Source organism: Natranaeroarchaeum aerophilus (assembly GCF_023638055.1).
Taxonomy (GTDB): Archaea; Halobacteriota; Halobacteria; order Halobacteriales; family Natronoarchaeaceae; genus Natranaeroarchaeum; species Natranaeroarchaeum aerophilum.
Map to the genome: position 1 here is coordinate 648,146 of NZ_JAKRVY010000001.1, position 109,446 is coordinate 757,591.

Annotated in this window: 114 protein-coding genes, 2 tRNA genes and 1 pseudogene (2 of these 117 only partly in view); 53 read left to right on the forward strand and 64 right to left on the reverse strand. The window is 61.7% G+C overall.

Annotated elements, in window-relative coordinates; translation table 11 throughout:
- On the reverse strand, positions 1 to 550 hold the 5' portion of the coding sequence (locus tag AArcSt11_RS03315; protein WP_250594589.1) for a hypothetical protein. The gene continues 182 nt to the left of window position 1, outside the view; the window shows 550 of its 732 coding nt (coding positions 1–550); its start codon is at positions 548 to 550; its stop codon lies off the left edge, out of view.
- Between the two features lie 85 nt (positions 551 to 635).
- Between AArcSt11_RS03315 and radB the strand changes: the two genes are divergently transcribed.
- Complete coding sequence (gene radB / locus AArcSt11_RS03320; protein WP_250594591.1) at positions 636 to 1,340, forward strand: DNA repair and recombination protein RadB; 705 nt, start codon at positions 636 to 638, stop codon at positions 1,338 to 1,340.
- A gap of 1 nt (position 1,341) precedes the next feature.
- Here the strand turns inward: radB and AArcSt11_RS03325 are convergent, their stop codons facing one another.
- Positions 1,342 to 2,499 carry a CBS domain-containing protein gene (locus AArcSt11_RS03325; protein ID WP_250594965.1) on the reverse strand — a complete coding sequence of 386 codons (1,158 nt, stop codon included), beginning with the start codon at positions 2,497 to 2,499 and terminating at the stop codon, positions 1,342 to 1,344.
- Positions 2,500 to 2,662: 163 nt separating this feature from the next.
- Positions 2,663 to 3,571, reverse strand: a complete 909-nt coding sequence (gene pdxS, locus AArcSt11_RS03330) for a pyridoxal 5'-phosphate synthase lyase subunit PdxS (RefSeq protein ID WP_250594593.1) — start codon at positions 3,569 to 3,571, stop codon at positions 2,663 to 2,665.
- Positions 3,572 to 3,738: 167 nt separating this feature from the next.
- On the opposite strand from pdxS, the gene AArcSt11_RS03335 reads away from it, so the two are divergent.
- A complete protein-coding gene (locus AArcSt11_RS03335) occupies positions 3,739 to 3,972 on the forward strand; it encodes a hypothetical protein (RefSeq protein WP_250594595.1) in 234 nt (77 codons plus the stop codon).
- Between the two features lie 25 nt (positions 3,973 to 3,997).
- On the opposite strand, the gene AArcSt11_RS03340 is transcribed toward AArcSt11_RS03335, so the two are convergent.
- Positions 3,998 to 5,689 carry a histidine kinase N-terminal 7TM domain-containing protein gene (locus tag AArcSt11_RS03340; protein WP_250594596.1) on the reverse strand — a complete coding sequence of 564 codons (1,692 nt, stop codon included), beginning with the start codon at positions 5,687 to 5,689 and terminating at the stop codon, positions 3,998 to 4,000.
- Positions 5,690 to 5,855: 166 nt separating this feature from the next.
- Between AArcSt11_RS03340 and AArcSt11_RS03345 the strand changes: the two genes are divergently transcribed.
- Complete coding sequence (locus tag AArcSt11_RS03345) at positions 5,856 to 6,542, forward strand: DUF1405 domain-containing protein (RefSeq protein WP_250594598.1); 687 nt, start codon at positions 5,856 to 5,858, stop codon at positions 6,540 to 6,542.
- Here the strand turns inward: AArcSt11_RS03345 and AArcSt11_RS03350 are convergent.
- A complete protein-coding gene (locus AArcSt11_RS03350; RefSeq protein WP_250594600.1) occupies positions 6,539 to 6,679 on the reverse strand; it encodes a hypothetical protein in 141 nt (46 codons plus the stop codon). The genes AArcSt11_RS03345 and AArcSt11_RS03350 overlap by 4 nt on opposite strands.
- Positions 6,680 to 6,813: 134 nt before the next feature.
- On the opposite strand from AArcSt11_RS03350, the gene AArcSt11_RS03355 reads away from it, so the two are divergent.
- On the forward strand, positions 6,814 to 7,137 hold the full coding sequence (locus AArcSt11_RS03355) for a hypothetical protein (protein ID WP_250594602.1): 324 nt from the start codon (positions 6,814 to 6,816) through the stop codon (positions 7,135 to 7,137).
- Here AArcSt11_RS03355 and AArcSt11_RS03360 read toward each other — a convergent pair.
- The gene (locus AArcSt11_RS03360) at positions 7,134 to 9,794 is read right to left on the reverse strand and encodes a valine--tRNA ligase (RefSeq protein ID WP_250594604.1); all 2,661 of its coding nucleotides are present in this window, start codon (positions 9,792 to 9,794) and stop codon (positions 7,134 to 7,136) included. The genes AArcSt11_RS03355 and AArcSt11_RS03360 overlap by 4 nt on opposite strands.
- 392 nt (positions 9,795 to 10,186) lie before the next feature.
- Here AArcSt11_RS03360 and AArcSt11_RS03365 point away from each other — a divergent pair, with 392 nt between their 5' ends.
- A complete protein-coding gene (locus AArcSt11_RS03365; protein ID WP_250594606.1) occupies positions 10,187 to 12,766 on the forward strand; it encodes an efflux RND transporter permease subunit in 2,580 nt (859 codons plus the stop codon).
- Between the two features lie 50 nt (positions 12,767 to 12,816).
- Positions 12,817 to 13,239 carry a hypothetical protein gene (locus tag AArcSt11_RS03370; protein WP_250594608.1) on the forward strand — a complete coding sequence of 141 codons (423 nt, stop codon included), beginning with the start codon at positions 12,817 to 12,819 and terminating at the stop codon, positions 13,237 to 13,239.
- A 29-nt stretch (positions 13,240 to 13,268) separates the two neighbouring features.
- Here AArcSt11_RS03370 and AArcSt11_RS03375 read toward each other — a convergent pair whose 3' ends face one another.
- Together AArcSt11_RS03375 and gpmI are read right to left on the reverse strand one after the other, a co-directional pair.
- Entirely contained in the window at positions 13,269 to 14,165 is an 897-nt protein-coding gene (locus tag AArcSt11_RS03375) for an HFX_2341 family transcriptional regulator (protein WP_250594610.1), read from the reverse strand.
- 619 nt (positions 14,166 to 14,784) lie between these two features.
- Positions 14,785 to 16,299 (reverse strand): 2,3-bisphosphoglycerate-independent phosphoglycerate mutase, encoded by a 1,515-nt coding sequence (gene gpmI / locus AArcSt11_RS03380; RefSeq protein ID WP_250594612.1) that lies wholly within the window; start codon positions 16,297 to 16,299, stop codon positions 14,785 to 14,787.
- A gap of 182 nt (positions 16,300 to 16,481) precedes the next feature.
- On the opposite strand from gpmI, the gene AArcSt11_RS03385 reads away from it, so the two are divergent.
- The 3 genes from AArcSt11_RS03385 to AArcSt11_RS03395 all read left to right on the forward strand — a co-directional run bounded on the left by AArcSt11_RS03385 (position 16,482) and on the right by AArcSt11_RS03395 (position 19,715).
- Positions 16,482 to 17,732: an RNA-guided endonuclease InsQ/TnpB family protein gene (locus AArcSt11_RS03385; protein ID WP_250594614.1), complete on the forward strand. Its 1,251-nt coding sequence runs from the start codon at positions 16,482 to 16,484 to the stop codon at positions 17,730 to 17,732.
- Positions 17,733 to 17,935: 203 nt separating this feature from the next.
- On the forward strand, positions 17,936 to 18,373 hold the full coding sequence (locus AArcSt11_RS03390; protein ID WP_250594616.1) for an arsenate-mycothiol transferase ArsC: 438 nt from the start codon (positions 17,936 to 17,938) through the stop codon (positions 18,371 to 18,373).
- Between the two features lie 58 nt (positions 18,374 to 18,431).
- Positions 18,432 to 19,715, forward strand: coding sequence for a DNA double-strand break repair nuclease NurA (locus tag AArcSt11_RS03395; protein ID WP_250594618.1), 1,284 nt, complete (start codon positions 18,432 to 18,434; stop codon positions 19,713 to 19,715).
- On the opposite strand, the gene AArcSt11_RS03400 is transcribed toward AArcSt11_RS03395, so the two are convergent.
- On the reverse strand, positions 19,712 to 20,056 hold the full coding sequence (locus AArcSt11_RS03400) for a DUF7113 family protein (protein WP_250594967.1): 345 nt from the start codon (positions 20,054 to 20,056) through the stop codon (positions 19,712 to 19,714). The genes AArcSt11_RS03395 and AArcSt11_RS03400 overlap by 4 nt on opposite strands.
- Positions 20,057 to 20,165: 109 nt before the next feature.
- On the opposite strand from AArcSt11_RS03400, the gene AArcSt11_RS03405 reads away from it, so the two are divergent.
- Both AArcSt11_RS03405 and AArcSt11_RS03410 read left to right on the forward strand, forming a co-directional pair.
- Positions 20,166 to 21,947, forward strand: a complete 1,782-nt coding sequence (locus AArcSt11_RS03405; RefSeq protein ID WP_250594620.1) for an ATP-binding protein — start codon at positions 20,166 to 20,168, stop codon at positions 21,945 to 21,947.
- A gap of 55 nt (positions 21,948 to 22,002) precedes the next feature.
- A complete protein-coding gene (locus AArcSt11_RS03410) occupies positions 22,003 to 22,431 on the forward strand; it encodes a universal stress protein (protein WP_250594622.1) in 429 nt (142 codons plus the stop codon).
- Here the strand turns inward: AArcSt11_RS03410 and AArcSt11_RS03415 are convergent, their stop codons facing one another.
- Both AArcSt11_RS03415 and AArcSt11_RS03420 read right to left on the reverse strand, forming a co-directional pair.
- Entirely contained in the window at positions 22,432 to 22,716 is a 285-nt protein-coding gene (locus tag AArcSt11_RS03415; protein WP_250594624.1) for a DUF6199 family natural product biosynthesis protein, read from the reverse strand.
- A gap of 93 nt (positions 22,717 to 22,809) precedes the next feature.
- The gene (locus AArcSt11_RS03420; RefSeq protein ID WP_250594626.1) at positions 22,810 to 23,889 is read right to left on the reverse strand and encodes an anthranilate phosphoribosyltransferase; all 1,080 of its coding nucleotides are present in this window, start codon (positions 23,887 to 23,889) and stop codon (positions 22,810 to 22,812) included.
- Positions 23,890 to 24,147: 258 nt separating this feature from the next.
- On the opposite strand from AArcSt11_RS03420, the gene ahbB (AArcSt11_RS03425) reads away from it, so the two are divergent.
- Positions 24,148 to 25,200: a siroheme decarboxylase subunit beta gene (gene ahbB / locus AArcSt11_RS03425; protein WP_250594629.1), complete on the forward strand. Its 1,053-nt coding sequence runs from the start codon at positions 24,148 to 24,150 to the stop codon at positions 25,198 to 25,200.
- A 1-nt stretch (position 25,201) separates the two neighbouring features.
- Here the strand turns inward: ahbB (AArcSt11_RS03425) and AArcSt11_RS03430 are convergent, their stop codons facing one another.
- Positions 25,202 to 25,459, reverse strand: a complete 258-nt coding sequence (locus AArcSt11_RS03430; RefSeq protein ID WP_250594631.1) for a DUF8006 family protein — start codon at positions 25,457 to 25,459, stop codon at positions 25,202 to 25,204.
- A 77-nt stretch (positions 25,460 to 25,536) separates the two neighbouring features.
- Entirely contained in the window at positions 25,537 to 25,758 is a 222-nt protein-coding gene (locus AArcSt11_RS03435) for a DUF7996 family protein (RefSeq protein ID WP_250594633.1), read from the reverse strand.
- Between the two features lie 382 nt (positions 25,759 to 26,140).
- Between AArcSt11_RS03435 and AArcSt11_RS03440 the strand changes: the two genes are divergently transcribed.
- Positions 26,141 to 26,359 carry a hypothetical protein gene (locus tag AArcSt11_RS03440; RefSeq protein ID WP_250594635.1) on the forward strand — a complete coding sequence of 73 codons (219 nt, stop codon included), beginning with the start codon at positions 26,141 to 26,143 and terminating at the stop codon, positions 26,357 to 26,359.
- A gap of 75 nt (positions 26,360 to 26,434) precedes the next feature.
- Here AArcSt11_RS03440 and AArcSt11_RS03445 read toward each other — a convergent pair whose 3' ends face one another.
- On the reverse strand, positions 26,435 to 26,959 hold the full coding sequence (locus tag AArcSt11_RS03445) for a DUF5817 domain-containing protein (protein WP_250594637.1): 525 nt from the start codon (positions 26,957 to 26,959) through the stop codon (positions 26,435 to 26,437).
- An 86-nt stretch (positions 26,960 to 27,045) separates the two neighbouring features.
- Here AArcSt11_RS03445 and AArcSt11_RS03450 point away from each other — a divergent pair, with 86 nt between their 5' ends.
- On the forward strand, positions 27,046 to 27,390 hold the full coding sequence (locus tag AArcSt11_RS03450) for a cupin domain-containing protein (protein WP_250594638.1): 345 nt from the start codon (positions 27,046 to 27,048) through the stop codon (positions 27,388 to 27,390).
- A 1-nt stretch (position 27,391) separates the two neighbouring features.
- On the opposite strand, the gene AArcSt11_RS03455 is transcribed toward AArcSt11_RS03450, so the two are convergent.
- Positions 27,392 to 27,823 carry a GNAT family N-acetyltransferase gene (locus AArcSt11_RS03455; protein ID WP_250594640.1) on the reverse strand — a complete coding sequence of 144 codons (432 nt, stop codon included), beginning with the start codon at positions 27,821 to 27,823 and terminating at the stop codon, positions 27,392 to 27,394.
- Between the two features lie 75 nt (positions 27,824 to 27,898).
- Positions 27,899 to 29,161 (reverse strand): isocitrate dehydrogenase (NADP(+)), encoded by a 1,263-nt coding sequence (gene icd, locus AArcSt11_RS03460; protein ID WP_353617662.1) that lies wholly within the window; start codon positions 29,159 to 29,161, stop codon positions 27,899 to 27,901.
- 139 nt (positions 29,162 to 29,300) lie between these two features.
- Between icd and AArcSt11_RS03465 the strand changes: the two genes are divergently transcribed.
- Positions 29,301 to 30,191 carry an isoaspartyl peptidase/L-asparaginase gene (locus AArcSt11_RS03465; RefSeq protein ID WP_250594644.1) on the forward strand — a complete coding sequence of 297 codons (891 nt, stop codon included), beginning with the start codon at positions 29,301 to 29,303 and terminating at the stop codon, positions 30,189 to 30,191.
- A gap of 31 nt (positions 30,192 to 30,222) precedes the next feature.
- Entirely contained in the window at positions 30,223 to 31,119 is an 897-nt protein-coding gene (gene map, locus AArcSt11_RS03470; RefSeq protein ID WP_250594646.1) for a type II methionyl aminopeptidase, read from the forward strand.
- Here map and AArcSt11_RS03475 read toward each other — a convergent pair.
- Positions 31,116 to 31,316, reverse strand: a complete 201-nt coding sequence (locus tag AArcSt11_RS03475; protein ID WP_250594648.1) for a DUF7835 family putative zinc beta-ribbon protein — start codon at positions 31,314 to 31,316, stop codon at positions 31,116 to 31,118. The two genes, map and AArcSt11_RS03475, sit on opposite strands and share 4 nt — an antisense overlap.
- Positions 31,317 to 31,568: 252 nt before the next feature.
- Here AArcSt11_RS03475 and AArcSt11_RS03480 point away from each other — a divergent pair, with 252 nt between their 5' ends.
- The 7 genes from AArcSt11_RS03480 (at position 31,569) to AArcSt11_RS03510 (ending at position 38,023) form a co-directional block, all read left to right on the forward strand.
- Positions 31,569 to 32,105 carry an HIT family protein gene (locus tag AArcSt11_RS03480; RefSeq protein WP_250594650.1) on the forward strand — a complete coding sequence of 179 codons (537 nt, stop codon included), beginning with the start codon at positions 31,569 to 31,571 and terminating at the stop codon, positions 32,103 to 32,105.
- Positions 32,106 to 32,289: 184 nt separating this feature from the next.
- Complete coding sequence (locus AArcSt11_RS03485; RefSeq protein ID WP_250594652.1) at positions 32,290 to 33,078, forward strand: electron transfer flavoprotein subunit beta/FixA family protein; 789 nt, start codon at positions 32,290 to 32,292, stop codon at positions 33,076 to 33,078.
- The gene (locus AArcSt11_RS03490; protein ID WP_250594654.1) at positions 33,079 to 34,095 is read left to right on the forward strand and encodes an electron transfer flavoprotein subunit alpha/FixB family protein; all 1,017 of its coding nucleotides are present in this window, start codon (positions 33,079 to 33,081) and stop codon (positions 34,093 to 34,095) included. It abuts the gene before it with no gap.
- Positions 34,092 to 35,456: an FAD-dependent oxidoreductase gene (locus AArcSt11_RS03495; RefSeq protein ID WP_250594656.1), complete on the forward strand. Its 1,365-nt coding sequence runs from the start codon at positions 34,092 to 34,094 to the stop codon at positions 35,454 to 35,456. The genes AArcSt11_RS03490 and AArcSt11_RS03495 overlap by 4 nt, the downstream gene beginning before the upstream one ends.
- Entirely contained in the window at positions 35,453 to 35,761 is a 309-nt protein-coding gene (locus AArcSt11_RS03500; protein WP_250594658.1) for a ferredoxin family protein, read from the forward strand. The genes AArcSt11_RS03495 and AArcSt11_RS03500 overlap by 4 nt, the downstream gene beginning before the upstream one ends.
- A 117-nt stretch (positions 35,762 to 35,878) precedes the next feature.
- On the forward strand, positions 35,879 to 36,574 hold the full coding sequence (locus AArcSt11_RS03505) for a helix-turn-helix domain-containing protein (protein WP_250594660.1): 696 nt from the start codon (positions 35,879 to 35,881) through the stop codon (positions 36,572 to 36,574).
- A 108-nt stretch (positions 36,575 to 36,682) separates the two neighbouring features.
- The gene (locus tag AArcSt11_RS03510; protein WP_250594662.1) at positions 36,683 to 38,023 is read left to right on the forward strand and encodes a transposase; all 1,341 of its coding nucleotides are present in this window, start codon (positions 36,683 to 36,685) and stop codon (positions 38,021 to 38,023) included.
- A 35-nt stretch (positions 38,024 to 38,058) separates the two neighbouring features.
- Here the strand turns inward: AArcSt11_RS03510 and AArcSt11_RS03515 are convergent, their stop codons facing one another.
- The 3 genes from AArcSt11_RS03515 to AArcSt11_RS03525 all read right to left on the reverse strand — a co-directional run bounded on the left by AArcSt11_RS03515 (position 38,059) and on the right by AArcSt11_RS03525 (position 40,827).
- The gene (locus tag AArcSt11_RS03515; protein ID WP_250594664.1) at positions 38,059 to 38,439 is read right to left on the reverse strand and encodes a winged helix-turn-helix domain-containing protein; all 381 of its coding nucleotides are present in this window, start codon (positions 38,437 to 38,439) and stop codon (positions 38,059 to 38,061) included.
- Positions 38,440 to 38,542: 103 nt separating this feature from the next.
- On the reverse strand, positions 38,543 to 39,316 hold the full coding sequence (locus AArcSt11_RS03520; RefSeq protein WP_250594666.1) for an ABC transporter permease: 774 nt from the start codon (positions 39,314 to 39,316) through the stop codon (positions 38,543 to 38,545).
- 62 nt (positions 39,317 to 39,378) lie between these two features.
- Positions 39,379 to 40,827 (reverse strand): hypothetical protein, encoded by a 1,449-nt coding sequence (locus AArcSt11_RS03525; protein WP_250594668.1) that lies wholly within the window; start codon positions 40,825 to 40,827, stop codon positions 39,379 to 39,381.
- 486 nt (positions 40,828 to 41,313) lie between these two features.
- Between AArcSt11_RS03525 and AArcSt11_RS03530 the strand changes: the two genes are divergently transcribed.
- On the forward strand, positions 41,314 to 42,264 hold the full coding sequence (locus AArcSt11_RS03530) for a hypothetical protein (RefSeq protein WP_250594670.1): 951 nt from the start codon (positions 41,314 to 41,316) through the stop codon (positions 42,262 to 42,264).
- Positions 42,265 to 42,378: 114 nt separating this feature from the next.
- A complete protein-coding gene (locus tag AArcSt11_RS03535) occupies positions 42,379 to 43,224 on the forward strand; it encodes a 2Fe-2S iron-sulfur cluster-binding protein (RefSeq protein ID WP_250594672.1) in 846 nt (281 codons plus the stop codon).
- A 4-nt stretch (positions 43,225 to 43,228) separates the two neighbouring features.
- Here the strand turns inward: AArcSt11_RS03535 and AArcSt11_RS03540 are convergent, their stop codons facing one another.
- From AArcSt11_RS03540 to AArcSt11_RS03560, 5 genes are all read right to left on the reverse strand, one after another.
- On the reverse strand, positions 43,229 to 43,759 hold the full coding sequence (locus AArcSt11_RS03540) for an SRPBCC family protein (RefSeq protein ID WP_250594674.1): 531 nt from the start codon (positions 43,757 to 43,759) through the stop codon (positions 43,229 to 43,231).
- 61 nt (positions 43,760 to 43,820) lie between these two features.
- Complete coding sequence (locus tag AArcSt11_RS03545; protein WP_238478037.1) at positions 43,821 to 44,573, reverse strand: ABC transporter permease; 753 nt, start codon at positions 44,571 to 44,573, stop codon at positions 43,821 to 43,823.
- Between the two features lie 2 nt (positions 44,574 to 44,575).
- Positions 44,576 to 45,382, reverse strand: a complete 807-nt coding sequence (locus AArcSt11_RS03550; RefSeq protein WP_250594676.1) for an ABC transporter ATP-binding protein — start codon at positions 45,380 to 45,382, stop codon at positions 44,576 to 44,578.
- A gap of 31 nt (positions 45,383 to 45,413) precedes the next feature.
- Positions 45,414 to 46,634 carry an ABC transporter substrate-binding protein gene (locus AArcSt11_RS03555; RefSeq protein ID WP_250594678.1) on the reverse strand — a complete coding sequence of 407 codons (1,221 nt, stop codon included), beginning with the start codon at positions 46,632 to 46,634 and terminating at the stop codon, positions 45,414 to 45,416.
- Between the two features lie 76 nt (positions 46,635 to 46,710).
- Entirely contained in the window at positions 46,711 to 47,358 is a 648-nt protein-coding gene (locus tag AArcSt11_RS03560) for a hypothetical protein (protein ID WP_250594680.1), read from the reverse strand.
- 255 nt (positions 47,359 to 47,613) lie between these two features.
- Between AArcSt11_RS03560 and AArcSt11_RS03565 the strand changes: the two genes are divergently transcribed.
- Positions 47,614 to 48,735, forward strand: a complete 1,122-nt coding sequence (locus AArcSt11_RS03565; RefSeq protein ID WP_250594682.1) for a 4Fe-4S ferredoxin N-terminal domain-containing protein — start codon at positions 47,614 to 47,616, stop codon at positions 48,733 to 48,735.
- Positions 48,736 to 48,752: 17 nt separating this feature from the next.
- The gene (nrfD, locus tag AArcSt11_RS03570) at positions 48,753 to 49,760 is read left to right on the forward strand and encodes an NrfD/PsrC family molybdoenzyme membrane anchor subunit (RefSeq protein WP_250594684.1); all 1,008 of its coding nucleotides are present in this window, start codon (positions 48,753 to 48,755) and stop codon (positions 49,758 to 49,760) included.
- 62 nt (positions 49,761 to 49,822) lie between these two features.
- On the opposite strand, the gene AArcSt11_RS03575 is transcribed toward nrfD, so the two are convergent.
- Positions 49,823 to 50,449 carry a helix-turn-helix domain-containing protein gene (locus AArcSt11_RS03575; RefSeq protein WP_238478031.1) on the reverse strand — a complete coding sequence of 209 codons (627 nt, stop codon included), beginning with the start codon at positions 50,447 to 50,449 and terminating at the stop codon, positions 49,823 to 49,825.
- A gap of 261 nt (positions 50,450 to 50,710) precedes the next feature.
- Between AArcSt11_RS03575 and AArcSt11_RS03580 the strand changes: the two genes are divergently transcribed.
- The 3 genes from AArcSt11_RS03580 (at position 50,711) to AArcSt11_RS03590 (ending at position 52,268) form a co-directional block, all read left to right on the forward strand.
- Entirely contained in the window at positions 50,711 to 51,076 is a 366-nt protein-coding gene (locus AArcSt11_RS03580; protein ID WP_250594687.1) for a hypothetical protein, read from the forward strand.
- A 141-nt stretch (positions 51,077 to 51,217) separates the two neighbouring features.
- Positions 51,218 to 51,586, forward strand: a complete 369-nt coding sequence (locus AArcSt11_RS03585; protein WP_250594689.1) for a DUF7522 family protein — start codon at positions 51,218 to 51,220, stop codon at positions 51,584 to 51,586.
- Positions 51,587 to 51,650: 64 nt separating this feature from the next.
- On the forward strand, positions 51,651 to 52,268 hold the full coding sequence (locus AArcSt11_RS03590; protein WP_250594691.1) for a GNAT family N-acetyltransferase: 618 nt from the start codon (positions 51,651 to 51,653) through the stop codon (positions 52,266 to 52,268).
- Positions 52,269 to 52,276: 8 nt separating this feature from the next.
- On the opposite strand, the gene AArcSt11_RS03595 is transcribed toward AArcSt11_RS03590, so the two are convergent.
- A complete protein-coding gene (locus tag AArcSt11_RS03595) occupies positions 52,277 to 52,903 on the reverse strand; it encodes a universal stress protein (RefSeq protein WP_250594693.1) in 627 nt (208 codons plus the stop codon).
- 52 nt (positions 52,904 to 52,955) lie between these two features.
- Positions 52,956 to 54,134 (reverse strand): ABC transporter ATP-binding protein, encoded by a 1,179-nt coding sequence (locus AArcSt11_RS03600; RefSeq protein ID WP_250594695.1) that lies wholly within the window; start codon positions 54,132 to 54,134, stop codon positions 52,956 to 52,958.
- A 142-nt stretch (positions 54,135 to 54,276) separates the two neighbouring features.
- Here AArcSt11_RS03600 and AArcSt11_RS03605 point away from each other — a divergent pair, with 142 nt between their 5' ends.
- Positions 54,277 to 54,441, forward strand: a complete 165-nt coding sequence (locus AArcSt11_RS03605) for a hypothetical protein (RefSeq protein ID WP_250594697.1) — start codon at positions 54,277 to 54,279, stop codon at positions 54,439 to 54,441.
- Position 54,442: 1 nt separating this feature from the next.
- Here AArcSt11_RS03605 and AArcSt11_RS03610 read toward each other — a convergent pair whose 3' ends face one another.
- On the reverse strand, positions 54,443 to 54,814 hold the full coding sequence (locus tag AArcSt11_RS03610) for a 30S ribosomal protein S8e (RefSeq protein WP_250594699.1): 372 nt from the start codon (positions 54,812 to 54,814) through the stop codon (positions 54,443 to 54,445).
- An 89-nt stretch (positions 54,815 to 54,903) separates the two neighbouring features.
- On the opposite strand from AArcSt11_RS03610, the gene AArcSt11_RS03615 reads away from it, so the two are divergent.
- Together AArcSt11_RS03615 and AArcSt11_RS03620 are read left to right on the forward strand one after the other, a co-directional pair.
- On the forward strand, positions 54,904 to 55,353 hold the full coding sequence (locus AArcSt11_RS03615; RefSeq protein ID WP_250594701.1) for a DUF2240 family protein: 450 nt from the start codon (positions 54,904 to 54,906) through the stop codon (positions 55,351 to 55,353).
- 176 nt (positions 55,354 to 55,529) lie between these two features.
- Entirely contained in the window at positions 55,530 to 56,120 is a 591-nt protein-coding gene (locus AArcSt11_RS03620; protein ID WP_250594703.1) for a riboflavin synthase, read from the forward strand.
- On the opposite strand, the gene AArcSt11_RS03625 is transcribed toward AArcSt11_RS03620, so the two are convergent.
- The 5 genes from AArcSt11_RS03625 to AArcSt11_RS03645 all read right to left on the reverse strand — a co-directional run bounded on the left by AArcSt11_RS03625 (position 56,114) and on the right by AArcSt11_RS03645 (position 61,218).
- On the reverse strand, positions 56,114 to 57,394 hold the full coding sequence (locus AArcSt11_RS03625; protein WP_250594705.1) for a PrsW family intramembrane metalloprotease: 1,281 nt from the start codon (positions 57,392 to 57,394) through the stop codon (positions 56,114 to 56,116). The two genes, AArcSt11_RS03620 and AArcSt11_RS03625, sit on opposite strands and share 7 nt — an antisense overlap.
- Before the next feature lie 37 nt (positions 57,395 to 57,431).
- Positions 57,432 to 58,208: a phosphate ABC transporter ATP-binding protein PstB gene (pstB, locus tag AArcSt11_RS03630; protein WP_353617686.1), complete on the reverse strand. Its 777-nt coding sequence runs from the start codon at positions 58,206 to 58,208 to the stop codon at positions 57,432 to 57,434.
- 105 nt (positions 58,209 to 58,313) lie between these two features.
- Positions 58,314 to 59,264: a phosphate ABC transporter permease PstA gene (gene pstA, locus AArcSt11_RS03635; protein WP_250594709.1), complete on the reverse strand. Its 951-nt coding sequence runs from the start codon at positions 59,262 to 59,264 to the stop codon at positions 58,314 to 58,316.
- Positions 59,261 to 60,196: a phosphate ABC transporter permease subunit PstC gene (gene pstC, locus AArcSt11_RS03640; protein WP_250594711.1), complete on the reverse strand. Its 936-nt coding sequence runs from the start codon at positions 60,194 to 60,196 to the stop codon at positions 59,261 to 59,263. Before pstC ends, pstA begins: the two co-directional genes overlap by 4 nt.
- Positions 60,196 to 61,218, reverse strand: a complete 1,023-nt coding sequence (locus tag AArcSt11_RS03645; RefSeq protein WP_250594713.1) for a PstS family phosphate ABC transporter substrate-binding protein — start codon at positions 61,216 to 61,218, stop codon at positions 60,196 to 60,198. The genes pstC and AArcSt11_RS03645 overlap by 1 nt, the downstream gene beginning before the upstream one ends.
- Positions 61,219 to 61,415: 197 nt before the next feature.
- Here AArcSt11_RS03645 and AArcSt11_RS03650 point away from each other — a divergent pair, with 197 nt between their 5' ends.
- Together AArcSt11_RS03650 and AArcSt11_RS03655 are read left to right on the forward strand one after the other, a co-directional pair.
- Positions 61,416 to 62,411 carry a phosphate signaling complex PhoU family protein gene (locus AArcSt11_RS03650; protein ID WP_250594715.1) on the forward strand — a complete coding sequence of 332 codons (996 nt, stop codon included), beginning with the start codon at positions 61,416 to 61,418 and terminating at the stop codon, positions 62,409 to 62,411.
- A 211-nt stretch (positions 62,412 to 62,622) separates the two neighbouring features.
- Positions 62,623 to 64,422 (forward strand): SipW-dependent-type signal peptide-containing protein, encoded by a 1,800-nt coding sequence (locus AArcSt11_RS03655; protein WP_250594717.1) that lies wholly within the window; start codon positions 62,623 to 62,625, stop codon positions 64,420 to 64,422.
- 135 nt (positions 64,423 to 64,557) lie between these two features.
- Here AArcSt11_RS03655 and AArcSt11_RS03660 read toward each other — a convergent pair whose 3' ends face one another.
- From AArcSt11_RS03660 to pyrF, 4 genes are all read right to left on the reverse strand, one after another.
- Positions 64,558 to 64,944 carry a hypothetical protein gene (locus AArcSt11_RS03660; protein WP_250594718.1) on the reverse strand — a complete coding sequence of 129 codons (387 nt, stop codon included), beginning with the start codon at positions 64,942 to 64,944 and terminating at the stop codon, positions 64,558 to 64,560.
- The gene (locus tag AArcSt11_RS03665) at positions 64,941 to 65,561 is read right to left on the reverse strand and encodes a signal peptidase I (RefSeq protein WP_250594720.1); all 621 of its coding nucleotides are present in this window, start codon (positions 65,559 to 65,561) and stop codon (positions 64,941 to 64,943) included. The genes AArcSt11_RS03660 and AArcSt11_RS03665 overlap by 4 nt, the downstream gene beginning before the upstream one ends.
- A 6-nt stretch (positions 65,562 to 65,567) precedes the next feature.
- The gene (locus tag AArcSt11_RS03670) at positions 65,568 to 66,182 is read right to left on the reverse strand and encodes a DUF7344 domain-containing protein (protein ID WP_250594722.1); all 615 of its coding nucleotides are present in this window, start codon (positions 66,180 to 66,182) and stop codon (positions 65,568 to 65,570) included.
- A gap of 161 nt (positions 66,183 to 66,343) precedes the next feature.
- A complete protein-coding gene (gene pyrF / locus AArcSt11_RS03675; RefSeq protein WP_250594724.1) occupies positions 66,344 to 67,177 on the reverse strand; it encodes an orotidine-5'-phosphate decarboxylase in 834 nt (277 codons plus the stop codon).
- Between the two features lie 103 nt (positions 67,178 to 67,280).
- On the opposite strand from pyrF, the gene AArcSt11_RS03680 reads away from it, so the two are divergent.
- Positions 67,281 to 67,940 (forward strand): HAD family hydrolase, encoded by a 660-nt coding sequence (locus tag AArcSt11_RS03680; RefSeq protein ID WP_250594726.1) that lies wholly within the window; start codon positions 67,281 to 67,283, stop codon positions 67,938 to 67,940.
- A gap of 137 nt (positions 67,941 to 68,077) precedes the next feature.
- Here the strand turns inward: AArcSt11_RS03680 and AArcSt11_RS03685 are convergent, their stop codons facing one another.
- Complete coding sequence (locus AArcSt11_RS03685; RefSeq protein WP_250594728.1) at positions 68,078 to 68,515, reverse strand: DUF7993 family protein; 438 nt, start codon at positions 68,513 to 68,515, stop codon at positions 68,078 to 68,080.
- Between the two features lie 116 nt (positions 68,516 to 68,631).
- Here AArcSt11_RS03685 and AArcSt11_RS03690 point away from each other — a divergent pair, with 116 nt between their 5' ends.
- Both AArcSt11_RS03690 and AArcSt11_RS03695 read left to right on the forward strand, forming a co-directional pair.
- Positions 68,632 to 69,222, forward strand: coding sequence for a hypothetical protein (locus tag AArcSt11_RS03690; protein ID WP_250594730.1), 591 nt, complete (start codon positions 68,632 to 68,634; stop codon positions 69,220 to 69,222).
- 170 nt (positions 69,223 to 69,392) lie between these two features.
- Positions 69,393 to 69,884, forward strand: a complete 492-nt coding sequence (locus AArcSt11_RS03695) for a DUF4395 domain-containing protein (protein WP_250594732.1) — start codon at positions 69,393 to 69,395, stop codon at positions 69,882 to 69,884.
- A 291-nt stretch (positions 69,885 to 70,175) separates the two neighbouring features.
- Here the strand turns inward: AArcSt11_RS03695 and AArcSt11_RS03700 are convergent, their stop codons facing one another.
- The 5 genes from AArcSt11_RS03700 to AArcSt11_RS03720 all read right to left on the reverse strand — a co-directional run bounded on the left by AArcSt11_RS03700 (position 70,176) and on the right by AArcSt11_RS03720 (position 77,197).
- Complete coding sequence (locus tag AArcSt11_RS03700) at positions 70,176 to 70,646, reverse strand: PIN domain-containing protein (protein WP_250594734.1); 471 nt, start codon at positions 70,644 to 70,646, stop codon at positions 70,176 to 70,178.
- A complete protein-coding gene (locus AArcSt11_RS03705; protein ID WP_250594736.1) occupies positions 70,643 to 70,894 on the reverse strand; it encodes a hypothetical protein in 252 nt (83 codons plus the stop codon). Before AArcSt11_RS03705 ends, AArcSt11_RS03700 begins: the two co-directional genes overlap by 4 nt.
- A gap of 607 nt (positions 70,895 to 71,501) precedes the next feature.
- A complete protein-coding gene (locus AArcSt11_RS03710) occupies positions 71,502 to 72,833 on the reverse strand; it encodes a hypothetical protein (protein WP_250594738.1) in 1,332 nt (443 codons plus the stop codon).
- Between the two features lie 389 nt (positions 72,834 to 73,222).
- The gene (locus AArcSt11_RS03715) at positions 73,223 to 74,722 is read right to left on the reverse strand and encodes an alpha-amylase family glycosyl hydrolase (protein WP_250594740.1); all 1,500 of its coding nucleotides are present in this window, start codon (positions 74,720 to 74,722) and stop codon (positions 73,223 to 73,225) included.
- Positions 74,723 to 74,806: 84 nt separating this feature from the next.
- Entirely contained in the window at positions 74,807 to 77,197 is a 2,391-nt protein-coding gene (locus tag AArcSt11_RS03720; protein ID WP_250594742.1) for an alpha-amylase family glycosyl hydrolase, read from the reverse strand.
- 93 nt (positions 77,198 to 77,290) lie between these two features.
- Here AArcSt11_RS03720 and AArcSt11_RS03725 point away from each other — a divergent pair, with 93 nt between their 5' ends.
- Positions 77,291 to 77,629: a hypothetical protein gene (locus AArcSt11_RS03725; RefSeq protein WP_250594744.1), complete on the forward strand. Its 339-nt coding sequence runs from the start codon at positions 77,291 to 77,293 to the stop codon at positions 77,627 to 77,629.
- Between the two features lie 9 nt (positions 77,630 to 77,638).
- Here AArcSt11_RS03725 and AArcSt11_RS03730 read toward each other — a convergent pair whose 3' ends face one another.
- From AArcSt11_RS03730 to AArcSt11_RS03745, 4 genes are all read right to left on the reverse strand, one after another.
- A complete protein-coding gene (locus AArcSt11_RS03730) occupies positions 77,639 to 79,312 on the reverse strand; it encodes an ABC1 kinase family protein (RefSeq protein WP_353617670.1) in 1,674 nt (557 codons plus the stop codon).
- Positions 79,313 to 79,318: 6 nt separating this feature from the next.
- The gene (locus tag AArcSt11_RS03735) at positions 79,319 to 79,675 is read right to left on the reverse strand and encodes an Hsp20/alpha crystallin family protein (RefSeq protein WP_250594746.1); all 357 of its coding nucleotides are present in this window, start codon (positions 79,673 to 79,675) and stop codon (positions 79,319 to 79,321) included.
- Positions 79,676 to 79,731: 56 nt separating this feature from the next.
- Positions 79,732 to 80,520 carry a hypothetical protein gene (locus AArcSt11_RS03740; protein WP_250594748.1) on the reverse strand — a complete coding sequence of 263 codons (789 nt, stop codon included), beginning with the start codon at positions 80,518 to 80,520 and terminating at the stop codon, positions 79,732 to 79,734.
- 79 nt (positions 80,521 to 80,599) lie between these two features.
- A complete protein-coding gene (locus tag AArcSt11_RS03745) occupies positions 80,600 to 81,442 on the reverse strand; it encodes a hypothetical protein (RefSeq protein WP_250594750.1) in 843 nt (280 codons plus the stop codon).
- 126 nt (positions 81,443 to 81,568) lie between these two features.
- Between AArcSt11_RS03745 and AArcSt11_RS03750 the strand changes: the two genes are divergently transcribed.
- Entirely contained in the window at positions 81,569 to 82,801 is a 1,233-nt protein-coding gene (locus AArcSt11_RS03750; protein ID WP_250594752.1) for a molybdopterin molybdotransferase MoeA, read from the forward strand.
- On the forward strand, positions 82,798 to 84,690 hold the full coding sequence (locus AArcSt11_RS03755; protein ID WP_250594754.1) for a molybdopterin biosynthesis protein: 1,893 nt from the start codon (positions 82,798 to 82,800) through the stop codon (positions 84,688 to 84,690). Before AArcSt11_RS03750 ends, AArcSt11_RS03755 begins: the two co-directional genes overlap by 4 nt.
- Here the strand turns inward: AArcSt11_RS03755 and AArcSt11_RS03760 are convergent.
- The 3 genes from AArcSt11_RS03760 to AArcSt11_RS03770 form a co-directional block, all read right to left on the reverse strand.
- Positions 84,684 to 85,325 (reverse strand): HAD family hydrolase, encoded by a 642-nt coding sequence (locus AArcSt11_RS03760; protein WP_250594756.1) that lies wholly within the window; start codon positions 85,323 to 85,325, stop codon positions 84,684 to 84,686. The genes AArcSt11_RS03755 and AArcSt11_RS03760 overlap by 7 nt on opposite strands.
- A 103-nt stretch (positions 85,326 to 85,428) precedes the next feature.
- Complete coding sequence (gene lwrS, locus AArcSt11_RS03765) at positions 85,429 to 85,797, reverse strand: LWR-salt protein (RefSeq protein WP_250594758.1); 369 nt, start codon at positions 85,795 to 85,797, stop codon at positions 85,429 to 85,431.
- A gap of 2 nt (positions 85,798 to 85,799) precedes the next feature.
- Positions 85,800 to 86,078, reverse strand: a complete 279-nt coding sequence (locus AArcSt11_RS03770) for a 4a-hydroxytetrahydrobiopterin dehydratase (RefSeq protein ID WP_250594760.1) — start codon at positions 86,076 to 86,078, stop codon at positions 85,800 to 85,802.
- Positions 86,079 to 86,308: 230 nt separating this feature from the next.
- Between AArcSt11_RS03770 and AArcSt11_RS03775 the strand changes: the two genes are divergently transcribed.
- A complete protein-coding gene (locus AArcSt11_RS03775) occupies positions 86,309 to 86,815 on the forward strand; it encodes a twin-arginine translocation signal domain-containing protein (protein WP_250594762.1) in 507 nt (168 codons plus the stop codon).
- A gap of 89 nt (positions 86,816 to 86,904) precedes the next feature.
- Here AArcSt11_RS03775 and AArcSt11_RS03780 read toward each other — a convergent pair.
- From AArcSt11_RS03780 to ahbB (AArcSt11_RS03800), 5 genes and pseudogenes are all read right to left on the reverse strand, one after another.
- A pseudogene (locus AArcSt11_RS03780) lies at positions 86,905 to 88,137 on the reverse strand (RNA-guided endonuclease InsQ/TnpB family protein).
- 3 nt (positions 88,138 to 88,140) lie between these two features.
- Positions 88,141 to 88,287: a DUF2080 family transposase-associated protein gene (locus tag AArcSt11_RS03785; RefSeq protein WP_158059631.1), complete on the reverse strand. Its 147-nt coding sequence runs from the start codon at positions 88,285 to 88,287 to the stop codon at positions 88,141 to 88,143.
- 196 nt (positions 88,288 to 88,483) lie between these two features.
- Positions 88,484 to 89,866 carry a glutamyl-tRNA reductase gene (hemA, locus tag AArcSt11_RS03790; protein WP_353617687.1) on the reverse strand — a complete coding sequence of 461 codons (1,383 nt, stop codon included), beginning with the start codon at positions 89,864 to 89,866 and terminating at the stop codon, positions 88,484 to 88,486.
- Positions 89,866 to 90,534 (reverse strand): precorrin-2 dehydrogenase/sirohydrochlorin ferrochelatase family protein, encoded by a 669-nt coding sequence (locus tag AArcSt11_RS03795; protein ID WP_250594766.1) that lies wholly within the window; start codon positions 90,532 to 90,534, stop codon positions 89,866 to 89,868. The genes hemA and AArcSt11_RS03795 overlap by 1 nt, the downstream gene beginning before the upstream one ends.
- 74 nt (positions 90,535 to 90,608) lie before the next feature.
- Positions 90,609 to 91,682 carry a siroheme decarboxylase subunit beta gene (gene ahbB, locus AArcSt11_RS03800; RefSeq protein ID WP_250594768.1) on the reverse strand — a complete coding sequence of 358 codons (1,074 nt, stop codon included), beginning with the start codon at positions 91,680 to 91,682 and terminating at the stop codon, positions 90,609 to 90,611.
- 116 nt (positions 91,683 to 91,798) lie between these two features.
- Here ahbB (AArcSt11_RS03800) and AArcSt11_RS03805 point away from each other — a divergent pair, with 116 nt between their 5' ends.
- Positions 91,799 to 92,221 (forward strand): Rieske (2Fe-2S) protein, encoded by a 423-nt coding sequence (locus tag AArcSt11_RS03805; protein ID WP_250594770.1) that lies wholly within the window; start codon positions 91,799 to 91,801, stop codon positions 92,219 to 92,221.
- A gap of 31 nt (positions 92,222 to 92,252) precedes the next feature.
- Here the strand turns inward: AArcSt11_RS03805 and AArcSt11_RS03810 are convergent, their stop codons facing one another.
- From AArcSt11_RS03810 to AArcSt11_RS03820, 3 genes are all read right to left on the reverse strand, one after another.
- A complete protein-coding gene (locus AArcSt11_RS03810; protein WP_250594772.1) occupies positions 92,253 to 92,657 on the reverse strand; it encodes a DUF5778 family protein in 405 nt (134 codons plus the stop codon).
- 224 nt (positions 92,658 to 92,881) lie between these two features.
- Positions 92,882 to 93,076: a cold-shock protein gene (locus AArcSt11_RS03815; RefSeq protein ID WP_250594775.1), complete on the reverse strand. Its 195-nt coding sequence runs from the start codon at positions 93,074 to 93,076 to the stop codon at positions 92,882 to 92,884.
- Positions 93,077 to 93,154: 78 nt separating this feature from the next.
- A complete protein-coding gene (locus AArcSt11_RS03820) occupies positions 93,155 to 93,763 on the reverse strand; it encodes an undecaprenyl diphosphate synthase family protein (protein WP_250594777.1) in 609 nt (202 codons plus the stop codon).
- Positions 93,764 to 93,860: 97 nt separating this feature from the next.
- Here AArcSt11_RS03820 and AArcSt11_RS03825 point away from each other — a divergent pair, with 97 nt between their 5' ends.
- Together AArcSt11_RS03825 and AArcSt11_RS03830 are read left to right on the forward strand one after the other, a co-directional pair.
- Positions 93,861 to 95,177, forward strand: a complete 1,317-nt coding sequence (locus AArcSt11_RS03825; protein WP_250594779.1) for a DUF92 domain-containing protein — start codon at positions 93,861 to 93,863, stop codon at positions 95,175 to 95,177.
- Positions 95,174 to 95,590 carry a GNAT family N-acetyltransferase gene (locus AArcSt11_RS03830; RefSeq protein WP_250594781.1) on the forward strand — a complete coding sequence of 139 codons (417 nt, stop codon included), beginning with the start codon at positions 95,174 to 95,176 and terminating at the stop codon, positions 95,588 to 95,590. Before AArcSt11_RS03825 ends, AArcSt11_RS03830 begins: the two co-directional genes overlap by 4 nt.
- Before the next feature lie 26 nt (positions 95,591 to 95,616).
- On the opposite strand, the gene dnaG is transcribed toward AArcSt11_RS03830, so the two are convergent.
- Positions 95,617 to 96,969, reverse strand: coding sequence for a DNA primase DnaG (gene dnaG / locus AArcSt11_RS03835; RefSeq protein WP_250594783.1), 1,353 nt, complete (start codon positions 96,967 to 96,969; stop codon positions 95,617 to 95,619).
- A 253-nt stretch (positions 96,970 to 97,222) separates the two neighbouring features.
- Positions 97,223 to 97,963, reverse strand: a complete 741-nt coding sequence (locus AArcSt11_RS03840) for a sugar phosphate isomerase/epimerase family protein (protein WP_250594785.1) — start codon at positions 97,961 to 97,963, stop codon at positions 97,223 to 97,225.
- A 154-nt stretch (positions 97,964 to 98,117) separates the two neighbouring features.
- On the opposite strand from AArcSt11_RS03840, the gene AArcSt11_RS03845 reads away from it, so the two are divergent.
- Positions 98,118 to 98,393, forward strand: a complete 276-nt coding sequence (locus tag AArcSt11_RS03845) for a DUF3311 domain-containing protein (protein ID WP_250594787.1) — start codon at positions 98,118 to 98,120, stop codon at positions 98,391 to 98,393.
- Entirely contained in the window at positions 98,390 to 99,868 is a 1,479-nt protein-coding gene (locus AArcSt11_RS03850) for a sodium:solute symporter family protein (protein ID WP_250594789.1), read from the forward strand. Before AArcSt11_RS03845 ends, AArcSt11_RS03850 begins: the two co-directional genes overlap by 4 nt.
- Positions 99,869 to 99,893: 25 nt before the next feature.
- Here AArcSt11_RS03850 and AArcSt11_RS03855 read toward each other — a convergent pair whose 3' ends face one another.
- Positions 99,894 to 101,477, reverse strand: coding sequence for an HTTM domain-containing protein (locus AArcSt11_RS03855; protein ID WP_250594791.1), 1,584 nt, complete (start codon positions 101,475 to 101,477; stop codon positions 99,894 to 99,896).
- Between the two features lie 582 nt (positions 101,478 to 102,059).
- A tRNA-Asp gene (locus AArcSt11_RS03860) sits at positions 102,060 to 102,132 on the reverse strand.
- A 128-nt stretch (positions 102,133 to 102,260) separates the two neighbouring features.
- Between AArcSt11_RS03860 and AArcSt11_RS03865 the strand changes: the two genes are divergently transcribed.
- Together AArcSt11_RS03865 and AArcSt11_RS03870 are read left to right on the forward strand one after the other, a co-directional pair.
- Positions 102,261 to 102,653, forward strand: coding sequence for a pyridoxamine 5'-phosphate oxidase family protein (locus AArcSt11_RS03865; RefSeq protein WP_250594793.1), 393 nt, complete (start codon positions 102,261 to 102,263; stop codon positions 102,651 to 102,653).
- A 48-nt stretch (positions 102,654 to 102,701) separates the two neighbouring features.
- Positions 102,702 to 103,313 carry a VOC family protein gene (locus AArcSt11_RS03870; RefSeq protein WP_250594795.1) on the forward strand — a complete coding sequence of 204 codons (612 nt, stop codon included), beginning with the start codon at positions 102,702 to 102,704 and terminating at the stop codon, positions 103,311 to 103,313.
- 186 nt (positions 103,314 to 103,499) lie between these two features.
- On the opposite strand, the gene AArcSt11_RS03875 is transcribed toward AArcSt11_RS03870, so the two are convergent.
- Positions 103,500 to 103,572: transfer RNA gene (locus tag AArcSt11_RS03875), tRNA-Asp, on the reverse strand.
- A 295-nt stretch (positions 103,573 to 103,867) separates the two neighbouring features.
- Here AArcSt11_RS03875 and AArcSt11_RS03880 point away from each other — a divergent pair.
- The 4 genes in view from AArcSt11_RS03880 to AArcSt11_RS03895 are tightly spaced (at most 1 nt apart) and all read left to right on the forward strand, a layout consistent with a single transcriptional unit that may run on beyond the window.
- Entirely contained in the window at positions 103,868 to 104,095 is a 228-nt protein-coding gene (locus tag AArcSt11_RS03880; protein ID WP_250594797.1) for a DNA-directed RNA polymerase subunit H, read from the forward strand.
- Positions 104,095 to 105,663, forward strand: a complete 1,569-nt coding sequence (locus AArcSt11_RS03885; RefSeq protein WP_250594799.1) for a DNA-directed RNA polymerase subunit B'' — start codon at positions 104,095 to 104,097, stop codon at positions 105,661 to 105,663. The genes AArcSt11_RS03880 and AArcSt11_RS03885 overlap by 1 nt, the downstream gene beginning before the upstream one ends.
- A 1-nt stretch (position 105,664) precedes the next feature.
- A complete protein-coding gene (gene rpoB, locus AArcSt11_RS03890) occupies positions 105,665 to 107,497 on the forward strand; it encodes a DNA-directed RNA polymerase subunit B (protein WP_250594801.1) in 1,833 nt (610 codons plus the stop codon).
- A 1-nt stretch (position 107,498) separates the two neighbouring features.
- A protein-coding gene (locus tag AArcSt11_RS03895; protein ID WP_250594803.1) for a DNA-directed RNA polymerase subunit A' crosses the window boundary here: on the forward strand, positions 107,499 to 109,446 show its 5' portion. The gene runs 1,001 nt beyond the window's last position; 1,948 of the gene's 2,949 nt are visible here — the first part of the coding sequence; it begins with the start codon at positions 107,499 to 107,501; the stop codon falls past the right edge of the window.

The window sequence follows — 109,446 nt, forward strand, 5'->3', positions numbered from 1 at the left end:
CGATCCGGGCGATGTTTACTGCGGCGAGCACGTCGCCCATTCCTCGCGCACCGGTTCCAACGTACGGCGTCGTTCCCGTTTCATCGACCAGTTCCACGGATACGTCGAGTTCGTCGACGATCCGGGCGGCCTCGATACGGGCACCGTCGCCGATTCGGACGATCGGGTCAGTCACACCCTCGATCTCCTCCCGAACCGTCTCGGCAGCCTCACTCAGTGGGACGTGATATGCACTTACGACGATCTCCCCTGCGAGGACGGCGATTCCCGGCTCGATGCCGGGATCGATTCCGACAACCAGTCGACCTCCTGCGTCTCGTAACAGGGCCAGCGCCGCCTCGACTGTGCGGCGTGGCTCTCCGGGCGTCGCCGTCACCGTCTCGCATCCGGGGTCGATGCTGTCTACGGTTTCGGCGTCCGTGATGACAACCGCTGCGGTCTCGGGCAGGTCGTCGGCCGGCTCGACGGTCGTAAAATCGACGTTCCGGTCGCGAAGCTCGTTGACGACGCCGTGGTACACCTCGAAATCGCTCGTTGCGACGACAATCACTGGTCGATCGTTCGCTCTCCCCCGAGTTAACTGTCACGTCGCACGGACCGGGAGCTTTTTGCGGAAACCGGCGAAAGGATCGAGTGTGAACGCAGGTACGCCGATCCCGACGGGCTGTGAGTCGGTCGACGAGTTGCTCGGCGGCGGCTTCGAGCGCGGCACCGTCACACAGCTGTACGGCCAGCCCGCGGCTGGCAAGACGAATCTAGCCCTCGCCGCCGCGGTCGAAGTCGCCGCAAGCGGTAAGCTGGCAGTCTACATCGACACGGAAGGGCTGTCGGTGGACCGGTTCCAGCAGGTGCTGTCGGGCCGGGTCGACGACGAGCGCATCGAGGAGGTCGCCTCGAACGTCGTCATCGAGAGCGCTTACGACTTCGAGGAACAACAGACCGCCGTCCGGGACGCCGCGGAGTTTGCCGACCGGGCCGACCTGATCGCCCTCGACAGCGCAACCGGCTTCTACCGGCTCGAACGCGACGAGGCCGACGAGGGGGACACGCTCCGACAGGTCGCCAAACAGGTGACGCATCTGCTCTCCCTGGCACGAAAGCACGACCTTGCAGTGATCGTTACGAATCAGGTGTTCGCCGACCCCGACAGCGATCAGACGCGAGCACTGGGCGGGAACACGTTAGAACACTGGACGGGGACGGTACTCAGACTGGATCGCTACAGGGGCGGAAACAGACGTGCCACGCTAGAAAAACATCGTGCGAAGGCCGCTGGCGAGACGGCTCAGTTCCGAATCAGCGAATCCGGGCTGGAATCGGCGGACGGACGGACGCCCTAGCTCACATCTCGCCGAGTTTTCGGAGCACCTGTCCCTTGTACTCCTCGTCGCTGATAACGCCTTTCAGTTCGAGGACGTTCCGTTCTAGCTTGTCACTGGCGACGCGAAATGCGTTATCCGCGCCGTAACCCTCGCCAGTGCCGGCGACCTGCCCCTTGTTGGTCCGGAGGCGGATCTGACACTGGATCAACGGGGTGCCGCGCAGTTTCTCCTTGTGTTTGTGAAAGCGGACGTGTGCATGCTGTACCTGCATCTTCCGGTACTTGTCGGCGATCTGCTGGATCTGTTCGCGGATGTCCTCACGAGTGATCGTATCGAGCAACCGGATGTTCGTGATCTGGACGTCGAGCCGCTCCTCCTCGGTGTAGGACAGGGCTCGTAGAACGTCAGTTTTGGTCAGGATGCCCTGGACGAGCCGATCGTCCTCTTCCGGCGTCACGACCAGTCCGCCGTAGTCGTGGTCGAGCATCGTCCGTACGGCTTCCTCGACCGATGCAGTGGTCGTCGTCGTCGTCACCGGGCTGTTCATCGCGTCGTAGACGGGCATGTCGAGCACGCGCTCGACGTCACCTTTCCGATCGCCGGTGGTCTGTTTGTGCATCCGACGGATCGCGATGTCACTGATGTCGTGGGTCGTGATGACCCCCGACAGGTGGCCGTTTTCGTTGACGACCGGGAGCCGGGAGATGCCGTTCTCGCGCAGGTAGTTGATCGCCTTTCCGACACCTGCGGTCTCCTCGATCGAAATCACGTTGTCCGTGTAGATCTGCTCGACGGTCAGCGCGTCGAGATTGTCGAGAACGGCCGTGAGAATTGCGTCGGCCGTGATGATGCCGTAGCGCTGCTCGCCCTCGAACACCGGAGCGACCTTGGTACCGCCCTCGACCAGCTGGCGGGCGACGTCCCGGATCCCTTCCGTTCGATCGATCTTCGGAGCCGGATCGTTTCGGCTGGGCTTGATCAGCGCCCCCGCCTTCGCGTCATCTTCAACGTGAGACTGGAGCACATCCTGCTCCGCGAGCACACCGGCGTACTCGCCATCGCGCGTGACAATGATCCCTTTCGGGTTCTCCTCGTCGAACAGCGAGCGCACCTTCCCGAGTCTCGTCCCAACATCGACTTCGACGTACTCCTGTGACGCGATATCAGAAATATCCATAGTACTCACGCTTGGGACTTTGCTGGCTGACCTATTTAATGTACCGGCAATTGTTAACATATGAAAATTAACGAAAGTTGACACGGCGAAGCTCCGGCAATCGGCGATCGCCTGGAACCAGCGAGGCCGGGGAAAACGAGCGGACAGAGTGGTAGCGTGGCGTCTAGACGCCGCGGTGCTGGAGCTGTTCGTCTTCGGGCAGGTCGGCGTTCGCGTCGCCGCGCATGCCCGAGCCGATATCCTTGCTGATCTCCGCGAGGGCGTCGGGGTCATCCCAGTTGTTGACGGCCTCGACGATGGCCTCGCCCATCTCCTCGGGGTCTTCCGCGCCGAAGATCCCCGAGCCGACGAAGATGCCGTCGCAGCCGTGGTGCATCATCAGTGCGGCGTCGGCGGGCGTTGCGATGCCGCCTGCCGCGAAGTTGACGACCGGCAGTCGGCCCTGCTCTGCGGTCTCGTGGACCAGATCGATCGGTGCCTCGTTCGCGCGGGCCCACTCCTCGCGTTCCTCGTGGTTCATACCCGTGAGCTTGCGGATCGCGCTCTTGATGTTGCGCTGGTGGTGGACCGCCTGGTTGACGTCACCGGTCCCGGCTTCGCCTTTCGTGCGGATCATCGCTGCGCCCTCGTTGATCCGGCGGAGCGCCTCACCGAGATTGCGGGCACCACAGACAAAAGGCGAGGTGAACTCACGCTTGTCGATGTGGAAGCGGTCGTCGGCGGGCGTGAGTACCTCGGACTCGTCGATCATATCCACGCCGAGCGATTCGAGGATCTGGGCTTCTGCGGTGTGGCCGATCCGGGACTTGCCCATCACCGGGATCGACACCTCGTCGATGATCGCCTCGACGTCGACCGGATCGGGCATCCGGGCGACGCCGCCGCGCTTGCGGATGTCGGCCGGAACGGCCTCGAGCGCCATCACTGCCACCGCACCGACGTCCTCCGCGATCCGCGCTTGCTCCCGGTTGACGACATCCATGATGACACCGCCTTTCTGCATGCGAGCGAACCCGCGTTTCACGAGTTCGGTTCCGCGTTTGAGCTCCTCTAGATCGGTAGCTTCTGGCATGGATTCGGGTTAGGACTGGGGACACTTAACCCGTTCCTTTGGGGGAGTCTCGGCGGTCCAAAATCGCGGTATCAACGGCGTGTATCGGCGGATCGAGTCATTCCGGATCGGCGTCCGAGACGCGGTGTCGTCGACAGATCTTTCGACCGGCAGCCTGATGTCAGCACATGGGCTGGAACGTCGAGTTCGACGACGGGGACGCAGTCTCACTGGTTCACGACGAGGAGTTCCTGCTGTACGCACGCCGCGGACAGGAACGTGACGGGCACACCGAGTGGACGGTCGAGATTACCGATACAGCCACTGGCGAAGAGATCGAGCGCGAGACGTACGAGATCTCGAACCGTCAGCATCTCCAGTCAGTACTTGACAGGTATACTGACGTGTATCCGCCGCAGTGAGTCGATTGTACAGGTAGTGACAGTACTATTGTTGCCTCGGTGAAAGCGTCACTATAAGCACGTTTCCGTCATCGTACCCGAAATCGAGATCGCCGTGGAGCTTGCGTACACACCAGTAGACGATCCAGAGCCCGATCCCCTGGCCGTGCTGAAGCGGTGTTTCCTCGCCCGCACGAAGCGTTTCGATCTCCTGGACTGGAATCCGATGGTTGTTGTCACGGATTTCGAAGCATACGCCGCCTTCTGGCTCCGACGCCTCCGAAACGACGATGCGTACCACCGGGTCGGCTGATTCCGAATGAACGACTGCGTTCTCGACGAGATTGTTGAGGAGCGTCGACAGTATCACTGGATCGGTGTGAAGGCGAAGATCCGCTGACGTGACTGTCCGTGTGATAGTCGCCTCAGTGTGGTTATCGGAATACGTCTGCACGATTTCGTCGACGATGTCCACAACGAGGAGTGTCTCGGATTGAATCACCCGATCCTGAATATCCTCGAAGCTGCGAACCTTCTCGGCGATCGAGTGAAGACGATCGCTTGCAGCGACGATAGTGCCAGCCTGCGTCGACTGCTGGGGATCGGCCAGATCGGCTTCCAGTAGCTCCGCGTACCCGCTGATGACCGTCGTTTCGTTTCGCAAATTGTGTCTGAGGATTCGATTGAGTACCGCGAGTCGCTGTCTGCGCTGTCGTTCTTTGGTCACGTCATACAGCACGATCATACTCCCGACCGAGTCGCTGCCAGGGTCAGTCAGTTGTGTATACGAGACCGCAAATGTCATGCCACCGTTCATATCGAGCGTAATCTCGCCGGTTTCACGAAGTGTCTCCAGCCGGACGCCAAGGACACTCTCCAGGGAAACCGGGAGCGACGTCGACCGCGTAGTCGGAAAGACGTCTTCTGTCCGGTCGTTCACCCGGACGACCTGTTGTTCGGTATCGAGGACGAATACGGGATCGGATAGCGAATCCAGACCGGTTCGTTCCGCCATCCGCTGTGTCGCCGGATTCGTCTCGAACATATGCGTCCCGACAAACGCGTACGCATCGAGAGCGACGTGAATGAGCATTAGCGGTGCTGTAAGGTGCAGTTGTGGGACTGGTCCAACTTCGAACAGCCATAGTAACACACCGACCGTCGGTGGGACCGTACTCAGGATGACCGCCGTGGCTTCACGTCGATACAGCGGGCCATAACTCAAAATCGCACCGATCAGCAACAGCGACCCGACGGCCGCAGTCCCGATGGAAAACAGGAGCGCGAAGATCCCCCATGGCTGCACCGTGTACGTCGCAGTTGCCAGTCCGAGCACCGGATCGAGCTGAAAATCGGTCCAGACGAGGCCATGAACCGAATTTGTCACCGCAAGTCCAACCGTGAGAAGTGGGACGCCGGCGACGATTCCGAACAGCGGCGTCCGGATAAGGTCTCCACGCCCAGTGTAATCGAGGCCGAACGCAAGAAAGAACGGACCCATAAAACACACGCAGAGGAACGCGACTGCGCCGAGCGTGGCCCGTATCATCGGCTCGAAAACGAGCAAGGCGAGGCCATACGAGAGGCAGAACACGGCAACTGACGCCATGTTCCCCATGAACCAACCTGCGCCTGACCGATCCCGTTTGTGGTAGAGATACTGCAACAGATACAGCGCACCCCCCGAGGCTGCTATCGAGGCGATAACGATTCCAACACCCAGCGCCTCCGGCGTCATCGTCTCTGTACATTTCAAAAAGCATCGACTATAAGCTTGTGGAGTATTTTCCGCCGAACAGTTGTACGCAGAGCGGCGACACACTGTAGCCGAAAAATGAGTAGTGATCCCAACTATCCCGCCGGAACCGCTATCGTTTTTAACCAATCGCGTGTCGTACACGACGATGCCAGAGCTTCCGGACCGCGATCCGTTGCCGCGCTGGCTTGCGCCAGTGCCCCGCGCCGTCGAGGACCTCGGGCTACGACTGGTCTGGGTCGTCGTCGCGATCAACCTCGTGGGGACCGCCTTCGGCTTCTGGTTTTACGCCTTCGAGACGGGGCAGTTGCTCGACACGCCGCTGGTCATGTGGCCGTGGGTGCCCGACAGCCCGCTTGCCACGCTCTTTGCGGCGGCCGCGTTCGCCAGCTGGGCTCGGGGGAACCCTCGGGAGTGGCTCACCGCGCTGGCCTTTTTCGGGAACATCATTCTCGGCCTGTGGACGCCCTACACCATTCTGGTCTTCTGGGAGGTCTACCTCGCCGGGCCTACGCCGGCCCTTTATGCCTTTATGTTCTTTAGCCACCTTGCGATGGTCGTCCAGGCGCTGGTGCTCCACCGGATCAGCGAGTTCCCGCCGTGGGCCGTCGGCGTCGCCGTTCTCTGGTACGGCTTCGATTTCATCGTCGACTTCCTCGTCCCCATCGTCGGCGAGCCACACCACACCGTCCTGCCGGTCCCACGCGATACAGACGTCTGGCTCGGTGCAACCGCGCTCGACGTCACCGCTGCGGGGACGTTCGCGTTTACCCTGCTGTCAGCGTATCTGGCGCTTGCGATCCGTTCGAAGAAACTCGAGGCGAGGCTCGATTAACGTTTCAGGATCGCAAAGGCAAGTGGCGCGGACGCCACGAAGGAGATGATCGCCAGCAGGCCGAACAGGAAGAAGACGACCGTGTTCATCACAACGATGACGCCCAGTGCGATCGCCTTCTGCTTGATTGACATCATATATTCGGGAAATAATTGGAGATATATTAATCCAGGCATTTCGAAAGACAAAACGCGAATCAGTGCCAGTACCGCCATCGAGGACGCAGGATCGTTCCAGCACGGTTAAGTCGGTACTCGAACAGGTCGTAGCCATGGTCGAAGACACCCTCCCCGACCCGGACGACCGCACGGTGCAGGCGATCACTGCCGCCGGGATCGTCCTCGTCACCGTCGGAACCGTCCTCGACATCGGCGGGATCGGGACCATCGTCCTCGCGTTCGGTCTCGCACTCTCACTTGCTGGAGTCGTGTATCTCGCGACGCCGGGCAACCGGACCAGACGCTACGGCTTCGCAGTTGCCGCACTAGTTGCCGGACAGCTCGCTCTGTTCGGCGGAACTGTCGGTCTCGTCGGGATCGGTGGACTGCTCGCCGTCGGCGCAGCAGTCGCGTGGCTGAGTCTGCAGGAGGCCTAGTTGTCGACCACGACGACGAGGTCGTCGGCCTCGACCATCTCGCCCTCGCCCGCGTAGGTTCGCTCTTCGCGGACCTCGAACAGATCAGCGTCGAGTTCCTCGCCCGCGAGTTGTAGTGTCCCATCCGTGAGTTCGTACTCCCCGCTTTCGAGCGCGGCGTCGAACTCGCCGACCTTGCCGCCGAACTTCGGCCCGACCTGCGAATAGTCGAGGCTGATCTCATCGATCTCGGTCGTCACGTCGGGGGCCGCCTCGAACGCGTCCAGTTCGCCGACGTGCATGACCTCGCTGATCGCGCTCTCGAAGCCGTCGATGGAGCCATACACCTCGACGCGGTCGAGTTCGGCGTTCAGGGGAAGCTGGTGTTCGCTCTTGTACCGCCGCAGCGCGCCGATCACCGCAGTCGCCGTCTCGCCCGCCGCGAGATCTGCCTCGTGGTCAGTCGTCGTCGGCCAGTCTGTGGTGTGGATGCTTTCGCCCTCGGCGTACACTGACTGCCAGATCTCCTCGGTGATGTGCGGTAGCAGCGGCGCGAACAGGGTGAGGAATCGTCGGTGGGCCGTCCGCAGGGCGTAGGCTGTTGACGGGTCGTCGGTTTCATTGAGTCGCTGTTTCGCGATTTCGAGGTAGTCGTCACAGAACGTGTTCCAGAAGAAGCCCCGAAGCTGGTTGCGAGCCTTCGAGAACTCGTAGTTTTCGAGCTTCTCGGTGACCTCCTCGATGACTGCGTTCTGTTTCGCCAGCAGCCACTCGTCGATGGCCGCGAGTTCGTCCGGTTCCGTGGGCTGGGTCTCCTCGACGAGGTGGTCGACGAGCTTCGAGGCGTTCCAGAGCTTCCGGAGTAGCTTCTCGCCAGTCACGAGGTCCTGCTCTTTGAACGGGAAGTCGTCGCCGATCGAGGTGCCGGCAGCCCAGTAGCGGGCGGCGTCGACCGGGAACTGCTCCAGGACCTCCTCGGGCCGGACGACGTTCCCTTTCGATTTGGACATCGCCTCACGGTTCTCGTCCAGCACCATCCCGTTGATCATCGTCGCGTCGAAGGGGACCTCGCCCGTGTGCTCGTAGCACTTGACGATGGTGTGGAACAGCCAGAACGAGATGATATCGTGGCCCTGGGGGCGCAGATCGAACGGATAGAGCTGTGGCCGGTCCATCGTGAACTCCTCGGCCTCGGCATCCCAGTCCCAGCCGGCGTTGATCAGCGGCGTCAGCGAGGAGGTCGCCCACGTGTCGAAGACGTCCTCCTCGGGTCGCAGGTTCTCGCTCCCGCACTCGTGGCAGGCATCGACCGGCGGATCGTCGGAAAGCGGGTCGACCGGGAGATCCTCGCGGTCGGCGACGATCGTCTCGCCGCAGTCCTCACAGTACCAGACCGGGATCGGAATGCCCGAGTCGCGCTGGCGGGAGATACACCAGTCCCATTCGAGTCCCTCGATCCAGTGTTTGTACCGGGTGAACATCTTCTCGGGGTACCAGTCCATCTCCCGGCCCGCCTGCAGGTACTCGTCTTTCTTGTCGAGCATCTTCACGTACCACTGCTCGGTGACGAGGAACTCGACGTCGGTCTCACAGCGCTCGTGGACGTTGACGTCGTGGCTGATCGCGCGGCGGTCCTGCAGGTATCCTTCGTCGTCCAGATCCTCGACGATTTCCTCGCGGGCCACGTGAGTCGAGAGACCCTCGTACTCGCCCGCGAGGTCGGTCATCGTCCCCGACTCGTCGATGGCCACTCGTAGGGGGAGGTCGTGGGCCTGATACCACTCGATGTCGGTCTGGTCGCCGAACGTACAGGACATCACGACGCCGGTTCCTTTCTCCATGTCGACGCGCTCGTCCGCGATGATCGGCACCTCGTGATCGAAGATCGGGACGCGGGCGGTGTCGCCGACGAGGTGTTCGTTGTCCTCGTCGTCGGGGTGGACAAACATCGCGACACACGCGGGCAGCAGTTCGGGGCGAGTCGTCGCGATGACGATATCCTCGCCAGTCTCGGTGTGGGTGAAGGCGATGTCGTTGTAGTGTGAATCCCGTTCGGCACCCTCCATCTCGACCTGCGAGATCGCGGTCTCGCAGTCGGGACACCAGATCGCCGGCGCTTTCTGGCGGTACTCCCGGCCCTGCTCGTACAGGTCGATAAAGGACAACTGGGAGATGCGCTGGACGCGCGGCTCGATCGTCTTGTAGGTGTTGTCCCAGTCGACGGAGACGGCCAGCGACTGGACGTCCCTGGTGAAGGCGTCCTCGTACTGCTGACAGATGTCGCGGCATTTCTCCTGGAAGACGTGGCGCTCGAAGTCCTGATGGCGAATGTCGAGTTCGCGTTCGGTCAGGCGCTCCGAGGCGATGCCGTTGTCGTCGTAGCCAAAGGGGAAAAACGTCGTCTCCTCGTGCATCCGGCGGAAGCGCGCGACGAAGTCCTGCAGGGTGAACTGATAGAGATGGCCCATGTGGAGATCGCCCGACACCGTCGGCGGCGGCGTGTCGATCGAGAACAGGGTGTTCGGGTCGGTGACGGACTCGTCGTACTTGTTGACACCCTGCTCGATCCAGTACTGCTGCCAGGACGGCTCGATCTCGCTGGGGTCGTAGCTGCCGTCGAGGCCGTCGCTGTCGTCGGGCGTATCGGCACCCGCATCGCTCGCGTCGTCGGCACTCATGCTCTCACCGCCCGGATCGGGCGACGTCGATACTGCGTCGTTGGCTGTTCGTTGTGATCGTACATACTGGTCGTTGTTCGCTGAATACTGGTCGGGCACAATACATCCGTCGAAACGGGGTGGGTGAGATGGGGCTAGAGGGCCCCTACGAAAACGTCGTCGCGACCGGCGGACGGACCGGAACCGTGCATATCTGCAATAGAACAGGGATCTTGTTATTTATTTCGGATCTGCAGGCGTCGATCCCACATCGAGTGCCCGTATCAAAAAGTATAGAGTAAGCGAGACCCAGTATGTGATATGACCGCAGTGTCCCCAGACAGTTCCAGCTTCCTCCAATCGTATCACGTGTGGGCCTCCACTGATCCAGACCGCCCTCGCTCCTCAGACGCATGAGCGGCCGGATCGTTGATCGGTACGCCGACGTGCTCGTCGAACACAGCAAGCTCGTCGTGCTGATCTTGCTCGTCGCCACGGCGCTTGTGGCTGCAGGAGCAGTTCTCGATGACACGGAAGACGGCCAGATCGGACAGTTCGAAACCGACGGGGAAGAACAGCAGGCCCTCGACGAGATCGACGCCACCTACGGCACCGACGATGGGGTCGTGACGCAGATCGTCGTGCGCGACGAGGACGGTGACGTACTCACCCGCGAGTCGTTACTCGACGGACTCGAACTCCAGCAGGCGATCCGTGAAGACGATGAGATCAACGCAACGCTCCACACAGACGATCCGATCGGCGGCGTCGAGAACGTCGTTGGGACGGCAGCATACTTCCAGCAACAGGCCGAGCAAGGCGAACAGCCCTCGGGTGAACCGACGCTCGACGAACAGATCGAGGCGCTCGAAGCGGTCGACGAGGAAGCGGTCGACGACCTGCTTGCAGATGTTCTGGATCCCGACGCCGACACGCCTGGTCCGGACGCCACGGCGTTCCTCCCGACAAGCTACGATCCGGGCGAGACGACTGCAGACGCCCGTCTCACGTTCGTCTTCCACGCCCCCGCCGACAGCGTTGAGGGTGGCGAGGATGCCGTGGGGGCGGCCCAGCTCACCATCGATGGGCTGGTCGACGAGCGCTTCGAAGACGCATTCGCCTTCGGCGGCGGGATCACCGACGACGCCTCGACGCGCGCGGTCGGTGACAGCTTCGCCATCATCACGCCGGTCGCGCTGGTGCTTGTTCTCGGCGTGCTCGGCTTCGCGTATCGAGACGTCGTCGACGTCCTGCTCGGCGTGTTCGGTATTGCGACCGTGATGGCGTGGCTCGCCGGCATCCAGGGCTGGCTCTCGATCCCGTCGAGTCAGCTGTTGATCGCCGTGCCCTTCCTCGTGATCGGGCTGAGTATCGACTACTCCCTGCACGTCGTGATGCGCTATCGCGAGGCCAAGGAAGGGCGGTTACGTGATGACGGGCCGGATGCAACGGTTCCGCGCGAGCCGACGACTGCGATGCGACTGGGCGTCGCGAGCGTCATCCTCGCACTGGCAGCCGCAACCTTTTCGACCGGGATCGGCTTTCTCTCGAACTACGTCAGCCCACTCGCTGCGATCCAGGACTTTGCCCTTCTGAGCGCGGGCGGGATCCTCGCCACGCTGATCGTGTTCGGCGCGCTCGTCCCGGCGACAAAACTCGAAGTCGAGCGCCTGCTGGCACGACGCGGGCGGGAGCGACGCAACCGCGCCGTCGGCGTCGAAGCGGGGCCGATCAACCGCGCGCTGTCGGGGGTCGTCTCGCTCGTCCAGCGCCGTCCGGTGGCGATTCTCGTCATCGCACTCTTGCTCGCGTCGGCAGGCGCGTACGGCGCGACCGGTATCGATACGGAGTTCAACGAGGCCGATTTCCTGCCCGAAGATCCGCCCGACTGGATCAAATCCCTTCCCGGGCCGCTCGCTCCGGGCGACTACGACGTCCGCGAGAACGCGGCCTACCTCGGCGACAACTTCCGCCAGCAAGGGGACGGAACGGAAACACAGATACTCGTCAGGGGAGCGGTGACCGATCCTGACGCGCTGGTGGCGATGGACGAGGCCAGTGCCCCACCTGCAGAGGGAAGCACGATCGTCACACGGCCGGGCGGGAACGCAGCGGTCGACAGTCCAGCAACCGTGTTGCGCGATGTCGCCGCCGAGGAGGACGACCTTGCCGAGGCAATCGAGGAGCGCGACGAGACCGCCAACGGACTGCCAGACGAGGATGTCGCGTCGGTGTACGATCAGCTGTACGAGACGGCACCGGACCGCGCCGAAGACGTGCTCTACCGGACCGACGACGGCTACGAGAGCGCGCGCCTGCTCGTCGGTGTGCAGGGCGACGCCTCGGCCCAGTCGGTCGCAGAAGACACGCGCGGGCTGGCAGCGGGGGTCGAAGCCAGTGGATCGGTCACCGCCATCGCGACCGGCGGGCCGGTGATTACCGCAGTCCTGCAGGACGCCCTGCTGGAGACGCTGGTACAGGCCTTTGCCGTAACGCTGGTCGTCATCATGGCATTCCTGTCCGTGCTGTACTGGACTCGCCACGGCGCGCCGGACCTTGCAGTCGTGACGATCACGCCGGTACTGGTTGCGCTCGCGTGGCTGCTGGGAACGATGGCCGCGCTCGACATCCCGTTTAACAGCGAGACGGCGGTCATCACAAGCCTCGCAATCGGGCTCGGCGTCGACTACAGCATCCACCTGAGCGAACGGATTCAGGACGAGTTGCTCGACAGCGAGGACGAGTCGCTGGGCGAGGCGCTTTCACGAGCGGTCGCCGGGACCGGCGGCGCGTTACTCGGGAGTGCGGCGACGACCGCGGCGGGCTTTGGCGTCCTCGCGCTGGCGCTTGCGCCCCCACTCCGGCGATTCGGGCTCGTCACCGGTCTGAGCATCGTCTACGCCTTCATTGCCTGTGTGGTCCTGTTACCCGTACTGTTCGTGGTTCGCGAGCGTATCAAGGACTGGCGTGCAGATCGTCAGACCGGTCGCTGACCAGCCGGAACGACAACCGATTTGTCGGTTGCGGAACGTACACTCGCCTGATGGACTGGAGCAAAGTCGGCGCGTGGGTGGACGACCACGAGGAGCTGGTTCGGTCGGTGGTCGCCGTCACCTATATTATCGCCATCCTGCTGATCGGCGCGACACTGGTCGGGAATCCGACCAGCAACTACCCGATCATCTCCGATATCGCTGGACTCCTGCTGGTCTTTCACGCCTACCGCACCGGGAACATGGCCGCACTCGGGTCGACGATTCTGATCGTCGTCGCCGTCGGCGTCTGGTATCTCGTCGCGGCCCCGACGCTGCCCATCGTCGACGGCGGGGCGCTCGTTCCCACGGGCATCCCCTCGGAGGCCGCCCCACCAGTGACGCTCGCAGCCGTGCTGGCGATCGGATATGCCCTGACGCTCGCGGATATCCTCCCGCAGGTTGACAGGGTCATCACTGAACGAGTCCAGTAGTCGAGCCGGTGCTCCGGTCCCGGAACCGCTCACTCGCTGTCGTCAGAGTGTGCACGCACCCACAGTTCGCCGATCCGCGAGAGACGAGTTCGGTGGGACTTGCCCTGCGATTCCTGTTCGATGTACCCCTTGCCGCCGGGACCGAGCAGATCAACGTTGTAGATGACTTTCGAGCGGAAGCTATCGGTGTACTCCTCGTTGAGTTCGCGTGCGAGCGCCTCGGCAAGTTCGGAGACGCTCTCGAACTCGCCGTGTTCGCCCAGCGTAAAGAGAATCAGCTCCTCGAACGGCTTGACATTCGAGAAAGAGGCGACGGGCAGTTCGACAATGTGAGTTCCGTCGATCTCCTTTGCGCCGATAGTCGTCCCCCGCTCGTCGAACTCCGAAAGGAGGTCAGTTGCGCTGTCGAGTCGCTTGTCGATCTGGTCGTCGGGGACAGCTTCCTCGTTCTGTAAGGTCTCCAGCAGTTCGCGCTGTTTGCGGAGTTCTTTGGCGAGTTCGGTTTCCAGATACTTCTCGGGAGCCGTGTAGTAGGTGTGGATCTTGTCCCGGTCTTCCTGACGCTCGACCATGATCGAGTGTGCCGCTGTCGCGAAGGCAAAGGAAATGGTGCGGGGCATCGCGCTAATGTTGACCCAGACCTCGTTGCCCCGATCGAGTTCGGCGTTGATCAGGTCGAACGCCTGCTCGAAGGCAACGTCGTAGTCGTAGACGTCCTCGATGACGAACCGCTCGGTTTCCGCGCCGAGCAGGTTCTGGAAGTCCTTGTCGAGCTTCTGTGAGAGGTTCTGTGCGTACTCGACGTTCTCCTCGCTGCCGACTGCACCCTCAAGGAGGATCACCCGGTCGACGTCCTGTTGATCGCGGACTAGCGGTGCGATCAACCGGTCGTAGTCGAAGCCGACCGGCACGATGTGTGTCTGCATACGTGTATGCAGGCGTGGGACCTGTAAAAAGACACGAGTTTCCACTCGTTTGCCCCACGAAGCCGGGGTTTCGAGAATCGAACCAGAGACTACTACTTCCCGGGAAGTGTCGGTATAACTGGTTGCCGGCACGCAGACCGCTCGGACTTCGTACATCCATCTCCGGCGACCACCTGGACATCGACTGCCTCATCAGCCCGAGGGGCGAGAACGATCTGTTTCGCCTCTCGGCATTCAATCGTTCCGGCGAGTAGCGACACTTTCGATCCGTTCTTGGTGGTGGTTTCACTCCGTTACGGTCCGTGCGTCGCCTCGCTCGTCGAGCGATCCGGCCCCTTTCAGTCCACCCACAACACCTCATCCTCCCCAACCGATTCGCTCGCTCTGCTCGCTCATCCACCGGAAGACGAGTCTTCCGAGCCTTCGCTCGGTTCCCTCGCGAAGACCTCGCGCGACGCTGGCTCGTCATGGACGACTCGCCAGCACACGCCAACCGCACTCGGTGGATCGGAAACCAATACTTCAACTTTCGAAGCAAATAGCTACAGTTTCTATAGTGTATTACTACAGTATTCGAAGTAACGGTTGTAGCGCCCCAAAACGCAAAAAGGGGCCGAGGCTACTCCAGGAGGTTCTCGCCAGTCATCGCCCCGGGCTGGTCGATATCCATCAGGTCCAGCATCGTCGGCGCGAGGTCACACAGCGAGCCGTCCTCTCGTACCGATTTCCCGGCATCGTCGCCCTCGGAGCCGACGTAGATGAACGGGACGAGGTTGTAGGTGTGGGCAGTGTGTGGATCGTCTTCGGTGCCCATGTCGTCGGCGTTGCCGTGATCGGCGGTGATCAGGACCTCGGCACCATCCTCCTCCAGCGCGTCGGCGAGCCGGCCGAGCTGTTCGTCGACGGCTTCGACGGCCTCGATCGCGGCCTCGTAATCGCCCGTGTGGCCGACCATGTCGGGGTTGGCGTAGTTGAGCACCATCGCGTCCGGGTCGTCGCTGTCGAGGACGTCGATCGCGGTCTGGGTCACCTCGGGCGCGCTCATCTCTGGCTGGAGGTCATAGGTTGGCACGTCGGGGCTCTCGACGATCTCGCGGATCTCGCCGTCGAACTCGACTTCCCGCCCGCCGTTGAGGAAGTAGGTGACGTGGGCGTACTTCTCGGATTCGGCGAGCCGGAGCTGGGTTCGTCCGGAGTCGGCGAGCACCTCGCCGAGTACGTCCGCAGGCTGGGTCGGGGGGAACGCCACCGGGACGTCGAACGTCTTGTCGTACTGGGTCATCGTCGTGACCGTCACGTCCGGTGGGCTCGTCTCGAAGGCCCATTCGGGGCGGATATCCGCGAGCATGCGGGTGAGCTGGCGGGCACGATCCGAACGGAAGTTGAAAAAGACCACGCTGTCGCCGTCTTCCAGTGCCGCGCCGTCGTCGATGATCGTCGGCTCGACGAACTCGTCGGTCGTATCGCGCTCGTACGATTCGGTGACGGCCTCGACGGCCGACGTGGCGGTGTGGTCGCCGTCCCGGTTGACGATGGCGTCGTAGGCGCGTCTGGTGCGTTCCCAGTTCTGGTCCCGATCCATCGCGTAGTAGCGTCCGGTGACCGTCGCAACCTGCCCGGTGCCGTGCTCGTCGATCGTCGCCTCGAGGTCTTCGAGATACCCTTCGCCGCCGTGAGGGGCAGTGTCACGACCGTCCATGAATGCGTGTGTGGTCGCCTCGACGCCGTGCTCGGCGGCCATCTCGATCAGCGCGTGGAGATGTTCCTGTGAGGAGTGGACGCCGCCGTCGCTGACCAGCCCCATGAAGTGGACCCGACCGTCGTGTTCCTCGGCGTGATCGAACGCGGTCTGGATCGCGTCGTTCGTCTGGAAGCTTCCGTCCTCGATCGCGTCGTTGATCCGGGTGTACTCCTGGTAGACGACCCGGCCCGCGCCGATGTTGAGGTGGCCGACCTCGCTGTTGCCCATCTGTCCGTCCGGCAAGCCGACACGGCGTCCAGCCACCGTGAGCGTCCCGTACGCGCCGGTGTCGGCAAGCCGATCGAAGTTCGGCGTGTTCGCGGCTTTCACCGCGTCGCGGCGGTCGTGTTCGCCGATACCCCAGCCGTCGAGGATAATCAGTGCAGCGTCCATACCTGCACGGAGACGCTCGCCCTGTAACTACTCTTCGCTCTATCTTTAAACAGCGAGAGAATCCCGCCGTTCACGGCGGGCGTGAATCGCGTCACTCGCCTACACAATCCACCGCTCGATGGCAGACTGGATATTCAACGCTGCTCCACACTATTAAGTAGGATTATCTACATAGGCTATGTATGGCGATTGAGGTCACGCGCACCTACGTTGGTTCGATCCAGAACCAGCGACAGGTCTGCGATGGCCTCAACTCGCTCGGTGACTCTACCTCGAAAATCTGGAACGTCGCACGCTGGACAACCGACCGCATCTGGAACCAAACCGGCGAAATCCCTGATGAAGGGACGCTCAAAGCGTATATGAAGAACCAGCCGTGCTGGAAAGACTTGAACGCACAATCCAGTCAGAAAGTCATCGAAGAACTTTCTGACGCTTTTCAGTCGTGGTTCGACCTGCGACAGAAAGACGCAGAGGCGAATCCGCCCGGCTACCGCAAACACGGGGACACCCGGCCAAAGAGTACGGTCACGTTCAAAGCAGACGGGTTCAAACACGACCCCGAAAACAACCGTGTCCGACTCTCAAAGGGGAAGAACCTGAAGGAACACCGTTCTGATTTCCTGCTCTGCGAGTACCAGACCCGTCCGGACGTTGACCTCACCGAAGTCACTAAGGTACAGAACGTTCGTGCCGTCTGGAACGGCAGCGAGTGGGAACTACACTTCGTCTGCAAAGTCAGCCTCGAAACCACCGACTCGACAGACGACGGAGTGGCAGGAATCGACCTTGGCATCAAGAACATCGCCACGGTCGCCTTCCCCGACGAATACGTTCTCTACCCCGGCAACTCGCTCAAAGAAGACAAACACTACTTCACCCGATCAGAGTACGACACCGAGGGCGAGAACGGCCCGTCAGAAAAGTCGATGTGGGCGCGCAGGAAACTTGCAGAGCGTGAAACTCATTTCTACCACACGCTTACGGACACGATCATCACTGAGTGTGTTGAGCGCGGTGTTGGAACGCTTGCAGTGAGTTGGCCCGAAGACGTGCGCCAGTCCGACTGGGGTAAGACGGGTAATAAGAAGCTGCACTCGTGGGCGTTTGACCGTATCTACCAGTACCTCGAATACAAAGGCGAGATTCGCGGTGTTGAGGTGCTGAAGGAGAACGAGTGGGACACCAGTAAGACTTGTTCACGGTGTGGTGACGACACGAAGGCGAACCGTGTCGAACGCGGCCTGTACGTCTGCTCATCGTGTGAGCTGGTCGGGAACGCAGATTGTAATGGGGCGGAGAATATGCGTCAGAAGATAACTCCGAGTCCTCATGGAGAGGATAGGAGTAACGGCTGTGTGGCACAGCCATTGGTACACCTGTTCGACCGCGAGAGCGGGACGTTCAACACGAGAGAACAGGTCGTATCGTAGACCGGCAAATATCCCACCTGCGGTACGGGAAGCCTCGCCGTTTACGGCGAGGAGGATGTCACTTGCAACGACTGGGAGTCGTCTGGCGAACCCCACGATATGCTGGTCATATACGTCCGGCTACGGAGCTCTCCGGTGGTAAATATAGTCGTACGTGCTATCGAAAACAACGTTTATACCGGTGCTGGCGGTATCTCTGCTCGATGACATCGCCAGTTCGCGTCGCGTTCGTTTGCGTACAAAACGCCGGTCGAAGCCAGATGGCAACCGCCTTCGCGGAGCGCGAGCGCGAGCGACGCGGGGCCACCGAAGCGATCGAGATCACGACCGGCGGCACCCAGCCCGCCGACCACGTCCACGAGGAGGTCGTCACGGTGATGGACGAGGAGGGATTCGATCTCGCCGACAGGACGCCGAAAGACATCACGCCCGAGGAACTCCAGTCGGTCGACTACGTCATCACGATGGGCTGTTCGGCCCAGGACGTCTGTCCGGCGACCTGGAACGGGGAGAACCGCGACTGGGGGCTCGACGACCCCGACGGACAGGGGCTCGAGGCCGTCCGCAAGATCAGAGACGAAATCGCCGGGCGCGTCGAGGACCTGTTCGACGAACTGCTCGTCGAGACCGAGACGGACTGAGGGTCGGGACCCGCCGGAACCCGCTGGTTTTATCGCCTCGCCGTCGCGTTGTGATGACGTGACGCTGGATCCGGTACAGTTTGAAGGAATTACGCAGCTTGCGCGACGGATCACCCGCTCGGTCGACGAAACCGACCAACAGCAGTTCGTCGACACGGTCTGGGCGGAGTTCCTCGACCCGCTGGTCGACGACGGTCGGGTCGTACTCGAACCGCTCGGCGACCAGCGCCGCTGTGAGGTACCGATCGAGGACGTCGCCCTGCAGGACGCCGAGTTCCCGAGCTGTCATGGACTCGATTCCGGGACGATCAATCCGACATCGTTCAAAAACGGGATCGTGCTGGACGTCGCACAGGCCGCGATGGCGTCGAGCCCGTCGGATCTGGACCTGCATCGGGATCGCACAGTCGTCGTCACCGCTCATATCAGCGATCCCACGCAGGACCTCTCGACGGAGTGGACGAAGTGGGACGAGGGTCACACCGATCGACGCATCCTGCAGGCACCCCGAGTCTCCCGATTCGAAGAGAGCGTCGTCCACGAACTTGGCCTCTATCTCGCCGAGAGCCACCACGCGCTCGAACACGCCGACGCGGTCGATGACCTGTTTATTCTCGACGGGCCGATCTATCCCAAAGGCATGCTGAACTGGACCGATCGCGCCCCCGAACTCGCCGACCTGCTCCACGACGAGCAAGAGCCACGTGACGTCATCGAAAACTACGTCGCACTGGTCGAGACGTTCGTCGAGAAGGACGTTCCGCTGGTCGGATTCGTCAAGAACCCGTCGACGAAAGCGATTACCCGGACGCTTCGGGACACCGGTCAGACCGCACCGTGGGTCAACGACACAGCCTTTTTTACCAGGCTACTCGAACAGGTCGAGTTCGTCGAGCGCGAGGGGCCGGACGGCGAGCCGCGCCGGGAACGTTCCCGCGCAACTGACGTCCTCACCTTTACCAACTGGTTTCGCTCGCGCGGCGGTGCGGATCGCTTCCTCTGTGCGGACGGTGATGCCTTCGGCGTCGAGCGCAGTCTCGATCCAGCAGACTACGAGGTTACCTTCTTCCCGCTGTACGATCCGCGTGAGGACCTGCTCTATCGGATCGAAGCCCCCTACGCGTTCACGAAATCGGCCGAGTGTCGCGAGCGGCTGGCGATGCAGCTACTCGCGGACGTCGCCGCCGAGCGAGGTCCACCACTCTCGGTGCAGAAGGCCGACGAACTCGCCCGGATCAGCGCCGAGGGAACGGACTCGCTTCGCTCGGAGCTCGAAGCGGCGTTCGAGACCGAGCAGATGCACGGCTACGACGATCACCGGTGGGGGAGCGAAGAGTACTAGACAGCGACGTCCGGTTCGGTCTTTTCGAGTTCGACGTCGACTTTCCCTTCGGGGACACCGATCCGGGCGAACTGCGTGCGGACGTGTTCTTTCGCCGCTTCAAGCGCCTGCTCGCGCGTATCGAACCCACGTGGCATCGGCGACTCGAAGGCGACGTTGACCGTCTCGTCGCCGATCTGCTGTTCGGTGCCGCCGCTCTCGACCTCGTAAAAGGCGTCACAGACCCAGACGTAGGCTGCGTCCTCGTCGGGCGCACCCCTGAAGGTCGGTGCCGACTCGCCGCGCTCGTACAGCGTTCCCGTGAGGGCCGTGCCGCCCGCCTGCCCACGAACCAGTAACATAGTAGTACAGAGGTCGGCAGCGGGCAAAAGGTCGTTGGGGAACCAGATCACGATCGACGTGTCGGTTCGCAGGGAAACGGGTTTCACCGATGGCCCACATTGGATGGACATGGCTGATCTGAACGACTTCGACGCGTACGGCGGGGACGGTGGGGGCACGGACGACACCGCCGCCGACCGCGACGCCGCGGACGACTTCGAGCGCGTCGAGACGACGCCCGCGAGAAGCGAGGACGGTATCGGGACGATTGCCGTTTCGCAGGGGCTGCGCATTCACGAGGACGAGGAGGACTCGACGGTTCGGGCCTACGTCACCAAAGGGAACCGATCGTCAGTCCGGATCGGGAAGTATCTGCTCGCGCCGTATCCGGACGGCGAGACGCTCTTCTGTCGGATCGCCGGACTGGAGTACGCCCAGGAGTTTCACGCCGACGACGCCACCGAGATCCACGCCCAGCGAGCGATGCGGCAGGACGGCATCGACGAAGCGGATTACAAGTTTCTCGCGGATCTGGAGCCACTGGCGGTCCTCTACGACAGCGATGACGGGCTCAAGCGCCGGATGACCGACCGCGTTCCGAAACCACAGACCACCGTGAGGGAAGCCGACGACACGGCCGAAATCAAGACGGGACTCAAGATTCCCGAAGATGGCGTCTTTCTCGGACATCTCGCGGTCGGCGGTGAGAAGGTTCGGACCAGCGCCCAGCCGCCAACAATCGACTACCGTCTCAAGGACGACTACGAGGATGGCGATCCGCTCGTCTTCCGGCACACCCTGATTGCCGGGGGGACCGGATCGGGGAAAACGCACACGGCAAAAAACATTCTTCGGCAGTTCCTCGCCGACGAGCGTACCTACCGGATGGACGACGGGCGCTCGGTCACGCCCGCAGTCGTTCAGTTCGACCCGCAGGACGAGTACGCCCAGATGCACGATGACAACGACGACCTTGACGCCGAGACTGCGCGGCGGTACGAGCGCGAGGGAGTCGTCCACGGCGGCCACGACGATACCATCGCCTTCGTCCCGAAAGTCGGTGACGCTACTTATGCGACGGACGACCACCGGGCAGAACAGGTTGAGTTCACTATCCCCTTTTCGATGGTGCGGGACAACGAGTGGCTGGTCGCTGGCGGCGGGCTGAACGACAACCAGTACAACGCACTCAGACATCTGCTCGATCGATTCTTCAGAGAACACGGTACTGGTGGGACGTACGACCAGTTCCAGACGTTTATGGACGACCCGGCCCTTCGGGAGGAGCTCAATGAGTCCGGCCGCGTCCACGAGGCGACGTTCGACGCCGTCAACCGGCGTGTTCGTGGGTTCGGGACGGTGTTCGACCAGGACGCCCGCCCGATCACCGAGCAGATCGAGCGATTCGTCCGCCCGGGCGGGCTGACGGTCGTTCCGACCTACCATATCAATAATACGCGGGCAACCGAGACAATCGTGCTCGCGGTATCGAGTCTGCTCGTCGATCAGAAGCTCTCGAACGATCCGCGGTACGACCGAATCAAGGAGACGCCGGTCGTACTGGGGATGGACGAGGCCCACAACTTCCTGACCGACGCCGAAAGCGCACAGGCCCGCCGAGTGATCGGCAAGTTCACTGACGCGGCCAAGCAGGGACGAAAGGAACGTCTCGGTCTCTTCTTGATCACGCAGGATCCACAGGACATCGCCGACGCCGTATTCAAACAGATCAACACGACAGTCGTGCTCAACCTCGGCGACGAGGACGCCATCAAAAGCGTCAACATCCCGTCCAATCTGGAGAGCAAGGTCCCCTACATGGAGAAAGGACAGATGGTCGTCTACTCGCCCGACAACTCCGAGCCGGTCGAGATCATCGGTCTCCCGAACTGCCTTACCCGCCACGGTTGAACTGTCGACACCGATTTTGGGGTGGATTTTTCAGGCTGTCGGCTGCAGTAGGTGTATGGGCAAGACAGTACTTGTTGCGATCGATGGGTCCCCACAGTCCGACGAGGCGCTCGATCATGCCATCGAGGAGTTCCCCGAAGCGGAACTGTTCGGACTGACGGTGATCGACCCCGCCGAAGCCGGGTACGCAGTTGAGGGGGCCGTGGCGGAGTTCCCACAGGGCTGGTACGAGACTGCTGAGGACGAGGCCCACTCCGTCCTTGACGAGGCGGTGGACCGCGCCGCCGAGGCTGGCGTCGAACTGCAGACGGCGAGTGAGATCGGTCGGCCCGCCAACACCATCGTGACGTTCGCTGACGAACACGACATCGACCACATCGTCATGGGCAGCCACGGTCGAACCGGTATGAGTCGAATTCTCCTTGGAAGCGTCGCAGAAACAGTGATGCGTCGGTCGACGGTTCCGGTGACCGTGGTCAGGTAACTACTCTACTTTTTCGACGGAGACGTTCTCGCGATCCGATTTGGCCTGTAGCTCCTCTCGTTCCTCAAGTAGTAGACCGAGCAGTCCGGCCACGATGAATCCGGCTCCGAGTGCCCTCGTCTGCGTGACGTACCAGTCACGTGGCTCGAGCTCAGTCGGGTTCTCGAATCCACAGCCGAGAAGCTTCAGGTTCAACTTGAGCGACTGCCGTGGGAGTGCAAGCGAGAACAGCCCCTGAACTGCCATCCACACGTACCCGATTTTCCGCAGTTTCGATCCGAACATACGGGTAGACATAGGGCCGCTGGTGGTATAATGTTCACGGGACTGATAGCTCCTCACTGCACTGATGCATACTGATTGTGGAACGGCGTCGCGTCAAAACGCTCGCAGATCGGCGAGCACTGCGGCCGCACTACCGTCCTCGATCGCCGCCCGTGCAGCATCGAGCCCGTTGTCGAGTGTCTCCGCGTCCCCACCAGCGTAAATACGGAACGCGGCGTTCAGTGCAATAGCGTCTGCGAAGTGATCCTCACGGTCGCCGGCGATCACTTCCTCGGTGATCGTCGCCGAATCAGCCTGCACGTCCTCGACCTGCAGGTCGTCCTCCTCGAAGTCCATCCCGTACTCGGGTGTCTCGATCTCGTAGTCCTCGAACGCACCGTCGTCGGTGCCGTCAGCTTCCCACTCGGCGACTTTCGTGTAGCCCGGGCGGATGTCGTCGTAGCCTTCCATCCCCTGGAACATGATCACTTTGTTGGGCGAGACCTGCTCGCTCTCGCGGAAGGTGTCGACGACCTTCTTCGCGAAGGCGAGATGATAGAAACTCCCGAGGTGAACGTCCGCATTCGCAGGGTTGGCCAGCGTTTCGATCGTGTTGACGAACGTCCGGACGCCCATCATGTCCCGGCGCTCGAACAGGGCGTCGATGCCGGGGTTGAACGCGGGCTGGTAGTAGAACCCAAAGCCGGTCTCATCGACCATGTCGGCGCTCTCTTCGACGTCTAGCTCGGTTCTGATGCCAAGTCCGTCGAGGACGTGTTTGTATGCCGTCTCCTTCTGGGTTGGGACGCGGTCTCCGCTGTGGGTGACGATCGGGGTTCCTGCCCCGGCGGCGACGACGCCTGCCGCGACGCCGAGCAGCGCCGAGCGGTGTTTGCCGTCGTAGTTCGCGCCACAGTCGACCGGGTCGGAGTCCGGTTCAGCGACGACTGTCGACTCCTCGGCCATCACGTCGACGTACGCGGCCAGCTCCTCGGGGGTGTTCCGTTTCCAGCGGTTTGCCAGCCAGAACGCGCCGAGCGTTGTCTGGTCCGGCTCGCCGCCGAGGATACGCTGGAAGGCCTCGCGGGCCTGTGGGCGGGACATATCGTCGGCTGACTTCGGTCCGGAGCCGACGACTGCAGTCATCAGGCGTTTGAGGGGCCACTCGCCGTACTTTTGAGACGTCTGGGCCATGGTTGCGCGTTAGGAGAGCACGCGCAAAAACGTCCCGCTTCCGGTGTAAACCAGCTACTCAACCATTGGCGAACAGGCGGCAGGGAATCGACCGGAGCGGCGTGCCACACACCCGCGAACCGCTCCGGGCCGAGGTCTTAGAGCATGTTGGTTGCTGGCCGCCCGATCCGATATAAACCTGTGTCGAGCCGCAGGTGAGCTACCGCCTGTACAGGGTGACCCGAAAGAAGTACATTTGCGCCCTCCAACACAGCGATAATGAATACCCGGTCGGCGGACTGGCGTGATTCCCTCGACGATATCGACGCGTCGATCATCGACGGCTTCCAGAGCGGCTTCCCCGTCGAACGGCGACCGTTTCGTTCCCTTGGCGAAACCGTTGGCGTTAGCGAGGCGGAGGCGCTAGAACGCGTCGAACGACTGTACGAACGCGGTATCTTCCGGCGATTCGGCCCGGTGCTCAACCCACCGGTGATCGGCAGTTCGACGCTTGCGGCCGTGCAGGCACCGGAGGATCGGTTCGACGAGATTGCGGATGTGATCAACGACTACCCCCAGATCAACCACAACTACCGCCGCGACCACGAGTGGAACATGTGGTTCGTCGTCACGGCAGGGTCGCGCGAGCGCCGGGACGAGATCCTCGACGAGATCGAGGCGCGGACTGGCTGTACGATACTGAACTTGCCGATGCTGACCGATTTCTACATCAATCTGGAATTTCCGGTCGTCAACGCCGACCGGTTCGCGCGGGAGACGGACGGACCCGGGGAAAGCGGGTTCGGCTCCACGAAAGTGGACGCGACGCGGATCAGTGAGGACGCAACTGGCGACCTCTCGGAGTTCGAGGCCGAACTACTACTGGAGATCCAGTCGGGCTTTCCGCTCTCGCGGACGCCGTACGCCGACATCGCCGCGACGCTGGACGCCGACGTCCCGGACGTCGTTGCGGGGATCGAGCGTCTGCTCGATGCGGGCTGTATCAAGCGCATCGGTTGTGTCGTCAACCACATCGTCACCGGCTTCGACAGCAATTGTATGGTCGTCTGGGATGTCGACGACGAGGAGCTGGACGAGCGCGGCGTCGCTGTCGGAGACCTACCGTACGTGACGCTGTGTTATCACCGCCCGCGGCGGCCTGAACTCGACTGGGAGTACAACCTGTTTACGATGATTCATGGCCGTGACGCGGCCGCGGTCGACGAAAAGATAGACGAACTGGCGGCCGAGCACCTGCCGTTCGATCACGAGCGGCTGTACTCGACGGAGACGCTGAAACAGACCGGCGCGCGCTACGAGGAACTGGTGTAAGCTACTCTGCTGTCGTGTAGAGGATCGGCGCGACGACGATCAACAGGAAGCCGAAAGCGCGGTAGACGATGTCGTCGGTCATCGAGAACGGGACGGCTACGAAAATGACGCCAAAGAGTACCGCGTTCAGCGAGAGGATCTTGCGCGACCGAAGCGGTAGCGATCCCAGCATTACCAGCACGAACGTCAGTACCAGCACGTGCCCGATGTGATAGTCGAGCAGGAACGTGTCCAGCAGTTGCAGTGGAACGGCGTTCATTGATATCCGATATTGCTACCGAGCAGGTGATTAAAGTTCCGTTACTCTGTGGGTCTGCATATATCACTGTAGCAATCCTAGCCCATCGGTCCCGTAAGATCGATTGGTCGGATCCAGATATACCAGGCAACGAACACTAGCGCAAAAAAGCTCGTCCCGAAGATAAACGTCCCGATGACGCCGTAGCCCACCTCGTTGAGATATCGTGCGATAATTCCGGGAACAACGACCCCAACCGCGACGAGTATCAGCGTCTTCGCGACAAGCTCGTAGTCGGCCTCAGTTCCGTTCTCGCTCATACACTCTGTTGCGGTTGCAGCGTCGTGAATGCCGCGGTTTCACATCACCCCTGCTCGCAGCCAGACAGATAAACGGATCCACTGATTGACGACTCGGGTGTGACCAATACATCGCCTGACAGACTGGAGTAAGCCCGTGTTGTGTACGGGAATGGCAAACGAACGACACCGCACAACGGTCGACAGCCGGTGCATCGACGGTCTTGGACCAGGCCACCTTCGAACGAATCGGGGACGGATCAGTATTGCTTTGCTGTCATCTGTCTATGAGGGTCCAGTAGTCGGTCTGTCAGGTCGTTCCAATGTCTAATTTTCACGTCATCTATCGTGTAGCTGGTATATACTAATCACCGAAGCCGTCGAATCGCCGGTTGGAGATACAATGAAACGACTCGACAGGCGTACGTTCGTCGGTATCGCGGGGAGTATCGGGCTACTCGGGCTCGCAGGTTGTACGGATGACCCGGAAGACGAGCCAGTGGACGATCCGGAAGATGACCCAGTAGATGATCCGGAGGACGATCCGGAAGACGACACAGAGGACGACCCTGAAGACGATACAGAGGATGACCCTGAAGACGACACGGAAGACGAAACCTGATGACTCGGTGTCGGATATCAGTACAGCACTGTGACCGAGAACAGGCTACTATTTTACGACCGATCGGAACTCCGATTAGAGCAATCGATAGCCGTCCCGTGAGCGTGAGACTTCCCCTCGCTGGGCGAGTTTGTCCAGGCATCTCGTGACGTACTCCGCCGGGACGTCGTGTTCAGTTGCGTAATCAATGACAGCGCTCTCGGTCGGCTCGTCGAGCGTACGGATTGCGTCGAGCACCGTCTCTTTCCTGGTTCGTGAACTCCCTGCCTGCTCGCTGGTGCTCGCTCCCGCGTCTGCGATCTCATCGGCGTCGAGTCCGGAGCCTTCCAGGTACTCGCGGTCGCTGACACCCGCGTCGTCGATCTCGTTTTCGAGCTCGCTGAAGGAGTCGACCGCAGCAAAGGCGTCGCCGTGATCGCTCCGATTCGCGAGCATCGAGGCCCGGAGCTCCCGGGCGTGGTCCTCGTCGTCGGTCTCGGCGAACTTCTTCAGGCGGTCGAACTGGTGGGTCTTCCCACAGCGAGAACACTGTGCGGTCTGTTGTCGTCCCTCGACGAGCCAGAGATTGCTACACGCGTTACAGCCGACGACCGCGTACATACGCCCGGTTTGTCGGGCGACCATAATGAACGCACCGGCACTCGTGCTGTGACAAACTTCTTGCCGATCGCCGGCCAGCCACCAGTATGGAAGTCCTTGGACCAGCCGATCGTGCATCGACCGAAGCCGTCGACGGCGTCCACCTCGCCCTGCTCGCTGGCGGCGACGAGATGAACGTCCAGCGGTTCGAGATCGAGCCGGGCGCAACCGTCCCCGAACACGACCATCCACACGAACAGACCGGTGTCGTCCTCTCGGGGACGCTCACGTTCGTCCTCGCGGACGGGACCGAACACGAGGTCGACTCCGGCGATACTTACGCGATTCCCGGTCACGAAGCCCACGCTGCAGAGAACCGGACCGACGCGGTCGTCACGGGTATCGACGTGTTCTCGCCCCCGCGAACCGATCCCGACTGGCAGGATGGGTGAGCTACCCGATCGGTTTGTACATCTTCACGTGGGGTATCCCCGCCTCCTCGAACTCCTCGCCGCGACGCTCGAACCCGACTGACGCGTAGAACCCCTTCGCGCGCGTTTGCGAGTGGAGTTTGAGTTTCGTTATCCCCGCTTTGCGGGCCTGGCGCTCAACGGCCTCCATCAGCGCCTCCCCGACGCCCTGTTCGCGGCGTGATTCGAGTACAGCCACGCGCTCGACTTTGCCCAGTCCGTCTTCGGGTTCGCGGAGCCGTGCCGCCCCGACGGGCTCGTCGCCGTCGTAGGCGACGAAGTGGGTGGCTGTGTCCTCGTGTTCGTCATACTCCAGTTCCTCGTCAACGCCCTGTTCCTCGACGAAGACGGTCTGTCGGACTGCAAAAGCGTCCGTGCGTTCTGCGGTCGACTCGACGACTCGAACCTCGGTCATGACAGGCGATACGAAGCGGCTGCTGGTGAGCGTTACGACACGACGCCTGTCTATAAAAGAGAGATTTCGGGCGCTCTAGGAGAGCTGCTCGATATTCTCGACGACAGCATCGGCGAACTCGCTGGTTGCCACCTTCGTGCCCCCCTCGATCTGTCGTTCGAGGTCGTAGGTGACGGTGCCCGAGGAGATTGTCTCCTCGACGGCATCGCGCACGAGGTCGGCGGCGTCGGACCAGCCCAGATAGTCGAGCATCTCGCGGCCCGAGAGGATCATCGCGGTCGGGTTGACCTTGTCTTCACCGGCGTACTTGGGTGCGGAGCCGTGGACGGGCTCTGCGAGACAGCGACCGTGACCGAAGTTCGCGCCGGGAGCGATGCCGAGGCCGCCGATCTGTGCACCGGCGGCGTCGGACATGTAGTCGCCGTTGAGGTTCATCGTCGCGATGACCGAGTACTCGTCCGTTCGGGTGAGGATCTGCTGGAGCATGTTGTCGGCGATGCGATCCTGCACGACAACCGTGCCCTCGGGCTGTTCGCCGTCGTACTCCTCCCAGAGTTCGTCCTCGGTAATGACGTCCTCGCCGTACTCTTCTTCTGCGACCTCGTAGCCCCAGTCGCGGAAGGCTCCTTCGGTGAACTTCATGATGTTGCCCTTGTGGACGAGCGTCACCGAATCGCGGTCGTTCTCGAGCGCGTAGTCGATCGCCTCGCGGATGAGGCGCTTGGAGCCGAACTCCGAAATCGGCTTGACGCCGATACCGACCGGGCCATCGTGGATGACATCGGAGATCTCCATGTCCTCTTCGAGGAACTCGCGGACCTGCTCGACCTCGTCGGTGCCGGCTTCCCATTCGACGCCCGCGTAGACGTCTTCGGTGTTCTCGCGGAAGGTTACCATATCCATCTCCTCGGGGTTTTTGACCGGCGAGGGGACGCCCTCGATGTGGTAGGTCGGCCGGACGTTGGCGTACATATCGAGCGTCTGTCGGAGCGCGACGTTGAGCGACCGGAAGCCAGCGCCGACCGGCGTCGTCAGCGGTCCTTTAATCGCAACACGGTGCTCACGGATCGCCGAGACAGTGTCCTCGGGAAGGTTCTCGTCGTACTTTTCTCGGGCGGAGGAACCGGCGTAGACGCGCATCCAGGAAATCGAACGGCCGGTCGCTTCCGCGGCAGCATCGAGAACTTTCTGTGCAGCAGGACCGACGTCCGTACCGATTCCGTCCCCGTGAATAATGGGGATGATCGGGTTCTCCGGCACGTCGAGTTCGCCGGTGTCTTCGTCAGCAAGAGTGATCGGTTCCCCATCCTCGGGGACGTCGACCTTGTCGTAGCTCATGGTCATTTCTAACGAATCATGATGGGGGTAAAAGCCCTGTCTTTTACCTGTGGCCGGGCAAATATTGTCGGCTTGCCTCTCGACTCCCCGGGCCCGCCGTGTGGGAACGCTGAAGATAGTCGATTCCCACGATGGCTGTATGCGCGTAATCGTCCATGGCGGCGCGGGCGGGAAGCCTGCCGAACCGGAGCCGAGACAGGCGGTACTCGACCAGGCAGCAGGTGCCGGTACCGAAGCGTCCGATCCGCTCGATGCGGTCGTGAACGCGGTCGCGGTTCTCGAAGCGTCGCCACGATTTAATGCAGGAACGGGGAGCGCGGTCCAGAGCGACGGCGTGATCCGCACGGATGCAGGCGTGATGACTGGTGGCGGCGAGGCGGGTGCGGCCTGTTCGATGCCGGGCGTCGAGCACGCTCTCAGTGTCGCACGGGTCGTTCTCGAAGAAACACCACACGTGTTCGTGTCTGGCGAGCACGCCTGCGCGCTCGCGAACGAGTACGGAATCGACACCGATGTCGATCTGTGGTCGGAGCGGGCGCGCGAGCGCTGGGACGAGGAGTCGCCACCAGCAGGCACCCCCCGTGATCAGCTCGACTGGATCGGCGAGCACTTCGGCGATACGTCCGCACGCCGACCGGACGATCATGACACCGTCGGTGCGGTCGCCGTCGCGGATGGGCAGGTCGCCGCGGCGACGTCGACCGGCGGGCGCTGGTACGCCCTCGCAGGACGGGTCGGCGACGTCCCACAGCTCGGTGCCGGGTTTTTCGCCTCGGATGCTGGCGGGGCGAGTGCAACGGGAGCTGGTGAAGCGATCGCACGGACCGGCGTGGCACGGCGGGCGGTGGACCTGCTCGACGCCGGGGAGCACCCGGAGACGGCGGCGAGCCGGGCGATCGAGGAGCTCGGGGAGGTCACCGGTGAGTCGGCGGGCGTGATCGTTGCCGAGACCGATGGCGCGGTCGGCAGCGCCTACAACAGCGCGGGGATGCAAACGAGTATCGCAGGTGGCGACGAGGACACCCCGTAACGCCTTTTGTCCCGCTGTGTCGAGTAGTGGTATGGTAGATACCGAGGTCGACCTCGAATCCGAGCAGTACGAGAAACACCGCGAGGCTGGCGAGATCCTCTCGCAGGTCCGCGAAGAGACCGTCGAACGCATCGAGGTCGGCGCGGGCCACCTCGAAGTGGCCGAATATGCGGAAGACCGAATCCGGGAGCTCGGCGGCCAGCCGGCCTTCCCCGTCAACGTCAGTATCGACGAGGAGGCCGCCCACGCGACGCCGGGGATCGACGACGATTCGACCTTCGGCGAGGAGATGGTCAACATCGACATCGGCGTTGCCGTCGACGGCTGGCTCGCGGATTCGGCGATCACGATCGACCTGTCGGGCAACCCGGACCTGGCGGAGGCACCCGGGGCTGCGCTCGACGCCGCGATCGAACTGATCGAACCCGGCGTCGACACCGCCGAGATCGGGGCGGCGATCGAAGCGGCGATCGACGGCTACGGTTTCAATCCCGTCGTCAATCTCACCGGCCACGGACTGGGCCACTGGGAGCAACACACTGACCCGTCGATCCCGAACCGTGCAGTCCCACAGGGCACCGAACTTGAGGTCGGCGATGTCGTTGCGATCGAACCGTTCGCGACGGATGGTTCTGGCAAGGTGAGCGAGGGAAGCGACGAGGAGATATTCGCGCTCGAACGCGAGGGATCAGTCCGAAATCGACAGACTCGGCAGGTTCTAGAACAGATCACCGAAGAGTTCCGTACGCTCCCCTTCGCGACGCGCTGGCTGGAGAGTTCCCGCCCGAAGATGGCTCTCAGACGGCTCAAATCGCAGGACATCGTCCACGGCTATCCAGTGCTCAAAGAGGACGACGGCTGTCTGGTCAGTCAGAAAGAACACACCGTCATCGTCACGCCTGATGGCTGTGAAGTGACAACCCGCTAGGCGTTGTTCATCCGCTGGCTCGTTCGTGCACCACACTCCAGACACTCCGCGATCCGGTACGGTTCCCGCGAGAACTGTGCGTTCTCCTCTTTTCTGCTTTCAGTCTTTAGCTGGACCGATACTCGGTGGGTCGTCTCCACGTCACAGCTGTCACAGCGTTCACGGACTCCGTCAAACGATCCCTCAGTAGTTGCCATTACTTCCGTCTACTCGGGGATAGCTATAAAACGGAGGCTCCGTTAGGGACTGTTTACTCGACACTGGCCCCGTGTCTCTGGGTTCTCGATCTGACGCGGTAAGATCGGCCAAAAACGTTTAAAACCAGATGTAAGCGTTCATTTATACCCCTTGTGGCCGCCGGTCGAACTGGCGGTGCATCCGACCGGGGGGCCGACCCACGCTGTACCATGGCCGACAGTATATATCTCTGGAACCGCCACACTGTCCGTATGGATCAGGTGTTCGCTCCGTGGCGCATCGAATGGGTGGAACGCGATAGCTCTCGGGACGATATCGACGACTGTGTCTTCTGTGAACTGCCGGAACAGGACGCCGATCGGCGGAACATGATCGTCGCCCGGAGCGACCACGCGTTCGTGCTTCTCAACAACTACCCGTACAACCCGGGTCACATCATGGTGATTCCCCGCTGCCATACGGGGGACTACCGCGATCTGGACGAGGCGGTGTTGACAGATCACGCGAGGCTCAAACAGCGCACGTTCGATGCGCTGGAAACCGCGATGAACCCGGATGGGTTCAATACCGGCCTGAACCTCGGTCAGGGGGCAGGAGGATCGATCGACGACCATCTCCACACGCACGTCGTCCCGCGCTGGGAGGGCGATACGAACTTCATGGCGACGGTGAGCGACACGCAGGTGATCGTCGAGGCGCTCGAGGACACCTACGAACGAGTGTACGAGGCGTTCGCCGACCAGGAGGACACGACCGTTCCGCCGGACGGCGCAGTCGTGGTCGAGTAGCGGTCCTCCCGACCGCGAGCAACTGGTCGCTGACGATTGGCCCCTGACACGTAGCGAGCGGAAGCCCATCTCCTATATAAAATACCACCGTACGAGGGTGTTCAGGCACTGTTTTCTCAGATGCTGGGAAGCGTCTGGATCCCTCATTGTCGGCTGTATCGTAGCTCCACCGTGAACAGCCACTATGACTGATCAATGGACCGTCGTAGTAGGGATCAAGCAGGTGCCCGACGAGGACGACGTGACGATCGACCCCGACACGGGGACGCTCAATCGATCGGGAGCCGATGCGATCCTGAACCGGCCGGACAGAAACGCGCTGGAAGCAGCGTTAGAAATCAAAGACCAGGTGGATGCGAACGTCATTGCCGTCACGATGGGGCCACCGCAGGCCACACCCGTTCTGGAAGAAGCGGTCGCGATGGGCTGTGACGACGCCGTACTCGTGACTGATCGGGCGTTCGCTGGCAGCGATACTTGGCCGACGAGTCTCGTACTCGCAGCGACCGCGGAGTATCTCGATGCGGATGTCGTGCTCGCCGGTGAGGAGACGACCGACTCCTCGACAGGCCAGGTCCCGCCGGGGATCGCTGCCCACAACGGGTGGGCACAGCTCACCTACGCCGAAGAGCTCGAACCGAAACCGGTGGATGAGCAGATCGTCGCCAAGCGCGACGTCGAAGGCGGTCACGAGTACGTTGCGGCTGATCTGCCGGTCGTGATCGCCTTCGCCTACGGCGAGAACGAACCCCGGCCCGCTGGACTTCACCGGAAGATCTACGCCGAGACCGAGTTCGAGCCCGAGCAGGTCACTGCGGAGGAGCTGCCGATCGACACGGACAGAGTCGGACTCGCGGCCTCGCCCACACAGGTCGGCGGGATGGAGACGGTCGATCCGGTCGAACGCGAACAGGAACGCCTCGACTCGCCCGAGGAACTGCTCGAAACGCTCGCCGAGGAGGGGGTGGTGTAGATGTCGGACGTCGATATCGACGACCACTCGGATGTCTGGGTGTTTATCGAGGAGCATGCTGGCGAGGTCGCCCCCGTCTCCTGGGAACTGCTTTCGGAGGCGAAAGGACTTGCCGATGAACTCGACGAGGATCTCGTTGCGCTCGCGATCGGAGAAGATCTAGACGACGTCGCCGAGGAAGCCGTCGAGCGTGGCGCGGACAAAGTGCTCGTCGCTGACGATCCGGTCTTCGAGCCGTATCGTGCAGATCCCTACGGAGAGCAGTTCCGCCATCTTGTGGAGGAACGAGAACCCGATATCGTGCTGATCGGCGGGACCCACACCGGCCGGGACTTCGCGGGCCGGGTCGCCGTCCCCGCGTACGCGGGACTCACTGCTGACTGTACCGAACTCGGCATCGACGAGGATAGTCACCTCGAAGCCCGCCGACCGGCCTTCGGCGGTAACGTTCTGGCGACGATCAAATGTGAACGCCACCGTCCACAGATGGCGACGATCCGCCCCGGCGTCTTCGCGACGGCAGATCCCGAGCCCGACCACGAGGGCGAAATCGAGGAGGTCGAGGTCATCGTCGAGGAGGCGGACACGATCTCCGAGGTCGTCGAGCGGAACGTCGGGGACACCGCAGATATCACGGATGCTGACCGGGTTGTTGCTGCCGGGCGCGGTGTCGAGGGTGACGTCGAACCGGTTGCCGAGCTTGCGAAGGCGCTGGACGCCGAACTCGCTGCGAGCCGCGCAGCAGTCGATGAGGGCTGGATCGATGGCGCGCGACAGGTCGGCCAGACCGGGAAAAACGTCCGGCCCGATCTCTACGTGGCGGTCGGGATCAGCGGTGCGATCCAGCACATCGAGGGCATGAACGACAGCGACATCGTGGTCGCGATCAACAACGACCCCAACGCCCCGATATTCGAACACGCCGACTACGGCATCGTCGGCGACCTCTTCGAGATCTGTCCACAGCTTGTCGAACAGCTGGAGGACGTTGACGACCCAGCGGAGGTACTAGCATGAGCGAAGACGACGACCGAGCAACACCACCAGCAGAGCCGAACTACGACGACGAGTTCGACGCAATCGTCGTCGGTGCAGGCCCCGCCGGGAGCGCATCGGCGCTGACGATGGCCGACGCCGGGCTCGACGTCATCATGATCGAGCGCGGAGCGTATCCCGGCGCGAAAAACGTCTTCGGTGGCGTGCTGTACACGCCGACGATCCGCGAGCTGACCGACATCGACGACGCGCCGCTGGAGCGCTACGTCGGCGAGAAACGCTTCGGGATGCTCTCGCCCGAGGACGAGACCGCCGTCTCGGTCAAGCCAAACCAGTGGCACCAGGAGCCACATAACGACTCCTACACGGTCCTGCGTGGGGACTTCGACGAGTGGTTCGCCGAGCAAGCCGTCGAGGCCGGTGCGACGCTGATCACCGAGACGACGGTGACCGACCTTATCCGCGAGGACGACGGACAGATCGTCGGCGTCGACACTGACCGACCGGAGGGCGAACTCCGCGCCCCGGTGGTTGTCCTCGCAGAAGGTGGCAACTCTCTCGTTGCGGAAGGGGCCGATCTCAAGGATCCATCGCCACGGGAGGACGTCGCGGTGGCGGTCAAGGAGGTCATCGAGTTCCCCGGCGACGGCAACGAGATCGAAGACCGGTTCCGGTTGACGGAAGATTCCGGCGTCTCCTACCACTACTTCGGCGAGGGTGCCGTCGGCGACGCCTTCGGCGGCGCGTTCATGTACACCAACGACGACACGGTGAGCATCGGTCTGGCCTACCGAATCGAGGACGCGGTGACGAGCCAGCCAAAGCCCGAGCAGACGCTCAACGAGTTCAAGTCACATCCGGCGGTCGCACCACTGGTACGCGGCGGTCGCACGGTCGAGTACTCCGCGAAGACGATCCCGGAAGGCGGTGCCGACGCCATGCCGGACCTCGTCCACGACGGCGCGGTACTGGTCGGGGATACTGCTGGACTCGTCCTGAACAACGGCGTCCACCTCGAAGGGACGAACATGGCGGTCGAGAGCGGCTACCACGCAGGGAACGCGATCATCACGGCGATGGCCAACGATCGAACCGACGCGAACGCACTGCTGGAGTATCCACGAAACCTCGAGGAGTCCTTCGTCGTCCAGAACCTCGAACGCTACGAGTGGCTGATGGAGACCGCCGTCGAGGACAAAGACCTCCTCTTTCGCGATCTGCCGCGAGCGATCGCCGACGCGAGTGAGGAGTACTTCAGCATCGACCGCGATCCGAAGGCAGAACACGCAGACGAGGCGAAAGACCGGATCCTCCAGACCATCGGCGGCTGGAGCGGCGCGGCGAAACTGGCCTGGCGCTACCGCAAGGTGATGACTTCATGAGCACGACACAGAACTCCGTCGACAACGCATCGCTCGAAGACCGACTGTACACCGTCAAATACGAGGACCCCGGCGAGTCCCATCTCGATGTCAAGGTGACGGGAATCTGTGAAGAACGCTGTCGGACCGACGACTGCGTCGACGTCTGCCCGGCTGATGTCTGGCGCGAAGGCGAAGACGGCGTTCCACACATCGCCTACGAGAACTGTCTGGAGTGCAGTAGCTGTCGGTTCGCCTGCCCGCACAACAACGTCGTCTGGACGTATCCCGAGAACGGCTCCGGTGTGACCTACAGTTTCGGTTGACCGGAAGACTCCGCAGTCGCTTCATATTTGTATAATTATTCACGATGATTACGACGGTTTCTCACATAGTGGGAACGAACACTGGGTCATTCAAAAGGAGGTTACGTATCAATACGTATGACTGCAGCCCACAGCGCGGATACCGACCTTGGAGAGGTCGACACTCTCCGCGCACGTCTCCGCGTCGAGCCCCCCTCGACTGCGGGCTGTGAACTGCTTTCGGCAGCAACCGATCACGGCTCCGTTCGTCAATCCCTGTCCTGTCCCGACAACGAATGCCCTGATCAGTCCTGTGAGTGCCATGCCGAAGTGGCTTCGAGTGACGAGCCCGGACGTCCCAAGTTGCTCAGTAGAGAAGTCACGAGTTCCTGTGTTTGCCGGACGTTCCGCAATCACGCCTGCGTGTCGGAGATGGATAGCGTACAGAACGGCGAGCTCGTCTTCTCGGTGACGATTCAGGGCCGCGAGGAACTGCGCGATATCGTCGCCGAGCTGCGTGAGACCGGTGCGACCGTTCGTCTCCAGCGACTCGTCGATCTCAGTTCCGGTGATTGTGACGGCTCCCGGATCGACGACACGCCGGTCACCGACAAACAGCGCGAGGCGATTCGTACCGCCTACGAACTCGGCTACTACGAGACGCCCCGCGAGTCTGATCTCGGCGACGTTGCGGACGAACTCGGCATCTCGAAGTCCGCGGCATCCCAGCGGCTCAACGCGGTCGCGTCGAAACTGGTCGTCGGCTTGCTACAGACAGAGGATGCTGCTGGTTCCGACAGCTCGCCCCCTGCGGGCGTTTCGGCGGACGATTGACCGGTGTTCTATAAAGAATAATAGCGCGAGTACCCCGACCCACCGTGGTCGGGAGTGAAGCGCGTCTAATCCATACTTTTATCAATCACTAAACCGCACCAGAATACAGTGCAGTCGTCCAAACTCACCCAAACGTTATCATTCGGACTAGACATCCACACGGGGAGTGGCGACGACCTGCAAACCGGCTGTCTCGAAGCACGACGCATCCGCAACGAAACCAACCGCCTCGACCAATCTGGCTGGGATTGGACTGATATCAAATCGACTGTCGTTGACAATGCTGATCACGTCAACAACACCACCCAACTCATCGTTGACAAAGCTCTTGGCGAGATCGAAACCTACCTCGACAACAAAACTGACGGGTGGGGTCGTCCCTACCCGTACATTGATGAGTCGTATCCGATGGTGATGAACCATGGGGAAGGCTACCGGCTGTTCCCCGAAGACGACAGAACGGTTCGATTCCGTATCACTGCCACAAGAGGAACACACGTTAAAGGTGAGCTCTGTGGCAGTGCAGACCACTTTGACCGACTCCAAACCGCGTTCAACGATGAAGAATGGCGGGTTGGAATGGCTGAAGTTGTTCACAAACACGGTGAGTGGCGACTTCATGTCACAGTCACGCACAAGACTCATCAAGTCGCCAGCAAAGCTGATGCAGACACCGTTGTTGGTGTGGATGTGAACGAAGACTGTATCGCGCTCGCTGCGATGAGTCGTGATGGTTCGGTGGAAGACTCTGTGGTGTTGGAGTATCCGTCGGTGAAAGAGCAGCGTCATGAGTTTTTCACCAAGCGCAAACGGATGCAGAAAGCAGAACAGACTGGGTTTGAGACAGTCGTGAAGACTGAAGAACGCGATTACGTTCATGATTGCCTGCACAAAGTCTCGCGGAAAGTAGTTGCATGGGTCTCGCAATTTAACGACCCGGTTATCGTCTTTGAAGACCTCAAAGACATGCGAGAGTCCATCGATTATCGAACGCGGATGAACCGTCGCCTGCACTCGTTACCGTTCGCTGCACTCCAAGAGATGGTATCGTACAAAGCTGCGTGGGAAGGAATTCCGTCGGATAACGTTGATCCTGAGTACACCTCGCAGCGATGTCCTCGAACGGAGTGTCAGCACACAGAACGCGCAAACCGGCATAAGAAACGATTTAAGTGTAAACGGTGTGCGTTCCAAGATCATGCGGATCGAAAGGCGGCGGTGTGTGTTGTGCAGAAGTGGTTAGAGCGAGAAACTGGAAATGTGCCGTCTCTCGAAACCCTTCCACGCGTTCGGAAGGTGAGACGGGCGGCATCGGGGGCTGGTGGAGGCCCCGACTCTCACGGACACAGTTTGTGTTCGGGTGTTCACCGACAGGTAACGTCGGCGCAAGACTCTCCGAGTCAAGCGCGAGAGGAATTAAAGACCGTTGCGTCAGCTGTGCAAGACTAAACACGGACGCCCCGCGCCACCGTGCGCGGGGTACTTCACTCGTCGACAGTATTGTCCGACAGACGGTTCGGGAGCAGATCGGCACAGACGACTTCGACGTCTTCTCCAACGGTCACAGTGATAGCCGGCGCTCTCCGTTTGTACCGTGCTGGTGGATCGCCATCAGGTCGTTTCGCCGTCGTTTCGACCAACAGTCCTGCCTCGGTGAGCTTGTCGACTTTCCGGTATGCGGTCGACTGTGAGACGTCACATTCTTCGGCCAGTTGCTGGATCGTCATTGGTTCGGTTGCGGTCTGAAACAATTCGACTGCTTCTTCGTCGTCCAGGAGCTGGACGACCAGTTCGGAATCGAAACACTCCCCCAGCTCGCGTTCGTCGATTCCACCGTCGGGGTAGTGTTGATAGGTCCGGCTCATACCCAATCATAGTACCTATTTCCCCAACTACGTGGCTCTGTAATATACACAGGTTTATACGCGGAGCAGGTGCAGTGGCGCGGGCTTGAGGCGGCGGAGGATGTCAAATGAAACTACCCTCGGTGGAGTCGTCGTTCCACGGCACGAGTCGGTGCTGGAGATACTCCAGTCCGTACGTGATCCCGACGCCGACGAGGCCGATCACGACGATCGTCCCGTAGAGCTCCTCGAGCGCGTACGTGTTCCATGCAACCCACATCAGATAGCCGAGCCCTTCGCCACCGGCGATCAGTTCGACCGAGATCACGATCAGAAACGACGTGCTCACCCCGAGGCGAACGCCGGTGAAAAGCAGCGGCAACGACCCCGGTAGCAACACTTCCCGAAAGAGCTGGTACGTGGATGTTGCACCGTTATCTCGCGCCGCATCGAGATACACCTGCTCGATTCTTGTTGCACCGTTTTTCGCGTTCGAGACGACGAGAAAGAACCCGCCGAACGCAGCGGTAAAAACGAGTGCGGTCTCGCTCGATCCGAACGCGAGGACCAGAAGCGGAAGCAACGCGATCACTGGCAGTGGGTACAGCGCCGAAATCGGCGGCTGCAACAGCGCACGTACCGTCGTGTTCCACCCCATCGCCAGCCCGATCACCGTCCCACTCATCACCGCAACTCCCCCGGCAACGACGGTACGTGTCATGCTCGTCGAGAAGTGTCGCAGAAACTCCCCGTCGCCCAGCAACGCCACGGTACTCGCCAGAATCGTTGTCGGTGCGGGAAGCACGGCCGCATGCACGAGTTCGAGATGCAGAACCAGTTGCCAGAGACCAACCAGTACCCCGACGGAAAGCGCCTGGTACAGCGTGTCTCGGTTCATCAGGTGTCTCGCGGTACGGATGGTTCGAAAGGACTGCACGACGGCGCGTGATCGATCCGAGCTTACTCGGTGATCTCGAACGCGAAGTGCAGTGCTGGCAGTGGTCGCACTGGATGGTTGTCCCAGTACGAGAGATGGGGTTTCGTCGTGAAGTTCGGCTCGTCGGTCTCGGTCTCGAACAGGCTCGGGTACACGTCGATGAAGTGGTAGCCGGGTTCACCGGTCGCCCGGAGCTTCGTCCGAAGGATACCGTCTTCCTCGTCCAGACTGCAGATGTAGCCAAGTGGCTTGTTGTCGTAGACGAAATGGTAGGCGTTCTCGTAGAGCGGCCAGCCGATACCGGTCACCTCGAACTCGATCTCGGTTCCGACCGGACCGCTGGTCGGGGACATATCGACGATCTTGGGCTGCATCATAAAGCCCGTCACGGCGACCGACTCGCCGTCGATCTCCGCCATAATCGGACGGGTCGCCCCCATTTCGTTGGGGATCGTGAACTCGTGGTCGAACCCGCCGTTCTCGTCAGTCGTAACCGTCGGTAGTATCTCGGGCTTGGCGTTCGGCGTGATATCGATATCGAGCGGGCGGTGGCCGCCGTGTGAGTACCAGACCAGATCGATCTCGGTGTTGGCTGGGAACGCTTTCCCGGAGAGTGTCGCCGTGTCACCGGCCTGCCCGGACGTCGGGCTGATCTCGAGCTGTGCGTCCGTCTCCCGATCGGGGTCGGGTAGATGGACGCCCAGAACCTCCTCGTCGTACATCGGATCCACCCAGTAGGGGTCCGGCGTGGCGGTCTGTTCCGTAACCTCGACCGTCCACGTAGACTGGCGTTCACCCGCGACCGGGCCAAACGGCGACTGTGTGTTGTTCTGCAGGAACGGAACGCCCCGATAGTTCCGCCAGACCTGCAGGACGTGCTCGCCCGGCGGACCGACAGCACGGACTTCCGCCGTGGCGGTACCGCGATTGACGACGCCGGTGATGAACCCGACCATCCCGTTGTCCCAGGCGATCTGGTAGTTGCTCCGCTCGACGCCCGGCCCGAGTCCGTAGCCGACGACGGTAAACGTCTCGCCGAGTTCGGCGGTCGTCCGATCGATCTCGAACCACGCGGTCACGGAGAACTCGGCTTCAGCGAGCGTGTTGCCATCGCTCGTCCGGAGCTCGATCGTGTGGTCCCCGCCGTAGTCTTCCGGGATCTCCCAGCGCTGGCTGAACTCGCCGCTGGCGTTCGTCCGTACCGTCGCGATCTGTTCGGTCCGTGGCTGATACTGTGGGCCGTGAATCTCGTTGCCCTCGATCACGCCCCACCGACCTCTGACGGAGTGCCAGATCAGCTCGAAGCCCTGGTTTTCGGGCAACGATGAGCCCTCGATCGTGATCTCGTCACCGACGTAGCCCGCCTCCGGCGTCACCGTCAGGTTGGTTGACTGGTCCTGACGCCCACGCCGATGTTCCTCAAACGTGTCCCGCAGCGTCGACGTAATTCCCGAATCTCCCTTCTCTGTCATTGTCCTAGTTTACTGTTTACCGGCAGTTCCCTATAGCTCTGCCTTCACAAATAAGGATTTTTTAACGACGCTGCGACGGTCGACGAACGATAGTTCGTGTCCCTGCTCTACCGTATTCTTGTACGTATCCGTATGTGCGACCGGTTTTGCGTGATCCAGGTTCGGACCTGAGACCGCGGACTCCCGACGACTCTTGGGCCGTGACAAAAATAACAATAAAACAATACGTATGTAGAACTGGCCGATGATTGTAGATGATTAATGTAGATTTTTCGTATGACTTGATTTTGTAATACAGTATCCGATTTTCGAGAGTTCCGGTATGAACGGCTCTCAACGGTGATATCGGGGGTCCGATAGGTCTGCTCACGAACGACCAAATTACAAATTGTTTGTAATCAGGAATTCGTAATGTAGAAATGGTATTCTCAATCTGCGGAAATGATGTGGTTTTATTAGTACTGGGGGATGTACAGTACAACTACAATGGTACCTACCCCGACCGACGATGCTGATGGCCGAATGAGTGCATCCCGCCGTCGCGTGATGGCAGCTGGTGGCGCAGCCTTCGCCTCCGTTGCTGTCGCCGGCTGTACTGGCGACGACAACGACGACGAAAACGGCGCGGCAAACGATGACGAGAACGGTGACGAGGAAAACGAGGTCCTCAACTACGTGGTCACGGACGACCTGATCGCCGGATCCTCGGGTGCGCCGGATACGGGCTTTGCCCAGTCGTGTTCGCCGACGCGCCAGTTCATGCCCGGCATGCAGGCGGTGTTCAAGATCGGAATCTACGACCCCGAAACCGGCGATCCCGTCGACAACGAGACCGTCGACGAGGCGGTCGTCGAAATTGGAGGCGACACCGTCGAGCTCGATCACGGCGAGGAAGGCGAGGACGACGAGTTCGAGTGGAGCGGCAACTGGATGATCCCCGACGACCAGGATCCCGGCACGGTCGAGTACGTCGTCGAGGTAACGAACGAAGGCGAGTACCACAACGTCGGCATCTACCAGGGAGAACTGGAGATCATCGAGGGCGACGACCCGCGTAACTACGTCGTTACTAACGACGTCATCGCCGGCTCCGCGGAGATCCCCGACGATGCGAACGGATTTGCACAGTCCTGTGCACCCCAGCATCAGTTCCGCCCCGGTATGCAAGCGGTCTTCAAGGTCGGGGTCTACGACGGCACGACCGGCGAAATGGTTGGGCCCAGCACGCTCGATGAAGTGACTGTCGATCTCGATGGATACGATACGCTCGAACTGGACACTGAAGACGAGGAGGAGTGGGACGACGACGAATGGTCCAACAACTGGATCATCCCCGACGACGCCGAGGAAGGCACGCTCGAGTACACGGTCGAGGTGACCAACGACGGTGTCTTCTACGACGTCGGCGTCGCCGCGGCCGAAATCGAGATCATCTAGCGCTGATCTATCCGTTTCGTCGAGTTCACACGACACCCCCACTCCGCCCTGCCCCTTTTAATAAGGTGTATATTCCACCCGAGTCCTGTAGGGAGTACGCTACAAAACATAGGTATGGCCAAGAGAGGTACTGACCGAGCGGCTGATTGTGATTCCGAAGCGAACGGGGACTGTGCGAACTGTCCCAACAGCGATGCCGACGCCCGTCGACGGAGAATACTGACAGGGATGGCCGCGGGCGGTACGGCGGCGTTTGCCGGCTGTGCTGGCCTGTTCGACACCGGTGAGGACGACGGCCCGGAGAATTTCGTCTCCGAGGATGCCGAAGAAAACGGCGAGGAGAACGGTGAAGAAGCCCCCGCCTACGAACTCGAATTCCTCCGTAACGAACAGACGCTCGATATCGGTGAAGACGAGATTATTCTCGATGCCGGTCTCGATGCCGACCTCGACCTCCCCTACCAGTGTGAGGTCGGCGTCTGTGGACAATGTGAAGCCCACGTCAACGGCGACGCCACCGATGTCGTCGAGATGGACGGCAACGAGTATCTCGACGACTCGGAGATCGAAGACGGGGCCTTCCTCACCTGTGTCGCCGAACCGCGCGCTGATTTCGCTATGGACGAACGTCCGGACGAATCCGGGAGCCCACTCGACGATGTCGAGGAAGCACAGGCGTTCGCGGTCGAGTATCTCGGCCACGATACCGGTGGGACGACGATCGACGTGCCGGAAGACGAGGAACTACTGTACGCCGGACTCGACGAAGGCTGGGATCTGCCATACCAGTGTGAGGTCGGCGTCTGTGGGCAGTGTGTCGCAGAAGTCGATGGTGATGCCAACGACGTGGTCGAGATGGACGGCAACGACTACCTGTCCGAGGAAGAGGTCGAGGACGGACAGCTACTGACCTGCGTCGCCCAGCCTCGCGACGACTTTACGCTCGATACCGAACCCTGATCCGCTACGCGCGTTCGGGTTCGATCTCCGTTCTGATGTTCTCGAAGTAGCTGTTGAGATCCGACGTGACCGCCTTCCGGACGACGAGTTTCGGGAGCGAGGCGACCCCGCCGGAGTAGGATAGCTCGGCCGTATACGCCAGCTCCGTTCGATCGTCTTCGACCTCGCTCATCTCCATCGCGGCGAGCACGTCGAATCGACTTCCGGTCGTCGAATCGAACGCCTCCCCGTCGGCGACGATCCAGTCCGGCTCGTTCATCTCGACCATCTCCAGTTCGCCGTCGATCGAGATCGTCATCTTGCTGATTCCGCGGGTAACCTCACAGGTGTACCGGCGTTCCGTCTCCCTGGTGACCGATTCCGCGCCGGGAATACACTGGGCGAGATTCTGCGCTTCGGAAATGAACCCCCAGAGCTCCTCTTTTCGGGCGTCGATCGTGACGGAGTCCTCGAACTCCAGTTGTGTGTCGTCTCGCTCGGCCTCGTCGCTGGACCCCTCACCCTCCGCAGTGTCAGTCGATTCCTGGCTGTTCATACGTTCCCTATGTCGGTGGTATAATTAGGTGTTTTCTGGGTTCTCAGTCCGTGAGATTCGTCTACTGGCCCTCCCAGGGCGTCAGGTAATCACCTGCGGCCTCGATGCCGTAGACGAAGACGATCCCGATGACGTTGATCAACATCAGTGCGACGTACAGTCGTGGGATCGTAAACAGTTGCCAGGAGTTCCAGATGACGTATCCGAGCCCGGCGTCGGCGGCGACCATCTCGATCACGACGATCAGGATAAAGCCGATTCCAAAGCCCAGGCTCAGCCCGGACACGGTCTGTGACAGCGCGCCGGGGAGCAACACTTCCCGATACAGATCGATGGTGCCGGCCCCGTTGTCGATCGCAGCGTCGATATAGACGTCATCGATCGCTCTGACACCCCCCATGGTACTGACTGACACCAGCAGGAAGACGGCGAGGCTCATCGTCACCACCCTCGCCGTCTCGGTGACGCCAAACAGGGCAAACGAGATCGGCAACAGCGTGATCTTCGGCACCGGGTACAGGAGACCGACGTAGGGGTTCAACACGAGTCGGACCTGTCTGGACCAGCCCATGAGCAACCCGGCGACGACGCCGGTCGATGCACCGATGGCAAACGCAAGGACGATCCGGCGAAGGCTGACGCCGAAGTGGTAGAGCATCTCACCATGCACGATCTCGGTGTATGCGGCGTCGAGCACGACGGTCGGCGGCGGGAAGAACTGTGGAGTGATCAGCGCCAGCCGGGCCAGTAGCTCCCAGAGGAGCAGGCCACTGACGATCGGCGCGACGTTTAACAGGAGCCGACGGACGTACATGGTCACGACCGCCCGTGCATCGATCGCTCGACCTCGCCGCTCAACGACGACCAGATCCGCTCTTCGAGCCGGTCGAGTCGTTCGAGCGGGATCTCCGTCCGGCCACGTGGTCGTTCCAGGTCGACATCGATTACTTCCTTGATTCGACCGGGGCGAGCCGACATCACGCCGATTCTGTCACCGAGTCGGATCGCCTCCTCGATGTCGTGGGTGACGTAGACGACCGTCTTTGTCGACTCGTTCCAGAGTTCCAGCAGTTCCTCGACGAGAAACCCCTTGGTCTGGGCGTCGAGCGCGCCGAACGGTTCGTCCATCAGGAACACCTCGGGATCGTTCGCGAACGCGCGGGCGATGCCGACCCGCTGTTTCATCCCGCCGGAGAGCTGATGTGGGTACGATTCCTCGAAGCCGTCGAGATCGACTTTTCCGATGTACCGTCTGGCGGTCTCGTATCGCTCCTCCCGGGGGACGCCCTGCATTTTGAGCCCGAACGCGACGTTGTCGATGACGGACTTCCACGGAAAGATCCCGTACTCCTGAAACACCATGTTCGTCGTCGGTCGGTCCGCATCGCCGGTCCGGATCTCGATGGTGCCCTCATCACTGTCGAGAAGCCCTCCCAGTAGTCGGAGGAGCGTCGACTTCCCACAGCCCGACGGGCCGACGATACAGAAAAACTCCCTGTCTTCCACCCGCAGCTGTACGTCGCTGAGAGCGCGGACCGCTCCGGACCGGCTCCGGTACGTCTTGCTGACGTCGCTGACGCTGATCCGGGGCTCGGTTCGGTCGGCTGTCGGGTCGGGCATCATTATCGATCGTCCTCGGTGCCGTGTCGGTCACCTACTCGCAGATCGCGTCGGTCGGGGACTCCGACGGCGGCGTCATGTCCCCGAGCGGTGGGTACGGAGCGGGTGCCGACTCGCTCCACTCCTCGATGTTCGCTACCGACGGCGTTGCTTCCGCCTCGTCGAGTCGGCCGACTTCCGCCAGCGCCTCGTCGAGAATCGACTCGTTGACGATCGCCTCGGCCTCGACGGTCTCGTCGACGTACCCCCGGCAGGCGTGGTACTCCTGCTGTCGCATGATACTGTCGACGTTGACGAACCCGTTTTTGTGTGGGAGCGATGGGATCGACGAGCGGATCGCCCCGACCGGGACGTCGATCGCGTCGCTGATGATTCCGGCCAGCTCCTCGTCTGGAAAGCCGCCCATCTCGTAGTACTCCCTGACGCCGAGCAGATACGCCTCCAGCCATCGACGCGCGACCGCCGGACGCTCCTCGATGAACGGCTGGCCGTAAAAGTATCCCGCGATCTGCATTCGTGGCGCGACTTCCGATCCGTACAGTAGCTGTCCGGCGTTGGCCTCCGAGGCGACCTGCAGGCCGAGCGGGTCCGGAATCGAACAGAGATCGATCTCGCCCCCCGCCATCGCGCCGATCATGTCCGGGAACGGCATCTCCGTGATCTCGATGTCGGCCCAGCCCATCCCTTCGCTGGCGAGCAGTCGGCCGACCACGTAATCCATCGATCCCCCTTCGCCGTTGATCGCTACTGTCGGCGTCCCCTCGACATCGGACAGCGCCATCCCATCGGAGTACAGTTCCTCCCTGACCCAGATCCGGTTTCCGGAGGGCTGGTTCTCCCACCACTGGGTCTGGTCCGCGACGATCTGGACAGGGACGTCCTGTGCGATCGAGTTGAAGATACTTGCGCCGATCGAACCGCTCGCCACATCCAGCTCCCCGGACGCGAGCTGTGGTACCGCCTGCGGTGCGCCGGTGATCCGTTCGATCTCCAGATCGATCCCCCTGTCCTCGAAGTAGCCACGTTCCTCTGCGAGATGTATCTCCGCAACTGCAGCGATCGGGAGCGTCCCGAACGTTACTACGTCGCCATCGTCCCGAAGCGTCGACAAACAACCGGCAGTCACAGCGAGTGCGGCTCCGCTCCCTGCAGCGAGGAAGCGACGACGCGATGCAGTGACACCGGAACGGTGGTCCGGCCCCGAACGTCTCTCACGGCCTCGGGGATCCAGCCCGTTGGTCGAGTTATTTTGCATTGCTGGTAACAGATTTCTTGTAACGGCAAATAAAGATGCCGTCGAGTTCCCGCCGGGTGAGAAGCATCTCCTCGAACTACTCGGGTGCGGGCGGTTCGATCGGCTGGATCACTGGATTCTCCGGGAACGTCAGCCCGAGTTTATCCAGCTCCGTTTCCCGTTTCAGGACCGCCGCGATATGGCCCTGGACCAGCTGCGCATCGACTGGTCGAAGCCCATCGACGAGTTCGTGGGCGCTCGTTTCCGACGGATCATCGTCGCTCAGCAGGGCCAACACGCCGGTGATCGTCTCGACGAGCATCGTGTAGCTGTTCCGGTCCAGAAACGTCTCGACGTCCTCGGAATAGGTGCCAGCGCCGACCACGCCGATGAGCGTCCCGTGAATATTGAACTGGGGTCCGATCCCCTCCGGATGTTCGGAGACGAAAATCTGCATCGAGACCGGTTTGTACACCGTCGATCGGCCGGTCGCCGCCCCGGATTCGTAGAGGCTCCCCTCCGTGACCATCTCTTTGGTGAGGTTGTACAGCGTACTCTGTGGGATCGACACGGTACTGGCGAGCTCTTTCACGTCGAGGCCGTTTTGCAGCCAGCACTCGTGCCAGATCCGGCACTTGCGAGGATCAGCGAGCAGCTGTCCGGCGGCGACAACGGTATCGACCGTCGTGCGAAGCCCATCAGTCGGCGTCGACCCATCAGCGGCGGAAGGGGAACGCTCGGTCATCGTATCACGGATTACTCGAAACAGGCAATAAGTGTGCTGTTCGCTCCCAGTTCGTGAAACGGTCCCGGGGCCAGACCAGACCCGGGTGTCGTCGTGCTGTATCCCGGTGTCACTTAAAGAACTTCAGTATCAAGCGGCATTCAAATCGGGGAACTGTCCGTATGTACTATTGTAATAGGACGCCGGCCGGGTGGATCTTCATCCGGTTGCGAGCATCGATCATCACGACCGATCATCTATGGAGACAGAAACGCCATGATACCCGACGACTCTCACGACGATATCGAGGACCGCGCTGCAAACCTTCTCGACGACGTCGAGTACGACACGGAGCTTGCAAAGCAAATGAGCCGCGACGCGCGGCGTGTGAGCAACGGCGAACTCGCGGAAGGCGAGTTCCACGAGCGCTACCGGGAGGCGGTCGAAGACGAGTTCGACCTCGACGTCCCCGAGTACTCGGAAATCAACGTCAAAGAGCAAGCGCTCGGCGGGAAATCGAAGTCCCGACGCTCCGTGCTGGCGGCTCTCGGGATGGCCGCCGGTGTTGCGACTGCCGGCGGGGCGGGATTCCGAGACGCGAGCACGCGCTTCGGTGTCGGCTCCGGCGACGATACGGTCGTTGCGGAGGAAACGAGCGACGACGAGGGGCGGAAGGTCGGGATGGTCCTCGATACGGAAGCATGTATCAAATGTCTTCAGTGTGTCGAGGCCTGCAAGGAGGAAAACGCCACTCACGAGGGCGACTTCTGGATGGACGTCTTCCGCTACCAGCGTGAGGACCGCGAGTACACGAGCGACGACGAAGCCGATCAGGTCGAATCGCTCCAGCGTCCCTGCATGCACTGTGAGGACGCACCGTGTGTCAGCGTCTGTCCCAACAACTCGCGGTTTTACAGCGAGGACGGGCGGGTGCTCTGTGACTACGACATCTGTCTCGGCTGCAAGTACTGTGAGGTCGCGTGTCCGTACCACGTCAACGAGTTCGTCTTCTCGGAGCAGCCCGACGGCGTCGAGTTCGTCGGCGAGCCCCGCGACGACGAGGATCGCTGGGTCTCCGGTCCGCCACCGGAGGGCTCCTGTAGCAAGTGTACCTTCTGTTCGCATCGCGAGCAGGGCGAGGGCCACCAGGAGTCGACGGCGTGTGAGGATGCCTGTCCGGTCGACGCCATCCACTTTGGCGACCTCAACGACGAGGACAGCGATCCGAACCAGTACCTCGATCAGTTCGACGAGGAGGAGACGTTCAAGCTCCGGACCGACGCCTCGAACCCGAAAGTCACCTACATCGGTGACAACCCCGAGGACGTCGAAACCGCACAGGTGCCCGGTCCGGTTACCTACGACGACATGGGACTGAGCGAGCCCACGGCAAAATAACTACGGAGGATACACCAATGATACACGACTCACCGGCGCTGTTCTGGGACTGGATGATCGGAGCGTACCTCTTCCTCGGCGGGATCTCCGGGGGAGCGTACCTGACTGGCGCGGCCGCGGACTACCTCCGCCAGCGATCGCAGAGCGGCGGCGTCCCTGGCTTCGATCGCACCGACACGAAATCGAGGGCGTATGGACTCACCGCGCTGGGCGGAATGGTCGTTAGCTTCGCCGCGATCTCGCTTGGCGGCCTGCTGTTGTTGTTCCACCTGGGCGAACCGCTCAACGCGATCGAGCTGTGGCTGTTCACCAACATCGAATCGTGGATGGCCATCGGCGTCTGGGTGATTATCCTGTTTGTCGTCGCGGCACTGGCACAGCTCGCCTGGCTCGGCTTCGGTCGTGACGGCGGGTTTGGCCTCGATCTCGGCCCGATCGACGAGATTGTCGACCGGACCCGTCCGGCCACGGATACCCGGCTTGCACTCCACATCGTCGGCGGAGCCCTCGCAGTGACGTTGATCGTGTACACCGCACTGCTGCTCAGCGCGGTCGCTCCGGTTGTCCCGCTCTGGCATCCGATCTTGCTCCCGCTGCTCTTTCTCACCAGCGGCATCTCGATGGGTATCAGCGCAACGGCGCTCGTACCGACGCTGCTGCTCGGTGTCGATGACACCGGCGTTCACGAGTTCAGTCTCGCTGACGACGCCGTGATCCTCGGGGAGATTGGTGTACTCGCTGCCCTGCTGTGGTATCTCGCCGGTGCAGGTGGCACCGCTACCGCGAGCTACGAGCTGTTGACCCAGACGTTCATGCTGGAGTTCTGGGGCTTCGTCGTGGTGGTCGGACTGCTGCTCCCGCTTCTGATTTCGGGGACGCTCATCCTCCTGCACCGCCGTGGCACCCACGTCGACGGGCTGGTCGGGCGCGCGGCATACGGCTCCAAGTTTGGCTTCGTCCTGATCGGCGGGCTATTCCTCCGTCTGTCGATCCTCTATGCGGCGCTGAACGTCCCGATCTTCTGAGTGGCTCCGTTTCCGGCCGACGACTTCTCTGTCTCCATTCGCGCACGAACCGAACGGCCCCATCACCCGACAGTATCCGCAAAGGCGGCAAGTGCCAGCTTCGACTCGACCGCGCTCAAACGCTGTGACATCGCCGAATCGGAGATGCCAGCCTCTGTCGCGAGCTCTCCGATGGTCGTCTCTCTGGGCGTTCGGTAGTACCCTCTGGCGACTGCCTTGGCTGCGGTAGCCCGCTCCGTCTCGGTCAGCTCCGATAGATCAAGTGACGTCTGTCGGGGCTGGTCAGCCTCGGTGGCGTCCGTGCGAACGAGTCGTCGCAATGCGAGGCGACCGGTAACCGCTTTCAGCTCGTCGACCAGCGCCGCGAGCTGCGTTCGATCCGCGAGATGTGTCCTGACGACGACGTGCTCCTCCTGGACCTCGATGATCTCCGGGATCGAATCGAACTCGAGAAAGACGGGACAGTGACAGTCCTCACCCATCGTGGCCGTACTGTGAACGATCTCCGTCTCGCCGTCGTCGGTTTCGAGGGTCGTGTCGACGTGACAATCGTCACCGAGGGACTGTTGTGTGACACGTGTCACCTCCTCCTCTCCGAATGCCTCCAGGGGGCATTCTACGTCTGCGACCGAGCTCAACTCGAACTCGACGTAGAGAGTGTGACTCGTCTGCCCGTCCTCGGTCGTCATACCGGGGAGAAAGGCGTACGTGCTCAAAAGTGTTACCGACATATAACGGGATCTGCACGTTACGCCGATGCATTGTAACCTGTTTTATTTACGATCCACCGACCGACTCGGCCACTCGACCGGTCCGCGTTCGCTATTAAACCCTCAATAATTTAGCGAACCACCAATGGGGAACGCTGTTGTACTACTGAGTATGGCAGAACACCGGACATATTTCCGGAACTGCGGCCAACCGGGGAGACGATGGGGGTGTATCGGCCGATGACTGGGGGTGGGTATCGGTACGAACTTACTTGCAAGGTCGATCCAGAACACGAACGGGCCTACCGGAACACGATGGCCGAGTCGGTACTCCGGTGGTTTGCGATCGAGCGCCTCGGTGGCTTCCGTCCGCTTGCAGAGCTTGATGGCAACGCGGTCCGGATCCAGTTCGAGTTCCCCGACAGGCAGGCGCTCGACACGTTCGTCTCCTCGGAGGCAAACCAGAAGTCACTCGCGGCCCTGCGATCGGTCTGCGAGCGAGTCGAGAGTCATTGCTGGGAACCGGGTGCTGTCACCCTCGACAGCGGTTCGTCATCGGTCTCGCCACAGGCGGAGATGGCTGTCCCGGAAGAGATTTCCGAGTGAGCCAGCAGTTGACATTCTTCGACGCCCGTCCACGAGCCGACCGTAAATCCCCACAGATCGCACCCTGTACGGCATACATATCGACGTCATACCATCGATACGGACACGACGGCTGGCTGACTGCCCCGTCGACCTGCACCCATGTCTTCCACAACCGACTCACACACTGCGGACGAACTCGCCTCGGCGCTCGAAACACGACTGACTCGTGCTTGCGGTGATGACCTCCGCGCTGTCGTCCGGTACGACGAGGACAGTATCGAGATACAGCGTATGAACGACGGCGCAAAGGACGGTATCCCGCCGGAAAAGAAACTCCCCGTGCTCAAACAGACGACTGGTTACCGTCCGGTCGGCGGACCGTACGGAGAGCATTCGGCGACGATTTACAGCTACGAGGATGTGCTGGTGCTTCACGCGCCAGTTACCGAGAACAGTGGTGTCGTCGCAACGCTCGACCCCGACAGTACAAGGAGTGTGTCGCTCGCGGAACTGCTCCCGGACCGCTGAGTCTCGTTCTCAGTTTCTGAGAGCGGGCCATCGGTTTATCCTCCGTTCTCGCCAATGCAGACGTATGAGGCCCGAAGCCACCTGCCAGTACTGGGACCCGTCGGACTGTGAGGGGACCGAACACTGCCCGTCTCGCTGTCCCCGGTTTGTCGACACCACCGGGTCGGTGTGGACCGTCCGTCCCTACGCGCCCTCGGACCGCGAGGCGCTGCTGGAGATGTATCGTGAGTTCGATTCCGACGACCGTGCGCAGGGGCTCCCACCACTGACTGAAGAGCGTCGCGTCGAGTGGATCGATACGCTCGTCGCCGACGGCGGGAATTTCGTCGCCACCGCCGACGGCGAGATTGCGGGCCACGCGGTCTACATGCCGACACACGATCCCGAGCCCGAACTCGCCGTCTTCGTTCACCAGGAGTATCAGTCTCGGGGGCTCGGGACCGAGCTCTGCAAACACGTCATCGCGGATGCCTCGGCTGCCGGTCGTGACGCGCTGGTCCTCGAAGTCGAGCCGTCGAACCGACACGCCATCGGTATGTACGAACGGCTCGGCTTCGAGCGCGTCGAGGCCGGTGGTTCTCGCTCCCGGATCGATCGGCGTGCACCCTCATTTCAGATGCGCCTGGAGCTCTCCTCACCGAGCGCGCTGACGACGCGCCATCCACCACTCGTTCGGGGCTGATAGAGGGGTTAATTACCCGAGGTGGCGATCCTGATGCTTCCGGTCGAGCCATCGATGTGGACTCGTGCCGTCTTCCCCCCCAGTTCCATTGGGACGATCCAGAAACTCGTTCCCCGATAGGGCTCGTCGAGAACGTCGATCTCCTCGTATCCAGCCTCATCAACCGCTTCTCTCGCCCGTTCGAGCGCACGTTCGGGGGTGTCGATCGCGAGGTTTTCTTCGGCAACCCGGACGGTCGTAACCGGTATTGGTGACTCCCTGATCACACGCTCGGTGACGCTCCCGACGAGCAGACGGTCGATGCCAGTACGGCCGTGTGTTCCCATTACCACCGCATCCGACCCCGACTCCTCGGCGGCCGCCAGAATCTCCTCGTGGGGGACGCCCCGCCGGAGCTCGCGATTCAGGTCGATACCGACCCGATCGCATGCTCGTTCGACCGCATCGAGCGCCGACTCTCCGGCGTGTTTTCGCTCGTCGACCGCGTCTCCGTCGAGTTCGTCGAACTCGGTCGCGTTGAGCACGTAGACGGCATGGATAGCCGCGCCGACTTCATCGGCGAGCGCAACGGCATGTTCGATCGCTCGCTGGCTCCCCTCGCTCCCGTCGGTCGGTAACAAAATGCGTCTGTACATGTCCGACTCTATGGGGATCGGATACAAAACAGTGTGGCCGAGGGGTGCGTAGCTAGCTGCCGGCGTCGTCCTCGATCGGGAACCAGACGAGCTCGTGGTCGGCAACGAGACTGACGTCGACGCGCATGCCGAGTTCCAGCTTCTCGCTGTGGTTGTGCATGCACTGGAGCGCCTCACCGGTGTCGAGTTCGACCCTGTACAGTACCGTCGGGCCGAGATACCGTCGGTAGGTGATCTCGCCGTCGGCGTCGCCATCGCAGTTACAGGAGGCCAGCACGTCGTCGGGACGCACCAGAACGTCCAGTTCGGTGTGGTCGTACTCGGACTGCAGGCCGTGGACCTGTTCCCGGGGGAGTGTGTCGACCGGCGTCTCGATCTCGTCGCCCTGGATATAGCCGGGGAGAAAGCTAGCCTGCCCGAGGAACGTGGCGACAAAGCGGGATTTCGGCCGCTGGAACACCTCTTCGGGCGGGCCGACCTGCTCGATCTGTCCCTCGTCCATTACGGCGACGCGATCGCTGATCGACAGGGCCTCCTCCTGATCGTGGGTGACCGAGACCGCGGTGACGCCGGTCTCCTTGACGATCCGGCGGACCTCCTCTCGCATCTCGACGCGCAGGTCGACGTCGAGGTTCGAGAACGGCTCGTCGAGCAGCAGGATTTCGGGTTCGGGTGCGAGCGCCCGAGCGAGCGCAACGCGCTGTTGCTGGCCACCCGACAGCTCCTCGGGGCGAGCATCACAGTGTGTAGAGAGGCCGACAAGTTCGAGTAGTTCCTCGACACGCGCCTCGCGTTCGGCGTCGGCCAAGTCGTCGATGCCGAAAGCGACGTTCTCGGCGGCGGTCATGTGCGGAAAGAGCGCGAAGTCCTGAAAGACGACGCCGACATCCCGGTGTTCGGGCCGAACGAAGGTCTCATCGTCCGCTGCAGCGACCGTTTCGCCCTCGATCCGCACCTGCCCGGCGTCGGGACGTTCGAGTCCGGCGATTAGTCGGAGTGTCGTCGATTTGCCACAGCCGGAGGGGCCCAGCAGTGTGACGAACTCTCCATCCTGCACCGACAATGACAGTTCGTCGACTGCGACCTCCGGGCCGTAGTGTTTGCTCGCCCCGTCGAGTGAGAGGATCCGCCTGTCGCAATGGGTCTCGGACGTGGCCGACTGGTTGACCGGCCGCTGACTCGTCCCCGACGGTTCCCCGACGATCTCCTCGGATTGTGTATTAACTGACATTATCTCACCCGGGCGCTGCTCGTGTACCCACATCTCGGTGTAGTACGTGGTTTAACAACACGCCTATTCTCAGTTGCTGAGAACAGCCCAATGTGTGGTGAAATCCCCGATACTTACGGCTGTGAGTAACCGTACCACTCGTATGAGCGTCACCGGCCTCTGTGGGATCTGCGAAGTCAGCCCTGCGATCGAGCGGTGCCGCGGCTGTGGTACCCTGGTCTGTCACACCCATTACCGGGAGAAGACGGAACTCTGTGTCGAGTGTGGGTCCGACGGCGACTCCGGCGGGCCGACACGACAGTTCTGAGCTACTCGACGAGAACGGCGTTGACCTGGCCCGTCTGGCCGGGTCGCGAGGTGACGCGGGCACGACCTTCGCTCGTCTCGATGACTGCGCCTTTCGTGATGATGTTTCGTCGGGCGTAGTTCGGGTCGGCGTCGTTCTCGACGACGTCCTCGATGTCGGCCTGGACCGTCTCGTCACCAGTTGCGACGCTTGCGGTGTCGATCTTGAGCGCGCGGACCTTGACGGTGCCGCCGCGTGCATCGACGGTTCGCAGTGACGTCTCGCCGACGCTGGTCTCGGTCGGCTCGCGGCCGAGCTGGTGTTTCTTTCGGTCGGTGTTCGGTCGCAGTCGCCCGCCCGTGCGTTTTCGCAGAGAGCGTCCGTGGTCTACCATACACTGGTGAAACACCGGGCAACACTTGAATGGATCGACTTGCAGGTCGAATCGGCAGGTTTACCGAGCGCCTGTGCTACTCACGAGACATGAGTCTCCGGATCACGGTCGCCGCGCCGTTCCGACAGAAAGGGACGGAGCGACTCGCCGAAAACGAGTTCGTCGTCGCACTGTCGCTCGATCGGGACTGGTTCTCCCCGGACCAGGCGACTCGCCTCGTCGATGTCGCAACGGGTCGGGGTCTGCTCGACCGTACCGAGGGCCACGTCGAGATCACGTTTGACCCGACCGAGGTCACCATCCCCGACGGCTTCGTCCCCGACGAGGACATCATCCAGCAACAGTCACCCTTCGAGCAGGCGCTCTCGACGCTCGAAGACGAGGGGATCGAAAAACAAAACGCCGTCGCGGGGATCAACCGCCTCCAGTCCGACCTCGGCGTGACCATCGAGACGGCCGCGGTCGTCTACGCACGTCGGAACGGCATCGCGCTCGACGGCGTGGCCGAGCAGGCGCGAGCGGAGCTGGCCGAGGAGTGAGGCAGTATCGGACTACACATTGTAGAAGTTCTACACATTGTGAACAGTGTACGCTGCTTCGCACTATCTTCGTCCCGTTGTCGGAGCCCGAATTGATCTATCACGCAGAGATCCGGATTGAATGACACGCGAGGGCGAACGGAATCCTTTCGTCGCGGCCATCCCAATACGATCGTATGTTCACCGGCATCGTCGAGGAGACGGGCGAGATCGCCGCGCGGACGGAGACCAGCGATGGGCTTCGACTCCGTATCGCGGGCGAAGTAGTCACCGAGGACCTGGCGCACGGGCAGAGTATCAGTGTCAGTGGCGCCTGCCTCACGGTCGAGGAATACGGCGACCACTGGTTCGAGACGTTCCTTGCCGCCGAGACCATCGAGAAGACGTATCTCGGAACGCTCGACGTGGGCGACGCCGTCAACCTCGAACGCGCGCTCGCGGCGGATGCACGTCTGGACGGCCACTTCGTGCAGGGCCACGTCGACGGTGTCGCGGAGGTTCGGGCTATTCGGCAGGTCGGCGAGGACTGGGAGTTCGATTTCACCCTCCCCGAGGAGTTCGACCAGTACGTCGTCGAGAAGGGGTCGATCGCCCTCGATGGGATCAGCCTCACCGTGGCGGATCGTACGGAGGATTCGGTCACAATCGCAGTGATCCCGACCACGTACGATCTGACGACGCTCTCAGAGAAGTCGGTCGGAGATCCCATCCACCTCGAAGTCGACGTCATCGCGAAGTACGCGGAACGGATGCTGGACGGCTACTGAAACTCCCAGTCGTCGAGCGAGTCAGCCTCCGGCCCGTCTTCGGCACCGTCGGTAGACGTGCCCTCAGGCGATCCAGTGGCTCTGTCTCCACTGCCGGTCGACCCTGGTCCCTCGACGGAGCCGGTTGCCGAGTCGCTGGGTGGGTCAGACGGTGTTCGCTGTGACGTGACTGCCACCGCACCAGTCGATGTTGGCGCAGTGTGTGTCGATCCGTCGAACTCGGCCAGCTCGGGCGTCGGTGCGCGATCGGGCTGCCCCGCTCCGACTGCCCGGTACGTGTCCTGATACCGTTTCAGCTTCAGATACAGGAAATAGCCCGCGGCGATATCGAACGCGACCACGTAGATGACGACGGCCGAGAGCGAGGACAGCGAGAGCGTCCCGACGAGCCAGGGCGGGACGATGCTCGCTCCAGTGTTGTACGTGGCGTGGATAACGGCTGCCAGCAGGAGTCCTTTTGCAACCAGTGGGACTGCATGGTCCCGATTGAACTTTGCCAGTCCGAGATAGAACCCGGCCAGAGCGGAGTAGATAACGTGACCCGGTCCCGCAAGCGTCCTGGCTGCCGTCGTCCCCCCAGCGGTCTGTAACACGTCCGCCGTCGTGGTCACCGATTCGAGCGGCCGTGTGATGTAGAGCGCATTCTCAATCGTCGCAAAACCGAGGCCCGCGACTGCCCCGTAGACCGCCCCGTCGATCACGGCGTCGAATCGATCGTCCCGGTAGGCGTACAGCCTGATCGCGAGCAGCTTCACCGTCTCCTCGACGGGGCCGACGACGAGGAAGAAAAACAGGACGAGCATGATCGGCGTCCCGACGACCTCCGCGCCGAACGTCGCTGCGCCGACAACGTTGATAATCGTACTCCCGAGTTCGTTCAACAGCGCCGCAGCACCTGCGAGCACCATCGTGAGCAGGAACGTCACGACGAGCAGTGAGGCGGGTTCACCCGTCGTCACGTCGACGTGCCAGATGTAGGCGGCGATGAGTAGTGCAGGAACGACCGAGAGAACCACGAGTACGGTAACCACCGGATCCGTGACGGCATCGAGGTTGCCGAACTGGAATTCGGCGACGAGGACGAGCGCGGAGACGCCAATGACTGACGCGAGGGCGAGTCCAGCGGCCAACCACACGAGGAGCCGGTAGAACGTCCGTGCCCGATCTTCGGTCCCGACGAGTAGCCGATCCAGTCGTGTGCGTGGCTCCCACGAGGAGACTTCGTAGAGATCGACATCGTCGTCGGCGACACGCTCGACCGGATCTCGCTCCATACCCCCGACAACGAACGCGCGGGGGTTAGATGTTGTCCTACCCGAACTTGCCGGTGATATAATCCTCGACGCGCTGGTGTTTGGGGTTCTCGAAGATCGTGTTCGTGTCGTCGAACTCGACGAGCTGGCCACCGGTGAGGAAGACGGCTGTCTTGTCGGAGATCCGTGCCGCCTGCTGCATGTTGTGCGTCACGACCACGACTGTGTAATCCTCCGATAGCTCGGCGATCAGGTCCTCGATCTGTGAGGTTGCGACGGGATCGAGCGCGCTCGCCGGCTCGTCCATGAGGATGACTTCCGGGTCCGGCGCGATTGCGCGTGCGATACAGAGGCGCTGTTGCTGGCCGCCCGAGAGGTCGAGACCGCTCTTGTCGAGTTGGCCCTTCACCTCGTCCCACAGCGCAGCACGTTTCAGTGCCTGCTCGACGGCCTCGTCCATGTTGTCGGTCTGGCCCTTGATCCGAAGCCCGTACGCCACGTTATCGTAGATCGACTTGGGAAACGGGTTGGGCTTTTGAAACACCATCCCGATCTTGCGCCGGAGCGCGACCGGATCGACATCGTCGTCGTAGACGTCCTTACCGCGAAACCGGAGACTCCCGGTGATATCGGCGGCATCGACCAGATCGTTCATCCGGTTGATACAGCGCAGGAACGTGGACTTCCCACAGCCCGACGGACCGATAATCGCGGTTACTTCCTTTTCCGGGAGTCCAACTGATACCGGCTGCAGCGCCTGAATATCACCGTACTGGACGACCAGTTCCTCGGCTTTGAGAATCGGATCGCGCACGTCGGCGATCCATGGCTCCATCTCATCGTCGTCTTCGGAGCCGAAACTCCGGTCGGCACTCTCGTCGTCCGTTTCCGTGTCGACCTCCGTTGCTGTCGTCGTACCGAGTGATGTGTCGCTCATTGGTTATGTTGGTGTATCGTACTTGTTACGGATATAGATCGCCGTCGCGTTCATCAGCAAGAGCACAGTCAGCAGGACGACAATGCCTGCCGCGGCGACGTGCTGGAACTCCGCTGCAGGCTGTTTGGCCCAGTCGAAGATCTGCATGGGCATCGCGGCGAAGGCCCCGAGTGGACCGTCCGGCGGCGCGAACATCGCCGTCGCCGCACCGATCAGCACCAGCGGTGCCGTCTCGCCGATCGCCCGCGAGAGCGAGAGGATCATGCCGGTCATGATGCCGGGCAGGGCGTTCGGAAGCACGACGTTCCGGATCGTCTGCCAGCGCGTCGCGCCGACCCCGTACGACGCGTTTCGCAGGGAATCCGGCACTGCCCGTAACGCCTCCTGCGAGGAGACGATCACGATCGGCAAGATCAGCAGCGTCAGTGTCAGTGCGCCGGCGAGGAGACTCGATCCGGTGTTGAGCGCCCGGACGAAGATCGCCAGTCCGAGCAGGCCGTACACGATCGACGGGACGCCAGCGAGGTTGGCGATGTTGGCGTTGATCAGTGTCGTCAACCAGTTGTCGCTGGCGTATTCTTCCAGATAGATTGCCGCACCGACACCGAGGAACACGGTAAACAGCGCGGTCATGGCAATCAGGTAGATCGAACCGATCAGCGCCGGGTAGATACCGGCCGGACGTGTATCCGGATCGGCGTACAGCGCGGGATCGAAGTTCTCGACGAACCGCGATGGTGGGTACGTCAGGAACTCCCAGGTCACCCATCCCCACGCCTCGTACACCACGTCCGCGATCAACGCAATCAACGCGACGATGCCGACCATCGTCGCCGACAGGCAGAGCCCAACGAATATCTTGCCGTAGAGCCGCTTGCGCTGGACCTGTTCGCCGCCATCGAGCGGGAACTCGTCCTCGACGACGCCGCCGTCGGTTCGTGGTTCGTCGCTCATTGATACTCCTCCCTGTAGCGCGCTTTGATCGCCAGACTCAACATGTTCATCGCCAGCGTCATCACGAACAGCGTCATGCCGACCGCAAAGAGGCTCTGATAGCCGACCGAGCCCACAGAGACGTCACCCATCCCGACGTTAACCATGTACGATGTCATCGTCTGGATCGGCTCCAGCGGATTCGCGGTGATCTGTGGTGTAATCCCTGCCGCCAGCGCGACCGCCATCGTCTCGCCGATCGCCCGCGAGATCGCGAGGATGTACGATGCCAGGATGCCCGACATCGCGGAGGGGACGACGATTCCGGTACTGACCTCGAATTTGGTCGCGCCGAGACCGTAGCCCGCATTCCGCAACTCGTCCGGCACCGCGCTCATCGCGTCTTCCGACAGCGAGGAGACCATCGGGATGATCATGATCCCGACCACGATCGCCGCCGAGGCGGCGTTGAACGTCCCGGTCTGTGGAAACACGCGCTGGATGAGCGGGGTAATGAACGAGAGAGCGAAGAAACCGTACACGATCGTCGGGATCCCCGCCAGCACTTCGAGCGTCGGCTTGATGATCGATCGAACACGGGCACTCGCGTACTCGCTGAGGTAGATCGCCGTTGCCGTCCCGACCGGGAGGGCAACGACTGCAGAGCCGACGGTGATCAGCAGCGTCCCATAGACCAGCGAGAGCACACCGTAACTCGGCGGGTTACGCTGGGGCGACCACTCCGATCCGGTGTAAAACGTCAGGATCGAGACGTCCGAAAAGAACGTCCATGCGCCGCGAAAGAGCACGACGATGATGCCGACCGTTGTCAGGACCGACAGGAACGCACAGGCAAAGAAGACCCATTTCACGAACGTATTCCGGCGCTGTTCGCTTGCCGTTCCCGCATTCGTCAGTTCCCCAGTATCGGAGTACGAATCCGCCCCCGCCATCACCGCACCTCCGCGATTTTGGCTTCGAGGCGCTCGGACTCACGCTCTACCAGTGGGTCGGGAATGGGGTAGAATTTGACCCGGGGTGCGACACGCTGTGTCCATGCTTGCCCGTCGGGCTCTTCTCGTCGGAAAAAGAATCGCACGAACTCCCGAACCACTTCGCGTTCCAGTTCGTTCACGTTCACATAGACGTACATCGAGCGCGAAAGGGGCGTGTACGCAGGACCGTCCGGCTCCTCCTCGAACGCCCTTCCAACTGTCTCGTCGGTCGGTATAACCCCGCCGTTGTCGTCGTCAACCTCGACCAGTTTCAGATCGTCCTCGTTCTCGTAGAAGTAGCCTGCACCGCCAAAGCCGAGGGCGTCCCTGTTCCCGCGGACGCCCCGGACGATGACGTTCGTATCTGCAGTCTCGTTGTACCCCCGGCGGATGCTCCCTGCCTCACCGTTGATCGCCTCGGTGAAGTAGTCGTACGTCCCCGACGCCGAGTCACGCCCGTACAGCGAGATCTCCCTGTCGGGCCACTCGGGATCGAGATCGCTCCACTGCTCCACGTCCGAGCCCTGCCGCCAGAGCTGGTGGAGCTGATCGACGGTCAATCGATCGACTGGTCCGTCGGGATGAGCCATGATCGCGATCCCGTCGAGCACGGCTTCCAGTTCGAGGAACTCGACACCGTTTGCGTCGGCATCGGCCCGTTCTTCGTCGGTAATCCGACGACTGGCGTTCTGTAGCGCGGTCTCACCGGCTGTGAACTGCTGGAAACCAGCGCCGGTGCCCGAGCCGCGAACGGGAATGCGGACACCGTTGTTTCGCCACTGGAACTCCTCGGCGACTGCTGCGGTGTGGGGCAACACCGTGTTCGAGCCGTCGACGATGATCTCTCCGGTGAGGTCGCTTTCCTCGCCGCGGGTGATACAGCCTGAAAGTCCGGCTACGCCGACTGATCCCGCAGCAAAAAGGAATTCACGCCGCGACCGGCTGCAAGAAGACGCACCAGACTCCCGGTGACTTGCCATCAACAATACAGTGGTGATAGGAGGTCTAAATACCCTTCTATTATCAATATATAGTCCTATATAGCTATATGTTTGGTAGTTCATCATACTCTGTGGAGTGTAGAAAACACCACTCAGAATGGATATACCGTAACAATAGATTAGAACATCACTCCATAGATAGCAGGTGTTTAGTATCGGCTCGCTCAACTGCCCGTATGGAGACGCGAAAAGTCCAGATTACTGGCGGCTCGACGTATACGGTCTCGTTGCCAAAGTCGTGGGCGACGGAGAACGATGTCGCTGCCGGGACCGAAGTCGAGTTCCACGCCGAGGACGATTCGCTGTTGTTGACGCCAAAGAGTGAGCGCGAACACACGGAAGGAACGCTTGACGTTACCGACCTCGCGGGCGAGCAGCTGACGCGGGCGGTGATGACGATGTACGTCAGCGGCTTCGACCGGATCGCGCTCGAAGGATCGACCATCACGAGCGAACAGCGCCGTGCGATCAGGAGCGCTACCCAGAGCCTGATCGGCGTCGAGGTGCTCGAAGAGACCGGCGAACGCGTCGTCCTGCAGGATCTACTCGACTCCTCGGAGCTGTCGATTACCAACGCTGTCACGCGAATGCGCCTGATCGCCGAATCGATGCTCGCCGACGCCGTGACCGCGCTCGTCGAGAACGACGACGACCTCGCACGCGACGTCATCCAGCGCGACGACGACGTCGACCGGCTCTGGTTTGTCGTCTCGCGGACCTTTCGTGCGACGTTGCGCTCGACGAGCGCGGCCACGGAGCTTGGGCTCCCGCGCGAGGACTGTTTCGACTACCACTCCAGTGCCCGCCAGCTTGAACGGAGCGCAGATCACGCCGCCAAGATCAGCCAGCTCACCCTCCAACTCGGTGAAATACCCGAAGAAGTCAGCATGGAAATCGTCGAACTTCACGACAACGCCGCCGATATCATCGACCAGGCGATGGACGCGCTGCTGACCGACGACAGTGCCCGGTCGAGCGAGATTGCTCACGAGGTGCGCGAGTCGATCCTCGGGCTGGACGAACAGACCCGCCGCATCCACGACAAACTCCGCCAGCTCGATCCCCACGAGGCACAACTGCTCGGGATCATCGTCGATTCGCTCTCCCGCAGTGCGGACTACGGCGGCAACATCGCCGAGACGGCACTGCAGAAGGCCGCGCCGCGACCGTGAGCTCGAACTGAAACGTTCGACATTTTCTAGATATATCTTATAGATATTGCCGTTAGCACCATTATGCGGGGTCTATCGCCCATTATACTGGTTGTTCCGATCTAGAGCCCACGTCTAGTCACGTATCACCTTGTGTATATATACACACCCACGTCCGGCCACTCTCTCGTACGTGGCAGACGGCGGGACGCCGCTGTCGCGTGGTGAAAATATGGCAGACGAAGACAGCGGACGACTCAATCGACGGAGCGTACTGGCCGGGATCGGTGCAGCCGGTGCCGGTGCAGCGCTCGGGGGATTCGGCACATCAGCACTCTTCACCGACGAAGAGCATCTGGACGACAACGAGATCGTTGCGGGCGAGCTGGACCTGTTCATCGACTGGCAGGAAAAGTACGACAAGGGAGATGGGCTAAAGCTCATCGACGTGTTCCCTGCGGATGAAAAAGGGGGTAAAGAACAGGCAGACCTCGAAATAGACGACTTCTGTAAGACGTTCGGCGAGCTCGGTCCACCGCTCCACAGCAAGCGCCGGTCGGTCATCGATTACGATACTCGCGAGCCGACGAAGGGCAACAAGGCGGACGAGCCGCTTGTCTACCTCGACGACGTCAAGCCCGGCGACCGCTGGGAGACGACGTTCAGCTACCATCTCTGTGGTAACGACGGCTGGGTCTGGTTCCGGACGAAAAACAAGGAGTACCTCGACGCGCACGGGGAGGACAAGCCAGAGGACCATCTCGCTGACAAGGCGCATGCACGTGTCTGGTACGACATGTACGAGGGTCCCGACGGGGATGCCGCTTCAGTCACAGGCGATATCACCGAGGACACCACGGAAATCGACGAGATTTTCAGCACGCTAACTGACTCACGGTTCCCTGAACCCGGTGCGCGGAACTTCGATTGCGACGACTATGAGGAACGACTCGGTCGGTTCGAGGAGGGCGATCTGGCTGGAGACGAACTGTTCGAAGGCGATTTCGAGGAGAGCGATTCTGCCGAGGGGGAATGTGGAACAGTTACAGTCGATGAAAGGACGGGCGGGACTGTCACCTTCTCATCGGATGGACCTGTTCTGATCGTCAGCGTAAAAGGCGGCAACGAGGGCGAGAACGTCTACGTGTTCCAGGAGCCAGTCATCCTCGATGGAGCGACGTTCTCGACACCAACCGGGCAGGACATTAGCAACATCGACGTGTGCTGTGCTGCCAACGGCGAGGAGATCATCGAACCGGGCGATAACGTCTATCAGGAAGGCAAAGAGCCGCTCATCGCCGAGGGGACGCTACGGGAGGTTCTCGACGAGCTCAACGACGGCGTCTTGCTCGACGCCGACCCGGATATCGGATCGATGTACAACGACGACAGCGACCCGGCCTGTACCGAGGCCTCGACGACCCGGTATATCGGCTTCGAGTGGTGGCTGCCGATGGACGTGGGCAACGAGATCCAGCAGGATCGTCTGGAGTTCGACCTCGGCTTCTACACCGAACAGTGTCGACACAACCCGAACCCGCAGAATCCGTTTGTCGACGAACCGGACCGAATCGACCTGCCACCGAATGCCGATCCTGAGGCAGAACTCGAAGAGCAGTTCAATATCCTGTCGGACATCGATTTCGACACTAACGCGGTCGAGATCTGTGTCGAACAGCCGGAAGCCGATGGGGAAACGGATATTGGCGTCCAGGTCACCGATCACCACGGAACGTTCGATGAAACGCCGACGACGTGGAACCCCGGTTCTTCGTTCTTGGCATCACGAACGATCGAGTTCGAGGATGGCGTTGGTTGCTTCAAGATGGGCAACCCGGGCGTCGATGATGTGCTACTGACGCTCTTACCGTTCGATGGCGGTCTCGAAACCGTCGACGACATCGACAACATCGCCGTCGCTGTCGAGGGAGAAGAGCCAGCCAGCATGAACATCAGAGGCGTCGACGTGGCGCAGTCAGAGATGACCGCCGAGGCGAGCACCGGGTTCGAAGACCACGAATCCGACCGATAACGTTCTACATTTCTTTTTTATTGGCGTACTTGTCCCAGACAGAGTTACTCTCCTCTGACAGAGCGGGATTCAGCATATTGGCTGACGCTTCGAAGTGACTGGGGATCAGGGACCGAACTAACTGGAAAAAGAGGATTACTGGTCGTCCGAATCCGCTTCGCTCGCAGTTCCCTCATCATCCGCCGCTTCGTCGTCTGTCTCTTCCTCTGTGTCCGTACTGGTGTCGTCGCTATCATCTGCGTTCTCGTACTCTGACTCGTCGGTTTCGTCCTCAGTAGTCTCCTCGATATCGTCTCCAGCCTCAGCATCCGACGAATCGTTCACGTCCGACTGGCCAGGAGGTTCATCGGGCGGTCCCCCCGGAGATTCGTCCTGTTCCCCCTCGTCTTCACCCCCTTCGATCTCGTTTCCGTCCAGACTCACGCCGTCGCTCAACAGCCCGCCGGTCATCCCGATTGAGAGACTGAGCAGCCCCACAAGCGCGATTACGCCGACGAGCGCGACTCGACGTCGACGCCTCATCGATCCACCTCCTCGTCATCTGTCCGGGCGTCGTCCGACTGGTCGGATTCGCTGTCGGCGTCCGATTCCGCCGAGTCACCGGATTCGTCGTCGGACTCCGATTCGTCCATCCCTTTTTTCAGCTCCCAGACTTCGGTCCCGACCAGCGCCAGCCCCGGCAGAATCACCAGCGAGATGATGCCGATCGTCGTCTGCGCGAAGGCGACGAAGCGTCCGAAGTACGGGATCGTCAGCGTGACCTCGCCGATTACACGCTCGGCGGCCACCGGCTGTGGGTCAGGGTTTTCATTTGCGTCACCCTGTGTGACGAACTGCGTCTGGCCGTCCTCCTCTTCAATCTCGACGACGCGATGGGTCGTCCGGCGCTCGTCGTCACCCGGCGGTGCGAACGTGATTACGTCATCTTCCTCGATCTGATCGGGACTGCGCTCGGTAACGATCACGACATCACCGCCCTCGATTTCGGGCGACATGCTGTCGGAGGTGACGACGTAGCTTTCGTCGGCACCGATCACCTGCGGGACGGCGACCACGACGACCGCACAGAGGGTGATGATCAGCGCGAACCCAAGCAGGACGCGCGCGGCGGCGCTTGCCTTCCGGCGAAGATACGACATGCTCGATCACCCCCTGGGCGGCCCTTCGTCCCCGACCTGCATGCGTCTGTCGTGCAGTACGTGCGCTACCCCCGAGGCGAAAAACAGCGTCGAGAACAGCAACGCGCCGATTCCACCGGCCAGCAGCGAAAAGGGCGGGAGTCCGGCCACTACCAGCGCGGCGAACCCCACACAGAGCGCGCCGAGCCCGGCGTAATACGTACTCCACGGGATATCGTCGTGCGGGACGACATCGAGGTAGACGTCCAGTTGCGCCGCGGCGTCGGTCAGCGTGACCGTCGACCGATCGGCATCGAACTCGACGACGCCGCCGTCGTCCATCTTTGGCAGATGTGACTGCCGGAGCGCGGTGTACACGCGAACCCGTTGCTGGTAGGTGATTTCCTCGGGATCGGTATCGTTTTCCCACGCGGCGATGCGTCGTGAGAGCGTCCGGAGCGTCGCGCTCCCGTCATTCTGCCGGAGATAGTGAAGGACGTGGCGGCGTCGACGACAGCTCAACATCTGGAAGGCCAGTTCCTGATCGATCGGCGGGCGTTCGGTCCGACCCCGTGTCTCATCGCCGGATTCCACACCGTCCGGAGTGACCGTCTCGCTTTGCTGGACTGCGGTCGCGCTCACGCTCGATCACCGACGGGTGGAGTCGCAGTTACGACATCGTTGCTATATACCATCGTTCCACTGTCAGATGCAGTCTTCCGACCGATAGTTATGAAATATATTACAGCAAGTAAACGATGGCATCGATCGGTAAGCGGTGGTATCGCGCCGGTAAGCCGCTGCTAGCGGTACTGGTTGAGTCGGCGCTTTAGCCGCTTGGCGGCGTCACCAGCGGCGCTGGCAAACCGGTCGGCATCCCCCTCGGCCCGGTCGGCGTTTTCGCCAGCGAAGATGATCCCGCGCGAGGAGTTGACGACGCCGACGCCGTCGGCGAGGCCGTGTTCGACCGCCGCTTCGGCGTCGCCGCCCTGACTCCCGACGCCGGGGACGAGGAAGGGGAGGTCGGGGACCTGCTCGCGAACGTCTTCGAGCTCTTCGGGCGTCGTCGCGCCAACGACCAGTCCGATGTTTCCATGTTCGTTCCAGAGATCCGCGAGCGCGGCGACGCGCTCGTATAGCAGGTCCCCCTCAGCGAGTTCGAGATCCTGCAGATCGGCACCGCCCGGATTCGACGTCCGACAGAGGATGAAGACTCCTGCACTCTCGGTGTCGAGGAAGGGCTGAAGCGAGTCCCGGCCCATGTAGGGGTTGACCGTGATTGCGTCCGCGCCGGTGCTCCCCGTGTCGGGATCGACGAGTTCGGCGTACTGCCGCGTCGTGTTGCCGATATCCGCCCGTTTGGCGTCGAGGAGCACCGGCACACCCTTGCCCTTGGCGTAGGCGATCGTCTCTTCGAGTGCCCGCCAGCCGTCCGGATCCTCGTAGAACGCCGCGTTTGGCTTGAACGCCGCGGCGTGCTCGTGGGTCGCGTCGATGATCCGGCGATTGAACGCAAAGCGGGGTAGATCGTACTCGTGGAACACGTCGGGGAGTCGGTCCATGTCGGGATCGAGGCCAACACTGACGACGCTGTCCGTCGTCTCGATCCGATGGGCCAGTCGGTCGAAGAAGTTCATACTTGCCCGTGTGCGACCGGTCCACTACAAGATATCGATCGACAGCGGTGGCCGATCGTGCGGGGATAGATAGGCTCAAATCCGTGGGTGTGTACTACCATCTATGACGGTTTCGGCGGTCGTCTTCGATCTGGACGAGACGCTCGCGATCCCCCGACGCGAACGACAGACGCTGATGACGGACGCGATGGCATCGATCGGCGCGCCTACGCCCACGCGTGAAGAGTATCTGGAGGCCCACAGACAGCATCTCACCGGCGAGACACGTGCACCGATCTTCACCGACATTTTCGAGGCGTACGACGACGACGCTGATCCGGCTGCTGCGGCGGCGGCCTACCGCGACGAGATCGCTGGTTCGCTCCGGCCGGTCACCGACGCCGAATCGTTACTGGCCGACCTGCGCGGGAACTATCGGGTCGGTCTCCTGACTAACGGGCCGGTCGTCGCACAGCGAGACAAACTCGCCACGCTCGGCTGGGAGGACCTCTTCGACGAGGCGATCGTTACGGGCGAACTGAGTGCGGGGAAGCCGGACACTCGCGCATTCGAGGCGATCCTTGACGCCCTCGACGTTCCGGCAGCCGAGACGGTCTACATCGGTGACAAGGTCCGGACCGATATTCACGGCGCGAAAGACGCCGGGCTACGCGCGATTCAGGTGCTGTACGCGGGCGGCCCGGAACCTGACGACAGTGCTGACGCACACGTCGACCGGGCGGCGATGGCGACCGAACTCCCGGCCGCGCTCGGCGCGTTGTGACGTCCGGCCGGGATTCTGCCGACAGTCGTACGCCAGCCGTTGTATCATCCTGTAGTTTGTCACATTGTACACGATGTTACATTGTAACATCGCAGCAGACGTCGGGAAAGTAGCGAGCGTCGTTGAACAGGGGGCCGCTACTCGGCCAGCTCCTCGCTTACTGCATCGAGGACGGCCGCACCACGTTTGGTCTCCGCACCACTCTCGACGAACACGAGCGTCTTCGGTGGGTGGACGGCTTTCGGGCGGACCCGGAGTTCCTCCGCCTCGGCGCGCTCGGCGGCGACGTTCTGGCCTGCGGAAATCTCGATCCGAACCCGGTCGTCGTGGACGAACACCTGTGCGACCTGCCGCCCGTCCTCGACGTCGCCCTGCCGTCTGGCATCGTCCGGGTCCTCGATCGGCTCCTCGGTCCATTCGATGTCGTAGGCGCGCTCGCCCTCGGCGGTCCCCGAGACCGTCCGGTCCGGGTTCGTCACCGAGAGGCGCGCGAGCGCCCCATCGACACGCCCGTCGATCTCCGAGGAGAGTAGCTGGGCGATCCGGACCCCGTCGGTGACACGTTCTTCGACCATACCGTGCCTTCGAGTGTGGGGGGTTTCGGCGTTGCGTTCCGGGACGACGACTCGTCGGTCAAAGAGCGACTGTAGCCATCGCGGGCTTGATGACAACAGACGGTGAAGTGGCAGGTATGAAACGACGTGCGCTCCTCGTCGCTGCTGGCGCACTCGGTGTGGGATCGGTCGGGACGAGCGCAGCCGACGAGAACGACCCGGACTGCGAGGAGACGACCGAAATCGTGACCGGCCGGTCGGGCGACGAGGTGACCTCGACCGAGATGGTTCCCGCCCCGTGGTGGGACCAGGTAGAGCGCGTTCGGGCGGTACAGGACGAGTTGAGCGAGGAGTTCGGCGACGAGGAGTGGTTCGAGGCGACGGGCCGATCGAGCGGGAGCCGTGAGATTTGCGGCCGCAACGTTCTGGTCGTCACCGTCTACGCCTCGGACGTCGAGACTGCCCGTGAGTATATCGACGAGGACAGCAAGGACGTACCGCTGTCGATCGAAGAGCGGATCGAGGACCCGGTCTGGGATGTGGAAGGTGACGTAGCGCGCGAAGGTGATCAAGAGCGCGATACCGATGAAACAGAGGGGGAGACGAACAATGCGGACGACGAGGACGATCCGACGCCCGGCCCGGGAGTGGTCGGGGCGCTCGCCGGGGTCGGGACGGCGGGTCTGCTGCTCGGGAAGCGAATGGGCAACGGGCCGGACCGCACCTGATCGCGACCTGCGTCGAGTTCTCGATCACCAGCGATCGGTAAGAACAGGATTGGCACTACATTTCGCCACCGGGTTGGCCGTCTCGATTCCGTCTACCCGAGCAACTGGCACCGTTTTGCAGCCCTCCAACCGGGGAACTGTTATCCGAGTTGATCCCTTCGATACCGTGTATGTCGCCTGCTAGCGGGACGGTCGATCCACGGGCACCTCGATTCGGACAGGGGGTCACAGCAGCCCTGGCACTCGGTGGGGTCGTCCTCCAGGAACCGGTGTTGATATACATCCTGACAGCCCTGCTCGTCGTGGCAGTCGCCTCGCGGTGGCGGATCGACCCCTATCGGTTCCTGTGGCTGCGCGTTCGGCGGTTCGTCGATCCCCCCACGACCACCGAGTCGGCACTCCCACACCGGTTCGCCCGAGTCGTCGGTGCGATGTTCACGAGTGTTGCGTCGATCTGTCTCGTCGTGGCGGGAGTGACAGGCATCGGATCGCTCGCGCTGGTTGGCTATGGCCTCATCGGAATCGTCGGTGTTCTCGCGGCGCTGGGTGCCTTTGCAAACTTCTGTCTCGGCTGTCGGATGTACCGCCAAGTGTCGCTGTTCAAGGGCTGGAAACTGCTGACGACGCCGGCAGAGGATATCGAAGAGATGGCTCGTTTATAATTGGTGTCAGTAGATGATCGACTCAATGGAACCTGATCGGGCCTGGGTTTCCTGTGACCCTCTCCGGATGGATGCAGAGACGTTTTTCAACATCAACATCGGTGGGATCGCCACTTGAACTCGGATAAGGCATCATATACCGGCGTGCGGCGATTCATCTTCTCCCTGCTCGCTCCTCGAGGAAGGGGTATTCTCGCCTATCTTCTGGTAAATCGGTAGCCTCGGCACTCATGACTCATAATCTATCCATAGTGAATGTATACAACACGCCTTTAGGATCCGCTCGTTTCGTTACTGCTCGTCCAGCATCCGGATCCCACGCTCCACGACCGCCTCGGTCACGAAGAGACTCGTTTCACGCTGGAGTGCTCGCATCCGAGATACCGCCTCGTCTCTATCGAGTAATCCCCGAGAGTAACCGAGCGCAATTATGCCGATGGTGCCGTGTACTTCGACACCCGCGTCGGACGCTGCCTTTCGGGCGGCGAGGTCGTCGCTCAGGAGAACGACTCCCCGCTCTTTTGCGACCGCAATCGCGGCGCGTTCTCCGGCATCCAGTTCTTCAGCTTCAATTCGGCGTTCGTCGGCTTCAACGAGTCCGTACGAGAGGTCGGCTAACCCGTTCGGAACACCACCGGCTTTGACCTCCCTGTACACCGTCTCTGGAACGAGGAGTGTGTCAAACGTCGAGAGGAGTTCGAGCGAGTCGATTTCGGCGAGGTGAATGAGCGGTCCTGCATCCGAGACAGCCACGAGCGTCACGCGTTCAGGCCCCAGTCGACGTCTTCCTCGATGACCTCGCGCTCTCGGTCCGCTCGCTCGACTTTCGTTCGACCGACGCGCTCGATGGCCTCCTTGCGGTCAAGTTCGTCGTCGAGGTACTGTGTGAGCACGAGGTCCTCCCACAGGTCTTCTAGCCCGCGTTCGAGTGCCTGTTCGAACACTTCTGACTCTGGAAGGCCGCGAGCCTCCGCGATTTCTCGTACCCGGTCGGAAATTTCGGCGGCCATACAGTACGATTGCTCGGCAACGTTCATAAATCCGTGTCTGCCTACTCGGCGAGAGCCTGACCGGGGCCTATTGAGATCGCGATGGGAAACAACCCTCGGGAAATCGAGCACGTAGAGAAACACCTAACAAAGTTTGACACAGTGTGGATCGTCTGCCCGAGCAACGATGTCTGTGATGGACTGACGCAACGACTCAAAAAAGGGGTTACTGAGCGATTCGATAGTATTCCGGGTATTTCCGGACTTCAACAATGCTGATATCCCGCCGAGATAGGATTTTCCGGGCATCGGAATCTACTGTTCTATCTTTAAACAGCGAGAGCATCCTGCCGTTCACACCGGGCGAGAATGTCATGCGACTTACGGCTGTGAATGGGGATACACTACCGAACAGAACCCTGATAGTCTAATCAAAGAAATAAGACAACCTACTCTTCTTGGAAACATGGATCAAGACATATTTGACCTGTTTAGTGAAAGACACTCTGAGGAAGAGCAAATAGGTCTAAGAAAAAGCTACACAAGTCAAGGATTCGTAGAACAAATGGACAACTGGGGTAACCAACCCAATGAAGGATCACTGATAAGCTAGCCTTTTCCCTATATTCTACTCCAGTAACTGTTCCAAACCTTCGAAATCGGGATTTTCCCGTACTTCGCTGAAAGTATCTCTACCGTTATTCCAGTCAGCAAGCAAAGTAGGCTGTCTTGGTGTTCCAAACACGCCTACATGTCTGCCTGTTTCATTGTAATGATCTCCTGCAACTTTAACAGGGTTGAAAATCTCGTCTCTCTCCCCGTTATCCCGAATCATTTCCAAACCGATCGAACCATAGTTATCGGAGATAGTTACGTCTCTTGTTGATGGTCCAGACGCCGGGACGACTTGACTTAAAAAGAAGACGTCTTGTCTACGAGTTTTTATGAAGTATTTTACTTCTTCCATTTCTCCCCGTTCAAACTCTCCGAGAATCGATACATAGTCCGGGTTTGATATCCCGTCAACCATATCGATTCTTTCTATATCTTCTATGTGCGCTACTTCTGATCCTATTGTTTCGTGGTGGTACCAGTCGCTGTCAAGGTGTATAGCTTTAGATCCATGGTTGGTCCCCCCAGTGTCTGCTGTGTCGTCGTGAGGATTGTTAAAACCATTTGCGTGTACTTGGTCTGGTTCAAAATCAGTGTAGTTATGTATTATCTGTTCTTCTGTAGCTGCCTGTACCTGTGCATGACCCGAATGTCTACCTATTTCAGCTCTAACATGTCTGCCTACCATATCTATTAACTGGTTTTTTCCTTCTTTTGTAGTGGTGTCTATTTCTTCTATTTCTTTTGGGTTGAAATTTTCTACTACCTCTTCTCTGGCGCGGTCTCTTACTGCTTGCTGTCTTTTCCGTTCGAACCAGTCGGTCTCCAGATTGTGGTTGTCGAAGCTGTACGGTGTTTCGTGTTCTGTTATTTTTTGGTTGTCTACGTATGCTTCGATAAGATAGCTGGTTGGTAGTTTTTTTGTAACGTCTATCTGTTCTGTTGTGGTGTCGCTGTTTTTTTCTGTTTCTATGGTTAATGTGTTGGTTCCCGGTTCGAGCTGTGTGCATGCAATTTTTTGGAGGCTGTCTTCTGTGTCGTGTTCGAGCTGTCCGTTTGAACCTATTATTCTTATGTTGTCGGGTTCGACTTTTTCTTGGTTTTCGTAAAGGTTTATCCCGAGTTTGATGTAGTCTTGGTCTCTTACTGTGTCTTCCGTGTGTTCCCAGTTTTTAAGATCTGTGAGATCTGTTTCTGTGTTTTCCGGTTCTATCTCGATTTTGTATTCTGTGGTTTCTGTACTGTTTTCGTTTCTGTCTGGTAGATTTGTGCATCCAGCTAAACCGCCAGCTGTTGCTGTGGTAGTTGCCAATAGGAATTTCCGGCGTGAGTGAACCTCTTGGCTCATAGACAGTTGTTACTACCGAATTGGTAGTCCATGTTTCAAATAATTACCGGCAAGTGAACACAACCGGTCCAACGAAATCTACTGAGATCGAGCCCACAGAACTATTTAACTATCAAACACCAACTCTCCCTTGAAAATCCAAACGAAACGAGGAGAGTGAAAGAGGACTTGAAAAACGGCCTTTCAACCGTTTATACCATGGACGGATCGGCCATCAAACCAACAGTCACTGCCCGTATATTCGCACTTAGGAGAAGCGGCCTCGGCACTCATAGGGCTCGTCACAACCAGTTGCCGAGACTGGCTCGGAGCGAGTGCGTCGTCATCGGCCAGCCGACGCTACAGGGGGCGCGTGCAAGGCGGTTTCGGAAGGCGTCCCGCCGGACGGCTCACTCCCCCAGCGTGTACATGACCCAGCTCCGGGCCGGAACGGTTACCTCGACTGCCCCGCCCTCGACGACGTCGACGCTCGGCTGATGACCAGTGTAGTCCACGAGCGTCGTCCCCTCGTCCCAGGACGTCTCGACCGTGTACGTCTGGCGACGTCGGGAGACGTTGATCCCCGCAAGCAGGTTCTCCTCGCGCTCGTAGAGGTAGGTGTCCTCGCTGACGTGTCGGTCGATCAGCGCGCCGCGGGCGAGTCGGTTCTTGACCTCGATGAGTCGCTGGGTGTCGGCGTCGAGATCGGCACCGATCGTCGTGCTGAACAGGTGGGGAGTGCCGGGATAGGAGAGAATGAAGGCGTTCGCGAGGGCCATCTCCTCGCCTTCCGGGCTGTCCGGGCCGACACCCGGTCCGGCGGTGTCGTGGTTCTGGGCGAACGTGACCGCGGCGTCGGGATCCTCGTAGACGACGCCGTTGCCGCCGTCCTGTGCGAGGCCGGTGAGGTCGTCCTCTTCGAAGGCGGTGACGATGTTGCTGTACAGCGGGAAATCGAAGGCGTTCATCCCCGTGTCGACGAACTCCATGAGGAAGTCGGTGTCTCCCTCGTCCCACATCTCGCCGACGCGCCAGAGGTCCAGCTCCTCACAGAGGGGATTGATCTCCTCGGCGAAGTACCACGGCCAGATGTGTGCGGCAGCGTCGAAGCGGATCCCGTCGATCCCGAACTCGGCGATCGTGGTCAGATACGCCTCGTGGGCCGCCTGTACCTCGGGATGGGAGACGTCGAGGTTCGGCAGTCCGAGCAACGACTCGTCGTACTGTTCGTTTTCGATCTCGCCGCGATAGTTGAACGCCGGCACCTCCGTGAAGTGCTCTTCCACCTCGAACTGGGGCCACTCCAGCTGGGTCGTTTCCGTCGGGTCGTCCGAGTCGCCCCACCGGTCCGCGGGCGCGGGGTCGGGGTTCGCAACGTGGTTCAGAACGGTGTCGACGATCACCTCGATCCCACGCTCGTGGGCGGCATCGACGAGCGACTGGAGTTCGGCCTCGGTCCCGAACACCGAGTCGAAATCGCGCAGATCGACCGGCTGGTAGCCAAGCGGGGGGTGTGGTTCGAGGTGGCCGAAGTCGGGATGCTCCGGTTCGTAAAACCCCTCCTGGTCCTCGGTCCCGAGATGCTGGAAGTCGAGCTTGCCGACCGCCGGCTGGGGGAGCCAGATGGCGTCGATCCCCGCCTCCGTGAGCATCGGTAAGTCCGCCTCGACGTCGGCCCACGGCGTGTGAAAGTACTGGTAGATGACTCCCTCCCCCTCCGCGTCGGTCGTGACGCTCGCCTCGATATCGGGAATATCTACGGCGTCCGGACCGCCGAAGTCGCTTCCGGGTGTTGCACAGCCAGCGGTTGACACACCGAACGCCGCGGCCGAGGCGGCCGCTGCGCCGCGAAGAAACTCGCGTCTCCCCGTTCGATCGTCCGCCAGCGAGTCATCAGTGGGATCTATCACGATGATCTACTACATCGTTATTTTGAGAGCGTATAGAATACCGGGTTCTCGTTCGAGTTCCTGATACAGCGAACGATGTTCCAGCTACTGTTCGAGTGAGAAGACGCCGACGGTATCGACGCTGACCGTCTGACCATCCGCAGCCCCGTCGTCGACTGCGACGAGGTTCTCCGTGTCGACGGCCTCCGGAAGGTCGATCCGAACCGACTCGGATTCGAAGTTCACGACGACGAGCACCGTCTCGGGTCCGGACACGTCGGCTTCCTCACCGACCTCTCGCGTGAACGCCACTGCATCGACGTCCTCGTCAGTCGACTGGAGCGTCACGTCGGCATCGGGTCCGAGCACGTCGAGGTCGTGATACAGGTCAATCAGGGTCCTGTAGAACGCCAGATGCGCCTCGTCGTACTCGTTCCAGTTCATGAAGGCGCGCTGGCGACCGCCCGGCCGGACGTCCGCGTGGGCTTTGACGCTCCCGTCGTCGGTCCGGCCACGGTGGTCGTCCGGTTCGGAGACTCGCCCTTCGCCGTAGCGGCTGATCTGGCGTTCCTGTCCGTAGTAGAGCATCGGAAGCCCGGGCAGAGTGATGCAGGCGGCGAAAGCGGCGCGCTGCCCTTTCGCTGCCTCGTCCCACTCTTCGTCGGTAACCGCGTCGTGGTCGGGGTCCGCAAGGTCGACTGCGGTGCGGTTGAGCAGCCGTTGTTCGTCGTGATTTTCGACCGCGTTGATGACCCGCGAATGGTCGGGGATGCCGTGGTCCCGCCGGGTCAGGATGTCCTCGACGAGCCGGTCGGGATTGCTCGGATCGTCCGAGAAGTCGTACTGGTCGGCCATCCGCTGCTGGTTCTCGGTAAGTCCTTCGCCGTCTTCCAGCAGGTTCTGGGAGGTGTAGGTGAACCCGTACGAGTCGTAGTGCATGTCGAACTCGTTTTCCGAGAACTTCGGGTCGGTCGGGAGCGTCTCGTCAAGCATGAGGAACTCGCCATTATTCGCCCGCACGACTTCCCGGACGTCCTTCCAGAAACTGTGAGGGACGCCGTAGGCCACGTCACAGCGAAAGCCGTCGACACCGACTTCGCCCGACCAGAAGTCCGCGACTGCGAGGATATACTCGCGCATCGCGAGGTTCTCGTAGTTGATGTTTGGCATCCACTGCAGGTCGGCGAAGCCGGTCGCCCGCGGGGCGGCCTCGATCTGTGTACCGTCCTCGTCGTAGCGGGGCGAGTCCACTCGGTCCCACCAGTCGAAGTACTTCGAGTCCTCGTTCCAGGCCTCGACCGTGGCGCTGTCGCCTGCTTCGACAGATTGATCGCCCTCTGCAATAGTGTCGACGAACTGGTCGATCCAGCGCCCCGCGTGGTTGATCACGAGGTCGAAGAGGACGGCGATACCGTGGTCGTTACACGCCTCGACGAAGTCGGCGTAGGCTGCGACCGGATCGTCGTATCCCTCGGGAACGAGATCCTCGGCGATCCCGAGATAATCGAGCGTTCCGTAGCCGTGCGGGCCGCCCGGTGGCAGATCCATCTGCGCGCTCGTCGCGGGGACGACGGGGGTCACCCAGAGCACATCGACGCCCAGTTCGTCCAGATACTCGACGCCGCGTGCGCCGGTTTCTTCGTCCCCCTCGATCAGCGTCTCGAAGGTCGTTGCGCCGCGCTCGCCCGCCCACGACCGCGGGAAGATCTGATACATGACGGCGTCGTCGATCCACTCGGGTGGACGGTTCGGCAGGTATACGTCGCCATCGGGATCCAGTTCGATCGAGTCCTGCGCGCTCGCCACCTGGCCGTCGTAGGCGGCAGCGTGGACACGGGCCGACTCGTCACCCAGTGCGTCGAGCGAGACTGTTGCCGTCCGGGCGTCCGCACCGATCTCGATGTCTTCGGTTGCCAGCGCGTCCCGGTCGTCCGCGAGGAACTCGACCCGAACGTCGTCGGGATCGGCGTCGCTGGACGGCGCGAGCTGTGCGTTCGATTCGATCCGGAACTCCCCGGCATCGGCGTCGTACTCGCCGTCGAGTTCGATCCGGGGGAGGGGAGCGTCGGTTCCCTCGGGGAAGGCGTACAGCGTTAACTCGTGGTGCCCATCCGGCGCGTCGAGCCCGAGCACGTACTCGCCGGGCACGTCGGCCTCGAACTCCGCGGCGTGGTCGTAGCCCGCGTCGTAGCGCGGGATTTCGGTGTCGTCGGTCGCAAACGAAAGCACATCGCCGTCGCTGTCGGCGGGCGTCGAGACGACAGACCACTCGAACTCCCCGGGGTCGTAGTTGTCGGGATCGACCGAGAGATCGGTCAGGCGTGGCGCGAGGTTATCGCGGCCGCCGTGCTCGATGTCGACCTCGACGTCCAGTCCGTTCGTGTCGGCATCGATGACGAACACTGAGTCGTGAATTGGCTCGCCGACCTGTACAAACCGGGGGTGTCCGGGATGGGGCGAGTCGACGGGCGTCTGTGGATCGAACAAGGATGACATAGTTCGTCGTTTCTCACCCTGGGGACAATATCGCTTTGGTCTCGCAGTCGAAAGTATAATAAAACAAAAAACAGACGTATACAACGACGATACATGCCCCGTGACGACAGTGACAAAACGACCTCCATCGCGACGAAACTCGGATACTACCTCAGACGCGAGTATTTTTATACAACTCGCGAGTCGCCCTCTGACGGCCTACCGCTACTCGTGGACCTGATCGGATATACGGCTGTACTTGCGGTGTTTCTCGGCATTTCCTTCACCGTGTTTGCCACAATTGGTGCACCCGGACCCGGCATTATCAGTCTGATCCTCTACGTGCTACTGTGGCTGATGGTACAACTCGCGTTTCTCCACGTTGTCCTCTGGGTTGCCAGTAAACTCTGGCGGCTACTGAACGGATATCCGAAGGCTGCCAGCGCACAATGACTCCATAGTTCAGTCTTCGCCCTGCCGTTCCCGCATCCCCTGCCGGGTGAACTGCAGGCGGGCGCGGATCCCGCGGCCCTTGGTAAAGGAGCGGTAGAGGAGCGCCCCGACGACCAGCGTCGGAACGCTCGCGACCGCTGCAGCCTCCGGGGTCGAGAAGGCGTACAGCACGGCGACCGACAGCACCCCAGCGGCGACCACTAATCCGAGCACCAGCCGTTTCGCCAGTCGATCGAGCAGGTTACCCGAGTCCTCGATATCGGCGCGCAGATGGAAGTTCTCGCGCTCGATCCGGTCGAGCGCGTTCTCGGCTTTCGGCGGGACGTTCAACAGGGATCGGGCAGTACCCTGTAGCTCCTCGCCCGCCTCGGAGAGATAGCGACGCGCGGTCTCCTCGCGGTAGCCCTCTTCGGTGAGATAATCAGTGGCGATCGTGATGAAATCGAAGTCCGGATCAAGCGTGACACAGACACCCTCGACTACCGTTGCGACACGGAGCACGAGGGCGAGGTTTTTTGGCAGGCGAAAGGGGAACTCGTAGATCGAGTCCTCGATCTGTCCGACGATCTCCTGGACGCGATACGTTTCGATATCCTCTCCGCGGGCGTCGGCGATCGCCAGTTCGAGCGCGTCGGCCATCACCGCTCGGTCGGCGTCGGGCGAGAGCGTCCCGAGCTCGATCAGGACATCGAGAATGGCGTCGATGTCCTGATTCGCCACGGCGACGTAGAAATCGACGACTTTCTCCTGGACGAACGGGTCGACCTGCCCGCTCATTCCGAAGTCGTAGAAGACGATGGTGCCGTCCTCCTGTACCGCGAGGTTACCGGGATGCGGATCGGCGTGGAAGACGCCGTCGTCGATGATCATCTTGAGATAGGCTCGCTGGAGGGTCGTTGCGATCTCGGTCCGGTCGATCCCCTGCTCGTCGAGCCGATCGAGATCGTTGATCTTCGTCCCCGGAACGTATTCCATCGTGAGCACTTTGGGTCCCGAATGAGAGTCGATTACCGAGGGGATCCGCACGGAACTGTCGTCGGCGAAGTTACCCTTGATCTCTTCGAGCATCGCCGCCTCGCGCTGGTAGTTCATCTCCTCGCGGATCGTCTTGGCGAACTCTTCGGAGAGGTTTCGTAGCGAGAACGACCGGGCCTCGCCGACGAAGAACATCAGGATCGGCAGCGACCAGTTGATCACGCGCAGGTCGGCCTCGACCAGCGATTCGATGTTCGGTCGGCGGATCTTCACCGCGACGTCCTGTCCGTCGATCTCGGCGAGATGGACCTGTCCGAGGCTCGCACCACTGATCGAGTCGGTGTCGAACTCGTCGAACGTTTCGTCGACTGGTCCGAGCTCGTCCTCGATAACACGTTTCGCGTCGGCCCACTCGGCTGGTGGGACTTCGTCCTGTAGCTGGGAGAGGACCGTGATGTATTCCGGTGGAAGAATATCCGGCCGAGTCGAGAGCAACTGTCCGAGTTTGATAAAGGTCGGACCGAGTGTCAACAGCGACTCCAGCAGGTGCTCAGCACGTCGCTGGCGCGTCTTCCCATCGACCGAGCGGCCCCGACCGAACAGGAAGAACCGGTTCCGGTCGCGGGCGTACGCCAGCAAGAGCGGAAGGAACTGTCTCGCGACGACCAAAAACCGCCAGTAGGCACGGAGGTTTACCAGTGTCACCACCCCCGTCTACTCGTCATTGATGTCGATCGTCGTCTCGACCTCGGCTGTCGTCTTCGGCAGCGTGAGTTCGAGCACACCCCGGTCGATCGTCGCCGACCCATCCCGCCCCGTCGCGTCGGGTGGAAGCGGCAGTTCGGCGTCAAGAAACAGCGACCGATCCTCACGGAGATACTCGAACTCCCGTGGCAAGGCTTTCTCTCGGCGGGCCTCGATGATCAGTCGCCCGTCGGCAACCTGCAGATCGAGTGTGTCCGCGGTCACGCCGGGTAGATCGATCACCAGTAGATACTCCTCCTCGCTCTCCAGGAGATCGGCGAACACGGCGTCGGGCAGGTCCCGCAGAGCATCGCGCAGCGCTGACATGAGAGTGCCTTGGGAACGAGAAGCGAAAAAGGCGGTGGTCGCGGCACGACACTGGTTCACAGGAGTTCGGATGCGAGAACTATCCCCGGGACCAGCATAAACATGAGACCGAACACCGTTGCCGCGACCCCCGCTGCGAACTGTCGTTGTATCGAGTTCGACGCCGAGGCGTCCGCCACGTGAAACAACGGCGTCTCCGGCCCGTCGCCGATCGCGGCGTTGACCGTTCCGGTCGGTCCCTCGAACGGCCGGTCGTTGATCTGCCCGTACACGTGGACTGTATCACCCACATCGATCCGCCGCTCGACATAGCGGCGCTTGTCCCCCGTCGAGACGGTGATCGGCCCGATATCCGAACTGGCTCCCTCCCCGGGGTCGACATCGTCGATCGTCTCGAGGAACTCCGCGATCCGTCCCTCGGCAGTCTCGTCACGGCCGACGGTGATCCGATCGCCAGAAGTAAGCGAGAGGTCGGCGTCCTCGCTCTCGATCACTACCGACCCCGTCTCGTCCTCGACGAGAAACTGGACGCGTTCGTCGTCGGAGTGCATCGTTCGCCAGTTCGAGCCGTTATCGCTCGAGCGGTACCGCTGGACTTTGTACTCGTAGGCCAGACACTCGGTTCCGGTGAACGGTGCTGTAAGCGTCTCGTCGGCCGGGACTGCACTCGCTTCGAGTTCGGTTCGGCCAGTGCCGTGTGCGACCTCCATGACGTCGACGGGCTCGCTTCGCCAGAACAACACGGCACGGCGAAGCGCCCGGGCACCGACGAATACCGCGCCGACGCCGATGAGCATAAACACGCCAACGAACAGGAGTACCGGAATCGGAACGGTCCCAGGCATTGGTGGGGTGTCTCGTCGATCCGAAAAAGTTCTATCGGGTGTCGCCCGCTCGAAGGTGCCAGTCCGGGAACGTGGACACTCACACCACACCGAGCAGTGGCAGCGAGAACAGCGCCCCGGCGACACCGAACAACAGCACTGCTATCGAGAAGAACCGAAGAAACCGTTTGAGGCTGGATCGCGGGAGCCTCGTCGCCGACTGATCACTGAACACCAACCGGTCGTCGTCACTCGCCGTAATGAGTGGCGCTCCCTGACGGACGTCCACGGCTCCGTACGCCGTGACTGCATCCCCATCGTGGACGTGCCGCGTCTCGAACCGCTTCGCTTCCGCGTCGGTGTCCGACGTCGGTCTCGACCCGAGAAAGTCGGCGAGCTGGCGGGGCAACTCCGCCGGATCGGTGACCGATGTACGATGGGACCGACCTTCCAGCAGCAGCGTTGACGAACCGAACGGACTCGACTTGCTTGGCCCCCACCCGGAGCCTGAATCGGGAGGCGCTGCCTGTTTGTCGTGGCGTCGTTTCAGCCACTCGAAATCGACCATAATTTCGTCGCTCCCCGTATCGATGACCACGTCCCCATACTCCAGCCCGTAATCCGTGACCTGCCGTTGATTCTTTTTGCGACCGTTCCGTCGACGCCGTGGTCCTGACTCGCTGCGACCATGCAGTTCCCACGCATACGCGCCCACATCGCTCCCGTCGTCATCGACCGGCAACGTCACCGGGGTACGCACCCGCAGTTCACCGTCGATGATCGCCGTCTCACCGGAATCGTACGATATCTCGTCGATCGTTTTTGTTCCGGCCCGCGAAAAGGTCCGAAAGTTGCGGAAGGAGCCGACTGCGGGGTAGAGAAAGAGCAGGCCCATCACCCCAAAGAACAGCCCGATCACTATCGCTGCCAGCAGCCCCTCCATAAGATTCCTTTGTACTGAGCGTGCCTTATTTATTACGACTGAGATACTGTTCAGGAAATGGCGGGCGTGGACTACAGGACCGGTCCGCACGCGCGGTTTTTTGCCCGTCGGGCGATACTCACCTGTATGAGCGATACCGAGCCCGACCGCAAACAGTCGGGCTTCAAACGCCGGACCCCGGTCGAGGAGGCCAGAGAGCGACTGCGCGAGGCGACGACCCGGTGCGTCGGGACGATGGAGCTCCCGCTCACGCGGGCCGACGAGCGCGTCCTTGCGGAGTCGGTAAACGCAAACCGAAACGTCCCACACTACCGCCGGGCGGCGATGGACGGCTACGCCGTGCGCGCCGCGGATACCTTCGGGGCGAGCGAGCGCTCGCCGGAGCTCCTGCGCGTTACAGAGAGAGAGGCCGATCCCGCGCCGGGCGAGGCCGTTCGCGTGCACACCGGTAGTGAGGTCCCCGAGAGCTGTGACGCCGTGGTGATGATCGAGGACGTCGACGAGATCGGTGCCGAGCTGGAAGTCTTCGACGCGGTCGCCAGAGGGGAAAACGTCGCGCCGATCGGCGAGGACGTCGAGGCTGGACAGGCGCTGTACGAGCCGGGTCACCGACTGCGACCCTCGGATCTCGGCCTGCTGAAATCCCTCGCCGTCGACGAGGTCGAGGTGTACGATCAGCCGACGGTGGGGGTGATCCCGACCGGCGAGGAACTCGTCCAGCACGACCCCGACCCCGGAGAGATCATCGAGACCAACGGGCTGACGGTCTCACGGCTGGTCTCGCGGTGGGGCGGGCGCGCGGAGTACCGCAACGTCGTCACCGACGACCCCGAGAGCCTGCGAGCCGCGATTCAGCGCGACCTGACAAAGGATATCGTAGTGACCACTGGCGGCTCCTCGGTGGGCGAACGGGATCTCATCCCGGAGGTCGTCGACGACCTGGGGGAGGTGCTGGTCCACGGCGTCGGCCTCAAGCCCGGCCACCCGGTGGCGCTCGGCGTTGTCGAGGAGACGCCCGTGCTCATGCTGCCTGGCTACCCGGTCGCATGTATCGTCAACGCCGTGCAGTTCCTGCGCCCCGCGATGCACTGGGTGCAGGGACGCTCGCCGCCGCCACATCCCACACAGCAGGCCCGGTTGACCCGCAAGATCGCCAGCGAGCCCGGCACCAGGACGTTCGCCCGCGTCCGGACCGAGCAGGAGGGCAAAGAGCTGGTCGCGGAACCGACCCGCGCGAAGGGATCGGGCGTCCTCTCCAGCGTGGCGCTCGCGGACGGCTGGGTCGTCGTGCCCGAGGCCCGCGAGGGGATCCCGGAGGGAGAAACCGTTGAGGTCCAGCGCTGGGAGTGGTCGGCATGAGCGAGCGTCGCGAGTTCCGCGAACTGACCGATCCGGACGTCGCCCACGAGATCGTCGCGGACCTCGACCTCGATCCGGCTACCGAAGGCGTCCCGCTGGCCGACGCCCGCGGGCGGGTGCTCGCCGAGCGCGTCGACGCCGACATCGACGTGCCGGGGTTCGATCGCGCCAGTCTCGACGGCTACGCGCTCCGCGCGAGTGACACGTTCGGCGCGGACGAGGTCGATCCCGCCCGCCTCGACGTGATCGGCGAGGTCCACGCCGGTGTGGAGCCGACCGCCGAACTCGGCGAGGGCGAGGCAGTCGAGATCTCGACCGGCGCGGTGATGCCGCCGGGTGCTGACGCGATGGTGCCGGTTGAGCAAACCGACGAGGAGCGCGTGGATGATCAGCGAACCGTGCTGGTCCGGACCGCGGTCGCGCCGGGCGACAACGTCATGCTCGCGGGTGCGGATGTTGCCGCGGGCGAGCGCGCGCTCGGCCCCGGAACCCGCCTGACCGCCCGCGAAATCGGCCTGCTGTCGGCGCTCGGCGTCGACGAGGTGCCGGTCCGTGGAAAACCGACAGTCGGCATCGTATCGACTGGCGACGAACTCGTCCGGCCGGGCGAACCCCTCGACAGCGACGCCGGACAGATCTACGACGTCAACAGTTATACCATCGCGACTGCGGTCGAGGAGGCGGGTGGCGAACCCGTGCTCTATCCCCACGCTGGCGACGACTACGACGAGATGGAGCGGCTCCTGATCGAGGCGGGCGAGGAGTGCGATCTCGTCCTCTCCTCGGGGTCGACCAGCGCCAGCGCGGTCGACGTGATCTATCGCGTGATCGAGGACCGTGGCGAACTGCTGCTCCACGGCGTCGGCATCAAACCGGGCAAGCCGATGCTGGTCGGCGAACTTCCGGGCGGCGCGTACGTCGGACTGCCGGGCTACCCGGTCTCCGCGATGATGACGTTCCGGGTCTTCGTCGCGCCGCTGATCCGGGAGGCTGCAGGGCTTCAGGAACCAGACTCCGCGACGCTAACCGGCGAGATGGCCACAGAGGTCCGCCACGAGCAGGGACGGCGCCGACTCATGCCGGTCGGGCTGGTCGAGAACGCCGATGGCGACCGGCTCGTCTACCCGGTCGACAAGGGCAGCGGCGCGACCACGAGCCTCGCAGACGCCGACGGGCTCGTCACGATCGAGGCGACGACCGATTACCTCGCGGCGGGCGAGCCGGTCACTGTCACGCTGTTCTCGCCGGATGTCCGGCCGCCGACCGTCTTCGGCGTCGGCGAGGACGACCCTGCACTCTCCCGACTGCTGGATCGCCTCTCGAACCCGCGATACCGCTCCGTCGGAACCCGACAGGGGCTTCGGCGGCTCCGCGATGGCGTCCCGGACATCGCGGTGATCAGCGGCTCGCCGGGCCCGGACGTCGAGAGCGAGCAACTCGCCGCCTGGGAGCGCGAGTGGGGCCTGGTCGTCCCCACGGGTAACCCCGAGGGAATCGAGGGGCTCGGAGACCTCGTCGACCGCGACCTGCGGCTGATCAACCGGACGACTGACTCGGGCCTGCGGACGACCCTCGGCGAAGCCGTTGCTGATCTCGCGGACGAGCGCGGGACGACACGTCACGAACTCGTCGAATCGATCGAGGGCTTCGAGCTAGCAGCTCGCGCCCATGAGAGTCCAGCGCGGAGGGTCGCTGCGGGGCAGGCTGACGCCGGGCTTGGCCTGCGGGCGACGGCTGCGAGGCTCGATCTGGGATTCGTCTCTCTGGGAACCGAGACGGTTCGCGTGCTGGCGAACCCGGGTCGGACGGACAAAGAGGGGCTGGCGGAGCTACGTGACGTGCTCGCACACGCCGACGACGTGCTGGACGACCTTGCAGGATATCAGTAGGGAACCGGGCCAAGCTCCTCGAACGAACGGATCCGCCGGTCACCCCACACGACGAAGCCGCGCTCGTTCGGGTCGTATCGCTGGACGTGGATCCCGTCGAGTCCGGCGTTTCGGGCTGCACCGATGTCCTCCGCGCTGTCGCCGACGAGCGCCCCGGTGTGGCCGTTGTGCGCGACGCCGAGGTCGGTCATGGCACGCTCTACCGGTGCTGGGTCGGGCTTCCACCCCAGGTCGTCCGTACAGCAGATCACCGTGTCGAACCAGTCGGCGATATCGTGGTGGTCCAATACCGGACCGGTCAGGTAGTTCTGGCAGTGCGTGACGAGGCCGGTCGGCCGGTCGAGGTCGCCGACGAATTCGGCGTCCTCGTACAGGAACGTCGACTCGGCGCGGGTGGTTGGGTCCTCGACCTCGTGGAAGGTAGCCCAGAACCGCTGGGGGTCGATATCCAGCTGTCGCAGCAGCTGGTCGCGCTGCCCGCCGTAGCCGTGCCAGAGCAGCTCGGCCTGCCGAGTCGTAAACTCCTGACCGAGCCGCCGTCCTACCTCGTCGAGCACGTCGTAGACGTAGGCGGGTTCGACATCGACGAGCGTACCGTCGAGATCGAGCAGCCAGAAGTCGTAGTCGGGCACCATCGGGACACTTACGTATGCGTGGGAGCTGAATAAGTATTCTCCTGCTGCCGCCCCTAAACACCTCTCTAGGGTCCAGTATGTGCTCCCTTCGGCACCGGGTCAGTCACCGGACTTCCAGCGATCCCTTGAAGTATTTCGACAGCACCTCGCTGACGCTGTCGGCGTTGAACTGATCGAGATCCCTCGCAATCTCGGTTTTCAGTTCGTCCAGATAGGCGTCGTCGGTCTCGAATGCGCGGTACTCGACCGACTCGACGTCGACGCCGAGTTTCTCCGAGGCAATTTTGCACATGTGTTCCTCGTCGCCGACAGCGCCGCGCCAGAGGTTGTCCCGGAAGAACAGCCAGCCGTCCTCGCCCGGCGGGTTGGCCGCGCGATAGAGTTTCGTCTCGAAGGTTGCCGGATCGAGCCGTAGCTCCGCAGACGGTGTCGGGATCCGGAACTCCACGGCGAAGACGTAGCGGGCGTCCACGGTCAGCTGTGTTCTGACTCGATCAGCTCCGCCATGTGGATGTCCTGATCCGTGATCCCGCCTTCCTCGTGGCTGGTAAAGCGGATCTCGACTTTCTTGTAGCGGATCTCGATCGTCGGGTGGTGAAACTCTGCTTCCGAGATCTCACCAACCATCTGAGCGAAGGCGACACCACGGAGATACTCGTCGAACTCGTAGACACGGACGATCTCGTCGCCGTCTCGTTCCCACTCGTCAGGGAGTTGCTCGCTGATCTCGTCGTCGGATAGCAGGTCAGCCATATAACGCTCATTAACCTACGAGAAAATAAAAGGTGCCCTCAGAGAGAGTCATAGAACCCCTGTCGTAGTACATTGTCTGGTCAATTGCCTCGGGATCAAGCCCCGTGGTATCTGCCTCGATTATACTGTGAAGAAACAGGTATATTCTAACTGGTGTGCATGGTAGAACAACCGTATCTTGCACTACTTCTAATCAATAATTTTTTATAGATAGAATCAAAGACACTTCTATGGTAAGCAGACGTGGATTTTTGTCAGGAGTTGCCAGTACAGGCGCAGTTGCAATTGCAGGGTGTAGTAGCAGTAGTGTACCAGTTATTGGAGGAGACAGTGGCCCGGAAGATGCGGTTGAGCAATATCTCACTGCCGGACAGTCCGGTGATATCGAAGCCGCAAATGAGGTATTACATCCCGAATCCAGTATATACCCAGTTGAAGAAGGAGACCTTGAGAATGAAGATGATTTCACCGTTAACGACATAGATCAGGTTTCAACGAGAGAGCGGGTTGAATGGGAGATGGAACAATTCGGCGACTCAGGGGATGAAGCAACCGAAGAAGAAATTCAGGATCGGGTAGAGAGACTGGACCAAGACGCTGAGGAGGAACTCGATGAATTGGGTGCAGACGATTACGCTTGGGTTCTGGTGTCTCTACAGGGGGACGATGACGATGAGGATGAAGAAGTACCACTTGTGACGGTTCAAGATGACGGCGATTGGTATCTTCTGCTGTAACCGTACTTGTGTCACTATAGACAGGTCTCCAATCTAATAAATCAGACAGCTTCATAGCTATCTGCTAGTATGTAGTGAACTACCCCACCCTACTCGCTCACCGCTGATGCGGTTCGCTCCTTAACGGTGGGGCTTCCTGTTTCCATGACGCGCTTTGCAGACACCGAATCGGTGTCCACAGGAAGCGCAGTCTCCACAGGCGTTGATTCGGAGTGTCCCACTCCTACATCTTCGAGACCGCGAGAGAGGATGTTCCACGACGCATTCGCGTCTCTGTCCGCTTCGAGCCCACACGACGGACACGAATGCTCACGCACCCACAGCGGCTTGTCCGTCTCCGTTCCGCACGACGCGCATTCTTTGGTCGTCCCTCGGGGGTCTACGGCGACGAAGTGCGTTCCTTCGCGTTCGCACTTGTATTCGAGCATTCGGAGGAACGTTCCTCACGAGGCTCCGGCTCGATTCCGAGAGTTGCCGGGGAGTTCGATCAACCCCTTCGCGTCCAGGTCCTCAACGGCCACAAGGTCGTATTCTCGGGCGTAGTAGTTAGATAACTTATGGAGGAAATCTTGACGCTTGCGTTTCAGGTCGGCGTGTCGTCGGGCGACCGTCTTGCGTTGTTCCTCCCAGTTGTTCGAGCCGTGTTCCTTCCGCGAGAGATCGCGTTGGGCGCGTTCCAACCGCTCGCGTTCAGCGGAGAAGTCCGGCGACTCAACAGCGGTTCCGTCCGTATCGTGTGCGTACTTCAGGATACCAACGTCAATTCCGACGACTCGCCCTGGATTCTCCGGCTTCTCGGGTGTGTCCTCTTCCACGTCGATCCCGAACGTGGCGAACCACTCGCCCGTGGGTTCTTGCTTGACCGTGACCTGTTTGATGATCGCGTTTTCGGGAATGCCTCGGTGGAGATTGATGGGTATCTCACCGATTTTGCTCAACCACAGGACAGGCCGACCACTCGTATTCTTGAGTTCGAAGCCGGACTGGTTGTAGGTGAGCGACCGATATTCCCGAGGCGGTTTCCACTTGAGCATCCCCACGGCACGTCCGTTCTCCTTCTGTGCCTTGAGCGTGGAGAGGTTGTCGTAGACGCGCTTGACGACCATCTGCAACACTTTTGAGTGAATGTCTCCGAGGTCGTCCCACCACCTTTTGAGGTCGGGGAGTGTGCCCTGTACCTTGTAGCGTGCTGGAATGTCGTCTGCCTTGTTGAGTTTGTAGAGAACGTGGTTGTAGAGTTGTCTACAAGCATCGACGTGGTGCAGAAGCGTCTCGGTGAGGGCTTCCGGCGGGTCGAGTCGATACTTGTAGTTGTAGTGCATGGGCTATTCGTCTGGATCGGGTTCGGAGACGCGGACGACTTTCACGTCGGCTCCGCGCCAGCGTTTGGGGACGATGACGTGGGCACTGTTCCCCGACGGTTTTGCGGTTCCGTCGAGGACTTCTTCGCCTTCGATTTCAAACCTATCCATCATCGATGTATAGACTTTAGATAGACATAAAGGGAGCGGTGGGCCTGTGGGCCGGGTGGTGAACGTGTTTGTGAACCGTGCGGCGCTGTACCCCTCCCTACTGCGCTACTCGGTCGCTTCGCTCCCTGCGTTGCTCCTTGAGGAAGGGGACTTAGCACCTGAATACAGTTAAAACGAACTACCGCCAGATGAGTAGTCAATCGTCCGAGAGTACGCTCTCGACGATCTCATCCGGGACCTCGTCGGGGAGTTCGCCAGGGGAGATTTCCGCCAGCGCATCGGGCAGCTCAGAGGGGTCGACACCATCGGGGAACGGCGGGTACGCCTCGCCGTCGAACTCGGGATCGAACAGCTGTAACGCCGTGTTGATCGTCGTCCAGTCGTCCTCGCCCGCGGCTTCGCGCAGACTTCTGGTTGGTGGCGCGAGCAGTTTGTTTACGAGCGCGTCGGCCATCGACTCGACAACCTCGCGTTCGCCTGCGGTGAGTTCGCCGTCCGTTTCGGCTTCCAGTTGCGAGATTGCGGTCGAGATCTCCTGTGATTTCACGCGATCCGCGCTCTCGTACATCGCCGCGATGACCTCGTCGGCGCGCTTTCGTTTGTACTGGTCGAGCAGGCGGTCGAACTCCGCGTCGATGATGCGCTTTGCCTCTGCTGCCGCTGCCCGGCGCTGTCGGCGGGTCTGTTCGGTGACCGACGTAAGCGTGTCGAGGTCGTACACCGTCACGTCGTCGAGATCGGCGACCGAAGGGTCGACATCACGCGGCTGTGCGAGATCGACCACGACAGTCTTGCCCCCGTGCTCGAACGGCTCGGCGCTGATCACCGGCTCCTCACTGGCAGTCGTCGAGACCACGAGGTCGGCCCGTCGGGCGACGGTGTCGAGGCCCTGTAGCGGGACGGCGCTCGCGTCGGCGTCAACCTCGTTCGCCAGATGTTCCGCATGGGGCACTGTCCGGTTGGCGACGATCATATCGGTGATCCCCCGGTCCGCGAGCGCCTTGACTGCGGTCGTCCCCATCTCGCCTGCCCCGATGACGAGCGCTGTTGGATCGTCGACACCGAGGTCGTTTACTGCGACCGTCGCGGCGGCGCTTCCCAGCGAGACGATCCCTTCGTTGATTTCGGTCTCGGTCCGAACGCGCTCGCCGACGTGGATCGCCTTCGTGACGGCGTCTTCGAGCATCGGACCGATCCCGTCCTCGCCGCGTGCATCCTCGTAGGCAGTGCGGACCTGCCCGAGGATCTGATCCTCGCCGAGTACGAGTGATTCGAGCCCTGCGGCGACCCGCATGAGGTGTTCGAGGCTCTCCTCGTGGTCCAGATACCGGATAGAGTCGTCATCGACGTGCGGCGCGAACGTCTCGAACGCTGCACGTCCGACTGCGGCGTCGTCGGTGACGACGAACGCTTCGGTGCGGTTGCAGGTGTGGAGCGCGAACGCCTCGCTCACGTAGGGTTTGGCGATCAGATTGGCGACTTCGGCGCGCTGGTCGTCTGCCCCCGCTCGTGCCACGTCGTCGACAGACGCACTGCTGTGCGAGACGCTAATGCCAGTGACGACGCCCGTCGCTTGCATCATTGCTCACCACCGTGGGTCTCCCCGAGCTCCTCCTGAATCACGTCCTCGGCCACTTGGCGACCCTTGGATGTTCGGGTACGTAAAGCCTTCCAAACGTCGGAAGAATTGACGACGGTTCTGACGGCGTCCCGTCGCTCGCCCGGCGAGGGCGACCGCTCCCGGAGTTCGCCGCGTAACTCGCCCGTCAACTTGGCCATCGCACCGGCTCCCTCGATATCCGATTCGATCTCCTGGCGAAGATATCTCGATACTGCCGGACTCGCCCCACCGGTCGAAACGGAAACGACGACTGGGTCGTCCCGGATCGTCGCCGGCACCACCACGTCGTCGACCGGTCGGTCCGCCCCGGTCGCATCGCTCCGATCCGTCCGGTTGACCAGCGCACCGACTTCACGGGCCGCCTGCTCTGCCGCCTCGTTGATCGCCGCGTCGTCGGTCGCCGCGACGACCAGCGCCGGATTCGTCCGGTCGACCCACTCGCGGATCGCCTCCGCGTCCGGCGCGTCACGCACCAGTTCGCTGTCGCCGAACTCCCCGTCGAAGGAGGGGCTGACGACGATCACCTCGGCTTCTCTGGCGAACCGGCGGGCCTTTCGCGCACCGACGGCTCCACCGCCGAAAACGAGAACGGTCTCCTCAGTGAAATCGTGCAGTAGTGGAATCATACGTCGGAGCCGGCTGTGATATCCGATTGGTTCGGGGGCTGTGACATGACTGTTGTGCCGTACATGTGTGGGCGTTACTCCGCTCCCGAAGCGGTGTTCGCTTCTGCGCGTTCGTCCAGCCTGATGCCGGTCTTTTTCAGAATCTGCGTCGAGAACAGCGAGTCCCAGTCGCCCTCGTCGACGTCCCAGTACTCGGCCATCCGGTCGCGAACCTGCTCGATCCGGCGCTCGCTCTCGGCCTCGGTGCGCCCGTGGGTCATCGCGAAGAAGTTGTACGGCCAGACCCCCTCGTGACGGGGTCGTCGATAGCAGTGGGTGACGAAGGGTAGTCCGGCGATCTCCGGCCCGACCTCGTCGACCAGCTCGTCGGGGACGTTCCAGACAGTCATCCCGTTTTCCGTGTAGCCCAGCGCGTAGTGGTTTGGGATCACGCCGATCCGGCGGATCTTCCCCTCGGCATTGAATCGCTTGATCGTCTCGACGACCCACTCGGCCTCCGCGCCGATCGCGTCGGCGACGTCCTCGTAGGGCGTCGGAGAGAGCGGCAAGCCGTCCTGGATCTCCAGAACGAGATCGAGTTCCGTGGGAGTGAGCGTGTCGCGCTCGCTCGGCGTGACGTCCGGGCCGAGCGCAGAGCAGTCGACCGCACCCCCCTCGATCGGCCCGTCGACATAGAACTTCGCCTCGACACGGAACTCGCGTTTTTTGGGCAGGTTGTACGTCTCTTGACCTGTCGCATCTTCGATTTTTCCGAGCACTTCCCCGACCCGGTCAGGATTAGCGACGCTCACAACGAACCACATGTTGAGGTGTGGGTGCTCGCGTTCGTAGTTGTGTGCGACCTCCGTGAACGCGTTGACCTGTTCAGCAACCTCGTCGAACCGCTCCTCGGGGGCGTGCATGGCGACGAGCGTCGCCGCACCGCCGATCTCCTGGGCGTTGATCAGCGCCCCAAAACGGGTCAGCGTGCCGTCCTCGTCCAGTTGCCGGATCCGTGTCAGTAGCTCGTCCGCAGAGATATCGATCCCGTGGTCAGACAGTGTCGCCGCTGCCGGTTCGAACGGCTCGCGGACGACGGGAAAACCGCCCTGAAACGCGTTGACGATCGCCCGGTCCAGACCGTCCAGCTCCGCGGCGTCAGTGTTCATACACGTCACTCGGGAACGACCGGACATAAGCCCCTCGGCACCGAGCAGGCTCGTGGTTCCCACCTGGGTAATCGATCATCCGAGAAATTAATTGGGCCCGGTTCCATCGACCGGCTATGAGTGGCCGATACCGGTTGACGAGCGTCGAGACGGTCCGAGACGAGGGGTCGTGGCTGTTCCGGGTCCGGGATGCACACGGCGCGCGCGAGGAAGTGATACTCGTCCCCTGCGAGGAGTCGGGTGTCGAGGCGTGGCGCAACCGCTGTACGCACGAGAACCAGCGTCTCCATCGCGAGGGGGTCGGTGCAGCCGTCCGCGAGTCCGGCATCGTCTGTCCGAAACACGGCTCGATCTTCGACACCTGTTCGGGTGCCTGTGACAACGGGGAGGCCGCGGACACGACACTCCCGTCGGTCGATGTGACCGTCGAGAACGGACAGGTGTACCTGACAGATGACGACGTTGATTACCTCGGAACCGGCGGTATCGACGATGATGAGGAGGACGGGCCGAGTTCGAGCTCACACCTGCAGTTCTGAGTGCGGTCCAGTACGGGAGCCACTAGCCTGCTCACTCGCCTTTGACGCCGCTCACTGCAAAGCCAGCGTCCTCGATATCCGCGAGGATGGCCTCGTGGTCCGCGCTGGCCTCGTAATAAAAGACGATATCGAAGGTACCCTCGCGGAGCAACTGCTGGCACTCCCAGACGAACTCTTCGTCATCAAGCGTGAGCCCCTGATGCTGATTCGAGGAGAAGTCGGGATCGTCGTTACCCGAGTAGACGTAGGTGTCTTTCGGGTCCAGTCCCGCATGCTCGGCGATAATGTCGCCGACGTCCAGTGTCGCCTGCATCATGTCGATCTCGTCCGGGGAGCCCAGATCGGTGTGGACGACCGCGCCGTTGAGCTGGATCTCGCCCGGTTCGAGTAGCTGTTTGGTGCGTCGATGCAGATCCTCGTCGAGTACCTCGGGCATACCCATACTTTCGGAACTGAACGTATATCGCTCACGGTATCGCCATCGCTCCACACGCACGTGATGCGGTGAGCGATCGGGATACCATCGGCTCAACGGGACACGGTCGGCGTGATCGAGATACCGTCGGCTGGTGGATGTTGAAAATACGGGAAGACGTACTGCACGGGCGGACCGCCTGAGTGTAACCCCAACGCGACGCCCGGAGTCGCACCGTTCGGGTCTTACAGGCGGACGAGGTTCGTCGCTCGTGGGCCTTTCTCGGCCTCTTCGATCTCGAATTCGACTTCCTGCCCCTCCTCGAGGTCAGGACCGCCGACGTCTTCCATGTGGAAGAACACGTCTTCGTCCGCGTCGTCACTTTCGATGAATCCGTAGCCGCCCGTGTCGTTGAAGAAGTCAACCGTACCTTTCGCCATTGCATCTATCTATCGTACATACGAGTATAAAAACGATTGGGTTCCGATCCGCAGTTCGGCCGCCTGTGATCCCCCGAACTATCGGCCGAACCGGCGCGAGCGCTGTTTGTACTCGCGAACGGCTCGCAGATAATCGCGCTGCCGGAAGTCCCGCCAGTTGACGTCGGTGAAGTACAGCTCCGAGTAGACCGACTGCCAGATCATGAAATCCGAGAGTCGCTCGGCTCCGGTTTTGACCACCAGATCCGGGGCGTCGGGGAAGACCAGCCGCTCCTCGACGTCCTCCTCGGTGACTGCACCCGGCTGGAGGTCGCCGTCCGCGACCTCTCCCGCGAGTGATCGCACAGCCGCGGTGAACTCGTGTTTCCCGCCGAGACCGATGCTCACCTGAATTGGGGCGTCCGCCCGGGTCCGATCTGTCGGCCCCCTGATCGCCATCGGTTTCGGCGCATCGACGTCCTGCAGTGCGCGTTCGAGCGTCGGGGCAACCGCCTCGTCGAGCACGCTGACGTAGACCGTCACGCGATCGGTGCCGTACTCGAAGGCGAGCTCGAAAAACGATTCGAGCGTGTCGTAGGCACCGCGTTCCAGCAGGTCGCGCTCCGCGAGGACGAGTGCGACGTGTGCCGGGGGCGCGGCCTCGTGACGGCGGACGCGAACCGAGAGATATCGGTCGTACAGTCCCACGTGTCATCGATCAGCCCGCTCCGAAGTAAACACACTGGGTTGAAACAGGACCGGTTCGGGACTCTTATGTAAGCGACAGGTAAAGGAAGGCAGTAGTGTGAGTTCGCCAGTACGACGAGCAGGGGCGTTTGCCGGTGTCGGGACGCTCGCGCTCGTCGCACCAGTCGACGAACGCGTCGCGACCGCGCTCTTCGCGCTGATCGCGCTCTCTGCCGTCTTCGTGACGGACGGGCCGGTCTTCGAGCTGTTCGCCCGCCCCGGCGACCATCGCGATGAACGCCTGAAGGGTCTGGTCGGTTTCTCCGTCGCCGCCGTAGTCCTCGGCTTCCTCACGAGTTTTACCGGGCTCACGGTACAGGTGTTCGCCGGAGCGATCGTCCTGTATGCCTACGGGAACCTCGCTGCCGAGATCGGCCGAAGCTACGGCGACGGCCCCTTTGCTGACGCCGCCGGGTTCGTCGTCGGGGGGCTACTGGCGGGTGTTGCGGCCCAGTACCTCGCCCTGCTACTCGCTGGGAGTCCGCTGCCACACGCCTCACAGATCGTCGTCATGGCGACCTGTGGCGCGCTGGTCGGTGCACTGATCCGGACGGTGCTGCTCGGCCGGGACGATCCACCGGTGATCCTCTCGATCGGGCTGCTTCTCTGGTTGCTCTCGGAAGTGACTGTCACGACGAGTACGCTGGATGTCGCTATCGCTCTCGCCATTACCGTCGCGGTCGGCTATCTCTCCTACGCGCTGGAGACGGCCTCGGTCGAAGGGATGCTGACCGGTGTCTTCCTCGCCTTTGTCGCCATCGTGCTCGGGGGCTACGCCTGGTTTGCCGTGATGATCGCCTTCTTCGGCATCGGCGGACTCTCGACGAAGTACCGCTTCGAGGAGAAACAGGCTCGCGGCGTCGCCGAGGGCAATGACGGCGCACGCGGGAGCGCGAACGTTCTGGGCAACGCCACGGTCGCGCTCGCGTCCGTGTTCGGCTACGCAGCCGCTGATGCGGGACTGATCGATGTCGCCCCGCTTTTCTTCCTGTTTGCGTTTGCGGGCTCGCTCTCGACCGCGCTGGCCGACACCCTCTCCAGCGAGATCGGGAGCGTCTTCGACGACCCGCGGCTCATTACGACGTTCAAGCGCGTCGAACCCGGTACTGACGGCGCGGTAACCTGGCAGGGCGAACTCGCGGGGGGTATCGGGGCAGGGACGATCGGGCTCTTGACCGGGCTGCTGTTTGCCAGCGTCGGGACGACCGGGTCGCTTGTCGTTGTCGTCGCCGGCATCGCCGGGATGACCGTCGATAGCCTCGTCGGCGCGACGCTCGAAGGCACGTATCTCGCCAACCAGAGCGTCAACTTCCTCGCGACGCTTTCGGGCGGTCTCGTCGGCGTCGGGCTGGCGATCGGACTGGCTCTCGTATGATCCGCTTCGCCGATCCGAGCGACGCGCCGATCCTCCGCGCACTCCAGTCGCTGCTCCCCGAACCTGCCCCGGAAACGCTGGAGCGTGCGCTTTCGGGCTACGGTCTCCTCCTCGTCTCGGCGGACGACAGCGACACGCCGGTCGGCTACGCGCTCACCCTGCCCGGGGACGAGCACGCGTATCTGGCCGAACTCGTCGTCGCGCCGGACGCCCGCCGTGAGGGGCGCGCGACGTCGTTGCTCGGGGCGACCGTCGCACGGCTCCCCGACGGTGTAACGACGCTCTCGCTTGCGGTCTCGCCTGACAACGAGGCAGCACGAGAGCTGTATGAAACGGCTGGCTTCCGGGTCGTCGACGTCGATCCCGAGTACTACGAGAGAGGGCCAGCACTGATACTCGCGCGGACGGTGTAGGCGGGAGAAGAGATCGACGGCTGGCGCTACACCGGATCGTCGACCAGCTGATCGATCGTTCGCAGCCTGACGTTCGTCGGGCGTTTCGTGAACTCGCCGAGCGACGCCGACACCGTCTGAGTGACGCCTCGCTGGGCGGCCAGATCAAGCAGTCGCTGGGTGAGCGGTCCGTCGAGCACGAGTGCAGTCGGCGTCTCTTCTGTCCTGTCGAGTAGTTCGAACGCCTCCGAGACCGCCTCTTCGGCGACAATGTCGCACTCGTCGTCGAGTAGTCGGACGAGGGCGTTTCCGGCGACGGCGCTCGCGTGGCCCTGGATCGTCTCTGGCTGGGTTGCACCGTCGTCCGCCGCATCGTCTACTGGCTCCTCGCTCGCGTCGGCGTTGGCATCTGCCTCCGACATCGTGTCACTGTCGGCCGATTTGGCAACTGCGTCGTCGCTTTCTACCGCTGTGGTATCGGGTTCCGGATCGATTGTAGTCGCTGGCCGGTTCTCGCCGCCGTCCGTCCCGTCGTTCGTCGGTGCCGGACTGGCACTCCCGTCCGTCGCCGCAACGGCTGTGCGCGGGGCAGTGGCGTCCTTGACGACGGTGTAGGGTACTTTCTCGCGGAGCGCCTCGAACACATCGTCTCTGGAGAGGTCCTCGACGGACTTGCCGTCCGGCGCGAACGTGACGTAGTCGATATCACCGACCTGACTGAACTCCTTGAGTATCAGGTCGCCACCGCGGTCGCCGTCGAGAAAGACGGTCGTCGTGCGCTCGTTCGACAGCGCCGCGACCGACTCGGGAATGTCGGTTCCTTCGACCGCGATGGCGTTTTTGACGCCGTACTGCAGCAGCGTCAGGACGTCTGAGCGTCCCTCAACGACGATGATCGCATCGCTATCCGCGACGCGTGGCCCGGCGGGCAACCCCTCGTGCTCGGTAATATCGGCGACCCGGACCTGCTGGCGGACCTCGTCGAGGATGCGCTGGCTGGAGCCGGTCGTCTCGTCGAACGCCTCGACGAACAGCTCCTGGGCGCGCTCGATCACCTCTCGGCGTTTGGCCGCGCGGACGTCCTCGATGTTCGTCACTTCGAGGTCCGCGCGACAGGGCCCGATCCGGGTGAGTGTCTCCAGTGCCGCTGCGAGCGTCGCCGTCTCGACCTTGTCGAGGCTGGTCGCAATCGTTACAGTTCCGTGCGTCTCGCCGCCCGTGGAGTCGATTTCGACGTCGATGCGACCAACTTTCGAGGACTGCTGTAAGCTTCGCAGATCGAGCTCGTCGCCCAGCAGTCCCTCGGTCTGCCCGAAGATCGCACCGACGACGTCACTGCGTTCGACCACCCCGCTGGCGATGACGTCGGCGTGAATGAGATATTTCGTGGTGTCGTCCATTGATGATCTGCCCCGGTGTGGGGCGTGAGTGTGATGTGCCCATGATGATCGCCATGGAACAGTTTATATACGAGTTCGGCGGCCCAAATAGCTGTCGTCACGCCCTCGTACAGCCCACAGATGGTGGTAATCGCCGCTTTGCTCGCTAACTACATATCTCGAAGTGATTCACTACAATTTTCGAAGTATAATACTACAGAGAATGAACCGTTACACTACAATTTCTGTAGTTTACACTACGACATCTGTTGTCTTATCGCGCCTGATGCGGATCCTGCAAGACGGCATCGGCGGTCGCCAGCGAGGCGAGTGGATCCTCGGGATGGTCGTGCTCGAACAGCAACCACTCGACGCCAGCGTCGCGTGCCGCGTCGACGCAGGCCGGAATATCGAGCACGCCGTCGCCGAGGTCCGTTGGCTCGCCCTCGGCGGTGACGTCTTTGAGGTGGACGAGCGGGATCCGATCGCTGTACTGGTCAAGCAGGTCGACGGGATCCCGACCGGCGGCCTCGGCCCAGCCCAAATCCAGTTCGAAGCCGACCGATTCGTCGGTCTCCTCGACGAGCAGGTCGAAGGCTGCCATGGCGTCCGTGTCGGCTGGCGTGACGAACTCGTGGTCATGATTATGATAGAGCAGGCGGCAGTCGTGCTCGTCGAGCGCGTCGGCGAGTGAGTCGAGCCGCGCTGCCGTCTCCGTCACCGCTTCGCGGTCCACGAAGTGTGATTCGTCGAGATACGGGACGATGACTGTCGCGCAGTCGAGCGCGCGGCAGGCGTCGGCGACCGCTCCGGGATCGCGTTCGATCTCTTCGGCCTGTACGTGTGCCCCGGCCATAGTGAGTTCAGCCGCCGATAGCGCCGCCTGCAGGCCGTCCGCGCTCGGGACGCCTGCGAACTCGACGCCATCGAGCGACGTCTCGCCAACGGCCGAAAGCTGATCGGGAAGCGACGCGTCGAGTTCGCGCAACGTGTACAGCTGAATACCAGTCTGCATGTCCTCCACTCGGACGCCGACTGTGAAAAAGCTCGGCGTCGGTTTCGGATCGCCGGGAGGGGAATCATCGGTTTCAGCTCGCCCAAAGCGGGATCGTCGGCGATCCAACACGATGCGACAGGCCTTACCATCCCCGGACCTCACTCACTGACAAATGGCGACACGTTTGCGACGGATCGGCTGGGCGCTGGCCTTCCTCGCGCTGGCGGTGTTCGGCATCCCATGGTTCCTCTGGGGCGTGGATACGGTCGTGCTCGGACTTCCCGTCTGGCTCTGGTGGCATATCGGCGTGATGGTGGGGGCGACGCTTCTGTTCTGGTTGTTCGCCCGCACTGACTGGGGCATCTGGATCGAGCCGGACCCGACTGCTGAACCGGATGACAAACCGACCGCTGAACCGAACGGCGACCGCGGGGGCGATGGGCGATGAACGCGATTGGCATCCAGCTTGGTATCGTCGTTGCCTACCTGTGTCTGGCGCTCGTGATTGGCCTGCTCGCGTATCGTGTTACCGAGCGGACCGCCGAGGACTTCTATCTGGCGAGCCGCTCGTTCGGAACGATCGTCCTGCTGTTTACGACCTTCGCGACGCTGCTGTCAGCGTTCACCTTCTTCGGCGGACCGGACATCGCCTACCAGAGCGGGCCGGAGTGGATCCTCGTCATGGGTCTGATGGACGGGATCATCTTCGCGATCCTGTGGTACGTGATCGGCTACAAACAGTGGCTAATCGGGAATCGACACGGGTACGTGACGCTCGGTGAGATGCTCGGCGATCGCTTCGGCTCCATGGGCCTCCGGGGACTGGTCGCTGTCGTCAGCCTGTTTTGGCTGTTCCCGTACGTTATGCTCCAGCAGATGGGTGCGGGAGCGGCACTGACCGGGCTGACTGACGGGTGGTTACCCTACTGGGCCGGTGCGGCATTGGTTACCGTCTTCATGATCGTCTACGTCGTGCTCGCGGGCATGCGTGGGATCGCCTGGACCGACACGCTACAGGGAGCGTTCATGCTCGGAATCACCTGGGTCGCCGCGCTGTGGGTACTAGACGCCGTCGGCGGTGCGGGTGCGGCGACCGCGTCGGTGGCGGATTCGAACCCCGAGTTCCTCGCGCTCGGGAGCAGCGTCTACACGCCGGAATTCATGCTTTCGACGGCAATCTCGATAGGTTTCGGGGTCGCGATGTTCCCACAGGTCAACCAGCGGTTTTTCACCGCCGGCTCGAAGACGGTGTTCAAACGCACCTTCGTCCTCTGGCCGGTGCTCGTCGTGCTCCTGTTCGTACCTGCCTTCCTTCTCGGGACGTGGGCTGCGGGACTCGGTATCGATGCCAATATCGATGCCGGTGAGAGCGTCCTGCCGATCCTGCTCAACGAGTACACCCCAGTCTGGTTTGCCGCGCTGGTTATCGCGGGTGCGATGGCCGCGATGATGTCCTCTAGCGATTCGATGCTGCTGTCGGGCTCGTCGTACTTTACACGGGACGTCTACCGACCTTTCATCAATGCCGACATCTCCGACCGCCGCGAGGACCTGCTCGGCCGGATCGGTGTCGTCGTCTTCGCGGCCGCGACCTTCGTTGCCAGCCTTGGTCAGCCCGGAACGCTGGTCGAGATCGGCGAACTCGCATTCTCCGGGTTCGCACAGCTTGCGTTCCCGGTAATCGTCGCCCTGTACTGGCGCAAGACGACGCTCACCGGGATGTACGCCGGCATCGGTGGCAGTCAGCTTTTTTATTTATTGGCCCGGTTCACCTCAGTCGTCCCCGCAACCTACTTCGGCTGGAACGCCTCGGTCGTCGGCATGCTGCTCGGGCTCGTCCTGACGGTCGGCGTCTCGGCGGCGACGAGCGCTGCTGCGGACGAGCGTCACTCGCGCTTCTTGTACGGCGTCGAGACCGAGTAGTCACGGGGACAGTTGTTCGCCCGGGCTACTCCACGAGGCTCGGCGGATTGATAACAGTCGGCTCGTGATCACCACAGCCGTGGCGATAGATCACCTGGGTCGACCGATCCCGATCCTCCGGGCTGTCGATCGTCTCCAGCGTGACGTCCTCGCTGGCGTAGTACATGTTGACGTGGGTGAGCTCCTCGCCGTCCTCGCCCTCCCACGTCTCACAGAGATGCTCCGCGAGCGCCAGCGATGCTGAACCGGTGTCACCGGCGCGCCGAACGCTGTTCATATAGAACCGCTCCCGGTAGGTGCCATACTGCTGTTGTAGCTCCTTGCCGGGACGCTCGAAGGTGAACTCACGATCGTTGTAGACGTCGATCCGCTCGCCGGTCGTTGTCTGGGCGGCGAAGACGTGGTACCGATCGGTCGTCCGCGGGATCGGCGCGAAGATACTCCACTCTGGTTGGTAGATCATCGTGTCGTAGGCCACGTCCTCGACCTGTTCTTTCGGCCCCTCGTCCGCGGGAACGACACCTGCGCCAGTACCGACTGCCAGCAGCGCGAGCGCGACCACGAGGAAGGCGGCGACCCCGTAGACTCCGGTGTACACCGCTCGCCGGGTCCACAATTCGCCGCCTGCGGTCGGGATGTGACGGGGGAATACAAGCGCCACTGCGCCAACCCGTCCCGCGGCAGCGTGAAGCCGGTCGACCGGGACGCCGACCAGCCGCGCCAGACGATCCAGATCACGCCAGAATTCCCCCTGTGCAAACAGCAACAGCCCCGCCATTGCGACGTAGGGGAACGCCCCGATTCGGACGGTGACGGCGAAACTCGCGTGGGCGACGACGAACATCCCCGCGAAGACGAGCCGAAGACGGCCAGTCAGGAAGAAGAGCAGCCAGCCGTACAGCAGCATGTAGTACCAGGTCAGCCCACCGAGCTGTAGCAGCTCGGGGAACTGCCGCATCGTCTCGCCGAGCAGAAAGGTCGTATCGTCGAGTCCCATGATCAGCGGCGTCGCCTCCCCGCCGGTCCACAGCTCCTCGCCCGACTTGTGGTAGCCGTTGATCACGTACATCGCGATCATCTGGAAGAGTGCGCCGAGGGTAGCAATGCTGAACACCGACGTCCGTGCCTCTCGATCCCGGTGGACGGCGTCGATCGACCAGCGCTCGCCGAGCGGCAGGAAGAGCGCCCAGAAGAGCAGCAGTCGGAAGAGCACGTCGGCGTAGCTCGTCACCAGCGGGTTGTGCTGGTCCAGCGAAATCACGAACACGAAGGAGATGACCATCGCCACGCGCGTCTTGTAGCCGACCAGCAGTTGCAGGGCAACTAGCGCGTGAACGACGAACAGGGCGGCGATGATCGTTGGATCGCTCGTGTACGCGAAGACGTTGAGCCCATCGCTCGCCATCGATGCCGTCACGGCACCGTCGTCAGTATAATAGAAGTGGAAGTTCCGCGACCGCGAGAGCACGTCGCCGACGATGAGCACCGCGACGATCATGCGGAACACCGCGAGCGTACGGGTGTCGATGGAACCGCGGCGCTTGAGGCCGCCATAGAGGACACGTCCTGCTCGAGCCGCCCGATTCGTGATCGTGGTCGGGTCAGACATGGGCGATCGAACCGACCGTGGAATCCAGTGATGTAGGGGGCGACATGTGTGGTTTTTACTTCGTTTTGAGGTGCATTATATATATTTTGTGTCCTCCGAGCACTCTCCGTGGACGACGCTGTTGCTTGCTGCACTCAGAGATGTGCGATTCAGGGGCGTTCGTGGTGGAGTCAGACTGCACGGTTTCCACTGAGGAGTCGCTTGCGGGTCTACATCAGCAGAATGCACCTGAGCGGATGCAGTAGTAGAAAGCCCCCGCGGCGGGAGCGAGCAAACGCGGCTTGTTTGCGAGCTACGATCGACGGAGCCGATCGGGATTTGAACTCATCCAGAGACGGTCGCTCTCACTCCGTTCGAGCGCTGCGACTCTTTGTGTTCAAATCCCTTCTGTTGCCGTTTCGCTGACGCAGGGGCTCGCTACGCTCGCCGGTTTGCGTCAGCAGAAAGCGCCCGAGGCGGGATTTGAACCCCGGTCACAGCAAAGCTGTTCCCTGCTTCAAATCCCTTGGAGGGTATTTGCGGCTCACGGAGTGACGAGCACACGCTACGCGGTGCTCGTCGACGTTGTTCGCCGCAAAAGTACGCCCGAGGCGGGATTTGAACCCGCGTCACGACCGTGACAGGGTCATATGATAGGCCACTACACCACCCGGGCTGACTACACTCCTGCTTTCCCGGCCATCGACTTAAGCCCCTCGCATTGAACTGCCCCTGTGAACGGTTCACCCAACACCCTCCATGCATGGGTACAACACACAAGTTCCATGAGTCCGAACACCAGCCATGGCCTCGATACCCGAGGAGTACCACGACCTGTTCGAGCGCCCGACCATCGCTCACGTCTCGACGACGCTTCCCAACGGCTACCCGCACGTCACGCCGGTCTGGATCGATTACGACGTCGAGGAACACCTGTTGCTGGTCAACACCGAGCGCGAGCGTCGCAAGGAGCTGAACGTCAGAGAGGACCCGAAGGTGGGCGTCAGCATGACCGATCCTGACGATCCCTATCGACGCATCTCGGTGTTCGGCGACGTCGTCGAACACACGACCGAAGGCGCACGCGAGCATATCGACGAGCTCTCCCAGCGGTACACCGGCCAGGAGTACACCGAGGCAAACGAGATCGAGACCGAGCGCGTCCTCCTGAAAATATCCCCGGAGCGGGTATTCTAACCAACAGCCGACGACCAGACATTTCTCCGTAGAGACCATAGAAACGGTATGAGCGACAGTCCAGACGTCACTGCGTCTCGTCCCGACAGCCCGATTCAACTGGCGGGGACCGACCACATCTCCGTCATCGGCAGCAACGAGGAGGATACGATCGAGTTCTACCGAGACCTGCTCGGGATGTCGCTGGTGCTTCGCCAGCCCAACCTCGACGATCCCAACCAGACCCACCTCTTTTTCGACACCGGCGACGGGCGGATCCTCACCTTCTTCGTCGCCGACGAGCGCGAGTCGAACCCACAGCCCCACCGCCACCGGGTTGGTTCGGTGCACCACCTCTCCTTTTCGGTCGAGCCCGAGCGCTTCGTCGAGACCCGCGAGGCCCTCGAAGAGACCGGCCACGGATACAACGAGTTCGACCGCGGCATCTTCCACTCGCTCTATACGCGAGATCACAACGGACTGACCCTCGAACTCGCTACGGACAAGTTCTCGATTCCTGACGAGCGGCGCGGCGAGGTGCTTGCGACCGCCCAGCGCCTGCGCGTTGAGGACGGTGCGGAGTACGCCGAAGAACGACATCTCGAAGCCGCGCTGGAGGAGCTGGGTATCGAGAGTGAAAAGTACGAACTACCGGATGCAGACAGCGGCGTCGGTATCTGATCCGGATGCTGTCGAGCCACTTCGTCAGGACCTCGTAGAAGCGCCCGAGGCGGGATGTTGAACTCCCGGAACTTCGCTCGCGCTGCTCGCTCGTTCCGTCGTTCAAATCCCTTGGAGCCGCTCTTCCGATCTCGGGGTTCGCTCGGCGATGAAACGCCTCGCTAGGAGAAGTGAGATCGGAAGAAGCGCCCGAGGCGGGATTTGAACCCGCGTCACGACCGTGACAGGGTCATATGATAGGCCACTACACCACCCGGGCTTGCGAACGCATCCTATCGTTGCCGGGTGGTATTCTTAAGACTTTCCAAACGGTCACGGTATGCCATCGGGGGACAGCCGTGTCACGACCCCACAAACGCTTTAAAGGTTGCTCGCATAGCGGTCAGTACTGACAGCCGACAGATCCACACCCACCGACCCGCGTTTGCCCGCTCCTTCTGGGGTCCGATAGCTGTATATCCCAACCTACTTGGTAAGCCTTAATAGTCCTGCGTCGGTAAGGGCCTGTAGTATCTCGTGATAGCAGTTTCTCTCTCCGGTCAGACCCACAACACATGGTAGACGTAAGCCAACACGAACTCGTCCCCGAGCACTCAGTCGTCGACGAGGACGCACTCGACGACCTGCTCGATGAGTACGACATCGGACGTACAGACCTGCCGAAGATCAAACGGGCAGACCCAGCATTGCCCGACGACGCCGAGGTCGGCGACGTAATCAAGATCGTCCGTGACTCGCGGACGACTGACCGATCCGTAACCTATCGGATGGTGGTTGAATAATGAATCAACAGGATAGACGGACGATCTCGCGGGAGTATTTCGGAAAGGAACGGCTCGCAGAACATCACTATCGCTCGTTTAACTCCTTCCTCAATCGGGGGATGCAACAGGTCGTCGACGAGAAGGAGACGATCGACACCGATATCGGCGACAAGGAAGGCGAAGAGCCCGTCCACGTCGAACTCGGTGACGTCCGCGTCGTGACGCCGCGCGTTCGCGAGGCGGACGGCAGCGAAGAACTGCTCTACCCGCAGGAAGCCCGACTTCGCAACATCACGTACTCCGCGCCGGTCTTCATGGAGATGGAGATCGTCAAGGGCGACCCCGAAGAGGGCGAACAGCGGGTTGTCGACAGCACCGAAACGAAGGTTGGCCGGATGCCGATTATGGTCGGCTCCGAGAAGTGTAACATCGCCGGCTTCAGCGACGAGGAGCTGATCGAGATCGGCGAGGACCCCGCCGACCCCGGTGGCTACTTCATCGTCAACGGCTCCGAGCGCGTGCTGATGACCAGCGAGGACCTCGCGCCCAACAAGATCCTCGCGGAGTACGACACCAAGTACGGCGACGAGATCCAGGTCGCCAAGACGTTCAGCCAGCGCCGTGGCTACCGCGCACTCGTACTCACCGAGCGCACCCGCGATGGGCTGCTCGAAGTATCCTTCCCGTCGGTCTCGGGGAGCGTCAACTTCGTTACGCTCGTCCGTGCGCTCGGGCTCGAATCCGACGAAGAGATCGTCCACCGCGTCTCCGACGACCCGGAGATCGTGAAGTTTATGCTCGAAAACCTGGAGGCTGCCGAGGTCCAGACGACCGAGGAAGCCATCGAGACCCTCGGCGAACGCGTCGCCTCCGGGCAGGGCAAGAACTACCAGCTCAAACGCGCCAACTACGTCATCGATCGGTATCTCCTGCCGCATCTGCACGAGGAGGGCGTCGAAGAGGAAGACGTCCGGATCAACAAGGCGTACTACCTCTGTCGGATGGCGGAAGCCTGCTTCGAGCTGGCGCTGGAACGCCGTGAATCAGACGACAAGGACCACTACGCGAACAAGCGTCTGAAGGTCAGCGGCGACCTGATGAAGGATCTGTTCCGGACCGCGCTGAACAAGCTGGCACGAGACGTGAAGTACCAGCTCGAACGCGCCAACATGCGGAACCGACAGCTCTCCGTGAACACGGTCGTCCGTTCGGACGTGCTGACCGAGCGGCTCGAACATCCGATCGCGACCGGGAACTGGGTCGGCGGGCGCTCGGGCGTCTCCCAGCTGGTCGACCGAACCGACTTCATGGGTGTACTCTCACACCTGCGACGCCTGCGCTCGCCGCTTTCGCGCAGTCAGCCACACTTCGAGGCGCGGGACCTGCACGCGACCCAGTGGGGTCGTATCTGTCCCTCCGAGACGCCGGAGGGGCCGAACTGTGGGCTGGTGAAGAACTTCGCGCAGGCGATGGAGCTATCCCAGAACGTCGAGGACGAACAGGAGCTGAAACGCGAACTCGCCTCTATGGGTGTCGAGGGGATCCCCGGCATCGAGGGCGTCGATCGACGAGTGGAGGGAGACTAATATGAGCCAACAACAGGAACGCGAAGCGAAGGTATACGTCAACGGCAGTCTGGTCGGCACGCATCCCGAACCGAACCAGCTTGCAGAACAGATCCGGGAAGCGCGCCGCCGCGGCGAGGTCAGCGAGATGGTCAACGTCTCGGTCGACGATCGCACCCGCGAAGTGATCGTCAACGCCGACGCGGGTCGCGCTCGCCGACCCCTGCTCGTCGTCAACGACGGTGAACCGCTCATCTCCGACGAGGAGATTCAGGCGCTCGAAGACGGCGAACTGGAGTTCGAGGACCTCGTCGAGATGGGCTACGTCGAGTTCATCGACGCCGAGGAGGAAGAGGATATCTACGTGGCCGTCGACGAGGAGGACCTCGAGGAAGACCACACACACCTCGAAGTCGATCCACAGCTCATCTTCGGAATCGGTGCAGGGATGATTCCGTATCCCGAGCACAACGCCAGTCCGCGGATTACGATGGGGTCGGGGATGATCAAGCAGTCGCTGGGGCTCCCCTCGGCGAACTACCGGATCCGCCCGGACACGCGCCAGCATCTCCTGCATTACCCGCAGCTCTCGATGGTCAAGACCCAGACCACCGAGCAGATCGGGTACGACGACCGTCCGGCGGCACAGAACTTCGTCGTCGCCGTCATGTCGTATGAAGGATTCAACATCGAGGACGCACTCGTGATGAACAAAGGATCGGTCGAGCGCGCGCTTGCTCGCTCTCACTTCTTCCGGACCTACGAGGGCGAGGAACGGCGCTACCCCGGCGGTCAGGAGGACCGCTTCGAGATCCCCGACGACGATGTCCGGGGTGCACGTGGGGAGGACGCCTACACGCACCTCGACGATGATGGCCTCGTTAACCCCGAGACGCGTGTCGACGAGAACTCCGTCCTGCTCGGCAAGACCAGCCCGCCCCGGTTCCTCGAAGAGCCGGACGATATGGGCGGCCTCAGCCCGCAGAAACGCCGTGAAACCAGCGTCACCATGCGCTCGGGCGAGGACGGCATCGTCGACACCGTCACCCTGATGGAAGGCGAAGACGGCTCGAAGCTCTCGAAAGTCTCGGTTCGGGACGAGCGGATCCCCGAACTCGGCGACAAGTTCGCGAGCCGTCACGGTCAGAAAGGAGTTGTCGGCCACCTCGCGCCACAGGAGGACATGCCCTTCACCGAGGAGGGCGTCGTGCCGGATCTCGTGTTGAACCCGCACGCCCTGCCCTCGCGGATGACGGTCGGACACATCCTCGAAATGATCGGCGGCAAGGTCGGCTCGATGGAAGGTCGTCGGGTCGACGGGACGCCCTTTACCGGTGAGGACGAAGGCGATCTACGGGATATGCTCGAAGAGCACGGCTTCCAGTCCTCGGGCAAGGAGACCATGTATTCGGGCGTCTCCGGCGAGAAGATCGAGGCCGAGATCTTCGTCGGGACGATTTTCTACCAGAAACTCTACCACATGGTCTCGAACAAACTGCACGCCCGCTCGCGTGGGCCGGTGCAGGTGCTCACCCGACAGCCGACCGAAGGGCGTGCCCGTGAGGGTGGACTTCGTATCGGGGAGATGGAGCGGGACGTCTTCATCGGTCACGGCGCGGCCATGACGCTCAAGGAGCGACTCCTCGACGAGTCCGACCGCGAAGAGGTGTACATCTCTGCGGAGACTGGAATGGTCGCCGTCAACGACGTCAACCAGAATCGCGTGTACGACCAGCTTACCGGGGACGAAAGCGACATTCACAAGATCGAGATCAGCTACGCGTTCAAGCTACTGCTCGACGAGATGATGGCGCTTGGCATCCGCCCCCGACTCAACCTGGAGGATGCAGTCTAACATGAACATGGAAACACCGAAAGAGCTCGGCGGCATCGAGTTCGGGCTTATGGACCCGGAGACGTACCGCGATATGTCCGTCACGAAAGTGATCACGGCGGACACCTACGACGACGACGGCTTCCCCATCGACATGGGGCTGATGGATCCGCGTCTCGGCGTGATCGATCCCGGACTGGAGTGTCCGAGCTGTGGCCAGCACTCGGGCTCGTGTCCCGGGCACTTCGGCCACATCGAACTCGCCGCACCCGTTATCCACGTCGGCTTCACGAAGCTCATCCGGCGACTGCTCCGTGGCACCTGCCGCGAGTGCTCGAAGCTACTGCTGACCGAGGAGGAAAAAGAGGAGTTCCGCGACGAGCTGGAGACGACCAAGGAGCTGAGCAACGACGTCAACGACGTCACCAAAGCCGGGATTCGACAGGCCCGAAAGAAAGACGTCTGTCCCCACTGTGGCGAACAGCAGTACGATATCAACCACGAGAAGCCGACGACCTACTACGAGGTCCAGCAGGTGCTCACCAGCGAGTACGCACAGTTGATCTCCGCCGCGATGCAGGGCGACGAGGAGGAAGGTCGGGAGCCGATGCCGCCACAGGCGCTCTCGACCGAGACCGGGATCGATCTCTCGCGGATCAACGAGATCATCGGCGGCGAGTTCCGCCCGCGCGAGGACGATCGAAAGGCCATCGAGAAAGCCCTCGACATCGATCTGACCGAGGAGGACATGAACAAGCTGATGCCCAGCGATATCCGGGACTGGTTCGAGGCCATCCCGGACGAGGATATCGAGGTGCTGGGGATCAACTCCGAGCGCTCGCGCCCGGAATGGATGATCCTCACCGTCCTGCCCGTACCGCCGGTGACCGCGCGTCCCTCGATCACGCTGGACAACGGCCAGCGCAGCGAGGACGACCTGACCCACAAGCTGGTCGACATCATCCGCATCAACCAGCGATTCATGGAGAACCGTGAGGCCGGTGCCCCACAGCTGATCATCGAGGACCTCTGGGAACTGCTGCAGTACCACGTCACGACGTTTATGGACAACGAGATCAGCGGGACGCCACCGGCGCGACACCGCTCCGGCCGTCCGCTGAAGACGCTCTCCCAGCGCCTCAAGGGCAAGGAGGGTCGCTTCCGCGGCTCGCTTTCGGGGAAGCGCGTGAACTTCTCGGCCCGAACCGTCATCTCTCCGGACCCTACACTGAGTCTCAACGAGGTCGGGGTTCCAGAGCACGTCGCCAACGAGATGACACAGACGATGAACGTCACCGAGCGAAACGTCGGGCAAGCACGCCAGTACGTCTCCAACGGCCCCGAAGGCCATCCCGGTGCGAACTACGTCAAACGACCCGATGGCCGCCGACTCAAAGTAACCGAAAAGAACTGCGAGGAGCTCGCCGAAAAGGTCATGCCCGGCTGGGAAGTCAACCGGCACCTGATCGACGGCGACATCATCATCTTCAACCGGCAGCCGTCGCTTCACCGGATGTCGATTATGGCCCACGAGGTCGTCGTGATGCCGTACAAGACGTTCCGGCTCAACACGGTTGTCTGTCCGCCGTATAACGCTGACTTCGACGGTGACGAGATGAATATGCACGCGCTGCAAAACGAGGAAGCACGGGCGGAGGCCCGCGTCCTCATGCGCGTGCAAGAGCAGATCCTCTCGCCGCGCTTCGGTGAGAACATCATCGGCGCGATTCAGGACCACATCTCCGGGACGTATCTGCTCACCAACGAGAACCCGCAGTTCAACGAGACGCAGGCACTTGACCTGCTGCGTGCAACCCACGTCGACGAACTGCCGGAGGAAGCGGGCACCGAGGACGGCGAGCCGTACTGGACCGGCCGTCAGCTGTTCTCGGAGCTGCTCCCCGACGACCTGAACCTCGAGTTCACGTCTTCGGCGGGGGACGATGTCGTGATCGAGAACGGCCAGCTAC

Excerpts from the sequence above, each read along its gene's own strand:
- AArcSt11_RS03410 (WP_250594622.1), top strand. The coding sequence starts at position 22,003 with ATGGGCAAGACAGTACTTGTTGCGATCGATGGGTCCCCACAGTCCGAC.
- AArcSt11_RS03485 (WP_250594652.1), top strand. The coding sequence starts at position 32,290 with ATGACTGATCAATGGACCGTCGTAGTAGGGATCAAGCAGGTGCCCGAC.
- AArcSt11_RS03755 (WP_250594754.1), top strand. The coding sequence starts at position 82,798 with ATGAGCGAGCGTCGCGAGTTCCGCGAACTGACCGATCCGGACGTCGCC.
- nrfD (WP_250594684.1), top strand. The coding sequence starts at position 48,753 with ATGATACACGACTCACCGGCGCTGTTCTGGGACTGGATGATCGGAGCG.
- AArcSt11_RS03880 (WP_250594797.1), top strand. The coding sequence starts at position 103,868 with ATGGTAGACGTAAGCCAACACGAACTCGTCCCCGAGCACTCAGTCGTC.
- AArcSt11_RS03795 (WP_250594766.1), bottom strand. The coding sequence starts at position 90,534 with ATGATTCCACTACTGCACGATTTCACTGAGGAGACCGTTCTCGTTTTC.
- AArcSt11_RS03745 (WP_250594750.1), bottom strand. The coding sequence starts at position 81,442 with ATGGAGGGGCTGCTGGCAGCGATAGTGATCGGGCTGTTCTTTGGGGTG.
- pyrF (WP_250594724.1), bottom strand. The coding sequence starts at position 67,177 with ATGAACTTCTTCGACCGACTGGCCCATCGGATCGAGACGACGGACAGC.
- AArcSt11_RS03520 (WP_250594666.1), bottom strand. The coding sequence starts at position 39,316 with ATGAACCGAGACACGCTGTACCAGGCGCTTTCCGTCGGGGTACTGGTT.
- AArcSt11_RS03370 (WP_250594608.1), top strand. The coding sequence starts at position 12,817 with ATGGACTGGAGCAAAGTCGGCGCGTGGGTGGACGACCACGAGGAGCTG.
- AArcSt11_RS03450 (WP_250594638.1), top strand. The coding sequence starts at position 27,046 with ATGGAAGTCCTTGGACCAGCCGATCGTGCATCGACCGAAGCCGTCGAC.
- AArcSt11_RS03810 (WP_250594772.1), bottom strand. The coding sequence starts at position 92,657 with ATGCCCGAGGTACTCGACGAGGATCTGCATCGACGCACCAAACAGCTA.
- AArcSt11_RS03845 (WP_250594787.1), top strand. The coding sequence starts at position 98,118 with ATGGCGACACGTTTGCGACGGATCGGCTGGGCGCTGGCCTTCCTCGCG.
- AArcSt11_RS03620 (WP_250594703.1), top strand. The coding sequence starts at position 55,530 with ATGTTCACCGGCATCGTCGAGGAGACGGGCGAGATCGCCGCGCGGACG.
- AArcSt11_RS03785 (WP_158059631.1), bottom strand. The coding sequence starts at position 88,287 with ATGGATAGGTTTGAAATCGAAGGCGAAGAAGTCCTCGACGGAACCGCA.
- AArcSt11_RS03525 (WP_250594668.1), bottom strand. The coding sequence starts at position 40,827 with ATGACAGAGAAGGGAGATTCGGGAATTACGTCGACGCTGCGGGACACG.
- AArcSt11_RS03775 (WP_250594762.1), top strand. The coding sequence starts at position 86,309 with ATGGTAAGCAGACGTGGATTTTTGTCAGGAGTTGCCAGTACAGGCGCA.
- AArcSt11_RS03385 (WP_250594614.1), top strand. The coding sequence starts at position 16,482 with ATGGCGATTGAGGTCACGCGCACCTACGTTGGTTCGATCCAGAACCAG.
- AArcSt11_RS03405 (WP_250594620.1), top strand. The coding sequence starts at position 20,166 with ATGGCTGATCTGAACGACTTCGACGCGTACGGCGGGGACGGTGGGGGC.
- AArcSt11_RS03360 (WP_250594604.1), bottom strand. The coding sequence starts at position 9,794 with ATGAGTGCCGACGACGCGAGCGATGCGGGTGCCGATACGCCCGACGAC.
- AArcSt11_RS03610 (WP_250594699.1), bottom strand. The coding sequence starts at position 54,814 with ATGGTAGACCACGGACGCTCTCTGCGAAAACGCACGGGCGGGCGACTG.
- AArcSt11_RS03550 (WP_250594676.1), bottom strand. The coding sequence starts at position 45,382 with ATGATGCCCGACCCGACAGCCGACCGAACCGAGCCCCGGATCAGCGTC.
- AArcSt11_RS03575 (WP_238478031.1), bottom strand. The coding sequence starts at position 50,449 with ATGACGACCGAGGACGGGCAGACGAGTCACACTCTCTACGTCGAGTTC.
- AArcSt11_RS03580 (WP_250594687.1), top strand. The coding sequence starts at position 50,711 with ATGACTGGGGGTGGGTATCGGTACGAACTTACTTGCAAGGTCGATCCA.
- AArcSt11_RS03660 (WP_250594718.1), bottom strand. The coding sequence starts at position 64,944 with ATGAGGCGTCGACGTCGAGTCGCGCTCGTCGGCGTAATCGCGCTTGTG.
- AArcSt11_RS03415 (WP_250594624.1), bottom strand. The coding sequence starts at position 22,716 with ATGTTCGGATCGAAACTGCGGAAAATCGGGTACGTGTGGATGGCAGTT.
- AArcSt11_RS03725 (WP_250594744.1), top strand. The coding sequence starts at position 77,291 with ATGCCCCGTGACGACAGTGACAAAACGACCTCCATCGCGACGAAACTC.
- AArcSt11_RS03515 (WP_250594664.1), bottom strand. The coding sequence starts at position 38,439 with ATGAGCCGGACCTATCAACACTACCCCGACGGTGGAATCGACGAACGC.
- AArcSt11_RS03805 (WP_250594770.1), top strand. The coding sequence starts at position 91,799 with ATGAGTGGCCGATACCGGTTGACGAGCGTCGAGACGGTCCGAGACGAG.
- AArcSt11_RS03705 (WP_250594736.1), bottom strand. The coding sequence starts at position 70,894 with ATGGCCGCCGAAATTTCCGACCGGGTACGAGAAATCGCGGAGGCTCGC.
- AArcSt11_RS03590 (WP_250594691.1), top strand. The coding sequence starts at position 51,651 with ATGAGGCCCGAAGCCACCTGCCAGTACTGGGACCCGTCGGACTGTGAG.
- AArcSt11_RS03710 (WP_250594738.1), bottom strand. The coding sequence starts at position 72,833 with ATGAGCCAAGAGGTTCACTCACGCCGGAAATTCCTATTGGCAACTACC.
- AArcSt11_RS03540 (WP_250594674.1), bottom strand. The coding sequence starts at position 43,759 with ATGAACAGCCAGGAATCGACTGACACTGCGGAGGGTGAGGGGTCCAGC.
- AArcSt11_RS03420 (WP_250594626.1), bottom strand. The coding sequence starts at position 23,889 with ATGGCCCAGACGTCTCAAAAGTACGGCGAGTGGCCCCTCAAACGCCTG.
- AArcSt11_RS03475 (WP_250594648.1), bottom strand. The coding sequence starts at position 31,316 with ATGGCAACTACTGAGGGATCGTTTGACGGAGTCCGTGAACGCTGTGAC.
- pstB (WP_353617686.1), bottom strand. The coding sequence starts at position 58,208 with ATGGAGCCATGGATCGCCGACGTGCGCGATCCGATTCTCAAAGCCGAG.
- AArcSt11_RS03505 (WP_250594660.1), top strand. The coding sequence starts at position 35,879 with ATGACTGCAGCCCACAGCGCGGATACCGACCTTGGAGAGGTCGACACT.
- AArcSt11_RS03350 (WP_250594600.1), bottom strand. The coding sequence starts at position 6,679 with ATGATGTCAATCAAGCAGAAGGCGATCGCACTGGGCGTCATCGTTGTG.
- AArcSt11_RS03815 (WP_250594775.1), bottom strand. The coding sequence starts at position 93,076 with ATGGCGAAAGGTACGGTTGACTTCTTCAACGACACGGGCGGCTACGGA.
- rpoB (WP_250594801.1), top strand. The coding sequence starts at position 105,665 with ATGAGCCAACAACAGGAACGCGAAGCGAAGGTATACGTCAACGGCAGT.
- AArcSt11_RS03390 (WP_250594616.1), top strand. The coding sequence starts at position 17,936 with ATGACATCGCCAGTTCGCGTCGCGTTCGTTTGCGTACAAAACGCCGGT.
- AArcSt11_RS03735 (WP_250594746.1), bottom strand. The coding sequence starts at position 79,675 with ATGTCAGCGCTGCGCGATGCTCTGCGGGACCTGCCCGACGCCGTGTTC.
- AArcSt11_RS03850 (WP_250594789.1), top strand. The coding sequence starts at position 98,390 with ATGAACGCGATTGGCATCCAGCTTGGTATCGTCGTTGCCTACCTGTGT.
- AArcSt11_RS03340 (WP_250594596.1), bottom strand. The coding sequence starts at position 5,689 with ATGACGCCGGAGGCGCTGGGTGTTGGAATCGTTATCGCCTCGATAGCA.
- AArcSt11_RS03685 (WP_250594728.1), bottom strand. The coding sequence starts at position 68,515 with ATGGTCGAAGAACGTGTCACCGACGGGGTCCGGATCGCCCAGCTACTC.
- AArcSt11_RS03655 (WP_250594717.1), top strand. The coding sequence starts at position 62,623 with ATGGCAGACGAAGACAGCGGACGACTCAATCGACGGAGCGTACTGGCC.
- AArcSt11_RS03440 (WP_250594635.1), top strand. The coding sequence starts at position 26,141 with ATGAAACGACTCGACAGGCGTACGTTCGTCGGTATCGCGGGGAGTATC.
- AArcSt11_RS03840 (WP_250594785.1), bottom strand. The coding sequence starts at position 97,963 with ATGCAGACTGGTATTCAGCTGTACACGTTGCGCGAACTCGACGCGTCG.
- AArcSt11_RS03695 (WP_250594732.1), top strand. The coding sequence starts at position 69,393 with ATGTCGCCTGCTAGCGGGACGGTCGATCCACGGGCACCTCGATTCGGA.
- AArcSt11_RS03605 (WP_250594697.1), top strand. The coding sequence starts at position 54,277 with ATGAGCGTCACCGGCCTCTGTGGGATCTGCGAAGTCAGCCCTGCGATC.
- ahbB (WP_250594768.1), bottom strand. The coding sequence starts at position 91,682 with ATGAACACTGACGCCGCGGAGCTGGACGGTCTGGACCGGGCGATCGTC.
- AArcSt11_RS03760 (WP_250594756.1), bottom strand. The coding sequence starts at position 85,325 with ATGGTGCCCGACTACGACTTCTGGCTGCTCGATCTCGACGGTACGCTC.
- AArcSt11_RS03865 (WP_250594793.1), top strand. The coding sequence starts at position 102,261 with ATGGCCTCGATACCCGAGGAGTACCACGACCTGTTCGAGCGCCCGACC.
- AArcSt11_RS03625 (WP_250594705.1), bottom strand. The coding sequence starts at position 57,394 with ATGGAGCGAGATCCGGTCGAGCGTGTCGCCGACGACGATGTCGATCTC.
- AArcSt11_RS03490 (WP_250594654.1), top strand. The coding sequence starts at position 33,079 with ATGTCGGACGTCGATATCGACGACCACTCGGATGTCTGGGTGTTTATC.
- pdxS (WP_250594593.1), bottom strand. The coding sequence starts at position 3,571 with ATGCCAGAAGCTACCGATCTAGAGGAGCTCAAACGCGGAACCGAACTC.
- AArcSt11_RS03600 (WP_250594695.1), bottom strand. The coding sequence starts at position 54,134 with ATGTCAGTTAATACACAATCCGAGGAGATCGTCGGGGAACCGTCGGGG.
- dnaG (WP_250594783.1), bottom strand. The coding sequence starts at position 96,969 with ATGGACGACACCACGAAATATCTCATTCACGCCGACGTCATCGCCAGC.
- AArcSt11_RS03595 (WP_250594693.1), bottom strand. The coding sequence starts at position 52,903 with ATGTACAGACGCATTTTGTTACCGACCGACGGGAGCGAGGGGAGCCAG.
- pstC (WP_250594711.1), bottom strand. The coding sequence starts at position 60,196 with ATGGCGGGGGCGGATTCGTACTCCGATACTGGGGAACTGACGAATGCG.
- AArcSt11_RS03555 (WP_250594678.1), bottom strand. The coding sequence starts at position 46,634 with ATGCAAAATAACTCGACCAACGGGCTGGATCCCCGAGGCCGTGAGAGA.
- AArcSt11_RS03585 (WP_250594689.1), top strand. The coding sequence starts at position 51,218 with ATGTCTTCCACAACCGACTCACACACTGCGGACGAACTCGCCTCGGCG.
- AArcSt11_RS03500 (WP_250594658.1), top strand. The coding sequence starts at position 35,453 with ATGAGCACGACACAGAACTCCGTCGACAACGCATCGCTCGAAGACCGA.
- AArcSt11_RS03870 (WP_250594795.1), top strand. The coding sequence starts at position 102,702 with ATGAGCGACAGTCCAGACGTCACTGCGTCTCGTCCCGACAGCCCGATT.
- AArcSt11_RS03885 (WP_250594799.1), top strand. The coding sequence starts at position 104,095 with ATGAATCAACAGGATAGACGGACGATCTCGCGGGAGTATTTCGGAAAG.
- AArcSt11_RS03345 (WP_250594598.1), top strand. The coding sequence starts at position 5,856 with ATGCCAGAGCTTCCGGACCGCGATCCGTTGCCGCGCTGGCTTGCGCCA.
- AArcSt11_RS03445 (WP_250594637.1), bottom strand. The coding sequence starts at position 26,959 with ATGTACGCGGTCGTCGGCTGTAACGCGTGTAGCAATCTCTGGCTCGTC.
- ahbB (WP_250594629.1), top strand. The coding sequence starts at position 24,148 with ATGAATACCCGGTCGGCGGACTGGCGTGATTCCCTCGACGATATCGAC.
- AArcSt11_RS03480 (WP_250594650.1), top strand. The coding sequence starts at position 31,569 with ATGGATCAGGTGTTCGCTCCGTGGCGCATCGAATGGGTGGAACGCGAT.
- AArcSt11_RS03375 (WP_250594610.1), bottom strand. The coding sequence starts at position 14,165 with ATGCAGACACACATCGTGCCGGTCGGCTTCGACTACGACCGGTTGATC.
- AArcSt11_RS03665 (WP_250594720.1), bottom strand. The coding sequence starts at position 65,561 with ATGTCGTATCTTCGCCGGAAGGCAAGCGCCGCCGCGCGCGTCCTGCTT.
- AArcSt11_RS03615 (WP_250594701.1), top strand. The coding sequence starts at position 54,904 with ATGAGTCTCCGGATCACGGTCGCCGCGCCGTTCCGACAGAAAGGGACG.
- AArcSt11_RS03855 (WP_250594791.1), bottom strand. The coding sequence starts at position 101,477 with ATGTCTGACCCGACCACGATCACGAATCGGGCGGCTCGAGCAGGACGT.
- AArcSt11_RS03435 (WP_250594633.1), bottom strand. The coding sequence starts at position 25,758 with ATGAGCGAGAACGGAACTGAGGCCGACTACGAGCTTGTCGCGAAGACG.
- hemA (WP_353617687.1), bottom strand. The coding sequence starts at position 89,866 with ATGCAAGCGACGGGCGTCGTCACTGGCATTAGCGTCTCGCACAGCAGT.
- AArcSt11_RS03365 (WP_250594606.1), top strand. The coding sequence starts at position 10,187 with ATGAGCGGCCGGATCGTTGATCGGTACGCCGACGTGCTCGTCGAACAC.
- AArcSt11_RS03545 (WP_238478037.1), bottom strand. The coding sequence starts at position 44,573 with ATGTACGTCCGTCGGCTCCTGTTAAACGTCGCGCCGATCGTCAGTGGC.
- AArcSt11_RS03325 (WP_250594965.1), bottom strand. The coding sequence starts at position 2,499 with ATGGATATTTCTGATATCGCGTCACAGGAGTACGTCGAAGTCGATGTT.
- AArcSt11_RS03565 (WP_250594682.1), top strand. The coding sequence starts at position 47,614 with ATGATACCCGACGACTCTCACGACGATATCGAGGACCGCGCTGCAAAC.
- AArcSt11_RS03535 (WP_250594672.1), top strand. The coding sequence starts at position 42,379 with ATGGCCAAGAGAGGTACTGACCGAGCGGCTGATTGTGATTCCGAAGCG.
- gpmI (WP_250594612.1), bottom strand. The coding sequence starts at position 16,299 with ATGGACGCTGCACTGATTATCCTCGACGGCTGGGGTATCGGCGAACAC.
- AArcSt11_RS03530 (WP_250594670.1), top strand. The coding sequence starts at position 41,314 with ATGGTACCTACCCCGACCGACGATGCTGATGGCCGAATGAGTGCATCC.
- AArcSt11_RS03720 (WP_250594742.1), bottom strand. The coding sequence starts at position 77,197 with ATGTCATCCTTGTTCGATCCACAGACGCCCGTCGACTCGCCCCATCCC.
- AArcSt11_RS03560 (WP_250594680.1), bottom strand. The coding sequence starts at position 47,358 with ATGACCGAGCGTTCCCCTTCCGCCGCTGATGGGTCGACGCCGACTGAT.
- AArcSt11_RS03430 (WP_250594631.1), bottom strand. The coding sequence starts at position 25,459 with ATGAACGCCGTTCCACTGCAACTGCTGGACACGTTCCTGCTCGACTAT.
- AArcSt11_RS03455 (WP_250594640.1), bottom strand. The coding sequence starts at position 27,823 with ATGACCGAGGTTCGAGTCGTCGAGTCGACCGCAGAACGCACGGACGCT.
- AArcSt11_RS03465 (WP_250594644.1), top strand. The coding sequence starts at position 29,301 with ATGCGCGTAATCGTCCATGGCGGCGCGGGCGGGAAGCCTGCCGAACCG.
- map (WP_250594646.1), top strand. The coding sequence starts at position 30,223 with ATGGTAGATACCGAGGTCGACCTCGAATCCGAGCAGTACGAGAAACAC.
- AArcSt11_RS03740 (WP_250594748.1), bottom strand. The coding sequence starts at position 80,520 with ATGCCTGGGACCGTTCCGATTCCGGTACTCCTGTTCGTTGGCGTGTTT.
- pstA (WP_250594709.1), bottom strand. The coding sequence starts at position 59,264 with ATGAGCGACGAACCACGAACCGACGGCGGCGTCGTCGAGGACGAGTTC.
- AArcSt11_RS03355 (WP_250594602.1), top strand. The coding sequence starts at position 6,814 with ATGGTCGAAGACACCCTCCCCGACCCGGACGACCGCACGGTGCAGGCG.
- AArcSt11_RS03830 (WP_250594781.1), top strand. The coding sequence starts at position 95,174 with ATGATCCGCTTCGCCGATCCGAGCGACGCGCCGATCCTCCGCGCACTC.
- AArcSt11_RS03645 (WP_250594713.1), bottom strand. The coding sequence starts at position 61,218 with ATGGCAAGTCACCGGGAGTCTGGTGCGTCTTCTTGCAGCCGGTCGCGG.
- AArcSt11_RS03750 (WP_250594752.1), top strand. The coding sequence starts at position 81,569 with ATGAGCGATACCGAGCCCGACCGCAAACAGTCGGGCTTCAAACGCCGG.
- AArcSt11_RS03400 (WP_250594967.1), bottom strand. The coding sequence starts at position 20,056 with ATGTTACTGGTTCGTGGGCAGGCGGGCGGCACGGCCCTCACGGGAACG.
- icd (WP_353617662.1), bottom strand. The coding sequence starts at position 29,161 with ATGAGCTACGACAAGGTCGACGTCCCCGAGGATGGGGAACCGATCACT.
- AArcSt11_RS03770 (WP_250594760.1), bottom strand. The coding sequence starts at position 86,078 with ATGGCTGACCTGCTATCCGACGACGAGATCAGCGAGCAACTCCCTGAC.
- AArcSt11_RS03650 (WP_250594715.1), top strand. The coding sequence starts at position 61,416 with ATGGAGACGCGAAAAGTCCAGATTACTGGCGGCTCGACGTATACGGTC.
- AArcSt11_RS03680 (WP_250594726.1), top strand. The coding sequence starts at position 67,281 with ATGACGGTTTCGGCGGTCGTCTTCGATCTGGACGAGACGCTCGCGATC.
- AArcSt11_RS03335 (WP_250594595.1), top strand. The coding sequence starts at position 3,739 with ATGGGCTGGAACGTCGAGTTCGACGACGGGGACGCAGTCTCACTGGTT.
- AArcSt11_RS03495 (WP_250594656.1), top strand. The coding sequence starts at position 34,092 with ATGAGCGAAGACGACGACCGAGCAACACCACCAGCAGAGCCGAACTAC.
- AArcSt11_RS03690 (WP_250594730.1), top strand. The coding sequence starts at position 68,632 with ATGAAACGACGTGCGCTCCTCGTCGCTGCTGGCGCACTCGGTGTGGGA.